Annotated in this window: 109 protein-coding genes and 1 pseudogene (2 of these 110 only partly in view); 39 read left to right on the plus strand and 71 right to left on the minus strand. The window is 65.2% G+C overall.

Features of this window, described 5'->3' with window-relative positions:
- On the minus strand, positions 1-456 hold the 5' portion of the coding sequence (locus tag AC1RWI_RS03035) for a glycosyltransferase family 4 protein (protein WP_492864504.1). 3 nt of this gene lie to the left of the window's left edge; 456 of the gene's 459 nt are visible here — the first part of the coding sequence; the start codon lies at positions 454-456; the stop codon falls past the left edge of the window.
- Between the two features lie 444 nt (positions 457-900).
- Positions 901-1,731, minus strand: a complete 831-nt coding sequence (locus tag AC1RWI_RS03040; protein ID WP_492864506.1) for a DUF6969 family protein — start codon at positions 1,729-1,731, stop codon at positions 901-903.
- A gap of 327 nt (positions 1,732-2,058) precedes the next feature.
- Between AC1RWI_RS03040 and AC1RWI_RS03045 the strand changes: the two genes are divergently transcribed.
- From AC1RWI_RS03045 to AC1RWI_RS03075, 7 genes are all read left to right on the plus strand, one after another.
- Positions 2,059-2,493 (plus strand): c-type cytochrome, encoded by a 435-nt coding sequence (locus tag AC1RWI_RS03045; protein ID WP_043356962.1) that lies wholly within the window; start codon positions 2,059-2,061, stop codon positions 2,491-2,493.
- 10 nt (positions 2,494-2,503) lie between these two features.
- The gene (locus tag AC1RWI_RS03050; protein WP_043356964.1) at positions 2,504-2,890 is read left to right on the plus strand and encodes a thioredoxin family protein; all 387 of its coding nucleotides are present in this window, start codon (positions 2,504-2,506) and stop codon (positions 2,888-2,890) included.
- The gene (locus AC1RWI_RS03055) at positions 2,890-3,618 is read left to right on the plus strand and encodes a cytochrome c biogenesis CcdA family protein (RefSeq protein ID WP_492864509.1); all 729 of its coding nucleotides are present in this window, start codon (positions 2,890-2,892) and stop codon (positions 3,616-3,618) included. Before AC1RWI_RS03050 ends, AC1RWI_RS03055 begins: the two co-directional genes overlap by 1 nt.
- Positions 3,619-3,730: 112 nt before the next feature.
- Positions 3,731-4,171, plus strand: a complete 441-nt coding sequence (locus tag AC1RWI_RS03060) for a hypothetical protein (protein ID WP_492864511.1) — start codon at positions 3,731-3,733, stop codon at positions 4,169-4,171.
- 110 nt (positions 4,172-4,281) lie between these two features.
- Positions 4,282-4,491, plus strand: a complete 210-nt coding sequence (locus AC1RWI_RS03065; RefSeq protein WP_043356970.1) for a YgaP family membrane protein — start codon at positions 4,282-4,284, stop codon at positions 4,489-4,491.
- Between the two features lie 2 nt (positions 4,492-4,493).
- Positions 4,494-5,051: an RNA polymerase sigma factor gene (locus AC1RWI_RS03070; RefSeq protein WP_043356971.1), complete on the plus strand. Its 558-nt coding sequence runs from the start codon at positions 4,494-4,496 to the stop codon at positions 5,049-5,051.
- A 27-nt stretch (positions 5,052-5,078) separates the two neighbouring features.
- Positions 5,079-5,342 carry a GDCCVxC domain-containing (seleno)protein gene (locus tag AC1RWI_RS03075; RefSeq protein WP_082055234.1) on the plus strand — a complete coding sequence of 88 codons (264 nt, stop codon included), beginning with the start codon at positions 5,079-5,081 and terminating at the stop codon, positions 5,340-5,342.
- Between the two features lie 109 nt (positions 5,343-5,451).
- Here AC1RWI_RS03075 and AC1RWI_RS03080 read toward each other — a convergent pair.
- Positions 5,452-5,690: pseudogene (locus AC1RWI_RS03080) on the minus strand (EamA family transporter); the annotation flags it as partial.
- Between the two features lie 253 nt (positions 5,691-5,943).
- On the opposite strand from AC1RWI_RS03080, the gene AC1RWI_RS03085 reads away from it, so the two are divergent.
- The 8 genes from AC1RWI_RS03085 (at position 5,944) to AC1RWI_RS03120 (ending at position 12,141) form a co-directional block, all read left to right on the plus strand.
- Positions 5,944-6,597 carry an ArsR/SmtB family transcription factor gene (locus AC1RWI_RS03085; protein ID WP_043356972.1) on the plus strand — a complete coding sequence of 218 codons (654 nt, stop codon included), beginning with the start codon at positions 5,944-5,946 and terminating at the stop codon, positions 6,595-6,597.
- Between the two features lie 7 nt (positions 6,598-6,604).
- Positions 6,605-6,955 (plus strand): DsrE/DsrF/TusD sulfur relay family protein, encoded by a 351-nt coding sequence (locus AC1RWI_RS03090; protein WP_043358518.1) that lies wholly within the window; start codon positions 6,605-6,607, stop codon positions 6,953-6,955.
- A 13-nt stretch (positions 6,956-6,968) separates the two neighbouring features.
- Positions 6,969-7,724 (plus strand): MBL fold metallo-hydrolase, encoded by a 756-nt coding sequence (locus AC1RWI_RS03095; RefSeq protein WP_043356974.1) that lies wholly within the window; start codon positions 6,969-6,971, stop codon positions 7,722-7,724.
- Positions 7,721-9,016: an MFS transporter gene (locus AC1RWI_RS03100; protein ID WP_082055235.1), complete on the plus strand. Its 1,296-nt coding sequence runs from the start codon at positions 7,721-7,723 to the stop codon at positions 9,014-9,016. The genes AC1RWI_RS03095 and AC1RWI_RS03100 overlap by 4 nt, the downstream gene beginning before the upstream one ends.
- A gap of 58 nt (positions 9,017-9,074) precedes the next feature.
- Positions 9,075-9,488 carry a hypothetical protein gene (locus AC1RWI_RS03105; RefSeq protein ID WP_144410052.1) on the plus strand — a complete coding sequence of 138 codons (414 nt, stop codon included), beginning with the start codon at positions 9,075-9,077 and terminating at the stop codon, positions 9,486-9,488.
- A gap of 1,401 nt (positions 9,489-10,889) precedes the next feature.
- On the plus strand, positions 10,890-11,210 hold the full coding sequence (locus AC1RWI_RS03110; protein ID WP_082055237.1) for a hypothetical protein: 321 nt from the start codon (positions 10,890-10,892) through the stop codon (positions 11,208-11,210).
- Positions 11,211-11,301: 91 nt separating this feature from the next.
- The gene (locus AC1RWI_RS03115) at positions 11,302-11,568 is read left to right on the plus strand and encodes a PepSY domain-containing protein (protein ID WP_043356983.1); all 267 of its coding nucleotides are present in this window, start codon (positions 11,302-11,304) and stop codon (positions 11,566-11,568) included.
- A 21-nt stretch (positions 11,569-11,589) separates the two neighbouring features.
- The gene (locus AC1RWI_RS03120) at positions 11,590-12,141 is read left to right on the plus strand and encodes a cytochrome b/b6 domain-containing protein (RefSeq protein WP_492864516.1); all 552 of its coding nucleotides are present in this window, start codon (positions 11,590-11,592) and stop codon (positions 12,139-12,141) included.
- 503 nt (positions 12,142-12,644) lie between these two features.
- Here the strand turns inward: AC1RWI_RS03120 and flgL are convergent.
- The 11 genes from flgL to flgB form a co-directional block, all read right to left on the minus strand.
- Entirely contained in the window at positions 12,645-13,877 is a 1,233-nt protein-coding gene (gene flgL / locus AC1RWI_RS03125; protein ID WP_043356987.1) for a flagellar hook-associated protein FlgL, read from the minus strand.
- Positions 13,878-13,914: 37 nt separating this feature from the next.
- A complete protein-coding gene (gene flgK, locus AC1RWI_RS03130; protein ID WP_043356990.1) occupies positions 13,915-15,828 on the minus strand; it encodes a flagellar hook-associated protein FlgK in 1,914 nt (637 codons plus the stop codon).
- Between the two features lie 215 nt (positions 15,829-16,043).
- Entirely contained in the window at positions 16,044-17,066 is a 1,023-nt protein-coding gene (gene flgJ, locus AC1RWI_RS03135) for a flagellar assembly peptidoglycan hydrolase FlgJ (RefSeq protein ID WP_043356992.1), read from the minus strand.
- Positions 17,067-17,068: 2 nt separating this feature from the next.
- On the minus strand, positions 17,069-18,202 hold the full coding sequence (locus tag AC1RWI_RS03140; RefSeq protein ID WP_043358519.1) for a flagellar basal body P-ring protein FlgI: 1,134 nt from the start codon (positions 18,200-18,202) through the stop codon (positions 17,069-17,071).
- A gap of 14 nt (positions 18,203-18,216) precedes the next feature.
- On the minus strand, positions 18,217-18,900 hold the full coding sequence (gene flgH / locus AC1RWI_RS03145; protein ID WP_492864519.1) for a flagellar basal body L-ring protein FlgH: 684 nt from the start codon (positions 18,898-18,900) through the stop codon (positions 18,217-18,219).
- Positions 18,897-19,682: a flagellar basal-body rod protein FlgG gene (flgG, locus tag AC1RWI_RS03150; protein ID WP_043356996.1), complete on the minus strand. Its 786-nt coding sequence runs from the start codon at positions 19,680-19,682 to the stop codon at positions 18,897-18,899. Before flgG ends, flgH begins: the two co-directional genes overlap by 4 nt.
- A gap of 51 nt (positions 19,683-19,733) precedes the next feature.
- On the minus strand, positions 19,734-20,477 hold the full coding sequence (gene flgF, locus AC1RWI_RS03155; protein WP_043356997.1) for a flagellar basal-body rod protein FlgF: 744 nt from the start codon (positions 20,475-20,477) through the stop codon (positions 19,734-19,736).
- Between the two features lie 50 nt (positions 20,478-20,527).
- Entirely contained in the window at positions 20,528-21,769 is a 1,242-nt protein-coding gene (gene flgE / locus AC1RWI_RS03160) for a flagellar hook protein FlgE (protein WP_043356999.1), read from the minus strand.
- Between the two features lie 56 nt (positions 21,770-21,825).
- Entirely contained in the window at positions 21,826-22,497 is a 672-nt protein-coding gene (locus AC1RWI_RS03165) for a flagellar hook assembly protein FlgD (protein WP_043357001.1), read from the minus strand.
- Between the two features lie 14 nt (positions 22,498-22,511).
- On the minus strand, positions 22,512-22,919 hold the full coding sequence (gene flgC / locus AC1RWI_RS03170) for a flagellar basal body rod protein FlgC (RefSeq protein ID WP_006162655.1): 408 nt from the start codon (positions 22,917-22,919) through the stop codon (positions 22,512-22,514).
- 7 nt (positions 22,920-22,926) lie between these two features.
- Positions 22,927-23,337, minus strand: coding sequence for a flagellar basal body rod protein FlgB (flgB, locus tag AC1RWI_RS03175; protein ID WP_043357003.1), 411 nt, complete (start codon positions 23,335-23,337; stop codon positions 22,927-22,929).
- Positions 23,338-23,559: 222 nt separating this feature from the next.
- On the opposite strand from flgB, the gene flgA reads away from it, so the two are divergent.
- The 3 genes from flgA (at position 23,560) to AC1RWI_RS03190 (ending at position 25,263) form a co-directional block, all read left to right on the plus strand.
- Positions 23,560-24,279 carry a flagellar basal body P-ring formation chaperone FlgA gene (gene flgA / locus AC1RWI_RS03180; RefSeq protein ID WP_043357005.1) on the plus strand — a complete coding sequence of 240 codons (720 nt, stop codon included), beginning with the start codon at positions 23,560-23,562 and terminating at the stop codon, positions 24,277-24,279.
- Positions 24,280-24,444: 165 nt separating this feature from the next.
- Entirely contained in the window at positions 24,445-24,750 is a 306-nt protein-coding gene (gene flgM, locus AC1RWI_RS03185) for a flagellar biosynthesis anti-sigma factor FlgM (RefSeq protein ID WP_043357007.1), read from the plus strand.
- A gap of 54 nt (positions 24,751-24,804) precedes the next feature.
- A complete protein-coding gene (locus AC1RWI_RS03190) occupies positions 24,805-25,263 on the plus strand; it encodes a flagella synthesis protein FlgN (protein ID WP_043357008.1) in 459 nt (152 codons plus the stop codon).
- A gap of 231 nt (positions 25,264-25,494) precedes the next feature.
- On the opposite strand, the gene AC1RWI_RS03195 is transcribed toward AC1RWI_RS03190, so the two are convergent.
- From AC1RWI_RS03195 to AC1RWI_RS03300, 22 genes are all read right to left on the minus strand, one after another.
- Entirely contained in the window at positions 25,495-25,926 is a 432-nt protein-coding gene (locus AC1RWI_RS03195) for a flagellar protein FlhE (protein WP_492864523.1), read from the minus strand.
- Entirely contained in the window at positions 25,923-26,639 is a 717-nt protein-coding gene (locus AC1RWI_RS03200; protein WP_006162649.1) for an RNA polymerase sigma factor FliA, read from the minus strand. The genes AC1RWI_RS03195 and AC1RWI_RS03200 overlap by 4 nt, the downstream gene beginning before the upstream one ends.
- Before the next feature lie 40 nt (positions 26,640-26,679).
- Complete coding sequence (locus AC1RWI_RS03205; RefSeq protein ID WP_173430744.1) at positions 26,680-27,498, minus strand: MinD/ParA family ATP-binding protein; 819 nt, start codon at positions 27,496-27,498, stop codon at positions 26,680-26,682.
- A gap of 3 nt (positions 27,499-27,501) precedes the next feature.
- Entirely contained in the window at positions 27,502-29,943 is a 2,442-nt protein-coding gene (gene flhF / locus AC1RWI_RS03210) for a flagellar biosynthesis GTPase FlhF (RefSeq protein WP_492864525.1), read from the minus strand.
- Between the two features lie 13 nt (positions 29,944-29,956).
- Entirely contained in the window at positions 29,957-32,044 is a 2,088-nt protein-coding gene (gene flhA / locus AC1RWI_RS03215) for a flagellar biosynthesis protein FlhA (protein ID WP_492864527.1), read from the minus strand.
- Positions 32,041-33,183: a flagellar biosynthesis protein FlhB gene (gene flhB, locus AC1RWI_RS03220; protein WP_043357012.1), complete on the minus strand. Its 1,143-nt coding sequence runs from the start codon at positions 33,181-33,183 to the stop codon at positions 32,041-32,043. Before flhB ends, flhA begins: the two co-directional genes overlap by 4 nt.
- A 254-nt stretch (positions 33,184-33,437) precedes the next feature.
- Positions 33,438-34,073, minus strand: coding sequence for a protein phosphatase CheZ (cheZ, locus tag AC1RWI_RS03225; RefSeq protein ID WP_043358525.1), 636 nt, complete (start codon positions 34,071-34,073; stop codon positions 33,438-33,440).
- 10 nt (positions 34,074-34,083) lie between these two features.
- Positions 34,084-34,479: a chemotaxis response regulator CheY gene (gene cheY, locus AC1RWI_RS03230; RefSeq protein WP_043357014.1), complete on the minus strand. Its 396-nt coding sequence runs from the start codon at positions 34,477-34,479 to the stop codon at positions 34,084-34,086.
- 1 nt (position 34,480) lies between these two features.
- Positions 34,481-35,551 carry a protein-glutamate methylesterase/protein-glutamine glutaminase gene (locus tag AC1RWI_RS03235; protein WP_492368540.1) on the minus strand — a complete coding sequence of 357 codons (1,071 nt, stop codon included), beginning with the start codon at positions 35,549-35,551 and terminating at the stop codon, positions 34,481-34,483.
- Positions 35,552-35,574: 23 nt separating this feature from the next.
- Positions 35,575-36,237, minus strand: a complete 663-nt coding sequence (gene cheD, locus AC1RWI_RS03240) for a chemoreceptor glutamine deamidase CheD (RefSeq protein WP_043358526.1) — start codon at positions 36,235-36,237, stop codon at positions 35,575-35,577.
- Entirely contained in the window at positions 36,237-37,139 is a 903-nt protein-coding gene (locus AC1RWI_RS03245; RefSeq protein ID WP_043357018.1) for a CheR family methyltransferase, read from the minus strand. Before AC1RWI_RS03245 ends, cheD begins: the two co-directional genes overlap by 1 nt.
- A 71-nt stretch (positions 37,140-37,210) precedes the next feature.
- The gene (gene cheW / locus AC1RWI_RS03250; protein WP_043357020.1) at positions 37,211-37,705 is read right to left on the minus strand and encodes a chemotaxis protein CheW; all 495 of its coding nucleotides are present in this window, start codon (positions 37,703-37,705) and stop codon (positions 37,211-37,213) included.
- Between the two features lie 21 nt (positions 37,706-37,726).
- Entirely contained in the window at positions 37,727-39,757 is a 2,031-nt protein-coding gene (gene cheA / locus AC1RWI_RS03255; RefSeq protein ID WP_492864531.1) for a chemotaxis protein CheA, read from the minus strand.
- A 59-nt stretch (positions 39,758-39,816) separates the two neighbouring features.
- Positions 39,817-40,839 (minus strand): flagellar motor protein MotB, encoded by a 1,023-nt coding sequence (gene motB / locus AC1RWI_RS03260; protein WP_043357025.1) that lies wholly within the window; start codon positions 40,837-40,839, stop codon positions 39,817-39,819.
- An 18-nt stretch (positions 40,840-40,857) separates the two neighbouring features.
- Complete coding sequence (motA, locus tag AC1RWI_RS03265; protein ID WP_043357027.1) at positions 40,858-41,721, minus strand: flagellar motor stator protein MotA; 864 nt, start codon at positions 41,719-41,721, stop codon at positions 40,858-40,860.
- Between the two features lie 240 nt (positions 41,722-41,961).
- Entirely contained in the window at positions 41,962-42,567 is a 606-nt protein-coding gene (flhC, locus tag AC1RWI_RS03270; RefSeq protein ID WP_043357029.1) for a flagellar transcriptional regulator FlhC, read from the minus strand.
- Complete coding sequence (gene flhD, locus AC1RWI_RS03275) at positions 42,564-42,881, minus strand: flagellar transcriptional regulator FlhD (RefSeq protein WP_006162633.1); 318 nt, start codon at positions 42,879-42,881, stop codon at positions 42,564-42,566. The genes flhC and flhD overlap by 4 nt, the downstream gene beginning before the upstream one ends.
- A gap of 415 nt (positions 42,882-43,296) precedes the next feature.
- Positions 43,297-44,028: a DUF4088 family protein gene (locus tag AC1RWI_RS03280; RefSeq protein ID WP_492864534.1), complete on the minus strand. Its 732-nt coding sequence runs from the start codon at positions 44,026-44,028 to the stop codon at positions 43,297-43,299.
- 50 nt (positions 44,029-44,078) lie between these two features.
- The gene (locus tag AC1RWI_RS03285; RefSeq protein WP_043357033.1) at positions 44,079-45,902 is read right to left on the minus strand and encodes a methyl-accepting chemotaxis protein; all 1,824 of its coding nucleotides are present in this window, start codon (positions 45,900-45,902) and stop codon (positions 44,079-44,081) included.
- 153 nt (positions 45,903-46,055) lie between these two features.
- The gene (locus AC1RWI_RS03290; protein ID WP_492864536.1) at positions 46,056-47,696 is read right to left on the minus strand and encodes a methyl-accepting chemotaxis protein; all 1,641 of its coding nucleotides are present in this window, start codon (positions 47,694-47,696) and stop codon (positions 46,056-46,058) included.
- A 45-nt stretch (positions 47,697-47,741) separates the two neighbouring features.
- Positions 47,742-48,218 (minus strand): chemotaxis protein CheW, encoded by a 477-nt coding sequence (locus AC1RWI_RS03295; RefSeq protein ID WP_043357035.1) that lies wholly within the window; start codon positions 48,216-48,218, stop codon positions 47,742-47,744.
- Between the two features lie 168 nt (positions 48,219-48,386).
- Positions 48,387-48,770, minus strand: coding sequence for a response regulator (locus tag AC1RWI_RS03300; RefSeq protein WP_043357037.1), 384 nt, complete (start codon positions 48,768-48,770; stop codon positions 48,387-48,389).
- 335 nt (positions 48,771-49,105) lie between these two features.
- On the opposite strand from AC1RWI_RS03300, the gene AC1RWI_RS03305 reads away from it, so the two are divergent.
- On the plus strand, positions 49,106-49,858 hold the full coding sequence (locus AC1RWI_RS03305) for a hypothetical protein (protein ID WP_043357039.1): 753 nt from the start codon (positions 49,106-49,108) through the stop codon (positions 49,856-49,858).
- 43 nt (positions 49,859-49,901) lie between these two features.
- Here AC1RWI_RS03305 and AC1RWI_RS03310 read toward each other — a convergent pair whose 3' ends face one another.
- On the minus strand, positions 49,902-51,863 hold the full coding sequence (locus AC1RWI_RS03310) for a putative bifunctional diguanylate cyclase/phosphodiesterase (protein WP_043357040.1): 1,962 nt from the start codon (positions 51,861-51,863) through the stop codon (positions 49,902-49,904).
- A gap of 132 nt (positions 51,864-51,995) precedes the next feature.
- Positions 51,996-53,747 (minus strand): methyl-accepting chemotaxis protein, encoded by a 1,752-nt coding sequence (locus AC1RWI_RS03315; protein ID WP_043357042.1) that lies wholly within the window; start codon positions 53,745-53,747, stop codon positions 51,996-51,998.
- 825 nt (positions 53,748-54,572) lie between these two features.
- Between AC1RWI_RS03315 and AC1RWI_RS03320 the strand changes: the two genes are divergently transcribed.
- Positions 54,573-54,878: an H-NS histone family protein gene (locus tag AC1RWI_RS03320; RefSeq protein ID WP_043357044.1), complete on the plus strand. Its 306-nt coding sequence runs from the start codon at positions 54,573-54,575 to the stop codon at positions 54,876-54,878.
- Positions 54,879-54,943: 65 nt separating this feature from the next.
- On the opposite strand, the gene galE is transcribed toward AC1RWI_RS03320, so the two are convergent.
- On the minus strand, positions 54,944-55,963 hold the full coding sequence (galE, locus tag AC1RWI_RS03325; RefSeq protein ID WP_492864539.1) for a UDP-glucose 4-epimerase GalE: 1,020 nt from the start codon (positions 55,961-55,963) through the stop codon (positions 54,944-54,946).
- A 195-nt stretch (positions 55,964-56,158) separates the two neighbouring features.
- A complete protein-coding gene (locus AC1RWI_RS03330) occupies positions 56,159-57,187 on the minus strand; it encodes a tyrosine-type recombinase/integrase (protein WP_492864590.1) in 1,029 nt (342 codons plus the stop codon).
- Positions 57,188-57,572: 385 nt separating this feature from the next.
- On the opposite strand from AC1RWI_RS03330, the gene AC1RWI_RS03335 reads away from it, so the two are divergent.
- Positions 57,573-57,953: a nuclear transport factor 2 family protein gene (locus AC1RWI_RS03335; RefSeq protein ID WP_492864592.1), complete on the plus strand. Its 381-nt coding sequence runs from the start codon at positions 57,573-57,575 to the stop codon at positions 57,951-57,953.
- Between the two features lie 60 nt (positions 57,954-58,013).
- Positions 58,014-59,015, plus strand: coding sequence for an NAD(P)H-dependent flavin oxidoreductase (locus AC1RWI_RS03340; protein ID WP_174424123.1), 1,002 nt, complete (start codon positions 58,014-58,016; stop codon positions 59,013-59,015).
- A 129-nt stretch (positions 59,016-59,144) separates the two neighbouring features.
- On the opposite strand, the gene AC1RWI_RS03345 is transcribed toward AC1RWI_RS03340, so the two are convergent.
- The gene (locus AC1RWI_RS03345; protein WP_043357051.1) at positions 59,145-59,690 is read right to left on the minus strand and encodes a PadR family transcriptional regulator; all 546 of its coding nucleotides are present in this window, start codon (positions 59,688-59,690) and stop codon (positions 59,145-59,147) included.
- A gap of 311 nt (positions 59,691-60,001) precedes the next feature.
- On the opposite strand from AC1RWI_RS03345, the gene AC1RWI_RS03350 reads away from it, so the two are divergent.
- On the plus strand, positions 60,002-60,223 hold the full coding sequence (locus AC1RWI_RS03350) for a hypothetical protein (RefSeq protein ID WP_043357053.1): 222 nt from the start codon (positions 60,002-60,004) through the stop codon (positions 60,221-60,223).
- Between the two features lie 236 nt (positions 60,224-60,459).
- Here the strand turns inward: AC1RWI_RS03350 and AC1RWI_RS03355 are convergent, their stop codons facing one another.
- From AC1RWI_RS03355 to AC1RWI_RS03390, 8 genes are all read right to left on the minus strand, one after another.
- Complete coding sequence (locus AC1RWI_RS03355) at positions 60,460-61,479, minus strand: Bug family tripartite tricarboxylate transporter substrate binding protein (protein ID WP_043357055.1); 1,020 nt, start codon at positions 61,477-61,479, stop codon at positions 60,460-60,462.
- A 125-nt stretch (positions 61,480-61,604) separates the two neighbouring features.
- Positions 61,605-62,336 (minus strand): SDR family NAD(P)-dependent oxidoreductase, encoded by a 732-nt coding sequence (locus AC1RWI_RS03360; RefSeq protein WP_043357057.1) that lies wholly within the window; start codon positions 62,334-62,336, stop codon positions 61,605-61,607.
- 223 nt (positions 62,337-62,559) lie between these two features.
- A complete protein-coding gene (pcaF, locus tag AC1RWI_RS03365) occupies positions 62,560-63,762 on the minus strand; it encodes a 3-oxoadipyl-CoA thiolase (RefSeq protein WP_043357059.1) in 1,203 nt (400 codons plus the stop codon).
- A 100-nt stretch (positions 63,763-63,862) separates the two neighbouring features.
- Entirely contained in the window at positions 63,863-64,510 is a 648-nt protein-coding gene (locus tag AC1RWI_RS03370; RefSeq protein WP_043357060.1) for a 3-oxoacid CoA-transferase subunit B, read from the minus strand.
- Between the two features lie 20 nt (positions 64,511-64,530).
- Positions 64,531-65,214, minus strand: coding sequence for a 3-oxoacid CoA-transferase subunit A (locus tag AC1RWI_RS03375; protein WP_043357062.1), 684 nt, complete (start codon positions 65,212-65,214; stop codon positions 64,531-64,533).
- Positions 65,215-65,609: 395 nt separating this feature from the next.
- Positions 65,610-68,687 (minus strand): AAA family ATPase, encoded by a 3,078-nt coding sequence (locus AC1RWI_RS03380; protein WP_492864543.1) that lies wholly within the window; start codon positions 68,685-68,687, stop codon positions 65,610-65,612.
- Entirely contained in the window at positions 68,684-69,829 is a 1,146-nt protein-coding gene (locus tag AC1RWI_RS03385) for an exonuclease SbcCD subunit D (protein ID WP_043357065.1), read from the minus strand. Before AC1RWI_RS03385 ends, AC1RWI_RS03380 begins: the two co-directional genes overlap by 4 nt.
- 322 nt (positions 69,830-70,151) lie before the next feature.
- Complete coding sequence (locus AC1RWI_RS03390) at positions 70,152-71,141, minus strand: Bug family tripartite tricarboxylate transporter substrate binding protein (protein ID WP_492864546.1); 990 nt, start codon at positions 71,139-71,141, stop codon at positions 70,152-70,154.
- Positions 71,142-71,525: 384 nt separating this feature from the next.
- Here AC1RWI_RS03390 and AC1RWI_RS03395 point away from each other — a divergent pair, with 384 nt between their 5' ends.
- On the plus strand, positions 71,526-72,410 hold the full coding sequence (locus AC1RWI_RS03395) for a helix-turn-helix domain-containing protein (protein ID WP_492864548.1): 885 nt from the start codon (positions 71,526-71,528) through the stop codon (positions 72,408-72,410).
- 72 nt (positions 72,411-72,482) lie between these two features.
- Positions 72,483-72,809 (plus strand): hypothetical protein, encoded by a 327-nt coding sequence (locus AC1RWI_RS03400; protein WP_043357069.1) that lies wholly within the window; start codon positions 72,483-72,485, stop codon positions 72,807-72,809.
- A 34-nt stretch (positions 72,810-72,843) separates the two neighbouring features.
- Here the strand turns inward: AC1RWI_RS03400 and AC1RWI_RS03405 are convergent, their stop codons facing one another.
- From AC1RWI_RS03405 to AC1RWI_RS03470, 14 genes are all read right to left on the minus strand, one after another.
- Positions 72,844-74,214 (minus strand): sigma-54-dependent Fis family transcriptional regulator, encoded by a 1,371-nt coding sequence (locus AC1RWI_RS03405; protein WP_043357071.1) that lies wholly within the window; start codon positions 74,212-74,214, stop codon positions 72,844-72,846.
- Between the two features lie 38 nt (positions 74,215-74,252).
- Entirely contained in the window at positions 74,253-75,980 is a 1,728-nt protein-coding gene (locus tag AC1RWI_RS03410; protein ID WP_043357073.1) for a TadG family pilus assembly protein, read from the minus strand.
- Positions 75,977-76,336: a DUF3613 domain-containing protein gene (locus AC1RWI_RS03415; protein WP_052495200.1), complete on the minus strand. Its 360-nt coding sequence runs from the start codon at positions 76,334-76,336 to the stop codon at positions 75,977-75,979. The genes AC1RWI_RS03410 and AC1RWI_RS03415 overlap by 4 nt, the downstream gene beginning before the upstream one ends.
- A 77-nt stretch (positions 76,337-76,413) precedes the next feature.
- Complete coding sequence (locus tag AC1RWI_RS03420) at positions 76,414-77,169, minus strand: pilus assembly protein TadD (RefSeq protein WP_492864551.1); 756 nt, start codon at positions 77,167-77,169, stop codon at positions 76,414-76,416.
- Between the two features lie 131 nt (positions 77,170-77,300).
- Entirely contained in the window at positions 77,301-78,320 is a 1,020-nt protein-coding gene (locus AC1RWI_RS03425) for a type II secretion system F family protein (protein ID WP_492864553.1), read from the minus strand.
- Positions 78,321-78,332: 12 nt separating this feature from the next.
- Positions 78,333-79,259, minus strand: coding sequence for a type II secretion system F family protein (locus tag AC1RWI_RS03430; RefSeq protein WP_492864555.1), 927 nt, complete (start codon positions 79,257-79,259; stop codon positions 78,333-78,335).
- Positions 79,252-80,568, minus strand: coding sequence for a TadA family conjugal transfer-associated ATPase (locus AC1RWI_RS03435; protein WP_043357080.1), 1,317 nt, complete (start codon positions 80,566-80,568; stop codon positions 79,252-79,254). Before AC1RWI_RS03435 ends, AC1RWI_RS03430 begins: the two co-directional genes overlap by 8 nt.
- Before the next feature lies 1 nt (position 80,569).
- Positions 80,570-81,787, minus strand: a complete 1,218-nt coding sequence (locus AC1RWI_RS03440) for a CpaE/TadZ family protein (RefSeq protein ID WP_492864594.1) — start codon at positions 81,785-81,787, stop codon at positions 80,570-80,572.
- 38 nt (positions 81,788-81,825) lie between these two features.
- Entirely contained in the window at positions 81,826-83,187 is a 1,362-nt protein-coding gene (locus tag AC1RWI_RS03445; protein ID WP_492864557.1) for a type II and III secretion system protein family protein, read from the minus strand.
- 97 nt (positions 83,188-83,284) lie between these two features.
- A complete protein-coding gene (cpaB, locus tag AC1RWI_RS03450) occupies positions 83,285-84,256 on the minus strand; it encodes a Flp pilus assembly protein CpaB (RefSeq protein ID WP_492864559.1) in 972 nt (323 codons plus the stop codon).
- 82 nt (positions 84,257-84,338) lie between these two features.
- Positions 84,339-84,803: a TadE/TadG family type IV pilus assembly protein gene (locus tag AC1RWI_RS03455; RefSeq protein WP_043357084.1), complete on the minus strand. Its 465-nt coding sequence runs from the start codon at positions 84,801-84,803 to the stop codon at positions 84,339-84,341.
- Positions 84,804-84,890: 87 nt separating this feature from the next.
- The gene (locus tag AC1RWI_RS03460) at positions 84,891-85,394 is read right to left on the minus strand and encodes an A24 family peptidase (protein WP_492864596.1); all 504 of its coding nucleotides are present in this window, start codon (positions 85,392-85,394) and stop codon (positions 84,891-84,893) included.
- Positions 85,395-85,403: 9 nt separating this feature from the next.
- Positions 85,404-85,592, minus strand: a complete 189-nt coding sequence (locus AC1RWI_RS03465; RefSeq protein WP_043357086.1) for a Flp family type IVb pilin — start codon at positions 85,590-85,592, stop codon at positions 85,404-85,406.
- A gap of 366 nt (positions 85,593-85,958) precedes the next feature.
- Complete coding sequence (locus AC1RWI_RS03470) at positions 85,959-87,134, minus strand: collagen-like triple helix repeat-containing protein (protein ID WP_043357087.1); 1,176 nt, start codon at positions 87,132-87,134, stop codon at positions 85,959-85,961.
- Positions 87,135-87,828: 694 nt separating this feature from the next.
- Here AC1RWI_RS03470 and AC1RWI_RS03475 point away from each other — a divergent pair.
- The 5 genes from AC1RWI_RS03475 (at position 87,829) to AC1RWI_RS03495 (ending at position 97,054) form a co-directional block, all read left to right on the plus strand.
- A complete protein-coding gene (locus AC1RWI_RS03475) occupies positions 87,829-89,307 on the plus strand; it encodes a collagen-like triple helix repeat-containing protein (protein ID WP_492864561.1) in 1,479 nt (492 codons plus the stop codon).
- A gap of 199 nt (positions 89,308-89,506) precedes the next feature.
- Complete coding sequence (locus tag AC1RWI_RS03480; protein ID WP_492864563.1) at positions 89,507-91,174, plus strand: ShlB/FhaC/HecB family hemolysin secretion/activation protein; 1,668 nt, start codon at positions 89,507-89,509, stop codon at positions 91,172-91,174.
- A gap of 188 nt (positions 91,175-91,362) precedes the next feature.
- A complete protein-coding gene (locus AC1RWI_RS03485; RefSeq protein WP_492864565.1) occupies positions 91,363-93,651 on the plus strand; it encodes a TonB-dependent receptor in 2,289 nt (762 codons plus the stop codon).
- A 257-nt stretch (positions 93,652-93,908) separates the two neighbouring features.
- Positions 93,909-96,122 (plus strand): TonB-dependent receptor, encoded by a 2,214-nt coding sequence (locus AC1RWI_RS03490; RefSeq protein WP_492864598.1) that lies wholly within the window; start codon positions 93,909-93,911, stop codon positions 96,120-96,122.
- A gap of 116 nt (positions 96,123-96,238) precedes the next feature.
- Positions 96,239-97,054 (plus strand): tetratricopeptide repeat protein, encoded by an 816-nt coding sequence (locus AC1RWI_RS03495; protein ID WP_492864567.1) that lies wholly within the window; start codon positions 96,239-96,241, stop codon positions 97,052-97,054.
- On the opposite strand, the gene AC1RWI_RS03500 is transcribed toward AC1RWI_RS03495, so the two are convergent.
- Positions 97,023-97,229 (minus strand): dodecin, encoded by a 207-nt coding sequence (locus tag AC1RWI_RS03500; protein ID WP_006163091.1) that lies wholly within the window; start codon positions 97,227-97,229, stop codon positions 97,023-97,025. The genes AC1RWI_RS03495 and AC1RWI_RS03500 overlap by 32 nt on opposite strands.
- A gap of 164 nt (positions 97,230-97,393) precedes the next feature.
- Positions 97,394-98,356: a LysR family transcriptional regulator gene (locus tag AC1RWI_RS03505; protein ID WP_043357094.1), complete on the minus strand. Its 963-nt coding sequence runs from the start codon at positions 98,354-98,356 to the stop codon at positions 97,394-97,396.
- 409 nt (positions 98,357-98,765) lie between these two features.
- On the opposite strand from AC1RWI_RS03505, the gene AC1RWI_RS03510 reads away from it, so the two are divergent.
- From AC1RWI_RS03510 to AC1RWI_RS03520, 3 genes are all read left to right on the plus strand, one after another.
- Positions 98,766-100,172, plus strand: a complete 1,407-nt coding sequence (locus AC1RWI_RS03510; protein WP_492864570.1) for an amidase — start codon at positions 98,766-98,768, stop codon at positions 100,170-100,172.
- Between the two features lie 112 nt (positions 100,173-100,284).
- Positions 100,285-101,289 carry a Bug family tripartite tricarboxylate transporter substrate binding protein gene (locus tag AC1RWI_RS03515; RefSeq protein WP_492864572.1) on the plus strand — a complete coding sequence of 335 codons (1,005 nt, stop codon included), beginning with the start codon at positions 100,285-100,287 and terminating at the stop codon, positions 101,287-101,289.
- 212 nt (positions 101,290-101,501) lie between these two features.
- Positions 101,502-101,753: a hypothetical protein gene (locus tag AC1RWI_RS03520; RefSeq protein WP_006163098.1), complete on the plus strand. Its 252-nt coding sequence runs from the start codon at positions 101,502-101,504 to the stop codon at positions 101,751-101,753.
- 33 nt (positions 101,754-101,786) lie between these two features.
- On the opposite strand, the gene AC1RWI_RS03525 is transcribed toward AC1RWI_RS03520, so the two are convergent.
- Together AC1RWI_RS03525 and AC1RWI_RS03530 are read right to left on the minus strand one after the other, a co-directional pair.
- A complete protein-coding gene (locus AC1RWI_RS03525; protein WP_043357097.1) occupies positions 101,787-102,530 on the minus strand; it encodes an SDR family oxidoreductase in 744 nt (247 codons plus the stop codon).
- Positions 102,531-102,746: 216 nt separating this feature from the next.
- The gene (locus tag AC1RWI_RS03530) at positions 102,747-103,658 is read right to left on the minus strand and encodes a LysR family transcriptional regulator (protein ID WP_043357099.1); all 912 of its coding nucleotides are present in this window, start codon (positions 103,656-103,658) and stop codon (positions 102,747-102,749) included.
- 317 nt (positions 103,659-103,975) lie between these two features.
- On the opposite strand from AC1RWI_RS03530, the gene AC1RWI_RS03535 reads away from it, so the two are divergent.
- From AC1RWI_RS03535 to AC1RWI_RS03545, 3 genes are all read left to right on the plus strand, one after another.
- Entirely contained in the window at positions 103,976-104,710 is a 735-nt protein-coding gene (locus tag AC1RWI_RS03535) for a DNA/RNA non-specific endonuclease (protein WP_492864575.1), read from the plus strand.
- Between the two features lie 121 nt (positions 104,711-104,831).
- Positions 104,832-105,551: a dienelactone hydrolase family protein gene (locus tag AC1RWI_RS03540; protein WP_043357103.1), complete on the plus strand. Its 720-nt coding sequence runs from the start codon at positions 104,832-104,834 to the stop codon at positions 105,549-105,551.
- 288 nt (positions 105,552-105,839) lie between these two features.
- A complete protein-coding gene (locus AC1RWI_RS03545; protein WP_173430745.1) occupies positions 105,840-107,381 on the plus strand; it encodes a fatty acyl-CoA synthetase in 1,542 nt (513 codons plus the stop codon).
- A gap of 164 nt (positions 107,382-107,545) precedes the next feature.
- Here AC1RWI_RS03545 and AC1RWI_RS03550 read toward each other — a convergent pair whose 3' ends face one another.
- The gene (locus AC1RWI_RS03550) at positions 107,546-108,223 is read right to left on the minus strand and encodes an outer membrane lipoprotein (RefSeq protein ID WP_043357105.1); all 678 of its coding nucleotides are present in this window, start codon (positions 108,221-108,223) and stop codon (positions 107,546-107,548) included.
- Between the two features lie 167 nt (positions 108,224-108,390).
- On the minus strand, positions 108,391-108,843 hold the full coding sequence (locus tag AC1RWI_RS03555) for a MarR family winged helix-turn-helix transcriptional regulator (RefSeq protein WP_492864600.1): 453 nt from the start codon (positions 108,841-108,843) through the stop codon (positions 108,391-108,393).
- Between the two features lie 202 nt (positions 108,844-109,045).
- Between AC1RWI_RS03555 and AC1RWI_RS03560 the strand changes: the two genes are divergently transcribed.
- Positions 109,046-109,615: a YggT family protein gene (locus AC1RWI_RS03560; RefSeq protein ID WP_043357110.1), complete on the plus strand. Its 570-nt coding sequence runs from the start codon at positions 109,046-109,048 to the stop codon at positions 109,613-109,615.
- 209 nt (positions 109,616-109,824) lie between these two features.
- Complete coding sequence (locus AC1RWI_RS03565; RefSeq protein ID WP_043357111.1) at positions 109,825-110,103, plus strand: hypothetical protein; 279 nt, start codon at positions 109,825-109,827, stop codon at positions 110,101-110,103.
- Positions 110,104-110,268: 165 nt separating this feature from the next.
- Here AC1RWI_RS03565 and AC1RWI_RS03570 read toward each other — a convergent pair whose 3' ends face one another.
- Entirely contained in the window at positions 110,269-111,198 is a 930-nt protein-coding gene (locus AC1RWI_RS03570; RefSeq protein WP_043357113.1) for a LysR family transcriptional regulator, read from the minus strand.
- Positions 111,199-111,339: 141 nt separating this feature from the next.
- Here AC1RWI_RS03570 and AC1RWI_RS03575 point away from each other — a divergent pair, with 141 nt between their 5' ends.
- Positions 111,340-112,188 (plus strand): IclR family transcriptional regulator, encoded by an 849-nt coding sequence (locus AC1RWI_RS03575; RefSeq protein ID WP_492864579.1) that lies wholly within the window; start codon positions 111,340-111,342, stop codon positions 112,186-112,188.
- Positions 112,189-112,201: 13 nt separating this feature from the next.
- Here AC1RWI_RS03575 and AC1RWI_RS03580 read toward each other — a convergent pair whose 3' ends face one another.
- Positions 112,202-112,468 carry the 3' end of a phytanoyl-CoA dioxygenase family protein gene (locus AC1RWI_RS03580; RefSeq protein WP_144410053.1) on the minus strand. The gene runs 504 nt beyond the window's last position, so the window shows 267 of its 771 coding nt (coding positions 505-771); its start codon lies beyond the right edge, outside the window; it ends in the stop codon at positions 112,202-112,204.

A 112,468-nucleotide genomic window follows, 5' to 3' on the forward strand; every position in this document is an offset into this window, starting at 1 on the left:
TAATACGGCGAGTCGCTCAGCTTGGTCGCCACGTAACCGCTTACGGCGATAACATGGTGTTCCTAGCCATGCACGCAAGGAATTGCCCACACTGCGACTCTGGTGGTCATTGTGATTGGTGAACACAATGCATGGCCGACGGACTGCAACAAGCCTGGTAAGCATAACAAGCTTATGGTCGGAGGAGCCATTGACATGAATGATGTCGAATCGCCCGAAGCTGAGAAGCCGCCAGAGCACCCACAACTCCTTTAACCAAGCAAGACCCCGTGGCGAGAAGTCAAGGGCCTGCAAGCGAACCAATGCGAGTGAGCCCGCCAGCCGAAATAGCCTGCTCGTGTGAGGAACGGCCAGTGTTATATCGTGGTTCCGCGCCAATTCACCCAACAGGCTCATAACGTAAGTATCGTGGCCTCCGCCATTTCCTCGGTGGAAATTCGTGAGTAGAACTTTCATATCTATTCCGTTGCCCGGTTCCCGACGACATGCAAGTTAGGCGATTATTACGGAAAATGACAAGCCACGTTCACTTGGGCTTACCCCGACAGTGGGGTTGGCGCAGGCAAGCCAGGATTGAGCGCTAATAACGCGCGACCTGCGAAGGAGAGAGCATGAGCAGAGGGAGTGCCAGAGAGACGATGACGACTAAGCGTGGAGTACATCGCCACGGGACCGCAAACACTGCCTCGGCGAACGACCCTCTACGATTTCGATGGCACAGCTGATGTCAACATAGCCCCGTTGCAAGACGAGTAAGGTGTTAAGAATTGATGCCTCAAACGTTGCCCTCCGGATTGCGGAATCGCTGTGGCACTGCGCCTACTCGTCGCCAAAACAAGAAAATCTGATAGGGGCGAACTGGGGAAAGCCAAAAGAGGCAGTTGGCCGATAGCATCTCAATCAAGGCCAGGAAGACCTGTGGTCGCTCTGGACCAAAGAATCCAACGACCCATCCCAATCAGAAAGTTTCGAGTCGACGTCAATTGCAAGCTCTGAGAGCACCTCAAGCGACTCGTTGGAAAGCACGCTGTCGCCCTTGAATCCGAAGAGCACCTCATCTCGCCTCACAAGCAAGTCCCGTATTTCGGTTCTAAAAAGGCGCGTGACCGATTCGATGACGGCATCGACATCCGCATTGCCGGTGTCCAGCACCATGCGGTCCAGCAGTTCAGTCGTTGTTTCGGTGCTGAGCATCAAATCGCCGGTCACCCAGCTGTTGACCATAAAGAGGCTCTTCGGAAGCCCCTTGGCATCGAAGCCGATTGTCAGCAGATGCCTCGTGCTGACCGAATGTTCGGCTCCCCCCGTATGTTTTGAGAACACCACTTCTCGCCGCAACCGAAACCGTCGACCCCAAAGTTCGGGGCGCGCAAACAAGTGAATATGTCCATGTTCCGAGGTGCCAGGCCGGTCCTCGGGGGAGTGTGAGTGATAGAACCACTGGTATCCGCTCTTCACGTCGATAGCATCTTCTTCCGGATAGTGCGTCCATTGCCTCGGCGCCTGACCGCGCAACAGGCCACCTAAAAGATGTTCCCCTCGCTGGGCCAGGTCCGCATAGACATTGAGCAAGCGCAAGCCAGCGACGCGCGCGGCGTCACTGGCCGGACTCGTTGACTGCCGGAGCCAGGCCACGGATATCAGCTCTTGGGGGCGCATTTCGGGGCACATTTTGGCGCGCACTTGTTGGCGCCGCACTTTGCCTTCTCCATGCTCTTCCTGGGCGCGCACTTGCCCGCGCATTTTGCACCGCACTTCGCCGTCTCAGCCCTCGGCTGGCACTTTGCTGAGCCCTTCATCTCCTGTGTCTGTGCGGCCGCCGGCAATGCCAAGGTGGTGGCGGTCAGGGTGGCGAGCGATATGAGTTTCAGTGGTGTTTTCATGATGCCTCCTTGGGAGTAAGGTAACGCGAGGTTGCAGCAGGCTTCCTCGACCACTAAGAGGGCCCCAGGCGCCAAGCGGGTTCGCGCCATCAAAGAATTTTTTCTGCGCAGAACGCGAACCGTTTTCGCATCAGGTCGCCTCTTAGTGGGTGTTCCTCCCACGAAAAGGGTCGCCATGAAAAAACTCACGCTCACCGCGCTGATGGCGCTGTGTACTGCCTCGGTCCTGTTCTCCCCGACCGCTTCCGCCGAGGGTGATGCGAGTGCGCTGACCGTGCGCCCTGCTGGCTACAAGCCCCGCGAGGGCGACGCAAAGCTCGGCGAAAGGCTCTTCCACGACCCCAAGCTGTCAACGAACGGGATGTCCTGCGCGACCTGCCACGCCAACCATGCCTCGTATTCGGACAGTTTTGCGAAGCCCTATCCACACACGGTCGTCATGGCTAGGGACCAACTGGGACGCAAGCAGGTTTACCTGGACGAGATGATTCAGGCCTGCATGGTGATGCCCATGGCCGCCAAGCCGCTGCCCTGGGACTCAAAGGAATTGGCGGCGCTGGTCGCCTTCGTTGAACAAGAGCAAAGAACGTTCAAGCCGACGAAACAGTAAAGGAGGTGCTATGAAAATCTTGCGAACAGTCGTTGCGATTGGCCTCACCACTCTGGTTTCGTTGGCCAGGGCCGGCGAAATCCGGCCTTACACACCACAGGTGTTCGACCAACTGACCCACGCGGGCAACCCCGTGGTCGTTGAGGTCAGCGCAACTTGGTGCCCGACCTGCAAGGCACAAAAGCCCGTCATCGAAGGCCTCCTGAAGCAGTCCGCCTACCAGGATGTAACGGTGCTGACCGTCGACTTCGACACCAACAAGGCCGCGCTGAAGAAGTTCAAGGTTGGCATGCAAAGCACGCTGGTGGCCTTCAAGGGCGCTTCGGAAGTCGGGCGGTCGGTTGGCGATACGACGCCTTCCGGCATCGAAAGCCTCATCAGGAAAACGGTCAATTGATGGAACTCGGTTTCGGCTCCTACGGATTTGGCTTTCTGGCCGGGCTCCTTTCAACGCTGTCGCCTTGCGTCCTGCCTCTTGTTCCCGTCCTGCTCGGGTCGGCAACAAGTGTGCACCCGCGTGCACCACTCGCACTCGCCGGTGGTCTGGCCATTTCCTACGCAACTATCGGGACCCTGCTCGCCTGGGCCGGGACGGCCCTGAGCATCGACACCGGTGTTTTTCGTCTTCTGGGGGCGACGACGCTCGCCCTGCTGGGCGTCGTCCTGCTGTCAGGTAGCCTGCAGCAGCGCTTCGCCACCGCCACGTCGGGCCTGAGCGCCGCTGGCAGCAGCCTGATTTCCCTGGCACAACCTGACGGGCTGTGGGGCCAGTTCGCCATTGGCCTAATGTTGGGCGTGGTGTGGAGTCCCTGCGTGGGCCCCACCCTTGGTGCGGCTGTCGTGCTTGCCAGCCAGGGTTCGCATTTGCCGCAGGCCGCGCTGCTCATGGGCGTATTTGGAATCGGCGCGGCCTTACCCGTCGTAGCCTTGGCCTACGTTTCTCGTGGTGCCATGGTGAAAATGCGCGGCAACCTCATGCGGGCGGGAAAGACTGGAAAAATTGCGATGGGCGTCATCATGGTGGCCGTCGCCGGGCTTATGCTGAGCGGAACCGACAAGGCCATGGAGGCCTGGCTGGTGGACCATTCCCCTGCGTGGCTCACCGCATTGACCACGCGTTTCTAACCCTGATTCCTAAACATCTTCAAAGAGGCTTCCCGTGCGCAAACATCCAGTCAGCCTTCGCAGGCTCGCTACACTCGCTCTCAGCATCGCTTTCCTCGGCGCCGGCACGGCTATGGCAGCCCCGCTGAACGTACAGGCGACCATGGTTCCCAAGGAGCAAATCAAGCTCGATTTCAAGGACGGCACGGGACATTTCGTGCTGATGGTCAAAAGGGAAGGCACCGCTTCCGGTTCAGGCTTGCTCGATGGAGCACAAATCGTCGAATACGGACGTCACGACATCGTACCCGGCGTTTCCGGTGACCCGAGCGGCTACCTGGTTGCCACCAAGGGCGAGGGCAACGTGGCCTATATCAAGTGGACCGTCCGCGCCGTCTTCCTGCCCGGCAAGGACGGCAAGCCAGAAATTAACGACAACGGCTTCTGGGAGGTTGTCTCAGGCACCGGCAGCTTCAAGAGCCTGAAAGGCGCCGGAACCCTGCACATCAAGTCTGCCAATCCTACTGACCGCATCTTCATTCTGGACGGCCAGATGGTTGCCGCGCCGCAGTAAATGGACGCATGGACGCGTTTCTTTCATTCTCGGCGAACCGTTTTTCCCGATAGAAGCCTCTTAGTTTTCGAGGACGGTCCTCAACTGCTGACCGATAAAAGGAAATCGCCATGTTCTATGTGAAGAATGTCCCGAATTGGGAACGCACCCTGCGCGTCATCATGGGCCTGATGAGCCTGGGCTATGCCGTGATGAACTGGGGTGGTTCGAGCTTGGCCATCGGCCTGGGCATCACGGGCGCGATGCTGGCCATGACCGGCTTGTTCGGCTTTTGTCCCATGTGCGCGATGGTGGGTCGCAAACTGGACAAGAGGCAGTAGCCATGGCGGCGAGCGGAATCGAACGTGAAAACCTGATACTGGCCGCGCAGACGGGAGACCCGGCCGCCATCTCCCGTCTGCTGGCTGTCTGTCAGGCCGATGCGCGGCGCTATGCCTACAAGCACTGCCAGGCCAGCGATGTCGACGATGCCGTACAGGAGTCGCTGCTTATCATCTCGCGCAAGGTCAAAGGACTCAAGGCGGCGGCGGCGTTTTCTTCCTGGCTCTTCATGGTCATCAAGCGCGAATGCCGCAGGCTTGAGCGGATGATGTTCAAACACGACCCGCTGCCGGAGGATATTGCCGAGGAACTGCTGGCCCGCAGAAGTGACGATGCCCTCCGGGTTGACCTCGCCAATGCCCTCGAGTCCCTGCCCGCGCACTATCTGGAAGTTGTTCTGCTGCGCGATTTCGAAGAATTGACGATTGCCGAGATTGCGCAACGCCTGGGCGAGCCCCATGGCGCCATCAAGAGCCGGTTACATCGCGCACGGGAATTGGTGCGCGAATACATGCTGGGTCCGGATATCACCCCGCATCCGCCACCCGCTGGGCCGTGAGCAAGCGGAAGACCAGAGGCGAAAAATATGAGCACGCCCCCAACGGATGCAACTACAGTTCAATTGCGTTCGACACTGACCTGTCCGGCGTGTGGCCAGGCCGTCGAACTTGAAATGCCCACAGATGCGTGCCTCTTCTTTTACGAGTGCGAGGGCTGCCATATGCGGCTTCGTCCGTTGCCTGGCGACTGCTGGGTCTTTTGCAGCTACGGCTCCGTGAAGTGTCCGTCCATGCAGAGAGCTCGTCGCTGTTGCAGCGTCAGCGCGATATCAGAGGTGAGGCCGCAGTAAAGACCACGGTCGGATTGCCGCCGAAGAACATTGGGCCCAAGGCAGGGACGAATAGCGTTTCTGGAGGATGCGCAGCTCCCTCCCCAACAGGGATTGCTGGAGGTTTGGCCTCAACGTTCAGAAGCAATGAAGCTGACGCACCATCAGTCACCACGAGCCCCTCCTTCAAAGGTGCCGGCCAGCCACGCTGCCAGCGAGAATTGCGCCCAATGCCAGCCCAATCCCTAGGTAGAGGAGCCCGGCCAACAACAGCGGAGCAACGGACCCGACCAGCATTTTGGCCAGAGGCGTACTTGCTCCAAAGAGCAGAGCGGCGGCTAACGCAGGTGCGGCAGCGCGGATGGACATGTAGAAATCGGAGCAAGGAAGACAACATCTATTATCGCGCTAACTGCGGCGACCCCGGGGCACTCCAGCACTTGAAGCTCTTTCCTGCGCCCCCACGGCCATCAATGATGACGGCCATCCTCAGTAGTACCCAGGCCGTTTCCACAGGGGCCACTGCGCCCTCCCTCCGAAAGAATGGATGCCTTCCCTTAAGAAGCACTACAACCTCGAAGGTAAACTTGCCGGACATTCTAACACTCTCTAGAATGTCGAAATGAGAGAACTAAAGAACCACCTGTATGAGCAGGTAGCGCGCATCGGAAAAGCTATCGCCAGCCCCAAACGATTGGAGTTGATTGAACTCCTGTGCCAAGGGGAAAAGTCTGTCGAGACACTGGCTGTCCAGGCAGAAATCAGCGTGAAGCTGACGAGTGCGCATCTCAAGGAGCTTCGCAATGCAGGTCTAGTTGAGACCCGCAGGGACGGCAAATATGTGCTGTACCGCCTGGCAAGCACCAGCGTTGCTGACCTATGGGTGAACCTGCGGTCGGAAGCCGAAGAGCGGCTGGTGGACTTGCAGGTGGCGCTCGCGTCTATCGTCGACCACAGCGACGACTTGGAGGAGCTCGACCGGGCTGCCATCCTGAAGAAGGCCAAGGCTGGGGAAGTACTAATTCTTGACGTGCGGCCAGCCGAGGAATTCGCCGCTGCCCACTTGCCGCACGCTCGTTCGTTGCCGTTGAGCGAACTCAAGAAGAAGCTCGCTGCCCTCCCAAAGGACACGCCAGTGGTTGCCTATTGTCGAGGACCCTTCTGCCTGATGGCCAGGGACGCCGTCAAACTGCTGCGAAACAAGGGCTACCGCGCCTTCCACTTGGCTGATGGGGTAGCCGAGTGGCGCGCGCATGGGCTGCCTGTAGAGGCGTAGATTGACCATGAAGACTCTTGTCGTACTCAACGATGCTCCATATGGCAACGAACGTACTTACAACGGCACACGGTTGGCAGGGGCACTAGCTCGCCAGGAAGGCAACGAAGTCAGGGGCTTCCTCATGGGCGACGCGGCATTGGCTGCGCACCGTCACCAGAAGGTGCCAAGCGGCTTCTACAACCTCGAGGCGATGCTCGGCTCCGTTGTCAGCCACGCCGGTGTCATCGATGTCTGTGGCTCCTGCATGGATGCGCGCGGCATGACGGCGGAAGGCCTTATTGCAGGCGCTCACCGCAGCAATCTCGACGAGTTGATGCAATGGACCACCTGGTCCGACAAGGCGCTGGTGTTTTGACAAAGGAGTTCCGATGTTCTTCCGTCAGCGTCTCGCAGAGAACGCCACTCTTTCCTATTTCTTTGGCTGCGCTGGTATCGGCAAGGCCGTTGCCGTCGACGTGGTTGCCGGTGATGAGGACTGGTTCATCGCCGAAGCCAAAAACGCGGGCGTCGTGATTGCCCACGTCATCGACACACATGTGCATGCTGACCACTACTCTGGCAGCCCCGTGCTGGCGCGACGAGTCGGCGCGCCGTATTACCTGCACGAAAGCAACAAGACCCAGGTCGCGTTCGACTTCGCGCCCCTGACCGATGGACAGCGGCTTGAGGCGGGCAATGTGCTGGTCGACGTGTTGCACACTCCCGGCCATACACTCGACAGCGTCTGCTTGCTTGTACGCGACCTGCGCCGAGGCGACGAGCCTTGGTTTGTCATCACCGGTGACACGCTCTTCGTCGGCGCTGTCGGACGTCCGGACCTCGCTGGTCAAGAGCGAGAGATGGCCGCCCGGTTGTACGACAGCTTGCACCAGAAGCTCCTGACCCTGCCTGCCGACCTTGAGATTTACCCGGGACACCAGGCCGGTAGCGCCTGTGGCGCGGGGTTGTCTGGGAAGCCCGCATCCACCATCGGATTCGAGAAGCGCTTCAACCCGATGCTATCCATGTCGCGTGAGGCCTTTGTCGATGCTGTGACTGTCGACATCCCCCCGCAACCGCAAGACATGGCACGCATCATTGAGGCCAATCGGCATGGCATTGCGCCCGAGGTCGCGTGCCCTTGACCCCCTCTTCGATAGACTTCGGTATCCGCGCCAACCTGGGCCAGGTTCTACAGCAACTGCTTCAGGTCCTGCTGGTGGGGATGACCATTGGTATGATGCGCACCGTCGTACCGGCCCTGGCCGAGAGCGAGTTCGGTGTACCGCGTGGCTCGTTCATGCTGCTGGTGGCCTTCGTCGTCGCCTTTGGTTTCGTTAAAGGCGCCATGAACTTTATCGCTGGCCGTCTGGCTGAGCATATTGGCCGCCGGCGTGTGCTGCTCATTGGCTGGCTGGTCGCACTGCCGATTCCTCCACTGGTCTATTTCGCTCCAACGTGGGGCTGGATTGTTTTAGCGACCGTCCTGCTAGGCGTCAATCAGGGCCTGACGTGGTCGATGACACAGACCGCCAAGCTCGACATCACGCGGGCTGACCAGCGTGGCTTAGTCATCGGCCTCAACGAGTTCTCCGGATACATGGGGGTGGCAGTTGCGGGAATCGTCACTGGGTATGCCGCGTCTTGGCTCGGGCCGAGAAATGGGCTGTTATGGTTCGGCGCCGCAGTGATTGGACTGGCGACGCTACTCGCCTGGCTAGCGGTAGTGGAGACCATGCCTTGGGCCCATGCCGAGGTCAAGAAACACGCCAAAGGCGCGTCACCGACGATGCTACGCCCGCGCTATCCCGCCGGTGTCAGCGAACAGCCCTCCACCTTCGAAATGTTCGCTCTGATGACCTGGCGCGACCGAAGAATGGCCGCATTGTGCCAGGCCGGCCTGGTGGAAAAATTCGTCGATGCATTGGTCTGGGCCCTCTGGCCGGTCTATCTGCACCAGAAGGGAGTCAGTTTGCCCGGCATCGGCTGGATTGTCAGCGTTTATGGATTCACTTGGGGCGGCGCCCAGTTCCTTACCGGCAGCTTTTCTGACAAGGTGGGACGCAGACACCTCAATGTCTGGGGCATGTGGGTGTGCGGAACTGGCGTGGCCATGCTACCGATGGGGAGTGGCGCGGTTTGGTGGAGTGTTTCTGCTGCGCTCGCCGGACTGGGCATGGCCATGTTGTACCCCAATCTGAGCGCCGCAGTCGCTGACATCGCGCACCCGAGTTGGCGGGCATCCGCCATCGGTATCTACCGCTTCTGGCGGGACCTTGGCTACGGCATCGGTGCGCTCGGCCTGGGTGCCGCCGCAGCGCTCGGCGGCAGCGTGGAGAGTGCCTTCTGGTTCGTTGCCGTCGCCATGGGCCTGTCTGGCCTTGTGCTCTACCACTGGGGCGAAGAAACGCATCCGCGCCTCAACCCTTCCCCCTAACGGCAAACGTTACAAGCCTAGAAAGAGACGCCAATCAAGAGAAGTTTGAGAACATTTTGTGAATACGATGCCAAATTCTGCAAACGTCGACCGGATTCTCTTCGGTTTTAATAAGTTAGATTTCTTGGATGCCCACTGGCTGCGTGAACGCATGGCAGCAGCAGAATTGGAGTTCGACCCCGATTTGGGGATACGCATCAAGGACATCTTCCCGGAACTACAGTTCACGCCGGAATGGCTGGCACAGGCCTGGTCCCTTTATGCGCGATTTGCAAGACCTTACAAACCAAAGCCAGCACGTAATGAACTCGCCTTCCTACTCTTCATACTCGGCCTCAAGGTTGGCTGGCCAATGCACACGCAATTCTCTCAGGAAGTTTGGGAGCTAGCCATGAAGGACGGCACTGCGCTCGCGCAGAAAATTCTGACGATTGTCTTCATTTTTCATGAGAATTCCGGCCGCTTGCCTTAATTAAATATCGGCTAGACACGATGTTTACTCCTACCCGAACGTAGTGTCTCGAAGGTCCGTCGGCATCGCATCGGCAACCATGGCCGCGAGCAATCTTTGAGGCATCCCTCCGTGTAGATCTCAAAGCAGCACGCGCAAAGCGGGACTGCCAATGCATGCCTCGTGAGCATGACGCCCGCTGCCCTCGACACAGTCATCCACCGAGATGCTGCGGTGCACGTACAATTGCGCCAACGAAAAGCTGGATATTTGAAAATGAAGCGACTTGCAATCATCGTAGCGCTCGGCGGCGCGCTGCTCGCTGTGACGTCTACGGCTCAAGCGCATGTGAACGTCGACATTGGCATCGGCGTACCCGGTGTAATCTATGCTGAACCTGCGCCGGTCTATGTGGCTCCGCCTGTGTATGTTGCACCGCAACGGGTGTATGTCCCTCGACCGGTTGTCGTAGCGCCAGCTCCCGTGTATGCCCCTTACTGGCGGGGACGCGATGACGACGACGACCAAGGCGAGCGCAGGTGGCGCGGGCGTGGCCACGGGGAGCATGGTCACGGGGAGCACGGCCGACACGGACACGACGACTAGTAGTGGACAATCGCAGGCAGCATGGCATCAGGCAGTCATCGCGTTAATCTGACCTGCCGGGGCGGGTCACGCTCGGGTGAGAGCCGAGCCCTCAAGCTTGCGGTTGCCGCGTCGGCATGCTTGCTGCAGCAGCGACTTGCTCGACCACCAATGCAGAATTGTGCTGGATTGATTTGTCCCTCGCAGGCACAGCTGCGCGCGCCTCTAAGCCGCACACCAAATCCTGGTTGCCAACGGACATAAGACTCCGGATCGATTCCTCGATTTGCCCCGCCATCGACGGCGTGGCAATTTCCTGCAGTATCCCAAGGAATTCTCCGAACACCACCTCGACGGAAGCTGGGTCCGTTGCTTCGATGAGCCGCCTCCTGACAGGATGGTCCGTCGTGCCGAACGCTCAGGCCATTGCGTCCGTGAGATACATCCTGGCCGTGGCAAGTGGCCGCATTTGGAGGGGCGCTTCGGACTTTGCGGATAAAGGCGGCACTTCCGCAGACGACTGAACAGCAGGCTCGTCATTGGCTTCGCTGACTGTTCGGATGAAGCCCGCATGCAGCAATTGGAACACTGCACTCGCATCTAGTCCGAGTTCCCCGGCGGGGGTCGCCCCGGCGTGTCATCCATTGCCATGCCAGGCGACATACTCCCGGCACCTACGCCCTGCGGACAGATTTGGATACAAAATCCTGGGGCGACTCCGTCAACGAACATTCCGCTCCTCTCGTTTTTGTTGGCAACTGCCTCTGACTTTTCACGCCAGCCTGTCCTGCGGCGAGGTCCATTCAGGTAGGCAGTATTCAAAGAGGATATGTAACCATGAGGAAGATTGTTTCGCTCGCCATCCTGGCGGCGGCCGCCGCAGTTGCATCCGCCGGCGCGCACGCTCATGTGAATGTTGGTGTCGGCATCGGCCTCCCGCTACCCTTCGTAGCTGCGCCGGTGTATGCCCCCGCTCCTGTCTACGCTCCGCCGCCAGTGGTAGTCGAATCGCAACCTGTGGTCGTTGCTCCTGGATACTATGATGATTGGCGCGAGCGAGCCTGGCGGGAACGCCAGTGGCGTGAACAGCGCTGGAGAGAGCATGAGTGGCGGGAGCGTCACCGCGAGTGGCATCGCTGGCACGATGACGAGGACTGACCTCTGGGTGCTGCAGGCAATCCCGTATTGCGAATTATTATTCGTTTTCGATATGCTATGCGGCCATCCAACACTGAAGTGGAGACCTTCCATGCTGCGGATTTCCTTGCTCGTCCTCGCGGGCGTGTTCTCGACAGGCGCATTCGCCGGCGCCAAATGCGCCGCGCATCCCAAAGCCGAATGGATGAAGGAAGCCGATGCCAAAGCGAAGATTGAGGCGCAGGGCTACAACATCAAGAAGTTCAAAGTAGATGGCAACTGCTATGAAATCTATGGCACCACGAAGGAAGGCAAGAAGGCCGAGATTTACTACGACACCAAGACGCTGGATGTCGTGAAATCGGAAATCGAGAAATAACGATAGCCAGTTGAGCTCAACATGGTGACAAGCACCGCGTCGGTACGCGTCTGGGATATTGTGGTTCGTCTAACCCATTGGAGCGTAGCGACGCTTGTGCTGTGGAACTTGTTCGAGGACTCCGGCGGACCGCTGCATCGCGCCGCCGGATATGTTGTCACGGGCCTCGTCCTGTTTCGTATCCTCTGGGGCTTCATTGGCACGGAGCCTGCACGGTTTTCTACTTGGGTCCCCACGCCCTCCCGGGTCATCACGGACCTCGCAGAAATCATTGCCCGCCGACCAACACGGCATCTAAGTCATACACCGCTCGGTGCTTTGATGATGCTCACGATGTGGACGCTCATCCTTGCTCTCGCGGTAACGGGCTGGATGTCGAGGCTAGACGCGTTCTGGGGCGAGGACTGGCCGAAGGATGTGCACGGACTACTCGCGGATATCTTGATGGTACTGATAGCGGTACACGTCATTGCCGCCATCGCCATGGGCAAGGTTCACAAAGAGAACCTCATCGTCGCCATGCTGACTGGTCGCAAACGACGGGACGAGGACCCTGAGGACCCAGCTCTTTAGGCTCGCGAACAACCCGCATATGCTCGCAATCCCAACTTCATTTGGCCAGTTGGCGGCGTCAGCCTGCCTCCAGCGGAGGGGGAAATTGGGACCGAGGGCAGCCGGGGGAGACAAGGATTGGGGCTTGCTCCTGGCCCGGCGGAGGATGGTGGCAAGGGTGACCTTCAGCAGGACAGCGAGGTCGGAGGTATCAAGGTAATTGGACAATGGTTGCATGCATAGCATAGCGAACCAGTTTTACTACTGAGGCTACGGGGTGGGCTAGTGGCCGACCGCGGTGAAGCGATATGCGAGGTCCGTCTAAATCGATTTGGACGCGTCGTTCCGCGACCCTAGTAAGCCGGCAGTGAATAAAACGACGAAACGAATGACAAATACATAGCCGCAACCCTTGCCCAGCAAGGGCCGCAGCCAGACTCAGCAGTGCAAAACACTTATCTGTTTGCGCGTTCCGCCGTTATGTTTTTTTCGTTGCCATTTTCGCCAGGCGCGAAAAGCCGCGCCTACCCCAGATACTTGAACAGGTTCATCCCCTGGATCTGCATGAACGACTGCTGCGCCGCCTGCAGCGAAGTCTGGCGCTGGTAGTACTCGGTCATGGCCGAATAGTAATCCAGGTCCTGCAGGCCCGAGAGCGTCTCGGTGTAGTTCAGCCCGCGGTTGGTGCCGATGGTGTTGAGCGCATCGAGCTCATTCATGCGCGAGCCGACCGAGGTCTGCACCGTGCTGACGTTGTCCAGCGAGTTGGCCATCTGGCGGTTTGCCGTGGACAGCGCGTTGGCCAGCGTGGCGCGGTCGGCGGTGGTGACGATCGGCTGCTTCAAGGCGTTGATGACGCTCTGCAGGTTGGCAAAGATGTCGGTGCCTGCTTGCTTCGCGGGTTGCAGGTTGACGACATCGCCATCCTTGGGCGTGCCCTTGATCGACAGCGAGAGCCCGCCGACCGAGATGCCGGCGCCGTCCACATAGTCCACCGGGGCGCCAACGGCGGCCGGCGGCGCGGCGCTCTGGTCCATTACCTGGTACTGCATCTTGCCGGTGACGGCATCGGTGGCGAAATTGAGCGATAGGCTGTGGCCGTACAGCGCATTGGTCGGATCCGTCACCGAGATCGCGCTGAACTCGCCGGTGCCCGTATTGGCGCTGGGCGAGGAGGCAACGTAGGTGGCGGTGGACTGCACGCTCATGAAGATCGCGTTGCCGTTGTCGTTGGTGGGCATCTGACGGGCAACGTCGACCTGCAGCAGTTGCTGGCCGGTATCGCCGCCATAGACCACCGCGCCGCTGCCGTTCTTCGCGAACGGCGGCGTGGACGACTGGTAACCCGCGAACAGGAACTGGCCGTTGCCGTCGTCGGCGTTGGACAGGCCGAGCAGCTGGTTGTATGAGTCCTGCAGCGCCGAGGCGACCGAGGCGCGGTCGGCATCGCTCATGGTGCCGTTGCCGGCCTGCACCACCAGCGTCTGGATGTTCTGGACGGTGGTGACGACGCTGTTGAGCGAATTCAGCTCCATCGACAGGTTGGTGTTGGCCTGTTTGCGGGACGTGGCGTACTGGTTGTTGACCGCACTGGATTGCGAGACCACCAGCGCCCGGGTGGCGCCCACCGGGTCGTCGGACGGGGTCAGGATACGGCGCCCGGTGCCGAGCTGTTGCTGTACATGCAGCAACGAGCCTTGCTGGCTGTTCATCGAGGCCAGGCCGAGTTGGTAGAGCGTGGAGCTTGCGACGCGCATGTCTGTTCCTTTGGGAGATCCGGGTATTCAGAAGCGATCAGCGGCCGATACCGATGATGGTATCGAACAGCGTGGTGGCAGTCTGGATGACCTTGGCGTTCGCCTGGTAGAGCTGCTGGAAGCGCAGCATGGAGACCGTTTCCTCATCCATGTTCACGCCCGAGATGCCTTGCTGCGCCGTCTGCACCTGGGTAGTGACGCTGTCCTGCGACGTCGATGCGATCTGGACCGACTTGGCGCGGCTGCCGACGTCGTTGACCAGCTGCGCGAAGGCGTCGTTGTAGCTCGACACGCCGCCGATGGTCTTGGTGGTTTGCAGCTTGGCCAGCGCGAGCGCGTTGCCGTTGTCGGAAACGCCGCTCAGGTTGGGCGCCAGCGTGAAGCTGTCGCCGGTCTTGGGCGTGCCGTCGAAGCTGACGGTGACACCGTTGAACGCGTATTGCGTTGCAGTGCCGCTGGGGGTCGGGCCGCTGGTGGGCACGACCGGAGCACCGGTCGCATCGGTGAAGACGTAGTTGGCGCCGTTGAACTTGGCCGTGATCGTGGTAGCGGGCAGGCTGAAGCCTTGCGCGACATTGCTGACCTTGGCCGTGCCGGTACCGGTGTTGGTGGTGCCTGCGCTGACGCGCAGCGGGCCCGCGGCGGCGATCTTGGCGGGGTCGGTAATGGCCATGTCCATGCTGGCGGCCACATTGCGGGTCGGCTGGATCTGGTAGGAATCATTGGCCGACATCGCCGTCGGGATCTTGACGTCCACGCCGTCCGCCGACAGCGTCAGCGGATAGGTGGCGGTGGCGCCCGCCTGGGTGGCCACGACCGTGTTGTCCGACATGCGCGTGAGCGAATAGTTGGTGCCGTCGTAGGTCAGCGTGTAGTCGCTGGTGGTCAGCAGCGACGTATTGCTGATGCTGGCCGATACCAGCGAGGTGCCGGTATTCGAGCTCTTGGGCAGCGTGACGGGCGTGCCGAGCTTGAACAGGTTGCCGCCGATCTGGCCGGTCAGGTCCACGCCGAGCTTATGTTGGTCGTTGAAGGTCTGGGCCAGCGTCACCGACAGCCGCCCGATGGCGTTCTGCGCTGGATCCAGCGACTCGGTGCGGAACTTGAGCAAGCCGCCGACGGAGCCGCCGGTGAGGGTGCTTTCGTCCATCTCGGTCACGTTGCCGTTGGCCTGCGTGTAGGCGATCGTGATACGCGACGGATCGGCCGACGATTGCACCGCCTTCAGGTCATAGGAGTTTGAGCCCATCACCAGGGGCTGGCCGTTGCCGACGAACACGTTGTAGGTGTTGTCCTGCGGCACCACCTTGACGCCTACCAGCTGGGTCAGCTGCGAGACCATCTGGTCGCGCTGGTCGAGCAGGTCGTTGGGCGGCTGGCCGCCGCCGGCAGCGGTAGCCCGCGTGATCTGGTCGTTGAGCTTGGCAAGCTGCTGGGAGTAGGCGTTGATCTGCGTCACCGAGCTCTGCAGCTGGGTATTGACGCCATCGCGCAACTGCTGGAAGTAGGAGTTGGCGGCGCGCACCTGCCCGGTGAGCGATTGCCCGGCATTGATCATGTTCTGGCGCGCGGCCGGATCCGCCGGCGTATCCGATACGCCTTGCACGGCGGCGAAGAACTTCTGCATCAGCGGTGCGATGCCACCCGTCTGGTCGGCCAGCAGGTTGTCGATCTGGCCGATCTGGCTGGAGTACGTCGAGAGCTGGGCGCTGGCGGACTGGGCGTTGCGCAGCTGGCCGGTCAGGAACTCGTCGTAGACGCGGACCACCGAGGTCGTGTTGGAACCTTGGCCGAAGAAGCCGCTGCTGGTGTACTGGCCACCCGCGGACGCGATGAGGGTGTTCTGCCGCGTATAGCCTGCCGTGGCGGCATTGCTGATATTGTGGCCAACCGTCGTCAACGCGTTCTGCGCCGTGTTCAGGCCGGAAAGTCCGATATTGAAGAGAGACATGCTCTAACCCCGCATCTGGTGGCTGCCGTGTGCCTGACCCGGCGATCCGTGCACCGTGGCCGCTTGTCGCGAAGCCTTCGATGCCGGTTCGCCGCTGCCGGACATGGACGGCGGTGAATGATGTAAGTAACGGCAGAAGTACAAGGAGACTTTAGTGCGCGGCGCCGACAATTTGCATCCGGCCGGCCTGCGCCCTGCCAGGGCGCGGCATGCGCTCAGACGGGCACTTTCCGCATGATCCGGACCAGCTTTTCACCGTAAGCCGGATCCGTGGCGTAACCGGCACGCTGCAGCCCCCGGGCGGCGTCGTCCGGCGTAGCCGCGGCCAGCACCTCGGCGTAGCGCGGGTTGTTGCTCAGCAAGCGGCCGTAGTCGGCAAAGGCTTCGTCGTACGAGCCGTATGCGCGGAAACGCGCGCGCACCTTTTGCGGCTGGCCGTCGACATATTCGGTGGTGGTGATTTCCGCGACCTGGCCCTTCCAGTTGGCGCCCGCCTTGATGCCGAAGACATTGAAAGTGGTGCTGCCGTCCGGGTAGGCAATCTCGCGCCGGCCCCAGCCGGATTCGAGCGCGGCCTGACCCAGGATCAGCTTGGCCGGCACGCCGGTGGCGCGCGCCGCGGATTGCGCCGGCCCCGCCATGCGGGAGACGAAGGCGCTAATGTGGGCCGGCGTGTCTTCGGGCAACACGGCGTTGCCGCCCTGCCAGGCCCCGGTGTCCTGCGACTGGTACTGGCGCAAGCCCGCGGTGGGGTTCCAGCTGGTGCCGGCCACCACGCTGCCCGCACGCGGCGCGTCCGCGTCGCCATTGCGCATGTCCAGCGTGCGCGCAAGGCCGGGGGCCGCGTCGTCCATGCCCGCCTGCACGGCGGCCTGCTTCGCGGCCGCGCCGGCGAGCTCGGGCGGCAGGCCCGCGCCGCTGGCGCGCGCGAGCTGGCGCACCATGACGTCGGCCAGGCCGATGCCGCGCGTGGACATCTGCTGGGACAGCTGCTGGTCCATCATCGACATGTACAGTTTGGTCTGCTCGTTGTCGAACAAACCGTCCTGCGGCGTGGCGTCGCGCATGCTCTTGAGCACCATCTGCGTGAACACCGCCTCGAACTGGCGCGCGGCGGTGCGCAGCGTTTCCGGGGTGGCGCCGGTACGGGCACTTTGCTTGAGGCCTTCGAAGCCCTGCGTATCCAGGGCGAAGCGTTGCGAGAGTTCGGCCTGTGCGGCCACGCGGCTGGCTGACATGATCAGATGATCTCGAGGTCGGCGCGCAGCGCACCCGCGGCACGCATGGCTTCAAGGATGGTCTGCAGGTCGGCCGGCGTCGCGCCCAGCGCGTTCAGGCCCTTGACCACCGCGGCCAGCGAGGCGCCTGCCTTGACCATCTGCAGCGCGCCGCCTTCTTGCTTCATGTTGATCTGCGAAACCGGCGCCACCACCGTCTGGCCGCCACTGAATGGCGCCGGCTGGCTGATCACCGGCTGCGTATTGATCACCACCGACAGATTGCCATGCGCCACCGCGCAGTCGTCCACCGTCACGGCCTGGTTCATCACGATCGAGCCGGTACGCGCATTGAGGATGACCTTGGCGGCGGCCTTGGCGCGCGTGACCTCGATGTTCTCGATGCGTGCCATGAAGCCTACCCGCGCGCTCGGGGCCGCGGGCGCGCGCACCTGCACCACCCGGCCGTCCAGCGCGCTGGCTACGCCGCCGCCCATCGCGCGATTGATCGCCTCGACAACGCGTTCGGCCGTGCCATAGTCGGTTTCACGCAGCTCCAGGTTCAGGATGCCGCCTTCAGGCTGGAACGCAGGCACCGCGCGCTCCACGATGCCGCCATTGGCGATGCGGCCCACCGCCAGCTGGTTGACCTGCACCTTGCTGCCGTTGGCCGACGCGCCCGCGCCGCCCACCAGCATATTGCCCTGCGCGATCGCATAGACCTGGCCGTCGGCGCCCTTGAGGGGCGTCATCAGCAAGGTGCCGCCACGCAGGCTCTTGGCATTGCCCATCGACGACACCACCACATCGAGCTGGCTGCCGGGCCGCGCGAATGGCGGCAGCGTGGCGGTGACCATCACCGCGGCCACGTTCTTGAGCTGCATGTTCTTGCCCGCCGGCAGGGTGATGCCGAGCTGCGAGAGCATGTTGGTCAGGCTCTGCGTGGTAAACGGCGTCTGCATGGTCTGGTCGCCGGTGCTATCCAGCCCCACCACGAGCCCATAGCCCACCAGCGGGTTGTCGCGCACGCCCTGGAAGTTGGCCAGGTTCTTCAGCCGTTCCGCGTGCGGCGCGCCTGCTAGCAGGCCCAGCGTCAGCGCCAGGAAAAGAGCGCGGACGAAGCGGCTGCGCGAGGCGGGGAGCGAAGACAGGGACATGACGCGGTCAGTGATCAATACGGTGAAACATTGAGGAAGAAACGCTGCAGCCAGCCCATGTTCTGCGTCTCGTCGATATAGCCCTTGGCGGTGTACTCGATGCGTGCGTCGGCCACCTGCGTGGACGGCACCGCGTTGTCGCCGGTGATCGTGCGCGGATTGACCACCCCGGAGAAGCGGATGTATTCCGCGCCCTGGTTGATGGCCATCTGCTTTTCGCCGGAGACGATGAGGTTGCCGTTGGCCAGCACTTCCAGCACGGTCACGGTGATGGTGCCGTTGAACGTGTTGGTGGCGCTGGCGCCGCCGCTGGCCTTGAGCGCATTGGCGCCGCTCATGGTTGCGTTCTGGGCGCTGCTGAACAGCCCGCCAAGCGCCCTGGGCACCGCGTCGAAAGCCAGCGCGCTATTGGACGTGCGGCTGGCGTTGGTGCCGGAGTTCTTGCTGGCGTTGACGTTCTCGCTGATCACGATGGTGAGGATGTCGCCCACGTTGCGCGGCCGGCGATCCTCGAACAACGGATTGCCCGCGTACGACGACTGGTAGATCGATCCGCTCGCCGGCGCCGGCGCGCGCACCTCTGCCCGCGCGGAGGTGGGCAGCTGGACCAGCGGCTCGCGCGGCATCATCGCGCAACCTGTCGCCAAGCAGCAAAGGGCAAGCGCGCCCAGGCGAGTCAGCGAGGCAATCATGATCATCCCAGCTGGGTCAGGCGCTGCAGCATCTGGTCGGAGGTCTGCACAGCCTTGCTGTTGATTTCGTAGGCGCGCTGGGTCTGGATCATGCTCACCAGCTCTTCGACCACGTTCACGTTGGACGCTTCGACGTAGTTCTGCTGCAACGTGCCGGAGCCGTTCAGGCCAGGCACCGTGGTGTTCGGCGCGCCCGACGCATCGGTCTGCACGTACAGGTTCTCGCCCAGGCTTTCCAGGCCGGCCGGGTTCGCAAAGGTAGCCAGTTGCAGCTGGCCGACCTGCACGTTGGCGCTTGAACCGGGCTGGGTCACCGAGACCACGCCGTCGCGTGCGACCGTCAGCGCCGTGTAGTTGGCCGGCAGGGTAATGGCGGGCTGGATCACGAAACCGCTGGACGTCACCAGCTGGCCGTTCTGGTCCGTCTGGAACGAGCCATCGCGCGTGTAGGCGGTGGTGCCGTCGGGCATCGTGACCTGGAAGAAGCCCTGGCCGATCACGGCCACGTCCTTGCTGTTGCCGGTCTGCTGCGGATTGCCCTGGGTATGGATGCGCTCGGTAGCCACGGGGCGCACGCCGGTGCCCAGCTGCAGGCCGGACGGCAGCGTGGTCTGGTCCGAAGACAATGCGCCGGGCTGGCGCACGGTCTGGTACATCAGTTCCTCGAACACGGCACGCCCACGCTTGAAGCCGTTGGTGGAGACGTTGGCCAGGTTGTTCGAGATCACGTCCATCTGCGTTTGCTGCGCATCGAGGCCGGTCTTGGCAATCCAGAGAGAGCGGATCATGTTTGTCCTCACAAGGCTGCCGCGAGCCGCGGCAGCACATCAATTCAAAGTTCAGTTATTCGAGAGCAGTTGATTGGCGCGCTGATCGTTGGTGTCAGCGCCCTGGATCATCTTCATCTGCATCTCGAAGCGGCGGGCGTTGGCGATCATGTCGACCATCGCCTCCACCGGGTTGACGTTGCTGCCTTCGATCGCGCCGGAAACGACGCGGATGTTGGCGTCAACCTGCAGCGGCTGCGCGCCGGGGCGCAGCCGGAACAGGCCATCGTCGCCTCGGGCGATCGAATCGGGCGGTGGATTGACCAGCCGCAGCTTGCCCACCTGGGCCAGGCCCGCTGAGGTCTCGCCAGGGCCGCGCGCGGTGATCGTGCCATCGCTGCCGATGGTGATCTGCGCGCCCGGCGGCACCGCGATCGGGCCGCCGTCGCCCATCACCTGCAGGCCGGTGCTGGTAACCAGCTGCCCGTCGGCGGACACCTGCAGCGAGCCGGCGCGGGTATAAGCCTCCGTGCCGTCCGGTGCCTGCACCGTCAGCCAGCCGTTGCCCTGCAGCGCCACGTCCAGCGGACGCTCCGTGTAGGTCAGCGGGCCGGCCTTGAAGTCGGCGCCAGGCGTGGAGGCCAGTGTGAATGCGCGCGTTGGCGAGGCTTGCCCCACCACCGGCACCGCGCGGAACATATTGACCTGCGCGCGAAAGCCCGGCGTGGAAGTATTGGCCAGGTTGTTGGACACCGCGGCCTGCTGGTCGAGCGTCTGCTTGGCCCCCGACAGGGCGGTATAGATCATGCGGTCCATGGCGTCCCTTTAGTTCCCGTGCGTGCGGCTCGTCTTGCCAACGCTGCGCATTACAGGTTGACCAGCGTCTGCATGACGGTGTCCTGCGCCTTGATGGTCTGCGCGTTGGCCTGGTAGTTGCGCTGCGCCACGATCAGGCTGACCAGCTGGCCGGACAGGTCCACGTTGGATGCCTCCACCGCATTGGACTTGAGCGTGCCAAGGCTGCCGCCGGCCGCGCCGACCACGGCCTGGCCCGATGCGCCGGTCGCGGACCACACATTGTTGCCCTCCGGCTTCAGGCCCTGCACGTTGCCGAAGCCGGCCATCACGACCTGGCCCAGCCCCTGGGTCTGCTGGTTCGAGTAGCTGCCAAGGATGGTGCCATCCGGCTGGATCGCGAAGCCGAGCAGGCTGCCCGCGGTATAGCCGTTCTGCACAGGCGGCTTGGTGTCGTTGGCGCCGGCGAACTGCGTCGTGCCGGTCAGGTCCATCGCGATGGCCAGGGGTGCCGCACCGTTGGCGGCGGCAATGTTGATGGCGGTGGTAGCGCCGGCGGCCGGCGACTGCAGCGTGCCCTTCGAGTCGAACTTGAGCGTGATCGGCGCGCCAACCACGTTGCCCGCCGCATCGGTCAGGTTCATCGTCCAGTCGGTGCCGCCGCCGCCCGCTGCCGGGAACGTGCCCGCGCCGGGCGTGCCCGTGGAGAAGTACGCGGTGAGCTGCTTGGCGTTGCCCAGCGAGTCATAGACGGTGACGCCGGAGCTGTAGTTGAACATGCTCGACGTCGGCAGCGCGGCCGGGGTGCTGGCGAACGGCGTGGTCGGCACGGTGCTGCCGGAGTTCAGGTTGAAGGAAATGCCGAGGGTGGTGGTCGCCTTGGCGGCCATGGTGGTGTTCGGCACCACCAGCGGCTGCGGCTGCACAGCGCCGCCGCCCGTCGTGCCAGCCGGGTAGCCGGTCAGTTTCAGGCCTTGCGCGTTGGTGATGCTGCCGTCCTGCTGGCGCTGGAACTGGCCATTGCGCGAGTAGAACACCGAGCCCGAGGAATCGGCCAGGCGGAAGAAGCCGTTGCCATTGGTAATGGCCACATCGAGCGCGCTGCCGCTCGATTCGATATTGCCCTGGTTGAACGACTGCACCACCGAATTCACGGTCGTGCCCAAGCCGATCTTGGTACCGGCGTACACGTCGGCGAACTGCGCAGTCGATTGCTTGTAGCCGACCGTGTTGGCGTTGGCGATGTTGTTGCCGATGACGTCCAGATTCGATGCGGCGGCATTGATGCCGCTTACCCCTTGACCGAAACCCATGATTTTCTCCTAGTTACCTGACATCCTGCCGGCGCGTCTCGCGCGTGGCCACGTGATTAAAGAATGCGGCGAACGCCGTCGACCGGTGCGGTGCGGCCGCCGCCGATGTCGACCAGCACGCCCGTGGAGTCACCGCTGATGCTGTTGACCTTGCCGTAGACCAGCGCGACCGGCACGACATCCTTGCCGTTGGCGGTCGCGGCGACCTTGAAGCTGTAGTCGCCGTCGGCGACCGCAACGCCTGCATCGTTCTTTCCATCCCAGGCAATGTCGTGCACGCCGGCGGTCTGGCCCTTCATGTCGATGTTGCGCACCACGTTGCCGTTCGCGTCGACCACCTGGACCGTGACCGCGTCGGCGGTCGACGGCAGGTCCACGCCGATCTGGCCCGGCACGCCGCTGGCCACCGTGGTGGCATTGCCCGGCACCATCACGGTGTGGCCGATCAGCGCTGCCGAATCCATCGCGCGGCTGGCGCTGACTTGCGACAGTAGCGAGTTCAGCGTGGTGTTCAAGGTCTGCATGCCGCTCACCTGGCTGATCTGCGCCAGCTGCGAGGTCAGCTGCGAGTTGTCCATCGGGTTGAGCGGATCCTGGTTGTTCATCTGCGTAACGAGCATCGTCAGGAAGCTGTTCTGCAGGTCGGCGGCGGAGGCGCTGCCGCTTTGCAGGGTATTGGCGATCCCGGCGGCGCTGGTGCTGCTGCCTGTGGAGGAAGTCGTGGTCATTGCGTATCCCGGTTTTACTGACCGATGGTCAGCGTCTTGAGCATCATGTTCTTGGCGGTGTTGAGGACTTCCACGTTGGCCTGGTAGGAACGCGAGGCCGAGATCATGTTGACCATCTCCTCCACCGGGTTAACGTTTGGCATCGTGACGTAGCCGTCGGCATTGGCCAGCGGATGCGTGGGGTTGTGCACCATGCGCGGGGGCGACGGATCTTCCATCACGCCCTCCACCTGCACGCCGCCCACGTCGTTCTGGCCCGGTGTGGCGGCAAGGCCGAACACCACTTGCTTGGCGCGGTAAGGCTGGCCGTTGGGGCCGACCGCGCTGTCGGCATTGGCCAGGTTGGACGCGGTCACGTTCATGCGCTGCGACTGCGCGGCCATGGCCGAACCGGCGACTTCGAAGATGTTCATTGCTGGCATGGCGTGCTCACTGCTGGATAGCCGACAGCATGGTCTTGATCTTGGCGCTCATCACGGTCAGCCCGGATTCGAAGTGCACCGCATTGTCGGCAAAGGCGACGCGCTCGGTGTCCATCTCGACGGTATTGCCATCGATGCTCGACTGCATCGGGATGCGGTAGTCGAGTTGCATCTTCTCGGCGAACGCAGACGTCACGCCCGGCAAGTGGCGCACCGAGGTGGTGGACAGCGACACGCCTTCGGCTTGCTTTGTGCGTTCGACGCTTTGCGCCAGCGTGCTGGAGAAATCGAAGTCGCGCGCCTTGTAGCCGGGTGTATCGGCGTGAGCGATGTTGGAGGCAATCACCGATTGCCGCTGGGTCCGCAAGCTCAGCGCCTCTTGTTGGAAGCGCAATGCCGCATCGAGTCTGTCAATCATGTCTGTGTCTCGCTGGAGGGGGAGAGCAACGAAGGTCGACCTTCTTCAGGTGTGCCATCTTAGGGGCGGCCCCGCCATGCCAATCGCGCGAATAGGGCAAAGAAAACCGCGCATTTCGACTCGAGCAAGAACGCGGGGCTGCCTACAATAGGACCCGTTGACACGCACGCGGCACCCGCCTTCGCGGTGCGGCCCGCGTCGTTTCCTTGCCTGGATGTACACATGACCCCTCGTTTCCGGGCCGCCGCGGCGCGCGCCCTGCTCTGCGTGCTGGCCGCCGGCGGCACGCTGCCCGGCAGCGCCGGCGCGGCGCAGCCCTCGCCGTATCCCGAAGACCCCGTGCGCGCCGCGGTCGAACAATTTCTTGAACGCCAGACGGCCGGCCTGCCCGGCAAGGCCAGCATCCAGGTAGTACCGCCTTCGGGCGGGCGCGCGCCGGATTGCCCGCTGCCCGAGCCGTTCCTGCCGCCGGGCGCGTCCCCGTGGGGCCGGGTCTCGGTCGGCGTGCGCTGCGCTGGCGAGCGCCCCTGGACCCGCTACGTGCAAGCGCGCGTGTCGGTGGTGGCCGACTACTATGTGGCCAGGCGCAACCTGATGCCCGGCGAGGCCATTGATGCAGCCGATATGGAAGTCCGCCAGGGCGACCTGGCGTCGCTGCCGCGCGCGGTGGTGACGGATCCCGCACAGGTGAGCGGCGCGGTAGCGGCCAACCGCATTGCCATGGGCTCGCCAATGCGGATGGATCTGCTGAAGAAAGCCATTGCCGTACGCCAAGGCCAGAACGTGACGGTGCTGGTGGAAGGCGATTCGTTCCAGCTCAGCAGCGAAGGCAAGGTCATGGCCGAGGCTGCGGTGGGCAACAACGTCCAGGTGCGGCTCAAGAACGGTCAGGTGGTCAATGCGCTGGTGCGCAACGGCGACACGGTGGTGCTTCAGCAATAGGGAATCGGTGGCGAAGCCTGGAGTTGCGTACGCGTCTCATAGGCCTGCGCATGAGACAATATCGCGCGCTCCGGGGCCGGAAATGCGGCGCCATGGTGCCGCAATTCGCCCTAAAGTTTCGCCCGAAGCCTCCGATAAGCCAAAGGTACCCAGCAAGGAATCATCGTGAAGATCAATCAGACCACCTCGTCAAGGCCGAGCGACGCCATCGACGGCGCCGTGCGCAGCGTGGCCGGCGCCCCCGGATCGACGGCCGCCCCGGAAACGTCCAGCGTGCGCGTCAGCAGCCCCCTGTCGGCCCAGGTGCGCGAGATCGGCGCGCGCATGGTGGAAGACCATGACGACGATATCGACACCGCCAAGGTCGAAGAGATCCGTCAGGCCATCTCCGAAGGCCGCATCAAGATCGACCCAAGCAAGATCGCCGACGGGCTGCTCGCGTCCCTGCGCGAACTCAACGGCGGCGCCTGACACCGCGGCTTGCTACGGGCCGCATCGCCAACCCCACCCTAAGATAGGCAAGCCATGAGCCAGTCCCTGATCCAGAACCTGCGCCGCGAAACCGAGCTCGCGCAAGCGTTCGCCACCGTACTAGGCGAAGAAAGAAGCCTGATTAAGGCCGGCGATTACCAGGCCCTTGCCGGGCTGCTGGAACGCAAGGTGGAACTGGCCGGATTGCTGGGCGCCCTGACGCGCGCGCGCGAGGCGCAGATGGGCGCCCTGGGGATTCGCACCGGCGCGGGCGGCCAGCTGTTCGGGCGCCAGATCGATCCGTCGGTGGAAGCCGCATGGCGGACGCTGGTGTTTGCGGCACGCACTGCAAGCGACGCCAATGCGCTGAATGCCGCGGTTGTGGATGCGCATCTCGAATTCACCGAGGAAGCGATCCTGGCATTGCGGCAACGGGGTGACAACACGACTCTGTATGGGCGCGACGGGCGCGCGCAGACCGGGCCGCAAGGGGTCAGTCTGGCAACGGGTTGAATTAAGCAGCAGTTGAGCCGGGTAGATTGTGGCGTCTCGTTCTTGCGAGTGCCCGCCCTCTCCCCCGGCCCCTCTCCCACAAGTGGGAGAGGGGAGCAAACCAGCGGGAACAGAAGACGATTCGGTGTAGCCGCGCGACCGGCCACCAGGCGGTGAACACCCCAGCGCGATGCGAAGCGGTCTGTTGACGTTGAAGTTAAGCCGCAGCTGCGAAGCGACTACGGCCCCCCCTCACCGAAACCCAACCGTAACCTCATTGGCCTGCCCGATCAAAACCGGCGTGAGCGGCCCCTTCCCCGGCACCTGAAAAGCAAACACAAAGCCCTTGGCGGCGTCATCCCCGCTAAACGCCTCGGTCAGTCCTTCAGCCCCCGAGAGCAATACACATCGTTGCGCATTGCATAGGTAAGCCTGCAGTTCATTCGGCGGCGTACGCGAGAAGCGATAGCGCCACCGCACCGTCGTGATCGCGCCCTGAGCCTGCGGCAAGTAGCCGGTCGGTGAAATCGGGACGGAAATGGTGCGCAAGCCTTTGCAGTACAGCGCGGGCCCGTTCACCGAGGCCGACCAGCTATGCAGCGTCTGCCCACCAGGCGCTGCCAGTGCCGGCCAGCACCCCACGGCCAGCGCCGCCGCGGCGAAGCGTTTGGGCCAGCCGCTCACAGCAACCCGCGCAACTGCGAACGCAGCCGTGTAATCGCCTGGCTACGGATCTGGCACACGCGCGACTCGGTGACTTCCAGCACCGCGCCGATTTCCCGCAGGTTCAGCTCCTGGTCATAGCACAGCGACAGTACCAGCTTCTCCCGCTCGGGCAGGCGCTCGATGGCACGGATCAGCGCTTCGCGCATGCCGCTTTCCATCAGCACCGTGAGGGGATTGCCGTCATCGCTCACGCTCAGGTGCCGGTCCAGGAAGTCTTCTTCGCCGGAGCGCTCGAAGTCTTCATAGTGCAGCAACTGGCAGCCATAAACCTCGTTGAGCAGCGTCTGGTATTCGTCGAGCGGCAGCTCCAGCTCCTGCGCCACTTCGGAATCGAGCGGCGCACGGCCTAGCGTTTGCTCCAGGCCGCGCACGGTGCGCTCGATCCGCCGCGTGAACTGGCGCAGGCTGCGCGACTGCCAGTCGTTGGCGCGCACCTCGTCGAGCATGGCGCCGCGGATGCGCTGGCTGGCGTAGGTCTCGAAACGCGCACCGTGGGTGTCTTCGTAGCGCTTGGCGGCGTCAAGCAGGCCGATCATGCCGGCCTGGATCAGATCATCGAGTTGCACGCTGGCAGGCAGCTTGGCTGCCAGTTGCAAGGCGATGCGACGCACCAGCGACGCATGCGCCGTCACGGTATCAGTCTGCTCGAGCTTTCCCTGAATCGTATACATGGTGGAATTCTCGTGAGTCCTAGCTTGCAGGTCCCGGCGCTTAAGCCAGGGCCGTGGCCGTCGGCGCCATCGGCACCGACAGGGTTGAACGGGGATCGGCGGACATTGGCCAGCTGGCAATGCCCGTGGCAATTCGGCGTAATGCGGCGGTGGCGGGCGCTGCCGGAAAGGCCTCGACCACGCAACGGCCCAATGCGGTACTGCGCTCAACCAGCGGATCGTGCGGCAGGCTGCCCGCGGGGCTGGCCTCAACGCCAAGGTACTGGCTGGCGGTACGGGCCAGGTTGCCCAGCACCGCACTGGCGGCGGCGTCCCCGGCGGCGGCATTGATCACCAGGTGGAAACGCCGGCAAGCGTAAAGGTGATTGAGCTGCTTGATGCAGGCGTATGCGGCTTTGATCGAGGCCGGCTCCGCGCGCAGCACCACGATGAGGTTGTGCGCCGCGCCAGCCATTTGCGACAAGCCGCCATCCGCATCGCTGCGGGCGTCGCTAAGCACGGTGCGAAACGACTTGAGCAACTGCAGGTCGCCATTGGCCTGGGGGCTGCCCGGCAGCACGGCGATGGTGCCCGCGGGACGCTTGCCGAGCGCGGCATCGAGCGTCACCGCACCACCCAGCACCGCGGCCAGGGTGCCTTCCGGCATGGCGCCGGCAAGCCGGGTGGCGCGGGCGCCGAAACGGTCCTCATCGACGAGCAGTACGCGTTCGCCTTGCAGGGCAAGGGCGTTGGCCAGCCCCAGTGCCACCGTGGTGGCGCCGGCACCGGCATCGCTTGCGACCACGGCAATGCGGCGTGTGGCGCGGGGCGCCAGCATGCGCCGCAGGCTTTCCGCCTGGTCGGATGCGAGTGAATTCACGGCTTATTCTCCTTGCGCCAGCGTCTCGAACACGCGGCTGCCGCTCATGCGCGCCTCGAGCACGCCGCCGGCGCCGCCCAGTTGGAACGTCTGCGGCGAGGCTTCCTGCACAATGGGCTGCGTGGCGCGGGCGCCACGGGCCGGATAGTTTTCCAGCACGTCGAGCAGGGCCAGCAGACGGCCAATGCCTTCGACCAGCACAGCGCCGCCGCAAGCCTGGCGAGTCGGCGCGCGACCAGTCAGTCGCGCCAGGAATGCGCCGACCGAGTCGTCGCAGGCCTGCTCGAGGCGCAGCGCGGCCACGCCCATCTGCAACGCGAGCAAGCGGGCGCAGGCCTGCGCTTCGGCCTGCGCGGGTTCGTTGCCGCCGTCGCCTTGGCCCAGGTGGTCCAGCGCATGGCGCAGCGTGCGCAATTGCGCTTCGCCGGCCTCGGCCCAGCGAGCCCAGCGGGCCAGTTGCGCGCCCTCGGCCGACAGCGCCGGGTCGCACAGCAGGTAATGCACAGCGAGCGTCTGGCCGTTTTCACGGTCGACGACGCGCGACACCAGCAAGCCTGCCTCGGTGCCACCCTCGGCGATGGAGCGGGTGCCGCGTGCCTGGCCTTCGAGCACGCGGACCGGGCTTTGCGCGATCCACTGCACAGCATCGCGGCCGCGATAGTCCATGTCTTGCACGGCGTGGAAGGTCAGCGTCTCGGCCAGCGCATCGAGCTTGAGGGCAGCCCCGCCGCTGGCCACCCGAGTGGTCTTGCGCGCGGTGGCCAGCCAGCGCTCACCGGTTTGCTGCCAGCGTGCCAGCACGGGGGCGGCAGGCATGGCGTCAAGTACGTTGACCACGGTGCGGGCGGCGGCGATGGCGGCGCACAGCGTGGCGGCATCGGCTTCCCATCCGCCCTGGCCGCCTTGCAGTGCCGGGCCGGTACGGCCGGCGGGCGCGGCGGCGGCGGCCAGCGGCAGGCCGTCGCGGTCCGCCAGGAACAGCGTGTGTTGCCAGGGGCGCGGCGCGCGCCGTCCCGCCACCGGTGTGGCCACCGTGGCGCTCAGCGACAGCACGAAGCGGTCGCAATGGCGGGTGAGGTCGCGGCAGGCGGCTTCGCGCACTTGCTGCGCCATCAGGCGCGGCGAGGGTGCGCTCTCATTGCGTTGCTGCCACAGCGAGCGGACCAGCTCAAAGCCATAGCTGCCAGCGCTCAGTTGCTCCACGCAATCGCCCACCGCGTTGGCACTGTCGGTCAGCGAGCGCAGCATGCCGTCGGCTCCGCCGGGGCTCGCCGCGCGCGTGGCTTCGCTATCGTCCTGCGCCGGCATGGCGCGACGCGCGGCTTCCGCGTCGGCAAACACCGAGCCGCGGCGCGGCGTCTGGAAGGCACGCTCGACAAGAGCCGCGCCGTTGGCAAGCTCAAGGTGCTCGGGCACGCGCTGGCCGGTCGAGGCGTAATACACCGGCAAGCGGTGGCGGATCACCACGTCGAGCACGGAGCCCAGGTGCGTGGCCTCGTCCAGCTTGCTGACGATGCAGCCGTCGATGCCGCCGTCGGGCGTGGCATCGTGGCGGTAGGCGTGGACGACTTCGTTGAGCGTGTCGCCGTGGCTGGCGCCGTTGAGCAGCAGGATGCGCTGCACCGGCGCCTGCACGCCGGCCAGCATGGCAATCTGCTCGGACAGGTTGCGGTCGCGCTGGCTCATGCCCACCGTGTCGATGATCACCAGGTGCTTCTCGGTCAGTGCCGCCAGCGCAAAGCGCAGGTCGGCCGCATCCTTGACCGCGTGCACGGGCACGCCAAGGATGTCGCCATAGATGCGCAATTGCTCGTGTGCGCCAATCCGGAACGTGTCGGTGGTCAGCAGCGCCAGGCGTTCCGGGCCGTGCTTGAGCACGAAGCGCGCGGCCAGCTTGGCGGTGGTGGTGGTCTTGCCCACGCCGGTGGGACCGACCAGCGCCAGCACGCCACCCTGGGCAAAGAGCGCATCTTCGTCGTTCAGCACCGGCACCTTGCGGGCGAGCTCCTGGCGGATCCAGGCCATGGCGGCAGGCCGGTCATGGCCCAGCGGCAAGTGACCCAGCAGCGAACGGGCGAGCTGCCCGGAGAAGCCAGCGGTCACTAACCAGGTAAACAGCGAATCGCGCAACGGGTCTGCGCCGATCGACGGCAGGCTGTGCGTGCCCACGCCGGAGAACTGGCGCTCCATCATGGCGCGCATGGTCTGCAGTTCGCCGCGCAGGTCGCCAAGGGCGCCGTCGACAGCGACCGCGGCAGCCGGCGGCGGCGTGAAAACCGGCGCGTTGCTGGAAATGGCGCCGAGGTCGGTGTCGCGCATCGCGACAATCTCCACGCCACCTTCAACGGTGCGGTTGGACAGCACCACCGCGTCCGGTCCCATCGCCTCGCGCACCTGGCGCAAAGCCTCACGGCCATTGGCCGCCACGAATTTAGCTACGCTCATTTTGCGAAACCCCTCACGCTGTGCCACCGATCATGGCGGTGATCCTGATATTTCGGTTGTCCGGCACCTCGGCATGCGAGAGCACCTTGAGTTGCGGCATGGTCCGGCGCAGGAAGCGCGCCAGCAACGGGCGCAGCGGATGCGGCACCAGCAGCACCGGATCCAGCCCCAGATGTTCTTGCCTGGTCACCGCGCCCTGCGTCTGCTGCAGCAGCGCATCGGCCAGGCCCGGCTCGATGCCGCCGCCGTTAGTGAGCGCTTGCGACAGCACGCGCTCCAATCCGGCGTCCAGGCCGATGACCTGGAGGTCGGCGCCGTTGGGGAACCACTGCTGGGTAATGGCACGGCCCAGCGCCACGCGCACCAGCGAGGTGAGCTCGTTGGGATCGCTGACCTTCGGCGCGTGCTCGGCCACCACGTCCAGCACGGTGCGCATGTCGCGGATCGGCACGCTTTCATCCAGCAGGTTCTGCAGGATCTTTTGCAGCGCGGTAAGCGTGATGACCTTGGGAACCAGGTCTTCGGTGAGCTTGGGAGATTCCTTGGCGATGCGGTCGAGCAGCGCCTGCACTTCCTGGCGGCCAAGCAGTTCAGCCGCGTGCATGTGGATCAGGTGGTTGAGGTGAGTCGCCACTACCGTGCTTGCGTCCACCACGGTGTAGCCGTAGGTCTGCGCCTGCTCCTTGAGGCCGCTCTCGATCCACACCGCGGGCAGGCCGAAGGCCGGGTCCTGGCTGGGCGTGCCCGGCAGCGCGCCGGACACCTGGCCGGGGTTGATCGCCATCCACTGCCCGGGCGCGGCTTCGCCGCGGCCGATCTCCACGCCCTTGAGCGTGATGCGGTAAGCATTGGGCTTGAGTTCCAGGTTGTCGCGGATATGCACTACCGGCACCAGGAAGCCGATCTCCTGCGCCACCTTCTTGCGGATGCTCTTGATGCGCCCGAGGAGCTCGCCGTTCTGCGCGCGGTCCACCAGCGGGATCAGGCGATAGCCCACCTCCATGCCGAGCGGATCGACCAGGGTGACATCGTCCCAGCTGGCTTCGGTCGATTCCGGCGCCACCGCGGGGGCGCGTTCCTCGCGCTTCTTTTCCTGCGCCTGCGCCACGTCGCGGCGTGCCACATAGCGGCCGAACCACACCAGTGCGCCGGCAAAGGCCAGGAAGGCGACGTGCGGCATGCCCGGGATGATGCCCATCATGCCAATGATGGCACCGGTCAGGTAGAGCACGCGAGGATTGGAGAACAGCTGGTCGGTCAGCTGCTGGCCCACGTCCTGCTCGTTGGAGACCCGCGAAACGATCACACCCGCGGCGGTGGAAATCACCAGCGCCGGGATCTGCGCGACCAGGCCATCGCCGATAGTCAACAGCGTGTAGTTGCGCACCGCGGTGGCGAAGTCCAGGTCATGCTGCACCATGCCCACCACCATGCCGGCGCCGACGTTGATGAACATGATCATCAGGCCCGCCACGGCATCGCCACGCACGAACTTGCTGGCGCCGTCCATCGCGCCGTAGAAGTCCGATTCCTGCGAGACCTCGGCGCGGCGCTTCTTGGCGCCTTCTTCATTGATCAGGCCTGCATTGAGGTCGGCGTCGATCGCCATCTGCTTGCCGGGCATGGCATCGAGCATGAAGCGCGCGCCAACTTCGGCGATACGCCCCGCGCCCTTGGTGATGACCATGAAGTTGATCACCACCAGGATCGCGAACACCACGATGCCCACGGCAAAGTTGCCGCCGACCAGGAAGTGGCCGAAGGCCTCGATCACCTTGCCCGCGGCGTCCGGCCCGGTGTGCCCTTCCATCAGCACGACCCGGGTCGAGGCCACGTTGAGCGACAGGCGCAGCAGCGTGGTGAACAGCAGCACCGCCGGGAAGGCGGCGAAGTCCAGCGCCTTCTGGGTGTACATGCCCACCAGCAGCACCATGATCGACAGGGCGATGTTGAACGTGAACAGCAGATCCAGGATAAAGGGTGGCAGCGGCAGGATCATCATGCCGAGGATCATGATGATCAGCAGCGGGCCGGCCAGGGCCTTCATCTGCCCGCCTGTCTGGCCCCCCGGCAGTTTGAACAGCGAGGTCAATGCGTTCATGCTTGGCTTTCCGGTACGGCTAACTCGTCAGGCACCAGCAGATCGGAGGGTGCCGCCGGATGCGGGCCGCTGCTGTGGTGCCAGTGTTTCAGTTGATAGACCCAGGCCAGGACTTCGGCCACGGAGGTATACAGGCCGGCAGGGATTTCCCTGCCCAGCTCTACGTGACGATGCAGTGCGCGCGCCAGCGGCGGCGCGCTCAGCAACGGCACGCCGTTCTCGACGGCAATCTCGCGGATGCGCGCGGCAATCGCGTCACTGCCCTTGGCGACCACGCGCGGCGCGCTCATGCGGCCTTCTTCGTAGCGCAGCGCCACGGCAAAGTGGGTCGGGTTGGTGACCACCACATCCGCCTTCGGCACCTCGGACATCATGCGGCGCTTGGCCATGGCACGCTGCTGCTGGCGGATGCGCCCCTTGATGTGCGGGTCGCCTTCGCTGTCCTTGTGCTCCTGCTTGACCTCTTCCTTGGTCATGCGCAGCTTCTTGTAGAAGGTCCAGTACTGCCAGGGCACGTCGAGCGCGGCCACCAGCACCAGCGAACCCGCCACCATCGCGGAGCAGCTCAGCACCATCTCCAGCATGTGCAGCAGCGCTTCGTGGATCGGCGCGCTCATCAGCGCAATGGCCTCGGGCAACCGCCGCCACAGCACCCAGCCAGCCACGCTGCCAACCAGCAGCGCCTTGGCAATGGCCTTCGCCAGTTCCACCAGCGACTGCGAGGAGAACAACCTGCCCAGCCCCTTGAGTGGCGAGAGGCGGGAGAAATCCGGGGCGAAAGACTTCGCGGAAAACATCCAGCCGCCCAGCAGCATGGGGCCGGCCAGCGCTGCCGCGCCAAAGAACAGCAGCAGCGGCAGGAAGGCCAGCAGGCCCTCCCAGACTGCGATGCCAAAGCGCGACATCATGCGTGTCGTGTCAAAGGCAATCGCCGGCTCGAAGGCCAGGCTGGCGTGCAATACGGCATCGAGCTTGCTGGCAAGCGTGCCGCCCAGCGTCCACAGGCCCACTACGCCGCTCATCAGCATGATCAGCGTGGCGAGCTCGCGCGAACGCACGACCTGCCCCTCTTCGCGCGCCTTTTCCAGGCGCCGCGCTGAGGCGGGTTCGGTTTTCTCGAGATCGCTTTCTTCGGACATGGCCGCTCCGTTACGAAGCGGCATGCGGCCGTTCGTCAGGATCGATTATCGGAGCGGAAACCGGCGGCCATTAGCCGGAATAGGACTGGGATTCTGGCGCTGTTTGCGCGATGGCGCCGCTTGGCGCGGGCCGGGCACGCGGGGCAGGGGCGGCATGCGCGATGCGCCGGGGGCGTTGCGGCGGGACACCCCGGGGAAGGGGCGTACGCGGGACGGCCGGGCGGGCCCGCGCTCCTTGCCTGGCGATCAGAAGATCAGAAGCCCAGGCTGGCGAGCAGGTCGTCGACCTGCGACTGGTCGGAAACCACGTCGGCCTTGCCTTCGGGGTTGACCTGCGGTCCATTCATCAACGTAGCCGGCGCTTCCACGCGGCGATCGGCCGGGACATTGTCGATCAGCACCTGCAGCAGTTCCTGCTCCAGGGAGTGGATCATGTCCATCATCTTCTTGATGACCTGGCCGGTCAGGTCCTGGAAGTCCTGCGCCATCATGATGTCGAGCAGGTGGCTGCCGGTGGCGCGGGCCTGCTGCGGCACGTCGGTCAGGAAGGCGCGGGTGTCGAGCACGAGCTCGCGCGCGTCTCCCAGCTCCACCGGCGTTTCGAACCAGGCTTCCCAGCGCTTGTCGAGCGCCTCGGCCTGTTTCTCCATGCCGGACTGGATCGGCTGCGCCAGTTCCACCGCGGTCAGCGTGCGCTCGGCAGCCTGCTCGGTCATGGAGGCGATATAGCTGAGCCGGTCGCGCGCATCGGGGATGGCCTGCGCGGCACGCTCGATTTCCTTGTCGAGCCCCAATTCGCGCATATTGTCGCGCAGCATCCGCGTCAGGGCGCCAATGCGCTGGAACAGCTGCTCGGCAGATTCGTTGCTGAGAGTCGGAGTCGTCGACATGTCGCCCACCTTATGCCCCTTCCTTCGCCAGTTTCTCGAAGATCTTGGTAATTTTCTCGTCGAGCGTCGCTGCCGTGAATGGCTTGACCACATAGCCGTTCGCGCCGGCCTGTGCCGCGGCGATGATGTTCTCCTTCTTGGCCTCGGCCGTCACCATCAGCACCGGCAGCTTGGCCAGCGGCCCTTCGGCGCGAATCGCCTGCAGCATGCTCAGGCCGTCCATGTTCGGCATGTTCCAGTCGGAAATGACGAACTGGAAGCTGCCGTCCTTGACCTTCTCCAGGCCCGCGGCGCCGTCTTCGGCTTCCTCGACGTTGGCAAAGCCCAGTTCCTTAAGCAGGTTGCGGATGATGCGACGCATGGTGGGGAAGTCATCGACCACCAGGATCTTCATGTTCTTGTCCACTCTAACGGCTCCAATACAGTTGTGGAAAGTTGCTGCAATACTTGCGCTGGCTCATCGCGTGCAGCGGTACTACCTCATGCACCCCACCGGCGGCTATCGCCTCCTTGGGCATGCCGAACACGATGCAACTGCTCTCATCCTGTGCCAGGTTATAAGCACCGGCCTCGCGCATGCGCAGCATGCCTTGCGCCCCGTCCTTGCCCATGCCCGTCAGCATCACGCCGATGGCGTTCTTGCCTGCGTGCTTGGCGGCCGAATCGAACAGCACCTCGACCGACGGCCGGTGGCGGTTGACTGCCGGCTCCTGCGACAGGTGGGCCACATAGTTGGCCCCGCTGCGCGCGAGCAGCAGGTGCGAGTCGCCCGGGGCAATATAGGCGTAGCCGGGCAGCACGCGCTCGCCGTGCTCCGCTTCCTTGACCGTGATCCGGCACAGGCCGTCCAGGCGCTGCGCGAACGAGCGCGTGAAGCCGGCCGGCATATGCTGGACGATCAGCACGGCGGGGCAATCGGGCGGCATCGGCATCAGGAATTCCTTGATGGCCTCGGTGCCGCCGGTGGACGCACCAACGATAATCAGCTTTTCCGTGGATAGCAACGGGCTGCGCAGCATCGGGGTAGCCGGCGCGGCCGCTTCCCCGCTGGCGGGTGCGTTGCTGCGGATGCGCGCACGCGACGCGGCACGGATCTTGTCGGCGATGGTGTCGGTGTAATCCATCAGGCCGTCGCGGATGCCGAGCTTGGGCTTGGTGACGAAATCCACCGCGCCGAGCTCCAGCGCGCGCATCGTGATTTCCGAGCCGCGCTCGGTCAGCGACGACACCATCAGCACCGGCATCGGGCGCAGGCGCATCAGCCGCTCGAGGAAATCCAGCCCGTCCATGCGCGGCATTTCCACGTCCAGCGTAAGCACATCCGGATTCAGGCGCTTGATCAGGTCGCGCGCCACCAGCGGATCGGGGGCGGTACCCACCACCTCCATATCGCTCTGGCTGTTGATGATCTCCGTCATCAGGCTGCGTATCAGCGCGGAGTCGTCCACGCACAATACCTTGATCTTGGCGGCAGTCATGTCTGGATAAAGTCCTTGTCGTATCAGGAAACGGCAGCCGACGGCGCACGCCGCGAAAACAGTTCCGCGCCGCCCTTTGCGGGCGCCGTCGCGGAGCTGGCAATGGCGCGTGCCAGCGCGCGTTCGTTGCGCTCGACCACCACCTGGTCGTCCTGTCGGGTGAGCCGGCGCACCAGCGCCAGCCCGGTAAGCGGGAAATAGCTGACGCGGCGCGCGTGCGGGCCACGCAGGTCCTGGGCGGCCACGCGGATCTCCTCGGCCTTCAGGTACCTGAGCACGAACTCGGCGTTGCGATCGCCGATATTGAGCGTGGTCATGTTGGCCAGCACCGCGCCGCCGCCGAACACCTTGGCTTCGAGCCGCTCGCGGCGCGCGCCCATCTTCAGCAATTCGTTGATCAGCACTTCCAGCGCGTAGGAGCCGTAGCGCATCGATGCGCTGAGCAGCCGGTCCGCACCCGCGCCCGCACCATCATCGTCCGGCAGCATGAAATGGTTCATGCCCCCGACCCCGGCCGTCTCGTCGCGGATGCATGCTGCTACGCACGAGCCGAGCACCGTGGTCAGCACCACGTCCTCGCGGGTCACGTAGTACTCGTTGGGCAGCAGCTTGATGGCTTGCTTGCCGAATTCCCGGTCAAAGTAGCTCCGGGTGGCAATCGCCTCGGGCAATTGGGGCGTGCGCATCATGATCCTCCCAGCCGGACCGACTGCGGCGCCAGTTCATAGACAGTCTGCCCGCGCAGCTGGAAGGCGCGCGTCACGTAGGAGAAATTCTCGGAGTGGCCCGCGAACAGCAGTCCGTGCGGCTTGAGCAGCGGCACGAAGCGCTCCAGTATCTTGCCCTGGGTAGGCTTGTCGAAATAGATCATCACGTTGCGGCAGAAGATCGCGTCGAACTTCTCGCGAATCCCCCAGTCGGGCGCCAGCAGGTTGAGCGGCTCGAAACTGATGGTGCCCGCCAGCTCCGGCTTGACCTTGACCGCGCCGGCGCGCTGGCCGGTGCCCTTGAGGAAGAAGCGCTTGAGCCGCTCCGGCGAGAGCTTGTTCACCTGCTCGGCCGTATAGACGCCGGAGCGGGCCTTGGCCAGCACCTGGGTGTCGATATCGGTTGCCAGCACGGTGGCGGCGCGCTCGCCGAGCGCCTCGGCCAGCGTGATGGCGATCGAGTAGGGTTCCTCGCCGGTGGACGCGGCCGAGCACCATACCGAGTAGGGCCGGCCGGTTTTCTTGGCGTGTTCCGCCAGCAAGGGGAAGTGATGGGCTTCGCGGAAGAACGACGTCAGGTTGGTGGTGAGCGCGTTGGTAAAGAACTCCCACTCCTCCGAGCCGTCATCGGCATCCAGCATTGCCAGGTAAGTGCCGAAATCGACCAGCTGCAGCGTGCGCAGCCGTCGCGCCAGCCGGCTGTACACCATCTCTCGCTTGTGGCTGCCAAGCGAGATGCCCGCGCGGCGATGAATCATCGCGCGGATCTTCTCGAAGTCCCGCTCGGTCAGCAGGAAGTCACGCGGCTCGTCGCGCCGCAGGGAAGCGGGCTGCGCTGATTGCGGGCCGGCGGCAAAGGCGGTTGGGCGAAGCTGCGTCATGTGTTGCGGGGGCTTTTGGCCGTGGTCTTGCTGGGGCTTGCTTTGGTGAACTCAGGCGGATCTGTGCGGGATCAGGCGAGCTCGGCTTCGACCAGTTCCATTTCGGCACTGGTCATCAGCTTCTCGATGTCGATCAGGATCAGCATGCGGCCGTCGACAGTGCCGAGGCCGGTCAGGTGATCGTTGGAGACCGAGACGCCGAACTCCGGCGCTGGCTTGATGGCTTCGCCGGTCAGGGTCAGCACGTCCGATACGCCGTCCACCACGATGCCAACCACACGGCCCGCGATATTGAGGATGATGACCACGGTGTGGTGGTCGTAGCGCACGTTGCCCAAGCGGAACTTCAGGCGCAGGTCCACGATCGGCACGATCACGCCGCGCAGATTGGTCACGCCCTTGATGAAATCGGGCGCATTCGCCAGGCGGGTCACCGCGTCGTAGCCGCGGATCTCCTGCACCTTGAGAATGTCGATGCCATACTCTTCGCTTCCTAGCGTGAAAACCAGGAACTCCTGCCCGGAAGCTTCGCTCCCGGGGGTATCGATGTGTCCGATGCCGGCCATGATGTCTTGTTCTCCTGAGCGTTAAGCAAGCGCCGGGTCTTGGCGGCGCACTCCGGTGCGCTGCAGCGCGCCGACGTCCACGATCAGTGCCACGCTGCCGTCGCCCAGGATGGTGGCGGCGGAAATGCAAGGCACCTTGCGGTAGTTGGTTTCGAGGTTCTTCAGCACGACCTGGTGCTGGCCGATCAGTTGGTCCACCAGCAGCGCGAAACGCTTGCCTTCGGCCTGCAGGATCACGGCGATGCCCTGGGTCGGTTCCTGCACGGCTTCGGCCACGTTGAACACGCGATGCAACTCCAGCAGCGGCAGGTACTCGCCGCGCACATGCATCACGCGGTCGTTGTTGGCTGCCGTGTGCACGTCTTCCGGCTTGGGCTGCAGCGACTCCATCACGCAGTTCAGCGGCAGGATGAAGGTCTCGGCGCCCACCTTGACGGACATGCCGTCCAGGATCGCCAGCGTCAGCGGCAGCACGATGCGGGTGGTGGTGCCCTGGCCGGGACGCGAGGTAACCTCGACGTGGCCGCCCATTTCCTGGATGTTCCGCTTGACCACGTCCATGCCCACGCCGCGGCCGGACAAGTCGGTCACCGCTTCGGCGGTGGAGAAGCCCGGCGCGAAGATCAGTTGCCAGACTTCGTCGTCGCTGATGTTCTCCGACACCGGCAGGCCGTTCTGCAGCGCCTTGGCAAGGATCTTGTCGCGGCGCAGGCCGCCACCGTCGTCGCTTACTTCAATGACGATGTTGCCGCCGTGATGCTGTGCCGAGAGGATCAGCTGCCCGGTGGGTTCCTTGCCCGCGGCAACACGCAAGTCCGGGGTCTCGATGCCGTGGTCCAGGCTGTTGCGCACCAGGTGGGTCAGCGGATCGATGATGCGTTCGATCAGGCTCTTGTCGAGCTCGGTGGCCTTACCGAAGGTGACCAGGTCGATCTGCTTGCCCAGCTTGCCGGCGAGGTCGCGCACCAGGCGCGGGAAGCGCGAGAAGACGTAGTCCATCGGCATCATGCGGATCGACATCACCGCTTCCTGCAGGTCGCGCGCATTGCGCTCGAGCTGGCCCATGCCGGAGAACAAGCGGTCGAACAGCACCGGATCGAGCGCGGACGCGGTCTGCGCCAGCATCGATTGCGTGATGACCAGCTCGCCCACCAGGTTGATGATCTGGTCCACTTTTTCGGTGGGCACGCGGATGGAGCCGGACTCCTGCGCGTGAGCGGCCGCGGCGGGCTGCGCCTTGGCTTTTTCCTTGGCGGGCGCGGCCGGGGCCTGCGCCGGTGCTGCGGCGACCGGCGCGGGCGCAGCAGCCTCAGGGACCGGCTCGGCTGCGGCCGGCGCTGCGGCCGCAGCCGGCGCATCCGCCGCTTCGACGACGATCTGGTCGCCGTCGACGACGAAGCAGCACACCGCGATGATGTCATCGGCGCTGCACTGGCTCGACAGCCACACGGTGAGATCGCCGCCCTCTTCCTTCTGCCCGGTGATCTCGCCCAGGTTGGCAAGTTCCTCGCGCAACAGCGCCTGGTCCGAAGGCGACACCTTGACCAGCGTCACCTTCAGGCCGCCGCCGGCGGCTGCCGGTGCCGCCGGTGCCGCGGCTGGCGCTGCGGCAACAGGCGCAGCCGGGGCGCTCGCCGCCGCCGGCGTGCCGCCCGCAGCCTCGAGCGCCAGTTGCTGAAGAACGGCGCAGATACGCGCCAGCGTTTCCGGATCGGGTTCCGTACCGTTACGGTAGGCGTTGAGCTGATCTTGCAACACGTCCTTGGTTTCCAGAAAAGTGTCGATGATGGTCCGGGACAACGCCAGTTCCCGCCGCCGCGTACGGTCAAGCAGGTTTTCCAGCAGGTGCGTGGTTTCGGTCAGGGCAGCGAAGCCGAACGTGGCCGCGCCGCCCTTGATAGAGTGCGCCGCGCGAAAAATCGCATTGAGCTCTTCCGCATCGGGGGATTCGAGATCCAGCCCAAGCAGCAGTTGCTCCATTTCCACGAGGAGCTCTTCCGCCTCCTCGAAAAAGGTCTGGTAGAACTGCGTGATATCGATATCGACAGACATAACCGTCCTGGCTCACTGAATTTTGCTGCGAAGTCCGCTGCCGGCATGGCAGGCGGTCTTCATTGAACACTGCCCGGCTTGGCCGGGGCCGCGGCGGCGTTGCCCGGCGCAGCCGCAGCCGGGGCGGCCGAAGCGGCCGGCGCGACTGCGGTTGCAGGGGCGGAGGCGGCCGCCAGGCCTGCCTGCACTTCCTTGCCGGCTTCACCGGCCTTTGCTGCGATCGAAACCTCGGCGGCGCTGGCATTCTCAGCCTCGATCCGAGACTGCGCGCGCTGGTTCAGCACCACGATGCTGATGCGGCGATTCACCGGCGCGAGATCGTCCTTCTTGTCGAGCGGCATGGTCGCGGCCAGGCCAATCACACGCAGCACCTTGCCCTCGTTCATGCCGCCGGCAACCAGCTCGCGCCGGGAGGCGTTGGAGCGGTCTGAAGATAGCTCCCAGTTGCTATACGTGCGCTCGCCATTGGAATAGTTGGCGGAGTCGGTATGGCCGGACAGGCTGACCTTGTTGGGCATCTCGTTGAGCACCGGGCCGATCTCGCGCAGGATGCTGCGCATATACGGCTCGACCGCGGCGCTGCCGGTACGGAACATCGGCCGGTTCTGCGTATCCAGGATCTGGATGCGCAAACCTTCGCTGGTGATATCGAGCAGCAACTGCGGGCGGAACTGGCGCAGCACGGGGTTGTTCTCGATGATCTGCTCAAGACGCTTCTTGAGCGAGCGCAGGCGCTCGGCTTCCTGGCGCTCCTTGGCCTTTTCCGTGGCGTCTTCAGGCGTCTTCCTGACTTCCGCGTCCTGGCGGGTCACGTCAGTGCCGCCGCCAGGGATCACGCTGGAAGACAGGCTGCTCTTGTTGCCGCCCGCAATGGCCACTTTCAGCGGCGTGCGGAAATACTCGGCCAATTGCACCAGGTCCTTGGGCTGGGCAGCCTTCAGCAGCCAAAGCACAAGGAACAGCGCCATCATTGCCGTCATGAAGTCGGCGTAGGCGATCTTCCACGATCCGCCATGATGCCCGGCGCTGCTCTTCTTGATGCGTTTGACGACAATGGGGTGCGCACCGTGCTCACTGCTCATCGCTGTCGCTCCTCTTCGTCAGGTAATGCTCTTGACTTCGCGGACGTGGTCGTCCAGTTCGAGGAAGGATGGCCGCTCGGTCGAGTACAACACCTTGCGACCGAACTCCACCGCCACCAGAGGTGCATACCCATTGAGCGAAGCCAGCAGCGTGACCTTGATGCACTCGTACATCTTCACGGCTTCGTCCACTTGGTGCTCGACCCGCGCCGCCAGTGGCGAGACAAAGCCGTAGGCGAGCAAGATGCCGAGGAAGGTACCGACCATGGCGTGTGCAATCAGCGCGCCCAGTTCGGCCGGCGGCAGGTCTGCCGAGGCCAGCGCGTGCACCACGCCCATCACCGCGGCGACAATGCCGAAGGCGGGCAGGCCATCGCCGATCCGGGTCAGCGCATGCGCCGGCACCTCGGCTTCGTGGCGGAAGGTCTCGATCTCGTGATCCATCAGGGTCTCGATCTCGAAGGCGTTCATATTGCCGTTGACCATCATGCGCAGGTAGTCCGTCAGGAACTCCATCATTCCCGGGTCGGCAAGGATGCGCGGATACTGGCTGAACACGCTGCTGGCCGCCGGATCCGCGATTTCCTTCTCGAGGAACAGGATGCCTTCGCGGCGGGCCTTGGACAGCAGGACATAGAGCAGCGCCATGACTTCCATGTACAGCGCCTTGCTGTACTTGCTGCTGCGAAACAGTGTCGGCAGCACGCGCATGGTGGCCTTGATAGCCTTGCCATTATTGGAGCTGATGAACGCACCGACTGCAGCGCCCCCAATGATGACAAGCTCTGCCGGCTGATAAAGCGCGCCCATATGGCCGCCGGTCATGGCGTATCCACCAAGCACCGCCACTATCACGACAACAAAGCCAATTACAACTAGCACGATTGATTCCCCGTCAGAAAAACACGCGTCAGGCACGCACAAGCGTCACCCCTCCAGCCAGGCGGATAGACCGCCTGCCTTGGCTGGGCTCAGCTGTCACGCAGGCTGCCATCGGATCTGAGACCTTGGGACTATCGGGCCTTGAAGCCTTGGGTCCTGAAGTCCGGTCCGTCTTAAGACTTAACGACTGAAGACGGCAAGACTTGAAGACTTAGTGCCCTATCGACCCAAGGATTTCAGTCAGGCGACAGCTTGCGCTGGTGCGATGTCCTTCGAGAGCTTCTTGGCTTTGCCGGCACGCGAGGGCGGACGGCACAGGCTGCATACGAAATTCGCATGCGGCTCGTACGCGTGCGCAACGAAACGCCCGCCGCAGCAGGTGCAGCTGGAAAGCTGCAGCATGTTGCTCTCGAAAAACCGTACTAACGTCCAGGCACGGGTGAAACTTAAGACAATTTCGCTTTCGAGCAGCGATACGTGCTCAAGATAGAGCCGATAGGCTGCCACCACGCCGCGGATGCCAACCGTCTCGCCCTGCTGGACCATGAACTGATAGGCCGAGAAGAACAGCGAGGAATGGATGTTTGGCAACCAGGTGGTGAACCAGTCGGTCGAGAAGGGGAGCATGCCCTTGGGCGGCGAGGCGCCGCGCAGCTCCTTGTAGAGGCGGATCAGGCGATCGCGCGAGAGCGTGGTCTCGGCTTCGAGGACTTGCAGGCGCGCACCCAGGCCGATCAGCTCAATGGCGAGCTGGGTCTGGTTGGCATCCTGCAGGACGCTCTTGCGATTGGGGACGGGAGTGGCCGTGGTACTCCGGGCTGACGGGGCCTGCAGGAGCGCGGTCAATTGAGCGACTCCACGGGCTGCCGTGCGAGCAGGATCGCAGCATGGATCTGCTGCATATCATGGCTCTTGGCCGTATGGGTGAGTGTCGACAGCAAGGCATGGTCGTCGAACCGAAAACGGCATAGGACCATGTTTGATGCTGCCAGTTTGACAAGCTGGGCCGGTGTCAACTTGGCGAGGATGTCGGCAATTTCCTTGCTGACACCAAGCCTGAACATGGCTTCCAGATGATTTTCGCGCACCAGGCGTTGCGCGAGCAGCAGATAGGCGAGATTGACCTCCCTGATCTCCTGGAGAACTTCACTGCTTTCCAATTTTTCCCCGCTACCAAAAAAAGCCCTTCGACCGCTTGTCCGGCGCTTACCCGCAGCCGAAGGCTGAAGGCGACCAGATCGTTTGAGTGCGTGTGCGACGGGTACTGCGTACGACTACGGAACTGCGCTTGGTCAGACCTATCTGAAACGTTACAAATGTTACAGAGTGTAAGTGCGACTGACAGTGTTATATCGGCAATCTGATCGGACTGCCAATCCCCTCTTACGTTGGGGTACGGCAATGTCGCATGAAACATACATGGGATTCAAAGTTTGTAACGGTCATCTCCTTGTCATGTGATTTGCATCAAAACTGTTACGCGTATGTAACAGAAGAAAAGCACTAAATTAGCCCGTTAGGTCATCCCGTCCGAGGGTGTACTAGTCGCATTCCTCTATTGACGAGCTAGCCTCACTACACTAGGACCCTGCGCAGCCATGCAGCCACCCGTGCGAACAGGTCGTCGGGCTCTTCGCGGAACAGATGCGGGCAGGTTTGCTCCACCTGCTCCATCACGCGCGCGGCTTCTTCGGCACTCACGGTGCCGTAGTCCATCGATAGCCCCAGCAACGCGCGCAACTCGCCCAGCCGCGAGCGTGCCGCGCCGGCGGTGCGCTCAGTCTGCACCATGTACATAAGGTCGTAGACCCGGCGGCGCAGGCTTTGCGCGACGCGCCATGCCGGTGTCTGCATCTGCTCCTCGAGCGTACGGATATCCACCGCGGAGGTGGCCAGCTGGGATGCCAGGGGATCGGTAAAGGCTAGGTCAGCCCCGGCGTCCTCCAGGATCTGCCGGGACCAGTCACGGGCGTGCGCAAGGCGTTCCTGGGGCGTCCACTCGTAGCGCACCGCCAGGCCGAAGCCATAGCGCTGCGCGTCGCGCATCAGCGTCGCCATGGCATTGGGCAGCTGCTTGTTGAACACACGCTTGGCCCAGGCGTACTCCCCACCCGAGAGCAACCGCGTGACGGCGCGCTCGGTCAGCGGGCCGTCATGGTGCAGCAGGCGCGCCCGCAGGAAGTCATCGAAGCCGGGCGGCGTGAACTCGTTGTCCAACCCGGTCGAGAGCTTGACGAAGTGCTCGAACTCGGCGCGCAGCTTGGCCGCAGCCTCTTCGGGCAGCGCCAGGGTGATTTCAGTAGTCATGATGTGCAGGTCTGCCTATGCCGCTGACGGCGGGAGCACCTTATTCGCCGTCAGAAAGCGCTCCAGTCGCCGCTTTCCGAGGTAGCCAGGGCTACGGGACGAGCCGCGCGCGCCGTCACCGGCGCAGGCGCTTCACGTCCGCCCTCGCGCTCAGCCTTGTCCACCGGCGCGGGCTCGGCGTGACCGGACTCTTCGTGGCGGATGGCGGGTGCCGACGGCTCCATGCGCCTGGGCTTGACCTTGGTCGCAGCGATCACCTTGGGCTGCGGCGCTTGCGCGCGGGAGCCGGCAAAGCCATCCGTTTCGGCCAGGCGGAAGCTCGCTACCGAGGATTGCAGGCGCGTAGCCTGATCTTCCAGCGAACCGGCGGCAGCTGCGGCCTCCTCGACCAGCGCCGCGTTCTGCTGCGTCACCTCGTCCATTTGCGCCACCGCCTTGTTGACCTGCTCGATGCCCGAGCTCTGCTCGGCGGACGCCGCGCTGATCTCGCCCATGATGTCCGTCACGCGCTTGACCGCCTGCACGATCTCACCCATGGTGTGCCCGGCCTGGCCCACCAGCGTCGAGCCGTTGTCCACACGCGCCACCGTGTCTCCGATCAGGCCCTTGATTTCCTTGGCCGCATTCGCGCTGCGCTGCGCCAGGCTGCGCACCTCGCCTGCCACCACCGCGAAGCCCCGGCCCTGTTCGCCGGCGCGCGCGGCTTCCACTGCCGCGTTCAGCGCCAGGATATTGGTCTGGAAGGCAATGCCTTCGATCACACCAATAATGTCGACGATCTTCCTGGATGCATCGTTGATCTCATCCATGGTCTTCACCACGCGGCCCACCACTTCGCCACCCTTGACCGCGGTCTCGGAGGCGTTGGCCGCCAGGCCGCTGGCCTGGCGCGCGTTGTCCGCGTTCTGGCGCACCGTGCTGGTCAGCTCTTCCATGCTCGATGCGGTTTCTTCCAGCGAGGCCGCCTGCTGCTCGGTGCGCTGTGACAGGTCGCTGTTGCCCGCGGCAATCTCACGCGAGGCGGATGCGATCGATCCCGCGGAATCCTTGAAGTCGCGCACCATGGCCGAGAGTTGCTGCTGCATCTGTTTCATGGCGTGCAGCAGGCTGTCCTTGTCGCCCGCACGCAACTTCACGTCTGCCGAGAAATCGCCCTCGGCGATACGCGAGGCAATGTCCACCGCGTAGGCCGGCTCGCCGCCCAACTGGCGCGACAGCGTACGGGCCAGGAAGGCGCCCAGCAGCACAGAGACGGCCAGGCCGCCCAGCACCAGGCCCAGCATCCACAGGCGGGAGCTTTCGTAGACGCCACGTGCTTCGTCCATATTGGCCAGCGCGCGATCGTCGCGGCGCTTGACCATCTTTGCCATGATGTCTTCGAGCGCACGGCTATCCTTGATCAGGTCGGCGCTTTCGCTAAAGACCTGGCTTTCAAACTGCGAGGTATCGAGCGGCTGCTTGCTGACGAGCGCCACATACTTGCCCAGCCGCTCACGGTAGGCCGGCAACAGGGTATCGAATTGCTTGACGAGGGCGATCCCCTCGGGCTGGCTGAACGCAGGACGCGCACGCTTTACGCTCTCGTCCAGCAGGACCAGCGACTTTTCGATCTGTTCCTTCTCGGCGGCGCGCTCACCCATGGTCGAAGCCGACAGCAGCGCGATCTGCGCGCGGCTGGAATAGAGCAGGTCGATGTTGCCGCTCTGCACCGCCTTGAGCGCCTGCAGGTCGTCGTGATAGATCCTGCTGGTCCAGTCCGTCATGCGCCCCATGTTGATGACGCCCAGCAGACCCATCACCGCGCCGATAAGCGACACGACCAGAAAGCCGACGACCAGCTTGGTCGTGACGCGGAGCTGATTGAACCATTGCATGCAGACTACCTCTTTTTTCTGAATGACTTGACCGGGGGCCTCATCTGTCCGCTGCCGGCGGGTTGCCGGCGATGCGCACGACAGGCGCTACTTCTTCTTTTAGAACACGCTTTCAGGCCGATTGCCTCGACACTGCTTGATCTCTTTCTCTTTTCAGGCTTGCGCCAGATGCGGCGCGTCGCCCTGGCGGGCGCGCACCGGCCGTGCTTCAGGGCGCAAGCTGACGCGGAAGGTAGCCACCGCATCGCGCAGGCGCCCGGCCTGATCTTCGAGCGCGCCTGCCGCGGCCGCGGCCTGCTCGACCAGCGCCGCGTTCTGCTGCGTCACTTCGTCCATTTGCGCCACCGCCTTGTTGACCTGCTCGATGCCCGAGCTCTGCTCGGCGGACGCCGCGCTGATCTCGCCCATGATGTCCGTCACGCTCTTGACCGCCTGCACGATCTCGCCCATGGTCAGCCCGGCCTGGCCCACCAGCGCCGAGCCGTTGTCCACCCGTGCCACCGTGTCGCCGATCAAGCCCTTGATTTCCTTGGCCGCGTTCGCGCTGCGCTGTGCCAGCCCGCGCACCTCGCCCGCCACCACCGCGAAGCCCCGGCCCTGTTCGCCGGCGCGCGCGGCTTCCACCGCCGCGTTCAGCGCCAGGATATTGGTCTGGAAGGCGATGCCTTCGATCACGCCGATAATGTCGACGATCTTCTTCGATGCACCATTGATGTCATCCATGGTCTGCACCACACGGCCCACCACTTCGCCGCCCTTGACGGCAATCTCGGAGGCGTTGGCTGCCAGGCCGCTGGCCTGGCGCGCGTTGTCCGCGTTCTGGCGCACCGTGCTGGTCAGCTCTTCCATGCTCGATGCGGTTTCTTCCAGCGAGGCCGCCTGCTGCTCGGTGCGCTGCGACAGGTCGCTGTTGCCCGCGGCCACCTGGCGCGTTGCCGTGGAAATGCTCGTCATGCCCTCCTGTATCTCGGCCACCACCGACAGCAAGCTGCGCTGCATCGTGCGCATGGCACGCGCCAGCGCCCCCACCTCGTCGCTTGCGCGGTAGTCCAGGCGCGTGGTGAGATCGCCCGCGCCCATGCGCAAGGCAAAGTCGAGCATGTCCTGCACCGGCCGGTTCACGCGTGCCAGCAGCAGCGTGCCGCCGATAAAGGATGACGCGACCGCCAGCCCGAAGCCGCCCCACAGCCAGGGCCGCAACTGGCTAATGGCTTGTGCCCCGGCCAGCGCCTCGAAGGCCAGCAGCGCCGTGAGGAACCACACCAGGCCCGCCGCCTGCGACAGCAGGATGCGCCGCTTGAGCGTGATCTTGCCCAGGCGAGCCGGCAGCCCAGCCAAGCCCCTGCGCACCACGGCACCGTCGCGCACGGCCAGGCCCGAGCCGCTGCCCTCGCGCAGCCGCGCGTAGGCGGCGCCCGCTGCCTCAACCTGCTCGCGCTGCGGCATCGAGCGCACCGAGGTGTAGCCCACCAGCTGGCCGTCGACAATCGTGGGCGTCACCGTAGCGCTGACCCAGTAGAAATCACCGTCCTTGCGGCGGTTCTTGACAATGCCAACCCACGAGCGACCGGCCTGGATGGTCTTCCACAGGTCGACGAATGCCTCCGGCGGCATGTCCGGATGGCGGACCAGGTTGTGTGCGGCGCCGAGCAATTCCTCGGGTTCGAATCCGCTGGCTTCGATAAAAGCGCGATTGGCGAACGTAATGCGCCCCTTCAGGTCGGTCCTGGAGATCAGGTAATCGTCTGCGCGGAGCTTGTACTCGCGGGAGGTAACGGGTTGATTATTTCGCATGGATGGAAGACTGCGTGGATCGGACTCTCGCTACGTGCGCCCGCCTCAGGCGGCCGCGGCTGCCTCAATGGCTGCGAGTTCTTCGGTGTCTAGCAGCTTCTCGATATCGACGAGGATGAGCATGCGGCTTTCGAGCGAACCGATGCCGCGGATGTAGTCCGTCTCGCCGGAGAGCTGGGGTGCTTGCCGGATCTGGCCCGGGGCCAGCGTCAGCACGTCGGATACGCCGTCGACCACGATGCCGGTGGTGCGATCGTGCAGGTCGACGATGATCACGACCGTGTACTGGTCATAGTTGATCTTGTCCTGGCGAAACTTGATGCGCAGGTCGATGATCGGGACGATGATCCCGCGCAGGTTGACCACGCCCTTGAGATAGGCTGGCGCATTGGCAATCTGCGTGACGTTCTCATAGCCACGGATCTCCTGCACCTTGAGGATGTCGACGCCGTACTCCTCGCCGCCCAACCTGAACGCGAGGAACTCCTCCCCCGTGCCCTCTGTCTTGTTCCCGGTTTTCATTTGCTGGCTCCCGCTGCCATGACCGGCCATGCGGCGCTGGCAAAGCCGCAGCCGGCCGGCCCGCGGGAGGGCAGCCAGGCCGAGACTCTGCCTGCGACGAGGCACGAATATCGTTTACCTCTTAACGGCAGTCCTGGACGTGACTGAAGGGCAACAATACCAAGGCATTTACCCTACCTTGGAGGGGTCTAGCAGCGCATTCACAGCCTCCATCAGCTGATCCGGATCGAACGGCTTGGCCAGGAAGCCGGACGCGCCGGCCACGCGAGCCTGCTCGCGCACCTGGCTGTCGGCCTCGGTGCTCAGCATCAGCATCGGGACGGCGGCATAGGCGGCGCGCCCGCGCAGCTTGCGGATCAGGGTCAGGCCGTCCGTTCCCGGCATCACCTGGTCGGTCACCAGCATGCCGAAAGTGGCGTCCAGGGCGAGCGCCAGCGCCTCGTCACCGTCGGCGGCTTCGGACACGCCGTAGCCCCCCGCGCGCAAGCAGGCGCCAATCATGCGGCGCAAGGAGGGAGAATCATCGACAACTAGAATATGAGGCAAAGACATAGCGGCTCCGTTGACAGCACGATGGTGAGTCCACAAGCCGGGGTTCTGGCCCGGTGGACCGATGTTCCTGCGGACGGGGCTGCGGTGTGCGGCGAAGCGCGACTGGAGTGGCCGGTGCAAACAACGCCCCTTTGGGGCATATCGGCAGCGGTGGCCGAATCCGTAGTACGGTTGCGTGGATCGGCGGGATTTGTTACCCCACGAGCATGGGGTGCATCTGCCGGCGGCGGGTGGGCATACTACGGCCTCGCCGTAAAATGGCCCTCGCACCGGTGGGCCATGGCACGCCTGCGCTACCCGCGACTGAGGCACTGCAATACCATCGGAACGTGATCATGTCGAACTTGCCAGGCCCGCAGTGGAGCAAACGGGATACCCCTGACCCGTGCCAACCCGACAAGCTCACCGTCTTCGTCCAGGGTGCCCCGGACGCATTGCTGGCGTCGCTGCCGGATTTTGGTGGATGCCTGCACTGGGTATCGCGGCGCCCGCGCCAGCCGGCTGATGCGCAGCTTGTGATCGTGGAGCGGCAGATCAGCGCTACCACCGCCCAACGCCTGCGCTCCCTGCGCCATCCCGATCGCCTGGTGCTCACATTGCTGGTCGACGGCCTGCCACATGCCGCCACTGGCTGCGGGCCCATCGTGCCGACCACCGCCGAGGCGCTGCCGCGCACCCTGCAGCTGCTGGCTTCGGTGCTGTTCGCGCCAGTGCTCAGCGACGGACCCATGCCACTGAACTGGCGCGATGTGCAGACGGTAGCCAATCGCGACGCCGTTGGCCTGCCCTTGCACCTGGACACCAGCAGCGAGGCCGGCATGTCGGATGAGCTGCTGATGCAGCTAGCGCGCTTTCACGGCCGCACGCGGATCGAGCCGGAGGCGCTGCTGGCGAGCATCTACCTGCCGCGCGGGCTGCCGTCGCTGGTTAGCTGCAGCCAGCAGTTGCGCCGGCTTGGGGCCGTTACCGGGCACTATTGCGAGACTCGCTTTGCCTTGCTGGTGCCGGAGAGCGGGCGGTTTACCCGCCTGTTGGCATTGTTTCCGCCTGGAGGTGCCTTACCGGAGCCTTTCACACCCAGAAAGTGAGGTCTGACGGCGAGGCGTCGTTCGCCCGGTTCGCCCGCCCCCCTCACGGTCCCGACAGCAAATTGGCAAACGTGGCAGGGTCCAAGGGATGCGACAGCAAATACCCCTGCGCCTCGTCGCACCCCATCCCCGCCAGGATATCCAGTTGCGAATGCGACTCCACGCCTTCCGCCACCACCCGCATCTTCAGCTCGTGGGCCAGCGCCACCATCGACCCGACAATGGCCCTGCCCTGCGCATCGACATCCAGCCCGCCAATCAAGGTCCGATCGATCTTCAGCGTCCCGACCCGCAAGCGCTTGAGATAACCGAGGCTTGAATAGCCACTGCCAAAGTCGTCCAGCGCCACGTGGATGCCCAGCGCCTGCAGCTCCAGCAGCGTCTCCAGCGATTGGGCGATGTCCTTCATCGCCGCGGTCTCGGTGATCTCGAGCGTGACGGCCGATGGCGGGATGTCATGCTGGTGGATCTGCTCGAGCAGGTACTGCGGGAAGTCGCGGCTGGCAAAGCGCAAGCCAGAGACGTTGATGGCCACCGGCACCACGGGGATGCCGTCGTCCTGCCACTGGCGGATCTGCCGGCAGACCGTGGCGATCACCCAGTCGTCGAGCTTGTCGATCTGGCCGGACTGCTCCGCCACCGTGATGAACTCGGCGGGATTGACCTGCCCCAGGGTCGGATGGCGCCAGCGGCACAAGGCCTCGGCGCCGATCACGATGCGCTGGCGCACGTCGAACTTCGGTTGGTACTGCAAGGCAAGGCCATCGTCCTGGATGGCCAGCCACAGGTCGCGGCGAATCACCCGCATGCGCCGCGCGCGTTCGCCGGCTGCCGAATTGAATACGCGCACCTGGTTCGAGCCGCTCTCGCGCGCCTCGCTCAGGCTCACGCGTGCCGCCTGCATCAGGGCCTCGGAGGTTTGCGCATCGCGCGGGTAGATGGCGATGCCGATGTTCACCCCGATCTGCATCTGCAGGCCACGCGCGGCCACAAACTCCGCGAGCGAGCCCAGCAGGCGCGCGCCCAGCTCATTGGCGCGGTTCTGGTGCACCATCTCCGGCACGCCGACCGCGAATTCGTCCCGCGCCAGGCGCGCCAGGAAGTCGTGCGGCTCCAGCGCTGCCTGGGCAAGCGCCCCGGCATCCTGTGCCAGGATATCGTCTGCGCGCACCTCGAAAACCTCGTCGACCTCGCGAAAATCGGCGATATGCACCAGCAGCACGGCGCAGCTGGTCTCGGCCAGGCGCGCCTGGGCGATCGACTGGTCGAGCCAGCGAGCAAAACCGGCACGGTCCGGAAGGTCCGTGCTGACGCTGTACTCCCCGACCGTGCCATGCCCGCGCGCGGTCGCGCGCACGGTCAGGCGTCCCGGGATACGGCCACGGCGGCGCATCGGCACGGTCGGGCCGCCGCTGCCGGCGATGCCACCAGTGCCAGGCGGATGGTCCTCGAACATCTCGTCCAGCGCAGGGCTCCGCGGGCTTGAGAAATTGCCGCTGCTGGCCAGCCGCCATCCGGGCAGGTTGGCACGGCGCAGGGCGAAGAATCCCAGCGGCAGCAAAAACAGTGCGCCCGCCGCCACCCAGGCCGGCGGCATGAACCTGCCGGGATCCAGGCAAAGGGCGGACGGGTGCGGGGCCTCGCCGCACAGGGTGCTCAAGCGCATGCCGGCAGCCACCACCACGCCGGCGCCAGCCAGTGTCATCACCAGCGCGGCACCACGCAGTGGCACGTTGCGGCGCAGCCAGGGGATGGCAAGCGTGAGTGCGGCCGTCGCGACAAGGGCCGCCGCGGTCCGCGACACGCCGTGCGTGACGCGCAGGCTGCCGGAACCCAGCGCGACCCATAACGGCAGGCCTACGGAAGCAGGGGAGAGCAGCAAGACCGCCCATTGCAGCGACCGGGCCGGCCCGCTGGGCTGCTCCCGGTCCGGCTTGGCTGCACGTATCCCCAACCAGACCGCGAGGCTGGATAGGGCAACGAGCAGCAGAAGGCTAGCACTCATGTCAATAAGGAAGCTGCGCAAAAATTGGGGGCGATGGCGCGACGATCCAGGCGATGCGGGCGCAAGACCCGCATCATCGCATCACACGCGCTTCCCCGGTGATGAAAACGGCGGCAAACGTTCAACCATGGCTCAGAACGCGCTCCAGTCGTCGCCGCCAGCGCTGGCCGAAGCCATTGCCGGGACAGCCGGACGCGCCGCGCTTGCCTTGCGCTGGACCGGCGTGCGCGGGCGCGCCGGCATGGCCGGCTGGCGCCCGGGCGAACCGCTCGCCGCGGCCTTGGCGGCCACGGGCGCGCGCGTTGCCGGTGGCTGTGCTGCCATCACGTGGCTGCCGGAAAGACGGAACACCGACACCACGCCATTGAGCTTCTGCGCCTGCTCTTCCAGCGCGCCGGCCGCCGCCGCGGCCTCTTCCACCAGCGCAGCATTCTGCTGGGTGACCTGATCCATCTGCGTGACCGCCTGGTTGACCTGCTCGATGCCGCTGGTCTGTTCCTGCGTGGCCGCGCTGATCTCGTTCATGATGTCGGTGACCCGCTTGACCGCGTTGACGATCTCGCCCATGGTCTGGCCGGCTTCGGCAACCAGCTTGGTGCCGCTTTCCACGCGCTGGCCCGATTCGCTGATCAATGCCTCGATCTCCTTGGCCGCGGCGGCCGAGCGCTGCGCCAGGGTGCGCACCTCGCCTGCCACCACCGCGAAGCCGCGGCCCTGCTCACCGGCGCGAGCGGCTTCCACCGCGGCGTTCAGCGCCAGGATGTTGGTCTGGAAGGCAATGCCTTCGATCACGGCAATGATCTCGACCACCTTGCGCGACGAGCCATTGATCTCGTTCATCGTATCGACCACGCGGCCCACCACGTCACCGCCCTTGAGCGCGATCTGCGAGGCATCGCTGGCCAGCACGCCGGCCTGGCGCGCGTTGTCCGAATTCTGGCGCACGGCCGAAGTCAGCTCTTCCATGCTGGCTGCGGTCTCCTCCAGCGACGAGGCCTGCTCTTCGGTACGCTGCGACAAATCGAGATTACCGGTCGCGATCTGCTGCGTGGCCGAAGCGATCGAGTCGGTGCCGCCGCGCACCTGCGAGACGATATTCGACAGGCTGTCCTGCATGGCGACCAGTGCCTGCATCATCCGGCCTACCTCATTGCGCGACACATTGGTGATACGCGAGGTCAGGTCTCCCGCGGCGATACGCTCGAAGACCGCCAGGGCCTCCTCCACCGGCCGGACGATGGCCCGCTGCAGGGTAGCCGTGCACAGCGCGGCCACCACCAGGCCAAAGGCGATCAGCAGGAAGCAAAGCACGCGCGCTTGCTGGAAACGGGCCTGGGCGGCATTGAAATTGGACTCGCCGGTACGGTACTGGAAAGCCTGCAGCGCTTCGTAGGCGGTAGCCATGCTGCGCTGCAGTTCCGGCAAGTCCTTCTTGGCAATCTTGAGTGCCACGTCCGCGTTGTTCTCCCTGATGGCCTTTTGCACGGGCAGGATGCCCTTTTCCATGAATTCCTGGCGCTTGCGGCCAAACTCGGTGGCCAGCGCCTTTTCTTCGGCATCCTGCGGCAGCGCCAAGTATCGCTTCCAGGCCGCCTCGGCACTGTCGACGAATATCATCGAGCGATCCACCACCGCCTTGCCATCATCTCCCTCTCCCGGCATGACGCCGCGATCGAGGGCCAGGCGCATGCGCGTCATGCCAAGCATGGCGTCGCCCAACGCTTGCGCCGAGGCAAGCTGGTTACCATAGGTTTCCTGAAGCGCGTCGTTGCTGTGCGACATGCCATACAGGCCAACGCCGCCAACCAGCATCAGAAGAAGCGACAACATTGCCATTGCGCCGCGCAGCAGAGTTTTGATCTGGATATTGTTATGGAAAGACATGAAGCACCCGATACGGTAAGAAACGCGCAAGGCCTCCGTCGGCCCCGGCCCGGCGGATCGACACCCCAGCGACCCGCTCAGGGCAGATAACGGCGGTGTCGCGCGATTTCTTGAGCCGGGTGCCGTGCCCGCCACGCCAGGCCGCTCATGCCGTTCCGGCCGCGGCGCAACGCCCTCGCCCCGCTCATTCGCGCTCTCCCGGCACTACCTGTAAACCCTCGCCGGTGGCAAAAAAAGCGCCACCGGCCAAATGGCGCATTGAGCGGCACTCGACGTCCGGAACACACCATCGACCCTCTGATAATGCGGCTAAGTCAGCCCACGCGGCCGCCACTTCGGCGCTGGACAAGTCGTGGCGGACAGCATGGGCGCTGGTGACCAGCGTCACCGGGCCGTGATTCAACAGGCGATAGGCTTTTGCCAGTTCTACGGGGACGCGCCGGGAGGCTGCGCCAACGTGAATCGAGTCGTCAGGCATGTCGGATACGGATCAAGGGTCGCTCAAACTGAAATCGGATCGGCATTGTTACAGCAAAAGCACTTCATGACCCTCGCCATTACCAGGGGAAGGGTTATTGCGCAGCGCGAATGTAAAAAAACCGAATCTGCGCCACGCATGCATTTCGGCGAGATGCCAAAGTGGGCACCACGCCGAAAATTCCGGCCCCATCGATGACCGGCGACCTGCGTGGAAGTTCATTAATTAGATGGCGCAGATGATTTATCAGAATTCTCTCCATCGGGGTTAAAAGCGTTTGCAGGATCGCGTACGGCCGTTATAATTCATCCGATTCATCACGCTCACCCAGTAAATCGAGGCTCGTAATGGCGACTTATCAGGAAATTGTTCAGAAAATCAGCGAACTCCAAAAGCAGGCCGAGGAAATCAAGGCCCGCGAGCAGGCTTCCGTCATCGCCGATATTCGCCAGAAAATCGACCAATATGGACTGACCGCGGACGACCTGGGCTTCGGCACCAAGCCCGCCGCCGGCAAGAAGGCGACCCGCAAGGTACCGGTTCGCTATCGCGACAGTGCAGGCAATACCTGGACTGGCCGCGGCAAGCGTCCGGGCTGGCTGACCCAGGCCCTGGCCGCGGGCAAGACCATCGAGGACTTCCTGATTCGCTAAAGCCGGGCGCAAGGCCGGGCATGGCGCCCGGCTTGCCTGCGTGCCCGCGCGTCCGGCCAGGCAGCTTAGCCGGCAAACCCCAGCGGGTTCATCGACTGCCAGCGCCAGGAATCCTCGCACATGCGATCGATGTCGTGCTGCGCGCGCCAGCCGATCAGCTTTTGCGCCAACGCGGGATCGGCGTAGCACGAAGCGATATCGCCAGGGCGGCGGTCCCCGATCACGTAGGGCACCGGGCGCCCGCTGGCGCGCTGGTAGGCCGCGACCACTTCCAGCACGCTGTAGCCCCGGCCCGTGCCGAGATTGACCGTCAGACACTGCTGCTGGTCACGCAGGTAGACCAGGGCCGCAAGGTGGCCGGCTGCCAGATCGCAGACGTGGATGTAATCGCGTACACCGGTGCCGTCGACCGTGGGATAGTCGCCGCCGTGCACCTGCAGTTTCTCGCGGCGCCCGCCGGCGACTTGCGCCACATAAGGCATCAGGTTGTTCGGCACGCCACCCGGGTCCTCACCGATCAGCCCGCTTTCGTGCGCGCCCACCGGGTTGAAATAGCGCAGGTAGGCGATTCGCCAGGCGGGGTCCGACAGCTCCAAGTCACGCAGGATCTGCTCGCTCATCAGCTTGGTCTGGCCATACGGATTCGTCGCCGACAGCGGAAAGTCCTCCAGGATCGGCACCGTATGCGGATTGCCATAAACGGTGGCGGAAGAGCTGAACACCAGCTGCTTCACGCCGGCCGTGTTCATGGCCGAGCAGAGGGTGAGCAGGCCATTGAGATTATTGTCGTAATAATCCAGCGGTTTGCTGACCGATTCCCCTACCGCCTTGAGTGCCGCGAAATGAATCGCGCCCGAGATCCGGTGTTCGGCGAACAAACGGTCCAGCAAAGCGCGGTCCCGCACGTCGCCTTCGACAAAATGCGGGCGCTGGCCGGTAATCTGCGCAAGCCGCTCGACCACGGCGCGATTGCTGTTGCAGAGATTATCCAGGCCGATCACGTGATAGCCGGCCTCGAGCAAGGCGACCCAGGTGTGCGAGGCGATATAACCGGTAGCTCCCGTGAGCAGCAAGGTTTCAGACATAGCGATTCATCAAATAGTTGTGAAAAGAGACGTAACGGACGCCAGGACAGCGCGCACGGTGCAACAAGCGAAATCCATGCTTCAGGCTGCGATGTCGCGCCGCTGCCCTGGCGGGCCGCAGCCAAGCCCAGCCGGGGTTGCCCGCATCGGATCGAAACCGGTCGAGACAGATTGAAAGAGATTGAAAGAGGACGGCTAAGCATAGCAGGCCACATCTGACGTGCCTGTGTCACCGGCACCGCCTTGCGCCGGTTTCAGGCCGACACGTGCCTGCCAGGCCTCAAACGCCGCACGCAAGCGCCAGCCAGACTCCAGGTCGCGCATGCCAAGATACTGCGCCACCTGGGTCGGGCCAGCTCCGGCCTCGAAATGCAGTGCGCCGCAGGTATTGCGAAGCGTCTGCGGCGACGCGCGCTCGCTGCGCCCCGCCAGCACGCCAGCCTCGTCGAGCAGGATCTCCACGCGGCGGTATAACGAGGCCGCGTGCAAGTGCCGCCCGCTTGGCATGGCCGGGAACACCAGATTGCCCAGCGTGCCGGTACGGGAGCGGATTTCCAGCCAGGCCAGCAGCGCCGCCCGGGCGAAGGCAAAGACCGGCGCCTCGTACGCGCGGCCGTTGTCGGCGCGGACCAAACGCAGCCTGGCGGCATCCTCGGCGATGCTGTCGATGCCCAGGCCACGCGCTTCGCCCACTTTCAGGCCGGCGCCCAGCAACACGGCCACCAGTGCGGTATCGCGGGCGCGCTTCCATTGGGTGGCCGACAGCGCGGCGCCGTCCTGCCCGGTCGCCAGGGCCGCCGGTGCCAGCACGCGGGCAATCAGGGTATCGCGCTCGGCGGGCAGCAGAAAGGCGGTCGGATCGTTCTCGCCCTCGGCGAGGTGAGCGCGCACCGCCTGGCTGGCCGGGTTGTGCAAGCCGTCCTGCAATAGCGACAGATGGTGGAAGACACGCTCGATCAGCCGCGTGTAGCGGTAACGGTGATGCTTGTGCAGATCCTGCTCATCGAGGAAGGCCCCGATCTGCTCCGCCGACCAGGACAGCGGCGCCAAGCCGCGCTCGCCCGACCAGCGCAAGAGCTTGCCCCACATCGCGCGGTACACCACAGCCGTGCCATGGCGAAAGCCGTGGCTGGCCAGCCAGCCATCGAAGGCTCGCTCGGGCTGCTTGCGCCAGGCCTCCAGGTCCGCATCGAACAGGTCGGGGGATGGCCCGTTGGCGCTCATGTCAGTACTCACTCGCGCTCCTGCATTGGTTTTCGGCAATGCCGCTATTGTAGACAAATCGCCACAAAATTCGGAGTTCGTTTGACCGCTGCCCAGGCACGGGCGGGCCTCATCCGGCGATCCGGTACGCGCCGGTTCCTGCCCTCGCAACGACAGGCCATTGCATTTGGCGTCGTCTGCTGCTACCTTTCACACATCGCTATGCAACTGGTTGCATAGCGATGTGTAAGCCGCCGCTGCCGCAGTCCCTGAGGGGTCGCGGGCAAGCGTTGCGCAGCGTGCCGCAACGGGCGACTCCCACGCCCTCGGCCCAACCGGAGGAGACACCGTGACCCAAGCAACCTTGTCAGCGGCAGCGCAGGCCTCGCTAGCCATCTGGCACCGCATGATCGCCACCCATTCCATGTCCGACCTGGACAGCATCGTGGCGGATGAAGTGGTTTTTCACTCGCCCGTCGCCCACACGGCGTACCCGGGCCGCGTTGCCCTGCGCATGGTGCTGGAATCCGTCAACCAGGTGTTCCAGGACTTCCGCTACCACCGCACATTTGTCAGCGACCACGGGCGCAGCGTGGTGCTGGAGTTCAGCGCGACGGTCGATGGCAAATCCGTCAAGGCCATCGACATGATCCGTTTTAACGACGCGGGCAAGATCGACGATTTCGAAGTCATGGTCCGCCCGAAGAGCGGCCTGGACGCGCTCGCCGCCGCCATGGGCGCCCGGCTCGCCAGCCAGAAATCCGTGCTGCAGGGCGCCAGCGCCTGAGCGCCTCACCGTTTCCCGTATTCCTATCCGGTCCACTGTATTCACTCTCGCAGAAACGCCATGTCACTTCCCGCCATTCTCCAGAACCGACTTTCGCTGCCGGTGGTTTGCTCGCCGCTGTTCATCATCTCCAACCCCGACCTGGTGATCGCCCAGTGCAAGGCCGGCGTGGTCGGCTCCTTCCCGGCGCTCAATGCGCGCCCTGGCCCGGTGCTCAACGACTGGCTGGACCGCATCACCACCGAGCTGGCCGAGCACGACGCCAAGCATCCGGACCGCCCGTCGGCACCGTTCGCGGTCAACCAGATCGTGCACAAGTCCAATGACCGGCTCGATCACGACCTGGAACTGTGCGTGCGCTACAAGGTGCCTATCGTCATCACCTCGCTGGGCGCGCGCAAGGAAGTCAACGATGCCGTGCACTCCTATGGCGGCATCGTGCTGCACGACATCATCAACAACACCTTCGCACGCAAGGCCATCGAGAAGGGCGCCGACGGCCTGATCGCGGTCGCCTCGGGCGCGGGCGGCCACGCCGGCGTGCTGTCGCCGTTTGCGCTGCTGCATGAAATCCGGGAATGGTTCGACGGCCCGCTGCTGCTGTCGGGCGCCATCGCCAGCGGCGACGGTATCCTCGCGGCGCTGGCCGCGGGCGCCGACCTGGCCTATGTGGGCTCGGCCTTTATCGCCACCGAAGAGGCCAACGCGCAAGCGGGCTACAAGCAGATGATCGTCGACAGCACCGCTTCGGACATCGTCTATTCGAACCTCTTTACCGGCGTGCACGGCAACTACCTGCGCCAGAGCATCGTCAATGCCGGGCTCGACCCGGAAGCGCTGCCGCAATCGGATCCGTCCAAGATGAACTTCGGTTCGGGCAGCGCCAAGGCCTGGAAAGACATCTGGGGCGCTGGCCAGGGCGTGGGCGCGATCAAGCGCGTGGTGCCCGCCGCCGAGTTGGTGCGCCGCTTCGCAGAGGAATACGCGCTGGCGCGCCGCCGCCTCGGGCTGGCCCCGGCAGCGGCTTACGCCAATGGCGCAACGGCGGCCGACCTGGCCTGAGCGCGTTGTTGACGGACGGTGGCCAGCGCGCCGCAGCGCCTGGCCACCTGTGCGCCGCCTCTATTGCCACCCGTTTCCACGCATTTCCACGCATTTCCCATCGGCCGGGCGTGATCGCCCGGCGCGACTTCAGGCCGCGTCGTCCTGCTTATCCAGCAGCGGCAGCAATTCCTCGGCCCACGATACCCAATCCTCTTCATACCGGATGCCGCGCTTGAGCAGGGCGTGCTGCACCTGTTGCGCGCGCGTGGGCTGCGCGGCGAAGAAATCGCGCTGCTCGATCTGGCGATAGGTCTCGAGCCGCTCGCGGTGCAGGCCGATCAGCCGCGTCATCTCCGGCCTCAGCCCGAGCGGGCCTACGACAGCATCGGCACGCAGCTTCACCAGGATTTCATCGCGCACGTCCAGGCCGGCCGTAGGCGCCAGCACCCAGCGTGCCAGTTCGTCGCGTCCTGGCGGCAGCACGAAGTAGACCTTCTTGCGGTTCCTGGCGTCACCCTCCCCCTCGTCCGCGGCAATCCAGCCGTGCTCGGCCATGCGGCCCAGCTCCCGATAGATCTGCTGGTGCGTGGCATGCCAGAAATAGCCGATGGAGCGGTCGAAGCGGCGAGCCAGCTCGTAGCCGGAAGACGGTTTTTCCAGAAGGGAAGTCAGGAGTGCGTGCTGAACGGACATGCGGGAAGCGTGACGTGGAGGCCGGTCGCCCGGTGGCGGCATATGGCAGCCGCCATGGCTTTGGGTGGCGAGCGCCTATGGTAGCGCAAAGCCAGGCCCCGCCAGGACTGCTGCCCACGGATACCGCCAGTTTCCGGCGGTTGGACACACGAAAAATGACAAGGCGACGACAACGCTGATGCAGATCTAAAAAATGCTAAATAGCATTTTTCGGCAGGGTGCAATACATTTGCAGACATAGTCATTCCGCATGCCTGTTGCCGGTTCTCGGCCACGGCACAGCCATGCCAGTCATTCACCAGGAGTGGTCCATGCCAGGACGAACAGATTTCGCCGAAGACCGGGATGTCCCGTGGGAGGCCGATGGGCCCCAAGCCACCAGCCAGCCCGCGCCGGCGACAACGATGCCCGTGTACTACCGCCTGCCGGATACGCCGGACGGGCACCATATCAAGGAGTACGCCAGCGGCTTGCGCCAGCTGGTGCGTTTTGTGGGCGTGGAAGAACAGGTTGTCAAGTACAGCCTGGCCTGACGGCTGATGCGCGGCGTGCGCCGTGCACCGTCTCCTGCCAATGTTTCCCCCTGTCTCCTTCTGCCCTGTGTGTGGGCCAGGATTGGGCCCGCAAGCTACCGCGGGCTTTTTTCTGTCCTGTGCGCGCTCACACGTCAAGCGCGCCCACGTAAAAAGGCCGGCCCCGAAGGGCCGGCCTTTTTACTGTCATCGGCCCGGGCCAGAAGTCCGGGCCAGGGCGACCGGGCTGGGATCGATCAGTCCACCGTGGCGCCCGAAGCCTTCACCACCTTGGCCCACTTGGCGGTCTCGGTCTTCATGAAAGCGGCCAGTTCGGCCGGCTTCTCGGGATGCGGCTCCGCACCCTGGTCGGCCATCTGCTTCTTCACTTCCGGCATGGCCAGGATCTTCACCACTTCCGCATTCAGGCGGTCGACGATCGGCTGCGGCGTGCCGCCGGTGGCGTACAGCGCAAACCAGGACGTCGCCTCATAGCCCGGCACGCCGGATTCGGCCACGGTCGGCACGTTCGGCAGTGCCGGCGAGCGCTTGGCCGAAGTCACGGCGATGGCGCGCAGCTTGCCGGCCTTCACGTGCGGGTACGACGACGGCATGTTGTCGAACATCAAGCCGATCTGGTTACCCAGCAGGTCGTTGACCGCCGGGGCGCTGCCCTTGTACGGGATGTGCTGGATATGCAGGCCGGTCATCGAGTTGAACAACTCGCCCGACAGGTGCATCGACGAGCCGCTGCCCGACGAACCGTACGACAGCTTGTCCGGGTTGGCCTTGACGTAGGCGATCAGTTCCTTGATGTTGTTGACCGGCACCTTGGGGTTCACCACCACGATGTTCGGTACCATCGCCACGCGCGAGATCGGCGCGAAATCCTTGACCGGATCGAACGGCAGCTTGGAATAAAGCGACTGGTTGATGGCGTGGGTACCGATGGTGCCCATGAACAGGGTGTAGCCATCGCCCGGCGCCTTGGCCGCGATCGATGCGCCGATGTTGCCGCCCGCGCCCGGACGGTTGTCGATCACCACCGGTTGGCCGAGCGCCTTGCCCAGTTGCAGGCCGACGATGCGCGCCAGGATGTCGGTGGTGCCGCCGGCCGAGAACGGCACGATCATGGTGATCGGCTTGGTCGGATAGTTACCTTGTGCGTAGGCCGCGCTGGTCATGCCGCCGAAGGTGGCGGCCAATGCCACACCGGCAGCCAGCAGGCGACGGCGCGCGCTGTTGTGCGGGGTGCGAGCTTGGGAATGGGATTTCATGTTTGCTCCAGGATAAATCGCTGTAAGCCCGCGCTTGTGGCGCGGGCCATCTTTTTTTGTTTTCTACGGACTAAATGCTGCGGCGTGATGACGGGTGCGCGTTTTGCACCGGTCGTGCCGCGGGACTACACGGGTGCGACGCCGAGGGTGGTGCCACCGCACACATAAAGCACCTGGCCGGTCACGAAGCCATTCTCCGGCGACAGGAAGAACATCGAGGCGCGAGCCACGTCTTCCGGGGTGCCCATGCGCTTGACCGCGATGCTGGCGAGGATCCGCTTGGTCTGCTCGCTGCCTTCGGGGTTGCTCTTGCGGAACAGGTCGGTAGCAATCGGGCCAGGCGCCACGGCATTGACCGTGATGCCGTCGCCGCCGAGTTCCATCGCGAGCGTGCGCGTCATGCCGATCAGGCCGGCCTTGGTGGCGGAATACACCACGCGTTCCGGCTTGCCCAGCGCCGCGCGCGAAGCCATGTTCACGATGCGGCCAAAGCGTGCCGCGCGCATCGCGGGCAGGCAGGCCTGGGTCAGCAGCAGGGTGGCTTGCAAGTGCAGGCCAACCACGTAGTCCAGGTCTTCGACGCGCGCCGTGTCGGCCGTGCCGGGGCGGGTGGCGCCGGCATTGTTGACCAGCCGGGTCACGGCAAAGCGCGAGGTCACCTGCTCGGCCGCGGCGCGGGTCGCGTCGGCATTGGTCAGGTCAGCCTGGACAAACGTCATGTTGGGATGGGACCAGGCGGGGGCGACATAGTCGACATTGACCACCTGGGTCACGCCATCGGCCAGCAGCATTTCGCTGATGGCGCGGCCGATACCGGAACTGGCGCCGGTAACGAGCGTGGCAACGGGAAGAGACATCACATACTCCGACCGGCAAGAGGCACCGGGTCATGCTGAAGAGGATGCGACGAGAGCCGGCGAGCCAGTCGGCCCTGTCGCGCTGCTTCTTTGCGTTGGAAAACTTCGTCAGCCTGCACTTCCACCGGGTACTAACGGCAGCCGCGCGGCATTCTTTAGCGCACGGCGCCCGCGAGCCGAAACCCGCGGGCGCCCGGGCGTCAAACGGTCAGGCAGCTGACGATCAGACGCGCTCGATCACCATGGCGATGCCCTGGCCCACGCCAATGCACATCGTGCACAGCGCGTAGCGGCCGCCGGTGCGGTGCAGTTGGTACATGGCGGTGGTGACAAGGCGGGCGCCGCTCATGCCGAGCGGGTGGCCCAGTGCGATCGCGCCGCCATTCGGGTTGACGCGTGCGTCGTCGTCGGCCACGCCGAGTTCGCGCAGCACGGCCAGGCCTTGCGCGGCGAACGCTTCGTTCAGCTCGATCACGTCCATCTGGTCGATGGTCATGCCGAGCTGCTTGAGCAGCTTTTGCGAAGCCGGTGCCGGGCCGATGCCCATCACGCGCGGCGCCACGCCAGCGGTTGCCATGCCAACGATGCGAGCCTTGGGCGTCAGGCCGTGCTGGCGGGCCGCGGCTTCGCTGGCGAGCAGGATGGCGCAGGCGCCGTCATTCACGCCCGAGGCATTGCCGGCGGTCACGGTGCCATCGGCGCGAACCACGCCGCGCAGCTTGCCCAGTGCTTCCATGCTGGTGGCACGCGGGTGCTCGTCGCGCTCCACCACCAGCGGATCGCCCTTCTTCTGGGCGATCGTGACCGCGGTGATTTCCTGCGCCAGCGTGCCGTCGGCTTGCGCGCGCGATGCCTTTTCCTGGCTGCGCAGGGCCATCAGGTCCTGGTCTTCACGGCTGATCTTGTAGTCGGTGGCGACGTTCTCGGCGGTCTCGGGCATCGAGTCCACGCCGTAAGCCGCGCGCATCGCCGGGTTGATGAAGCGCCAGCCGATGGTGGTGTCGAAAATCTGCGCATCGCGCGAGAAGGCGCTGGTGGCCTTGCCCATCACGAACGGGGCGCGGCTCATGCTTTCCACGCCGCCGGCGAGCATCAGGCCGGCTTCGCCTGACTTGATCGCGCGCGCGGCGGTGCCGGTAGCGTCCATGCCCGAACCGCACAGGCGGTTGATGGTGGCGCCCGGCACGCTTTGCGGCAAGCCGGCCAGCAGCAGCGACATACGCGCTACGTTCCGGTTGTCTTCGCCGGCCTGGTTGGCATTGCCGTAGATCACGTCGTCAATGGCGGACCAGTCCAGGTTCGGGTTGCGTGCCATCAGGGCCTTGAGCGGCACCGCGCCCAGGTCGTCCGGGCGCACGCCGGACAGGCTGCCGGCGTAGCGGCCGATGGGGGTACGGATGGCGTCGCAGATGAAGGCTTCGGTCATGGTTGTCTCTCTCTCTTGCTTGTTCGTGATCGTGAAAACGGGAAGCTTGGAAGCGTGCTCGCCGGGGCTGGCCCCACCGGTCAGGCCAACACTCGGGTAGTCAGGCAGAAGCGCCCTGCTTGAGCGGCACGCCGGTCAGGCGTTGCAGTTCGTCGAAGGACAGGCCTTCGACCAGGTCGCGCGCCACCAGCCCGTCGGGCGTGACGTCGATGGTCGCCAGATCGGTATAGATGCGCGTGACGCAGGTCATGCCGGTCAGCGGATACGTGCATTCCGCCACGATCTTGCTCTCGCCCTGCTTGGTCTGGTGTTCCATCATCACGAACACCTCCTTGGCGCCGATCGCCAGGTCCATCGCGCCGCCCACAGCGGGAATCGCGCCCGGCGCGCCGGTATGCCAGTTGGCCAGGTCGCCCTTCACCGAGACCTGGAAAGCCCCCAGCACGCAAAAATCGAGGTGGCCGCCGCGCATCATGGCGAAGGAGTCGGCATGGTGGAAATACGAGCCGCCCGGCTTGATCGTGACCGGCTGCTTGCCGGCGTTGATCAGGTCGCCGTCTTCTTCGCCGGCGGGGGGGGCCTTGCCCATGCCGAGCAGGCCGTTCTCGCTGTGCAGCAGGATTTCACGGTCGGCTGGCAGGTGATTGCCAACCAGGGTGGGCAGGCCGATGCCGAGATTGACCACGGCACCGTCGGGAATGTCTTTGGCCACGCGGGCGGCCATCTGATCGCGGGTCAGGCGTTGCATATTCTGGATCTCCTTGGCGCTCAGGCAGCGGCCTGGCTGGCGCCGTCGACCTTGACGACGCGCTTGACGAACAACCCCGGGGTCACGATGTGTTCCGGGTCCAGCTCGCCGAGTTCGACGATCTCGCTGACCTGCACGATGGGGCATTTGGCGGCCATCGCCATGATCGGGCCGAAGTTGCGCGCGGTCTTGCGGTAGGTCAGGTTGCCCCAGCGGTCGGCGCGCAGCGCCTTGATCAGGGCGAAGTCGGCATGGATGGGCGTCTCGTAGACGTAGCCCTGGCCGTCGATGATGCGGGTTTCCTTGCCCTCGGCCAGCGGCGTGCCATAGGCGGTGCGGGTGAAGAAGCCGCCGATGCCGGCGCCGGCGGCGCGGATGCGCTCGGCCAGGTTGCCCTGCGGCACCAGTTCCAGCTCGATCTTGCCGGCGTGGTAGAGCGAATCAAAGACGTAGGAGTCGGCCTGGCGCGGGAAGGAGCAGATGATCTTGCGCACGCGCTCGGTCTTGAGCAGCGCGGCCAGGCCAGTGTCGCCATTGCCGGCGTTGTTGTTGACGATGGTGAGGTCGCGGGCGCCCTGGGCGATGAGGGCATCGATGAGCTCCGCCGGCATGCCTGCCATGCCGAAGCCACCGATCAGGATGGTGGCGCCGTCCTGGATATCGGCCATGGCCGATTCCACCGAGTCGAATAGCTTGTTGATCACTTGCGTTCCAGTTCCGAGAGTCCGGACGAACTATCCGGAACCGGCCGCCAAGGAGGGAAATCAGGCGGCGCGCAAACGCTGTCTCCGGACAGTCCTGCCGGAAGAGCCATCCGGCTTGGGTGCCCTCCGCTTGCAAAAGGCGCACCGCCGGAAACGAATCCAACAGACTTTGGTTTTTCTTGTTGTTGTGGTTTGTTCTAATTGCGAACTTCAATTCGCAGAATGAACAGGTTACACCCCCTGTCCGCGGGTGGTCAAGGCGCCGGCAAATCGCTTGTGCGTTAGCCGGCCACAACCGTAGGGCAGTTGAAAGCTAGCTTGCCAACGGGGCCGCGGCGGCCCGGAACATCGGACAGCTTACGCTCTTCAGGCCCCGCTGAGGTGGTTCCGGGCCGCTACGGCAATTGCAGCTCCGCCCGGCTGCCGCCGGCCCCCGCCCGGATCTCCAGCCGCACATCGATGCGCTCGCGCAGCTCGGCCACGTGGGAAATGATGCCCACTAGCCGCCCGGCGTGCTGCAGGTCGATCAGGGTGCGGATGGCAAAGTCCAGGCTCTCGGGATCGAGCGTGCCGAAGCCTTCGTCGACAAACAAGGTATCGAGCTGGATCCCGCCCGCGCGCGACTGCACCACATCGGCCAGCCCCAGCGCGAGCGAGAGCGAGGCCAGGAAGCCCTCGCCACCGGACAAGGTATTGGCCGGGCGCGCCATGCCGGTGTCGTGGTCGAACACCTCCAGGTCCAGGCCGCCGGCGGTGCGCTGGTCGCCCTGCTGGCGCACGCGCTGCAGTTCATACCGGTTGCGGCTCATGCGCATCAACCGCAGCGAGGCAGCTTCCAGCACCTCGTCGAGCAAGGTGGCCAGCACGAAGCGCTGGAATGTCATGCGGCGCGGATTGTTGCCGTTGGCCACTTCGGCCAGGCGGCCAAGCACGGCGTAGCTGCGCTCGATGTCCGCGCCCTTGCTGGCCAAGGCATCCAGCCGCTGCTGGCATTGCAGCAGGTTCTCGCGGCTGCGGTGCAGGTCGGCCTGCTGCCGGACCAGGGCCTCGAGCGCGCCGGCGGCGTCCGCCTGCGCCTGGCGCAGCGCGGCAAGATCCGGCGGGGCAAGATCGCGCGCGGCGATGGCGGCGCGCTCACGGCGATCGCCGGCAGCGGCCAGGTCGAGGTCGAAGCGATTGACCTGGGCTTCGGCCTGCTCCATCTGCGCGCCCGGCATGCGCGCCTCGGCGTAGGCCTGGCGGCTGACAAAGCCAGCTTGCTCCAGCGCGCTCGCGAATGCGGTGTCCGCCTGCGTCTGCCGCGTTGCGTGGGTGGCGAGGCTCGCTTGCGCGGCGGCTTGCGCGGCCAGGGCTGCCGCCAGCCCCACGCCGGCCTGCTTGTCAGCTGCCTGCGCGGCGGCCAGCGCGGCTTCGCGCGCGGCAAGGTCCCGGCGCGCCTGTGCCAGCGCAGCGGTCAGCCGCTCCGGCTCGCGCCGGTCCGGCGGCACCTGCGCGCTGGCAGCCTGCCATTCGCCCTGGAGCTTGGCGTGACGCTGGCCTGCATCCTGCGCTGCGGCGTCGGCGGCACGAATGGCCGCCTCGGCTGCCGTGAGGGCGGCTTGCTGCCGCTCGACTTCCGTGGCCAGAGGTTGGCAGCGGCCGGCGGCCGCCTGTGCCGCCTGTTGCTGCTGGCGCAGCGCCTGGATGGCGCCGGCGAGCTGCTGCCTGGCCGCCGCCGGGTCTTGCGCGGCGCCCTCGGGCATGCCCACCGCTCCCGCCGCTTCGCGCAGTTCATCCAATTGTTCCTGCCGGTGCGTGGCGGCCAGCAGCGCGCCCTGCGCACGGCTGGCCGCGCCCTGCGCCGCCTGGTCGGCAAGCCGCGCGGCCTCGCGGGCCAGGTCCAGGGCCTCGTCGCTGACCAGTGCATCGACGTGCTGCGCCAGTCGCGGGTGCGCCGTGCTCCCGCAGACAGCGCACGCCTGGCCATCCTGCAAGCCGGCAGCCAGCCGCGCGGCTTGCCCAGCCCGCCAGGCCTGCTCGGTCTCGCGCAGGCGCGCCAGGCTTGCCGCCTGCTGCGTGGCGGCTTGCCGCGCGGCGCGCTGGTCGGCGTCGGCCTGGCGGCGCGCTTGCTCGCACTGCGCCAGGGTGGCGGCGTATTTGTCGAGCGTGGTTGCCTGCTGCGCCAGGCCGGCCAGCTTGAGCTGGATCGTCTCCAGCCCGCGCGCGCCTTCCTGCGCCTGCGCCAGGCCGGCCTCAGCCTGGCGCAACGTGGCGGTAACTTGCTGCTGCGCCTGCAGCGCCCCGGCATGGGCCGCACCCGCTTGCGCCTGCTGGCGTGCTGCAGCCGCCAACTCCTGCTGCAGCACGCCGAGCCGCTGCGCCTGCGGCAACATGGCCTCCAGCTCCGTCACCTGCTTTTGCGCTGCCTGGCGCTCGCCGGCACGGGCCGCTTCGGCCTCAAGCCCCGCCGCGGCGGCGGCCGAGAGCGCGGCGCAATCGGTGGACCGCGCGCTTGCCACGGCCAGCGCTTGCTGCGCCTGCTGGTGTTCCTGCACGGCCTGCCCCAGATGCTGCTCGAACGGCTGCACCTGCATGGCACGGCGTGCGGCCTGCAGGCGCTGGCGCTGCGCCTCCATCTCGGGCCGCTGCGCCATCAGTGCGGCATGGGCCGTCTCGGTATCGCGCTGCTCCCGCAGGCGGGCATCCGTCTGCTCGCCCTGCCTGGTTGCCAGCGTGGCCACCTCCAGCGCGGTGCGCGCGGCCACATCGCGCTGCTGCAGTTCGGCCAGCTGGCCCTGCAACCCCGCAGCCTGTTCCCGCAGCGCGTCCACGGACGCCAACTGATACTGCTGCAGCAACGCCGTCTGCTCGATGCGCAGGCGCTCGGCTTCCTGGCGGATGCCGGCCGCCTGCCCCTTGAGCAGTTCCTCCACGCGCCGGTACAGCTCGGTGTGGAACAGCCGCTCGAGGATGGCCTGGCGGCTCTTGGAATCCGCCGTGAGCAATTCGCGAAAGCGCCCCTGCGGCAGCACGATCACCTGGCGGAACTGGCTGCTGTCGAAGCCCAGCAGGTTGCGCACGAAGTCATCGACCTTGTTGGGCTGGCTCGCCTTGCTGGTCCAGCCCGCGTCACCCATGACATCGAGCTGGGCCTTGGGCGTTTCCTTGACGGTGCCCTCGCCACGCAGCTTGGGCCGCTCCTGCGCGGGCGAACGCGTGGCCAGGTAGCGCTGGCCACCTAGGCTGAACTCGAACGTCACCTCCGTGCGCAAGGCCGGATCGGCGTTGGCGCTGCGCATGTCCTGCGCGCTGCGCTCGCCGCCAGAGGTGTCACCGTAGAGCGCAAAGCAGATCGCGTCGAGCAAGGTGGTCTTGCCCGCGCCGGTGGGGCCGTGGATCAGGAAGAATGCCCGCTCACCTAGCCGGGTGAAGTCGATTTCCTCGCTGGCGGCAAAGGGGCCGAAGGCTTGCAGTTTCAGGCGCAGCGGTCTCATGCGGACTCCCGGTCGGCGCGGGCGATGCCCTCAAGCACCTGGTCGAGCACGCGGCGCTTATCGTCGTCCAGCGCTTCGTCCGCCACCTCCTTGAAGAAGTTGGCGAACAGCTCGCCGGTATCGAGCTGACGCAGGCGCTGGCCTGCCGCCCCGGCCTCGCCCGAACGCGCCAGCACGGCGCGCTCGATGGCGAGCGCATTGGGATAAGCCTGGCGCAGGCGCGCCATCGGATCGAGCAAGGCGCCGTTGTCGGTCAACACCGCGTGGATGTAGTCATCGCGCCGCGGGTCTGCCGCGCCTTGCGCCAGCAGATCGGCCAGTTGCCCTTCGACGATGCGCAGGTCGCGCCGGGGCGTCAGCGCGATCGGCTCGATGCTGACCGCGCCATCGGCCGCCAGTTCGATCAGCGAGACCGACTTGGCATGCGTGACTTCGGACAGCGAGTACTTCAGCAAGGAGCCGGCGTAGTGGATGCGCTGGCCGAAGGTCTGCGGGCGATGCAGGTGGCCAAGCGCGACCAGGTCGAAGCCGTCGAACACGCTGGCGGCAACGGCGCCGCTGCCGCCAACCGACAGCGGCCGCTCGGATTCGCTGGCCTCGCCACCGATCACGAAAGCGTGGGCCACCACCACCGAACGCGCCTGCGCCGGATGGCTGGCGCGGATCGCGTCCAGGCGCGCCGCCAACGCCGCCTCGTGCCCTGGCACCTCCATGTCGAAGGCGTCGCGCACGGTTGCGGGCTCGGCATAGGGCAAGGCGTAGATCCTTACTTCGCCATGGGCATCGGACAAGGTCACGCAGGTGGCATCGCGCTCGGTGATGCCGGCCACATGCAAACCCTGCGCCGTCAGCAGCCGCGCGCCGAAACCAAGCCGCTGGGCGCTGTCGTGATTGCCCGCGATCATCACCACCGGAATGCCGGCATCCGCCACGATGCGGGCCAGCACGTCGTCCAGCAGCGCCACGGCCTCGGGCGGCGGCACCGCGCGGTCATACACGTCCCCGGCGATCAGCACCGCATCCGGCCGGCGCTCGCGCACCAGCGCAACAAATTGGTCAAGCATCCAGGCCTGGTCTTCAAGCAGGCTGCGCGCGTGGAATACGCGCCCGAGATGCCAGTCGGCAGTGTGAAGAAAACGCAATGTGAATCCCTAGCAGTGTATGGACGGACCGGAGCGGACTGCGGCGGCAGGCGCCATCATAACGTTGCCCAGCCGTCATTCAGCTTCGGTTCAGCCGGCACTCTCCACCATAGGCGCCGAGCCAGTGCAAAAGCACCGCCTCCGGCACAATGGGCTGGCCAGGTGCGCGGCCGCAGACAGTACAAGTGGATCGGCCAAGGCCGCGCAACGACGCCAGCATCCTTTTGAAATGGCCGCCAAGATCCGAGCGCAAAAACGGCGATGCCCGGGCCGAAAGCACCCGGGCATCGCCGCACTGAAGTCCGGAAGCCTGGAATCCGGCTTATTCCTGGATATTGGCTTCGCTCACGATCTTGCGGTACGACTCGGTTTCCCTGGCGATAAAGCTGCGGAAAGCGGCGGCGTCCTTCGCATCGATGTCGACACCCGATTCGGACAGCTTGCTCTTCACTTCCGGCGCGTTGATGGCGCGAGCCAGTGCGTCCGTCAGCTTGTCGGTCACCGCCTTGGGCGTGTTGGCCGGCGCGAACAAGCCGAACCACAGGCGCATGTCCACATTGGCCAGGGCCTTGTTCTCCGCCAGCGCCGGGATGTTGGGCGCGGCATGCGAGCGCGTGGCCGAGGTCACGCCAATCGCTTGCAGCTTGCCCGACTTGATCTGCGGCAGCGCCGTCGACAGCACCAGCACGCCCAGTTCGATCTGGTTTGCCATCAGGTCGGCGATGGCCGGCGCGCCGCCCTTGTACGGCACGTGGGTCATATCGACCTTGCTGGCGCCGCGGATCAGCTCTCCCGACAGATGCAGCGGCGTGCCGATGCCCGAGGTGCCGTAGTTCACCGCCTTCTTGCTCTTGGCCAGCGCCAGGAAACCCGCTACGCCATGGATGCCGGACTGCGCGCCGGACACCAGCACCATGGGCTGCGAGCCCACCATGCGCAAGGGCACGAGATCCCGCTGGCCGTCGTACTTGATCTTCGGGTTGGTCAGCTTGGCGATCGAGATTTCGCTGTTGGAACCCAGCAGCAACGTATAGCCGTCGGCCGGCGCATTGATGGTCTTGAGCGCGCCGATGGTGCCGCTGGCGCCCGGCGCATTGTCCACCACCACCGATACACCCAGGTCCTGGCCAAGGCGCTGGCTCAGCACGCGCGCCACCAGGTCGTTGCTGCCGCCGGCGGCGTAGGGCACGACGATGGTGATGGGCCGGTCCGGATATCCGGCGGCCTGGGCAGGCGCTACGGCGAGCGTCAGCGTGGCGGTCGTAACGATCGTGACGGCGGCGGACAGCGCCGTGGCGAGGGACTTCTTCATCGGATTCCTTTTCTGGCGCCTGAAGCGCTCCTTTGGTGTGGCAAGCGTGATGCGGGAAACCAGCGGATCGCCGGCCTCGTGATGCGGACCGCAATATACATGCCATCCAAAAAACTAGCCAAGTCTCGTTTACGAGACTGCGGAAGGCATTAGTGGCTTCTTCACGCACCACAATCGAGCGTCAAAGGGACATTGATGCACAAAGTGCGGATGATCCGGTTCATCCGGCCGTCGTGGGTAGATCGTCCGGAAGCACGGACGCCTTGAACGCGGAGATGCGCGGCGGCATGGCATTCCGAGACGATGCTTCTCTCGCCATCCCTCGCCATCCGGCCACGGCCCATGCTAGGATGGGCCTTGTCTTCTTTTTGAGATTCCCCGAGGATGGACGCTCCGCTCGCTGCCGGCCCAATGGTTGATTTCGTTGAAATCGGCAATCGCCTGCGCGCGTACCGTCTAGGCGCGGGGATGCGCGCGGAAGCCATCGCCGAACAGCTCGGCGTATCGCGGGCCGCGATCTATCGCATGGAGAAGGGCGACATCGTCAAGATCGAGACCCTTGGCCGTCTCGCCCAGTTGCTCGGCACGTCGCTGGCGTCCATGCTGGGGGTCGAGTCCGAGTATTACTACTCGTCCGTGGCGTATATCGAGCGCATGCGCCAGCTCGAGCACGGCGCAACGCGCATCCTGGCCCATTTCGAACCGATCTCCTACCTGCTGACCTCGCCCGATTACGCCGGCCACCTGCGCCAGATGCTGGCGGAGAGCCCGCAGCCGGCGCCAGCCGCAACCATCGACGCCCTGCTGGACCTGCTGGAAGAGCGCAAGCAATCGTTCGCGCGCAGCGTGCCGCCCATCACCAGCCTGATCGACCTGCGCTCGCTGGAGCGCTTCGTGCATTTTGGCTTGGTGGGACGGCTGGACCTGCCGCCCGCGGTGCGCATGGAGCGCTCGCTGGCAGCCCGGCGCGAGATCGAACGCGTGATCGACCTGCTGGACGCCCAGCCCATCGGCCTGCAGATCGGCATTGTCGACGGCAGCATGCCCAACGTGACCTTCCAGGTCTTCGAGCGGCCGGGCAAGGCTTATGTGGCCACCAGCCCATTTCGTTTCGGCGAATTTCCCAACGTGTCCACCGGCATCGCCACCGTGACCGCGGCGCCCGAGGCGGTACGGCTTTACACCACCATGGTCAATGACCTATGGCAACGCGCCTACAAGGGGCGCGATGGCGCCGCGCTGCTGCGGCGCATGCTGAACAGTGTATGAGCGGGCGCGATCCGCCATGCAGCCATTTTCATTTGACGTACCGAACCCGTTTTCACTCACCGATATTGCGCCATGACGCTTGAAACCACCCTCCAGCAATTCCAGGATTCGCTCCCCGGCACCGACGCTTTCGTGACGGTGAAGAAAGCCACACGCGAGCTGATCGACGCCGACCCCGCACACGCGGCGGCCTACTTCCTGCTGTATGGCTTCGCCCGCTCGTACGTGCTGCTGTACGAGGACCAGGCAGTGACCATGGACTTCGCCGAAGCCGCCAAGCAGGAACTGCTCGGCTACATGCAAGGCATCGCGCGCACGCTGCACGGCGAGAGCGCCGCGCTGCTGGCGGAAATGAACCGCATCGTCAGCGCTTACCAGGGCGGCAAGAAGACGTTCTGAGGCGCAGTGCCCCTGTGCCATGACGGGCGCCAATTCACGCCGGCTCGGCCTCGTTGTCGGCGATCTGGAACTTGCGCATCTTCTCCCACAGCACCTTGCGGCTGATGCCCAGGCTGGCCGCCGTATCCTGGCGCCGCCAGCTATTGGCATCCAGCGCGGCCACGATGCGGCGGCGCTCCTCGGTCTCGCCGCGCCAGTCGGCCGTGCGCTCGCTGCTATCGAACGCACCCGGGCGCAGGCTGCGGAACAGGGGCCGGATCCGCGCCTCGTCCCAATGCCCGGTCTGCTGCACGGTAATGCCGATGCGCTCGGCCAGGTTGCGCAGCTCGCGCACATTCCCCGTGAAGAACGCCGTGCCCACCGCGCCCTTGAGCCAGTCAGGCACGGGCGGCAATGCGTCCAGCCCTGACTGCCCAAGCATCTGCTTGAGGAACGACACCAGCAACGCCACCTTGTCGACGGCGCCCCGCTCCTCCAGGCTGGGCAGGCGCAGCTCGATCACCGCCAGCCGGAAATACAGGTCCGCACGGAAGCGGCCCTGCGACACGGCCTCGCGCAGATCCTTGTTGGTGGCCGCGACCAGGCGGAAATCCAGCTTGACCGGCATGGTCGAGCCCAGCCGGGTCAGCGCGCTCTCCTCCAGCACGCGCAGCAGCTTGACCTGCTGGAACATCGGCAGGTCACCGATTTCATCCAGGAACAGCGTGCCGCCGTTGGCCTGCTCGAAGAAGCCGCGGTGCGCGAACATGGCGCCGGTAAACGCGCCCTTGGCATGACCGAAGAACTGCGACTCGAACAAGCCATCGGGAATCGCTCCGCAATTCACGGCAACGAACGGTCCCTTGCCATAAATGTTGTTGCGCTCGTGAAAGCGCTGCGCGATCCGCTCCTTGCCCGCGCCGGTCTCGCCATACAGCATCACGTTGCTGCCGAAATCCGCGAAGGTCTCCACCTGCGACAGGAACTGCTGCATGGCGGGCGACTCCGCCACCAGATCCGCCACCGCGTTCGCCGGCTCAGCCGCCGCCAGCAATTGCGGCAGCAGCTTGCCGATCTGGTTGCGCAGGTCAGGCCCCGTGAAATCGTCGGCCAGGATATGCGCGTACTCCGCGGGAAAGCGCCCCGGATCGGTCTCGCGCCCCGGCGCCGCCACCCACACCACGGGCATGCCGTGGGCCGCCTCCCAGTCCAGCGCGGTGAACTTCGCCGCGCCGATCACCGAGACACTGATGACTGCCACGCACGGCTTTAGCCGCGGCTCCGCGGGCAAGGCCTCCAGCGCGCCGGCGCGGATCACGTCCACCCCAAGCGGCGACAGGAAACGCGCCACCCGGTCGGCAATGTCAGACTTGCCTTCCCATACATAAACTTCAAGGCTCTCGTAAGCCCAGCGATCTGTCTTCATCTGTCTTCCGCCGTATAGCGATTAGCCTGCTGCATGGCTCAGAACACCAGCTCGGCGTTGTTGCAGTCGATTCCTTGCATCCAGATGTCGGCGTAGCCTAGCTGGATGCCTAGTGCGCCTAGGAGCGGGCCAAGCACGCTGTCCAAAGCAGAGAACAAGGGCGTAAGCAGACCAGCTAGCGGCAATGGGACGTTCAATAGGTCGAGCCAGAGTACCTTGACGGCGACCGTCAGGTTCAGGTTACCCACAACATCGACCAGGACCCCTGTGAGTGGTTGGGGTGTCCCGACCCGAGTCGTTGTGCCTGGTGCCATGCTGACAGTCGAACTGTTGACGCTGACCGCGCCGGTTCGCGCACTGCCGCTGGCGATGATGCTCACCCCCGTACCGAGAAGACTAATCCCGGTGTTGACCAAGGTGACAGGGCCCGACGCGCAGCCGCTGCCGGAGGCTGCGGCAAGGCATGCCTTGACCAAGCCTGTGTTCACCCCCAATGTGGCACGGCAATCCGCCTTTGCGGCCGCGCACTGAATGCCCTGCAATGAGGCCGTGGCCGCCGCGACTTCAACGTAGAGTGGCACGTTGATGCCAACGCCGGCCAAGCTGGCCACATCAATACTGATTCCGGCATCGAGTCGCAACCCCACCTGGGCCGTGTGCGCGGAAGTCTGCCAGACTCCGGGACTCAGCTGGCGCGCGGGGCCCACTGCCATCACGGGTGGCTGCACGACATAGAGCTTGGCGCCGATACTGGTAAGGCCGGGCACGCTGAGATTAGGCACATTCACCTGGATCGCCGAATTGCCATTGGCAACCTGCGCCCCGAGCATCAGCAGTTGCGCCACGTTCAGCGCCACGTCCGCCGCTGACGACGCCGCCGGCGCCAGCACGCCCAGGTTCAGCAACTGGCCCAGTCCCACGTTAGCCTTGACCCCGCTCAACCCAAGTTGCGTAGGCGGACTGCCCAGCGCCGTGGACAGCAGCGAATCCTTGCCGGCCGCGCCCAGCACGAGCGCATAGAACTGCTGGATCGACAGCGATGTCTTCAGCAAGTCGTCAATGGTGCCAACACCCAGCTTCAGGCGCAACTGGTCAAGCGTGACATTGGCGTTGAGCAAGCCTTGCCAGTCCAAAACGGACAGCTGCACCGAAGTCCCCAGCAAACTGCCGAGCACACTGCTACCGGTATTGACGTCCAGCAACCCGCTACCTACCGAAAACGACGCCACCGGCGGACTCGCATTGGCAATCGCCTCCGCGCGCAACTGGCGCGACGCGCTGCCGGGAATCACGAACAGGATCGGCACGGTCTGGGTCACGACCACCTGCACCGCGTTTGCCGATAGCTTGGTGGTGTCGTAGCCGGCGTTGAAGTGCCGTACGGTGTCGCTCCCGGTGCTGTAAGCCGGATCCCATACGCCCAGGCAGACCCGCATGCCATCGGCATCGCTGCTGCCCGCCGCGCTGCAATTGGCAGTCGCGGTGCCGGCGTAGTCATTCTGCGTGCCCGCCGACTGCGTGGCGCTCAGCACATTGGCCGACACGGTGGCGGCAGCCGCGGCTTGCTTGAGCTGCTGCGCGCCGGCCAGCGCGGCCATGTCGGCGATCTTTTGCAACTGGCGCTGCCGGTAGAACACATGGCCAACATCGATCGAAACCAGCGAACCGATCGCAACCGTTGCCAGCAGCAGGGCGCCAAGCACACCGATGGCACCGCGCTGCCCGCGTCGGCGCCCAGCGACGAGATGCGAGCAGCAGCGACTCATCGGCCTGCCACTCCCTGCCCTGCGCCACCGCCGGAACCATTTTTCGATCCCGCCTGGCCCGTATAGAACTCGGGGATCGGATACGTGAACGTCGCCATGTAGCGCTGGTAGGACAGGGCAGCCTGCTCCCCACGCAACACCTGCAGCTCGCCCGCCTGCGCGCCGCTGCGCTGGATCTCGAGGATGCCGCGGGTATGCGGGCCAATCTCTTGCCGGGCCGGTCGCGCCGAGGGGGTTGCAGGCGCGTCCGTCTGGGCTCCGGCGGGGAAGGCGCCCAGCCCGAGCATGGCGATCACAAGCGCCAGTCCGCTGCGGCGGGCATGGCCACGCAGGCTTCTTGTTCCGGTCTGGTTCATGGAAATCTCCTGGGTTGGTGCCGTCGGCGCGGACAACGGGTATCGGGTATTGCGAGCTTGTGCCATCCAGCGATCTCTCATGGCGTGGCCTGGATGATGTCGGTCAGGCGCTGATGGTTCGGGCCGGGTGTGCCGGCGGCGGCAAGCCGGGCCGATTGTGGCGCGGTCTGCGCCACGGCCTGCTGCGCGGCCACGCGCTCGCGTTGCGTGCTCGCGCGCCGGACCCGCTCCGCCTCCTGCAACACCGCCTTGCGCGTTGCCTCGGGCAGGCCAGCCCGCTGCATCAGCGACGCCGCCTGCTCACGCTTGCCGTCGGCTGCGAGCCAGACCGCCGCGTTGCTCACCACGCGCGGATTCTTGCCATCGAGCTGCAGGGCCTGCATCACCGGCACGCGCGCTTCAGGCAGCGCGCCAGTGCGCATCAGCGCGTAGCCCAGGTCATTGGCCACCTGTGCATTGGTGGGATCGGCACCGGCTGCCAGTTGGAACGCTGTCGCGGCAGCGGCAAAGTCGTTCCTGCGCCCGGCGATCAGGCCCAGGCCGTGGTAAGCGCGCGCCTGCACCGAAGTGCCAGCCAGGCTGCGATAGGCCTGCTCGGCAGCGGCATCCTGATTGGTCTCGCGCAACGCATCCGCGCGCATCAGCGTCATCGCCGGCGACACGCCGAAGCGTTTCTCGTAGACGTCGATATGCGCGAGCGACGCGAAGTACAGGCCCTCTTCCTGCATCTTGCCGATCAGACCGAGGTAGACCGACTTATCGTCGTAGATGGCCCGGTCCTGCTTGTCGCGCAGCTTGGACAGCTCGACCTGTGCATCCGCCTGATCGCTCATGCGGGTGGCCAGGCTGGCACCGCAGCCAGATAACACCGCCAGGGCCAATGCCGATGCCAGGGCGGTTAAAGCGCGTGCGGGCCAAAGCAATCGATATCCCGTCTCGCTTCCTGGGCGCTTGTCTTGCTTGTTCATTTCGATCCCCCCGACATATGCGCCAGCATTCTTATCACGCCCAAAAAGCCTGGTCCGGCCGTGATGATCAGCAATACGGGCAGCATGGTCACCACCATGACCGCAGTCATCTTCACCGTTAGCTTCCCCACCTGTTCTTTCATGCGCGCCTTGCGCGATTCCTGCAGGCGCAAGCCGAATTGCCGCAGCGGCTCCTGAACGGCCCCGCCGAATCGATCCACCTGGCTAAGCATGGTGATCAGGTTTTTCAGGTCCTCGCTGTCGAACAGCTTCCCGATGCGCTGGAGCGTCTGGTCGCGCGACCGGCCCGAAGCAAACTGCTGGTTGGCACGCATCAGCTCAGGGCCAAGCACGCGCAGCATGCTGTCGAACTCCGCGACGATCACCTGCAGGCTCTGATCGATCGACAACCCCACACCCTGCAGCAGGCGCAGCATGTCGACCAGCACAGGCAACTCATCCTCCAGGCGCAGCATGCGGCTGCTGGCCCGACGCCGCAACGCCCATTTCGGCGCCAGGAAAAACACCGCGAACGTGACGAAGGCCCACATCGCTGCGCCCATCACCGATGTGGGCAATCGCCATGCAAAGACTCCCGCCGCCAACGCCGCCGGTAACGACAGGCGCAGTCCCCCAAATATGGCCCGGGCCTTGTCACCGTAAAAGCCACACTGTTCAAGCAAGCGCTGTTCTTCGGCCGTCACCACGGCCTTGCCCAAAGGCGACTCAAGCCAACGCTGGTCAAAGCGCTTGCCAAGCTGGCTGCCCAGCCGCGCACCAATGCGAGCGCCGGCACCTTGGGCCGCAGCGTTGGCAGCGTTGGCAGCGCTGGCCGGAGCCGTGGCGGGAGCATCCGGCACGGCGGCGGCAGCGGCCGCCTGTCGCGAGAGAGCGGCATCGATGGTCCGCTCGGCGCGGCGACGTTGCCGCCATTGCCCCACCAGCGGCATGGCCAGGGCGGCTAGCCCGATGGCCGCCGCGCATAGGCTCAGAGAGATCAAGGTAGTGCTATCCATGGTCCCTTGTTCCTATACCGACTTGGCCAGGCGATAGAGCATGGCCGCTCCCATCACTTCCAGTATCACGGCAACCAGCAATAGCGTCTTGCCGGCCGGGTCGCGCCACATCATCATGATGTAGGCGGCATTCATCACGAACATCAACCCGGCCACCACCATCGGCAGCAAGCCGAGCACCCAGGCCGACAACCGCGTCTCGGACGACAGCGCATGCAGTTCCTGCTGCGCTTGCTGGCGGTCTCGCATGAAGGCGGCGGTACGCTCCATGACAATGTCCGCGCGGCCGCCGTAGCGCACCGCGAGACGCAACACGGAAGACAGCAGCATCAGTTCGTCAACCTGGTAGATCCGCGCGACCTGCAAGACCGCCTGATCCAGTTCCTTGCCTGCGCGCTGCAAGTGGATGGCCTGCACCAGGCACTGGCGCAATGGCGCCTCGGTGTTGCCGATGGCAGCCTGAAAAGCCGAAGGCACACTGCTGCCGATGCTCATCATCCGGACTACCGCATCGAGAAACGACGGCAACTGCTGGCGAAGTCTCTGCCCGGTACGACGGGCTCGGTTCCAGAGCATGAAATAAAGGATCGCCACCCCGATCGACAACGCGGCCACTGCGGCCAGCCAGCCGCCCATGGCAACGCCCACGAGCCCTAAGGCGATGATGGCCCCCCCCCACAGCGCATAAGTGCGCCGCGTCGGCGCCAGGTCCGCACGGCGCAGGAAATCCGCCCACTTGCGCCGCAAGTCGTGCTGCTTCTTGCCGGCTTGCGGCTCTGGCGTAGTCGCATAGCGTGCCTTGACCTGCTCGGTCTGCGCTTGCAAGAACGCGCGTGCGCTCTCTTCCTGCGCGCGCGCCTTGGCGCTGGACAGCAGCAGCAGGCCCAGTCCCAGCAAAACGAGAGCGGCCGCGGCAACGACCAGCGCTGCGCTAGACATCGAAGCGGTCGTCCAGGCCAAAGTTGGCCGGGCGCATGCGCGCCAGCTTGGGCGAATGCGGCAGGATGCCAAGCGAGAGCCAGCGGTCTACCTCGTTGCCGTCAGGGCCGACGAACGGCTCGTGGCGGAACAGCTCCTGGGTCGAGATGATGTTGTCGCCAAGGCCAGTGACTTCCGTGATCGAGAGGATGCGGCGCTTGCCATTGGAGAGCCGGCCGATCTGCACGATAAAGTCGATGGCATTGGCAATCTGCCGGCGCAGGCTGGCCTCGCTGCCCTGGAAGCCGGCAAAGCCGGCCAGCATCTCCAGGCGGTACAAGCACTCGCGCGGGCTGCTCGAGTGGATGGTGCCCATGGAGCCATCGTGCCCCGTGCTCATGGCCTGCAGCATTTCCAGCACCTCGCCGCCGCGCACCTCGCCCACGATGATGCGGTCGGGCCGCATCCGCAGGCTGTTGCGCAGCAGGTCGCGGATCGACACCACGCCCGTGCCTTCGAAGCCGCCGGGGCGGCTCTCCAGCCGCACCACGTGCGGATGGTTGAGCGCCAGTTCCGCCGTGTCCTCGATGGTGATCACACGCTCGCCGTCAGGCACATAGGTGGCCAGCGCATTGAGCAGCGACGTCTTGCCCGAGCTGGTGCCGCCGCTGACAAGGATGTTGCAGCGCGCCTTTACGGCAGCTTCGAGCAGTTCGTTGACCTCAGGACTCATGGTGCCCAAGCCTTGCAGGTCCGCGGGCGTCAGCGGGTCCTTGCGGAACTTGCGGATCGACACCACCGGGCCGGCCAGCGCCAGCGGGGGAATCACCACGTTGATGCGCCCGCCATCCGGCAGGCGTGCGTCGACCATGGGGTTGGACTCATCCAGCCGCCGCCCGATCGGCGCCAGGATGCGGCGCACGATGCGCAGCAGATGCCCACTATCGGCAAAGCGCACGGGAATGCGCTCCAGCACGCCGTGCCGGGAGACGTAGACGTCCAGGTGCCCGTTGACCAGGATGTCTTCCACCGCCGGGTCGTTAAGCAAGTCCTCGATCGGGCCGAAGCCCGCCAGCTCCTTGGTCAGCGCCTCGGCGATCTGACGCAGCTCGGCCTCGTTGATGGGAATGCGGCGCAGCCGCGTGAAGCTCTCCAGCTCCAGGTCGACAAAGCGGTTGATCGCGGTTCGCGACCAGCGGCCGAACTCCGCGCCCAGCTCCTCGATGCGGGTGAGCAGATGCTCATGGGCCGCTTCCTTGATGTTCTGGAATTCCTGCGAAGCAGGAAAGGGCGCGGCGGAGTTATCGGAGAATTCGATGGCTTGCGACATGTCAGTTCCCAGCCCGCTCAGCGCGTATCACGCGCATGGCGCGTAGCGCTTCGGGCAGTTTTTCTTTTACCCGGCCCAGCAAGCCAGCTTCGCTTGCAGTGCCGGCACGGTATCCCAGCCGATCCACCAACTGGCCAATGGCACGGACATAGGGATCGGCGGGGCTGTCATCGGCCAGCACCACGCCACGGTTGAGCGCCAGCACCAGCGGCTCGCGCCGGTCGGGCAAGGTGCCAACCGATGGCGCCTCCAGGCGCTGCGCGATCTGCTGGGCATCCACGCCCAGGCGCGCCTCGAAGCGCGAGACCAGCAAGTGCAGGTCATCGCGCTCCACCTCGCGCTTCTTCAACTCCTGGAGCAACTCCGCGGCCGAGACGATGGCGCCCACGCTTTGGTCCACCACCAACACCACCATGTCGGCGGCCTTGACCAGGTGTGCCATGAAATCGACATTGCTAAAGCCGCCCAGGTCCACCACCTGCAGGTCAAAAAAAGCGCGCAGGCGATTGAGCAGCCCAAGCGCCTCCATGAACGAGATATCCCGCATCTCCGCCAGGGTGGCCGGCAGCGGCAACACGGCCACGCCACTGCCGTGGCGCGCCAGCGCGGTCTGCACGAAGACCTGGTCGAAGCGCCGCAGGTTGCGCACGCCTTCGACGAAGTGAAAGCCGGGGCTGATGTTCATGTACAACGAGCCGTCGCGCGACGGCAGCCCCAGGTCCATCAACAGCACTTCGCCATGGCTGCGCTTGCGCACCGCCGCCGCGAGGTTGGTAGCCAGCGTGGTGGCGCCCACGCCCACGCGCGCGCCAAGCACCGCCACGACCTTACCCCGGCGCGCCGGCTCCGCGTGGCCGCGCACCGCCAGCAGCCTGCGCACGATCTCGATCGCGCCAGCCGGCGGCGCCGTCATGTCGATAAAGTCCTTGGCGCCAGCCCGCAGCGCGGCCAGCATGATGTCCGGCTCGCCCGCGTTGCCCACCGCCACCAGCGGCAGCCCCGGGTACAGCTTCGTCACATGCTCGGCCAGCCGGCTTGACGCCAGCGCCTGCTCCCGCGAAAAATGCAGGAAGACCATGCCGGGATTGACCGTGGCGATCTGCTCCACGAAGGCATCCTGCGGGCCAGCCTCGACGACCAGCCGGCCCAGGTTGCCGAGCGCGTTGGCCAGCCATTGGCGCGGCTCCGGCTGTGCGGTATTGAACAGGAAGAAGTCCATCTGACCCCGCCTTGCGCCGTCGTCCTGCTTGCCCAATGTCATTTTGAAAACCCTGGCAGCGTCGGATCGACGTAGTCGCCAAGCACATACCGCCCCCACACATTGGGGTTGCCGCTGGTGCGCCCATCCTCGCTGACCGCGGCCACGGCCGCCGCGCCCTTGGCGAGCGGGCGCACCAGGCGCGGCGTGACCACGATCATCAGCTCGCGGTCTTCCTGGTTGAAATTCAGGTTGCGAAAGAAGGTACCGATGATCGGCAGGTCGCCGAGGAAAGGCACCTTGTTGACGTTGCTGACCGTGGTACGGCTGACCAGCCCGCCAATCACGAAGCTCTCGCCATCGCCGAGTTCCACCGTGGTGTCGGCGCGGCGGGTGACGATGGCAGGCACCATGGCGCCGTTGATCGATACGCCGCGCGACGGATCGAGATCACTGGCTTCAGGCGCCACCTTCAATGCAATGCGATCCTTGGCCAGCACGGTGGGCGTCACAGTCAGGCCAATGCCGAAGGGCTTGAACTGGATGGTGGTCGTGCCGAGTGCCTGCGGCACCGGGATCGGGATCTCCCCGCCGGCAAGAAAGCTCGCGCTCTGCCCGGACAGCGCCACCAGGCTCGGCTCGGCCAGCACCCGCGCCATGCCATTGCTTTCCAGCAGGCTCAGGTTGGCGAAGATCCCGCGCGAGAATGACGCCGCGACAAGATTGAAGGCACTACTCATCGGCGAGCTGATGTCGGCACTGAACGAACCCGGCGTGGAGTCCGTTCGCGGTGTGAAAGTGAACTTGTTCAGCGACGACGGGGAGAACGTGCCAAAGGCGAAGCCGCCGTTGTTCCGGTAGAAATTGAACCCCACCTCCTTGAGCACGGTCTTGCTGACCTCGACCACCTTCACGTCGACCTGCACCGTGCTGCTGACCGCAATCGTGGAGCGATCGATCACCACACCACCCTTGCCTTCGGCGGTAGCGGTGGCCGAGCGCGCTGCCAGTTGCGCGCGCAGCGAAGCCTGCGCATCGCGCGCCTGCCCGCTGATCAAAGCGCCGCCGCCCGATACGGCCACGTCGGGATCGCCGGGCTCGCCTCGCGTCGCATCCACTTGCACCCGGTAGGTTTGCGCGGCTTCGCCACGCGGCCAGACCATCAGCTCGGTGGCGCCGGGCTTCTTGGCCACCACCAGCACGCCGTTGGCACCCGAGCCGCTCTTTAGCAGCAACGCATCCGCCACGGCAGGATTGCCGATCGCCACGCGTTCAAGTGGCTTGTGCAGACGTAGCTCACGCTGGCTACCCACCACCAGCTTCAGATCGCGCACGCCGCCATCGGCCTGCTGCGCCCACGCCGCTGGGACGGTGCAGCAGACGGCCAGGATGGTAGCGGCCCCGGCAAGAATGGATTTCATCAATCGACTATCCAGAAGTAACACTGAAAACACCAATCCAAGCGCAATCCGGCGGGCCTGCACGAGGCATGCATCGACCACGGCGGCGTGCCTGGCTTCATTCGATCTCGCGCTTGCCGCCGCGGATCATCTCAACACTGTTTTGCGCGACGCTGCTCGCGATCGCGCCATGAGGGCGCTGCGCGATGGCTGCGGGTGCCGGGACAGGCGATGGCGCCGCCTTGACCGGAAGCGCTTCACCCCGTGCCCCGCCGGCGATCCCTGTCAGCGCAACGCCTGCCATTGCGCGATCGGATGGCGCCAGCGCTGCGGCAGGCACCCCGCCTTTTGCCTGCGTCTTTGCCAGCAATACCGGCGCGGGATCCTCAAACAAGCCTTCAGTGGGAACATCCGGATCATCGGGATTGCGCAGGGCCAGCAACAGGCGCCCGGTTTGCTGTGCGATGGCCAGCTTGCCGACGTTGGCCACCGGCACTGCCAGTACGGCGGTCTTCGCGCCTTCGCGGCGCGCCATCATTTGCTCGGGCGGGGGCTTGGCGGCTTCATTGACCGTACCCGCGCCATAGGCCAGCACGCGCAGGCGCGCGAGCAGCATGCGTGCCTGGCTGCCTGCGATCTCCTGGCCATCGCGGCGGAACACCGCGAACACATCGACAAAGTCGCCCGGCTGCACCTGGTTGCCAACGCCAATCACTTCATCGACCGCGACCGCCACCGCGCGCTCGCCCTCTTTCACCTGGGTGGCAAGGCCCGCCAGCAGCTGGCTTTCGAGTACCGGCACGTTCGCGCCGATGCCAACCAACGGCACCTGGCCTGCCACGCGGGCCACCTCGGTGTAGGCCCCAGCCGGATTGATGGGTAACTGCTCTACTTTGAGGGCGTCGACGGGGACTGGCTTGCCGGCTTCAATCGGCTTCACTGTGACCACCACCGGATACGACTGCGCGCTTGCGGGCACGGGCTCCGCTGGTTTGGCCGGCGTACGCGCCACGCGCCACGCGAGCAGCGCCAGCAACGCGGCAAGGACGAGCAGCGCGATGGCAAGCACGCGGATCTGTTTGCTGGTCATGCTAAATCTCTGGTTTGGATAAATGGAATCTGGCTTGGGCACATGTCGACAAACGGCGTTCGCTCGTGGCGTGGGCAGATCCTCATGTGTCAGGCGCCAGTTGCACCGTCGCGCTGCCAGTCAGCGTTGTGGGAATGGGTACCCCAGGTATGACCGGCAAGATCGCGCTTGAGGGAAGGTTCAGCGTCACCGTGACGCAGACCGAACCGCTCGGATTGGCGCAGGAAACAACTTGCGCGATATTGGCGGTGGGAATGACGCTGCTGATCGAGGCAGGCAGCACAGCGAGGGCCGTCGTCGAAGCCGCACTCACCCGCAAGGCCTGCGTGGCAGCCGCGTTATTGGCCGATGCCCCGCTCGGGTAACGCAGGGCTGCTCGCGCGCCCTCTTCCGCGGCAAGCGTCAGGGTCTGCTGCAAGGCCAGCACGATGCCGAAATAGACAATGCCGATCACGACAGCCAGAAGAACCGGCAGCACGATGGCAAATTCAAGCGCAGCCGTTCCGGACGAGCGCGTCCGCACGGCGTGGTTTCCCCGCAATGGCATACTTCACCCGGTTATCTTTTACTTTTTGCGCCGACCGGTGACGCGAGCGCCAGGCGGTTGGCCAACGGCCCCTCGCCCGCGCGGCAGCTACCTTCCCAGGATCATCCAGACCAACAAGCCGATCGCAAGGTACGCAGCGTACGGAATGCCGCGCTGCTCCGCCGTGTGGGGCGCCGCGCCAGGCACGCTGATGCCGCCTGCGCGCCGCTGCAAGCTTGCGGAATGGTCTCGCCATGCAGCCCAGACCGCGCCAGCTTGCATGCGCACCAGCAAGGCATGCGCAAGCGCCAGCAGGCTGCCGACGACCCATACCGTCACCAGCCCCATGGGGCCAGTAAACAAGCCTGTTACGGCGAAGAACTTGATGTCGCCCGCGCCCATGCGGCCGAGTGCATAAACCGGCAACATGACCAGCAGGCCCACCAGAAAGCCGAGCAGCCGCGAACCCAGCCCAGGCACAGGCTCAGAAGCCGGCCCGAACGCAAGCGCCAGGCCGATTGCCACGATCGTGGCAGCCAGCACGGCATTTGGTACTTTGCGATAAGCGAAATCGGTCCAGATGATCGCCGCGCAGAACAGCGCAGCAATCAGGGCTAACACTTAGCCACCGGATGCGGGAAGAATGGCCGTGACCTTGCTGCTCAAGCGAGTGAACAGGGCACTGACGTCGGTGCCTAGCTGGGTGACCGTGGTGATAAGAGCCAGAGCAATGAGTCCTGCAATCAACCCGTACTCGATTGCAGTTGCCCCTTGTTCGTCCCGAAGAAAGCGTACCAAAGCGTTTTTCATGATGTCACTCCGTTTTTGATTTATTCCATCACGCAGCGTCCGCTTACCCCTCCGATACCGCCTCGCTCTTGTGGCCAGGCTAGTACCGAGCAGTAACGCTGGTGAAGAATTTATAGATCAAAGCCATGTATCAACCATACCCCCCCTTGGAGTTATAGTTGTCTCAGCATAATGGCTGACGCCCGTTTGAAAACAGTGTCTTTTTAAAGAGCAAACGTTCTACTCGCGTCAAATACCACACCCGTTCGGGTGAGCCATGTGGCGCGGCGTGGTGTAAAAGGATGCGCAGCCGCGGGGTAAGGACAACTGCGCACCGTAAAGACTAATTCGACGTGCTCGACGTACTCGACCTACTCAGATCAACAATCAACGAGCCAGGCCGCCGAGCAGATTGGTCAGCCCCGGCGTGTTCGGCGTGCCCGATGTCGTCGAAGCCGCGCCCGCTGCGGCGTTGCGCGCGCCGCTCAGCACGCCCGTTACAGGTGCCAGCAAACCGGCCAGGGGCCCCAGCGCGCCGGCAGTGCCCGTGCCCGCGGAAGCGCCGCCCGTCACGCCGGCAAGCAGGCCGGTCACGGGTGCCAGCACGCCTGCTGTGCCTGTGCCCGTGCCCGAGCCGGAGCCGCCCGCAATGCCACCCAGCGGCAGGTTGTTGAGCAACCCGCCGAGCGGATTGCCGCCGGTGCCGTTGCCGTGCACCAGCACGCCGGTCCCCGCGACGGTCTTGCCGGCTTCGGTCACGACACCGCCGAGGCTGGAGACCAGCGGGGCCTGGGTGTTGGTCAGCAGGCCGCCGCCGCTGGCCACGGAGTTGCCAAGGGTTGCCAGCAGCTTGTCCAGCGGCGCGCCAAGGCCGGTGGCTGCGCCAACCGTTTGCGTAACGGTGGTGACTTGCGTGGTCAGTGGCACGATCACCTTGCTCACGCTGCCGGTGACTTGCGCCACGGGGCCGGTCGAGAGCGCCTCGCCGAGCTTGCCGCCGGCCATCGTTACCGCGCCGCCAACCTGATTGACCAGGCCGCCCACGGGCGTGGTCACCGCACCTAGCGGCGCCAGTTGCCCGGTGCCAAGGCTGCTCACGAGATCGCCCGCGCTCGATACCGTGACGCCAGCTTTCTGCACCACGTTGCCCGTGCTGGACACGGTAATGCCTAGCGGATCGGTGACGGCGCCCATCTTGCCAAGGCCGTCGCGCACACCCACGCCTAGCGCACCTACCGTGTTACCGGCGTTTACCACTACGCCGCCGAGCGCGTTGCGCGTGGCGTCAGGAAGCAGCGGCACTTGCGCAGCCTGGATCTGCTTGCCGATATCGCTCACCGCATTGCCCGTTGCCACCACCGTATTGCCCACGCCTTCAGTGACCTTGGCGGTGGGCGTGGTGTCGGGCGTCGCAGCCGGTGTGTTCGGAGGGGGCGTGATTGGCGTGACGGCGCTGGGGCTCACGCCGCTGCCGGAGCCGCCTGAGGAGCAACCTGCCAGCAGCAACAGTGCGGCGGCACAGGCGAGGGTCATGGATGACATCGGGGCGAAATGCGCTTTCATGGGATCTCCTGGTCTTCCTCGCGGAAGGTTCTCCTTTGGAACTGCAATCGAATTGGCTCTTGGACGATGCATGCGAAGCCTTGAGCGCGGAACGCAATACGACTAGGGCGTTTGCTTCGTGCCGCGCCGTGCGCCGCGCTTGTCGGGTGTCAATACCGCAAGCTGCGTGCCACCCGCATGGCATGCTGTCGGCAAGGCAGTCCATCACCGCAGGCGCCACCGCGCAAACCGTTGTTTGACGCGGGATGGCGAGCATAGGCCCGCCGCGCGTCGCGTTGCGCAACAAGGCGGCCCCATGCCGCGCGGCGTGTTACGTGCTACGTAACGTGTTCCCCCCTCGATGTTCCCAATGCCCAACTGCACACGCACCGTCTGCCCACACGTTGCCGACACGGAAGCATGCAGCCGTAGCGCAGGGAACAAGTCCGCGTTGTTCCCAATGGGCGCCATGGCGTTACGTAACGCGTAACACCGAAACACCGCACAGCGCGCTCATGTCTGGTCCTTTCCCGGCTATGTCTCATCCTCTTCAAACCCAAGCGTGGCAAGGCTTGGCGCGTTTATATCCGGCGCCCGCGCGCGCGCCGGCGGCATGCGGGCACGCACTGGCACACCCTTTGCGCAATGCAGTGACACCACGGCATGCGCGACGCGCTCCGTGATTTCACGACGGGAAGAAGAAAAGGAAAAGGTCATGCGTACTCAACAGATTCTCATCACGGCACTGCTCGGCTCGCTGTTGGCACTCGGTGGTTGCGCCAGCGGTGGCGGCACAACGTCCATGGATACCGGCAGTGGTGCAGGCACCAGCAATGGCGGCGGCACCAGCGCAGGCACCACCGGCGGCAGCGGTACCGGTACCGGCGGCGGCACCAACGCCGGCACGGGCGGTGGCAGCAATGGCGGCAATTCCGGTGGCAACAACGGCGGAAACAATGGCGGAAACAACGGTGGTAATAACGGTGGCAACACGGCCGCGCTGACGCCGACCAGCAAGATCGTCGATCAGGCGGGTGGCATCGTGACCTCGGCCGGCAACGTCGTGAGCGACCTCGGCACGCAGATCAAGAACACCAACTTGCCGATCCTCTCGACCCAATCCAAGGACGGCCTGGGCGGCGTGGTCGGCTCGCTCGGCGCCGCGGTCAGTACCCTGGGCAACGGCGTGCAAAACGGCCTGGGCAACATCCCTAACGCCACCAACCCGCTCGGCACCACGGTGGCAAGCACCGGCGGCGTGGTCAGCCAGGTGGGCAATGCCGTGACCAATGCCGGCGCGCTCGTCAGCGGCCTGGGCAGCGGTCCGCTGTCGCCCCTGGCAGCCGTCACCACGCCGGTGGGCTCACTGGTTTCGCAAGTCGGCACCGCGGTCAATGGCGCGGGCGTCCAGCTCGGCGCGGCCCTCTCGAGCGGCCCCGTGGAGCAGCTCACCGGCGGCGTCAGCAAGCTCATCGTGCCGCTCACCTCGCAACTCACCAACACCACGCAGACGCTCGGCGCGGCAACCGGCCTGGGTGCTCCGGTCAACAACCTCCTGGCGACGCTTGGCGGCGGCCTGGCCACGGCGGGCAACACGATCAAGCAGACCAACACGCCGGTGGTATCGGGCGTGGGCGGCATCGTCGCCGGTGCGGGCAGCACGGTAGCCGCGCTTGGCGGCGTGGTCTACAACCCGGGCGGCACGGGTACCGGCAACCCGCTGGCGCCGGTCACGAGCCTGCTGGGGGGCCTCACGGGTGGACTGACTGGTGGCCTGACGGGTGGCAGCGCAAGCGGCCCGCTCGCGCCCGTCACCAGTCTGGTCAGCGGCTTGACCGGTGGGCTCACTGGTGGCCTGGGCGGTAGCAACGCAAGCGGCCCGCTCGCGCCTGTCACCAGCCTGGTCAGTGGCCTGACCGGCGGACTCACCGGCGGCCTGGGCGGCGGCAGCGCAAGCAGCCCGCTCGCGCCTGTCACCAGCCTGGTCGGCGGCGTGGTAAGCACGGTCGCCGGCGCAGCTGGCGGTGCCTCGGGTGGCGGCGCAGGCAATGCGCTCGCACCGGTTACCGGCATCGTCGCTGGCGTCACCGGCGGCAATGGTGCAAGCAGTGGCAGCGGCTCGGGCAACAACGCACTGGCGCCGGTTACCGGCCTCGTGAGTGGCCTGCTGGGCGGCCTCGGCGGCAAGCGCTAAGTGCCGAGCAGGCAATACATGCTTCGCGCTTCATGCGCCTGCATTTAAGAATTAAAGAAGGGGGTGCGTTCGACGCGCCCCTTTTAAAAAGAGAACGCGATCGGCCACGCAGCAGCGTCAAGGGTAGCGGCACCCCTGGCGTCATTGGCACAGCGCGTTAAAGCCGCATGCTGATTTTTACGGATACAGGGGTATTACCATGACGCACACACACCTGCGTGTCGCTACGTTGCTGCTCGGCATCGGTGCCTGCACCAGTGTCCTTGCGGAACCACGCAGCCCGATCCTGGGCGATCCCACGCAAACCTTGCCTAGCATCGCGCCCGCGCGCCCGCCGCAGAGCAATGTCACCGTGCAGGTCGAACGGCCGGACGCCGCGCTGCAAAACCTGCTTACCAGCAAGCTCACGCCGCAGCGATTCCAGATCGAAGGCGTGAAGGCGATCCCTTTCGCGGAAATCGCAGCCAAATTCGCACCGCTGGCCGGCAAGGAAATCACGGTGGGCCAGTTGCTGGAGGTGGCGAATGACGTCACCCGGATGTACCAGCAACGCGGCTTTCCGCTGTCCTTCGCCTTTGTCCCGACGCAGAGCTTCGAGAATGGCAATGTGCTGGTCACCGTGGTGGAGGGCCATGTTTCCACCATCACGATCCGCGGCGAAGCCGGCCCGGCCGAAGGCCGCCTGCGCGCCATTGCAGAGCAATTGATGCAGGACCAGCCGCTGCGCCGCGAGACCTTCGAGCATTACGTCAACGTACTGGCGCTGCAGCCCGGCATGCAGGTGGCAGCGACCGTGCAGCCGCCGCAGACCACGGACGGCGCCTGCGAGATGGTGCTCGAGGTCAAGCGCAAGCCCTTTACGTTTGGCATGGGCCTCGATTACAAGGATCCGAGCGTGCGCGGCATCTTCACCGCCACCACCAACAGCCTGACCCCGCTGGGGGAACAGATATCGGTCTCCGCGCTGGCGCCCCGGGGCCCGGACCATGAGGAATACTACGTCGCCAGCTACGGCCAGCCGATCGGCACCGAGGGCATGATGGCCCGCCTGAGCGCCTCGCATTACCGTGGCGTGCCGCAGAACGGCACGCTGGCGCAGATCGGCTTCGATACGCGCTACGTGAACGACACCAAGCGCCTCGGCGGCACGCTCAGCTATCCGGTGATCCTCAACAACGCGCACTCGCTCACGGCTACCGGCGGCCTCTATGCCAACGACCAGTTCGAGCGCTATACGCAGTCGGGCACGGGCAGCCAGATCGCGCTGACCACGCACGTGCGCGTGCTGAGCGCGGAACTCGCCTACGTGCAGCGGCAGGAGGGCCAGACCCGCAGTGCCACGCTAGGCGTCTACAAAGGCATGAACGCGCTCGGCGCGAGCCGTGAGAACAACGTCAACGACCTGGACTTCGTGCGCAGCCGGCTGGTGGTGTCGCAGGCCACGGACTTGCCCTGGGGCTTCGGCGTGGCGGTGTCCGCCGCAGGCCAGTACAGCGGGCAGCGCCTGGCGTCGAGCGAGCAGATCAGCTTTGGTGGCCGCTTCTTCGGGCTCGGCTATCCGGCGGGCGAGGTGGCGGGCGACAAGGGCTGGGGCGCGTCGGCTGAGATCAACCGCCTCTTTACGCCCGGCCTGACCTACCTGAAGACCGTGCAGCCTTACGTGCTGACAGACATGGCGCGCGTGTACTCGAACAGTTTGTCGCTGGTGCACCGCACGCTGCAGTCGGTGGCCATCGGCCTGCGCTTCTCGGACCGGCGTTACTACACGCTGGATGTCTCGGTGGCGCAGCCGGTTGGCGACAAGCCGACCAATGCCTCGCGCCGGTCGCCGCGCCTGAACGCAACTTACTCCTATCAGTTTGAATAGGTGACGGCGCAGGTGGCGAGTCGGTAGCGACTATCGGGCGAACAGGCGCATAGGTCGCGCCTGGACGGCAAAGACGAAGCGTCTTTGCGAATTTTCCGCATCACTTTGCAGATCTTTCCGAATTTTTTCGATGACAATGCGAATGATACTTGTTTGCGTTCATTGCCAACCGCAGCCATCGGAGAATCATGCAAAGCGCCCTCGTCATCAGGACCAAGAAGAAGCTCAGCGCCACCGCGCACCTGACTGGCGGCGTTGGCGTGGCCATCGCGGCCGCGCCAACGGCTGCCCAGACCGCCGGAAGCACCAAGGTGGCGGCGGCGGAACTGCCCGCAGTCATTGTCAGCGGCTCGGCCCCAAACCCGTTCAAGACCGACGGCACCTCCTCGATCAAGACGCCTGGCGCCTTGCTGGATACGCCCAGGTCCATCACGGTAATCCCGCAGGAACTGATCCAGAGCACCGCCTCCACCAGCCTCACCGAGGCGCTGCGCACCGTGCCCGGCATTGCATTTGGCGCGGGCGAAGGCGGCAACCCGGTTGGCGACCGTCCGTTCATCCGTGGCTACGATGCGCAGGCCAGCACCTTCCTGGATGGCATGCGCGACATCGGCGCGCAATCGCGCGAGATGTTCAACATCGAATCGGTGGAGGTCACCAAAGGGCCGGCCGGCGCCTACGACGGACGCGGCTCGGCGGGCGGCAGCATCAACATTGTCAGCAAGTCGCCCAAGCTGGGCAGCTTCGCCGAAGGCAATCTCGGCGTGGGCAATGCCAGCTACAAGCGCGGCGCCGCCGACGCCAACTGGCAGTTCAGCGGCCACGCCGCGGTGCGTTTCAACGCCATGTTCCAGGATGCGGGCGTGCCCGGACGCGACAGCACGCATCAAGAGCGCTGGGGCTTTGCCCCGTCCGTCGCCCTTGGCCTTGGTGGCCCGACCCGGCTGACGCTCTCCTACTACCACATGGAGACGAACGGGCTGCCCGACACCGGCATGCCCTACGACAACCCGAACTTCGTGCCGCGCACCGATGGCCGGCCGCGCACGCGGCTGCCCGGCGATGGCTCGCCGCTCAAGCTGCCGCGCAACACCTACTACGGCCTGGTCGACCGCGATTTCCGCAAAGACAGCGCCGACGTCGCCACCATCCGCTTCGAGCACGATTTCAGCCCGGCGCTCAAGTTGCGCAACCAGACGCGCATCGGGCGCACCAGGCAGGACTACCTGTGGACGCGCCCGGACGGCAGCTTCAATGGCAACATCTACTACGACATGGTCTGGCGTCGGACCAACCAGCGCCACGGCGTCTCCACTACGCAGGCCAACCAGACCGACCTGTCGGGCGAGTTCCTCACCGGAGCCATCAAGCACAAGTACGCCTTCGGCGTGGAGTTCTCTCGCGAGAAAAGCGAAAACGACGGCTACACGGTCGCCACCGGCAACAGCCGCTGCCCGAGCGGCCCGGGCGCGGCCAGCGGCTACAACTGCACCACGCTGTACAACCCGGACCCGCATGACCCGTGGAGCGGCCGCATCGCCCGCAACTACAACCCGACCAATCACGCGGCCACGACCGCATCGGTCTATGCGTTCGACTCGATCGCGCTCAGCAAGCAGTGGATGTTGAATGCGGGATTGCGCTTCGACCACTACCGCGGCGAAGTGCGGACCGCTCGCGCCAACGGCGGCGCTGGCCCGCGCAGCACGCATACGCGTGACGACAACCTCTTCAACTATCAGGTAGGCGTGGTCTACAAGCCGGTGGAAAACGCCAGTGTCTACTTGTCCTACGGCACCTCGTCCACACCCGCCGGCGCGGTGGTCGGCCAGGGCAGCGAGCCGAGCGGGCTCGCGCCGACCAGCGCAGGCTCCGCGTTGTCTCCGGAAAAGAACCGCAGCATCGAGCTCGGCACCAAGTGGGACGTGCTGCGCAAGCGCCTGGCCTTGACGGCCGCCATCTTCCGCGTGGAAACCACCAATGCGCGCATCACCCTGGAAGACGGCCTCGCGGCCATGGCGGGCAACAAGCGCGTGGACGGCATCGAGCTCGGCTTCTCCGGCAACGTGACGGATCAGTGGGCTGTCTTCGGCGGCTACACCCACCTGAAAAGCGAACTGCGCAACAACGGCGGATCCGGCGCGGCCTTCGGCGCATCCAACGGCCACGCCTTCCCCAACACGCCGTCGGACAGCTTCAGCCTGTGGAGTACCTATCAGTTCCTCCCCAATCTCACGGTCGGCGGCGGCGCTTACTACGTCTCCAAGGTGTGGGGCAGCGAGGCCCGCAACAACTGGGTGCCGTCCTACTGGCGGTTCGACGCCATGGCGGCCTACCAGCTGAACAAGCACGTGACGCTGCAGCTCAACGTGATGAACCTCGCCGACAAGGTCTATTACAACCAGGCCTACCCGGCGCACTACGCATCGATTGCGCCCGGGCGCGCCGCCGTTTTCAACGTCAACCTGCGCTACTGAGCCGAGGTTGGCCGTCGTCGTGGCACGCGGGAGCCGCACGTGCCACGGCATGTATTCCCGCACGGCGAACCCTGAAATGTAACGTTTTCGCTACAGACGCCATGGATGTATGCCTTGACTGACATATAAAATACAAATGATAATTCCTCTCATTCGCAACATCATTCAAGCAATCGGGGAAATTCGTGCAGACCGCTTTTGTTGTCCGGAAGAACAAGAAACTTAACGTCATCCCGCGCCTTTCCGGCGCCGTTGGCATGGCGGTCGCGGCCGCGCCGGTGGCTGCCCAATCCGCCGGCACGACCGTTGCTGCCGTGGAATTGCCGGTGGTAACCGTCAGTGGTGCCAGCGAAAGCGGCTTCAAGGCGGACACCGCATCGTCGATCAAGACACCCGCCGCCCTGCTCGATACGCCCAGGTCGATCACCATCATTCCGCAGGAAGTGATCCAGAGCACCGGCTCGACCAGCCTGAGCGATGTGCTTCGCACGGTACCCGGCATCTCCTTTGGCGCCGGCGAAGGCGGCAACCCGGTTGGCGACCGGCCCTTTATCCGTGGCTACGATGCGCAGGCCAGCACCTTCCTGGATGGCTTCCGTGACATCGGCTCGCAAAGCCGCGAGCTGTTCAACGTCGAATCCGTCGAGGTCACCAAGGGCCCGGCCGGCGCCTACGACGGCCGCGGCTCGGCCGGCGGCAGCATCAATATCGTCAGCAAGGCGCCCAAGCTGACCAGCTTCGCCGAAGGCAACATCGGCGTCGGCAATGCGGACTACAAGCGCGCCACGGTCGACGGCAACTGGAAGTTCGCAGACCACGCGGCTTTCCGCCTGAACGCCATGTATCACGATGCCGGCGTCGCCGGGCGCGATACCACGCACCAGAATCGCTGGGGCTTTGCGCCCTCCGTGGCCTTCGGCCTGGGTACCGGCACGCGCCTGACGCTGTCCTACTACCACATGCAGTCGGACGATATCCCCGACACCGGCATCCCGTACAACAACCCCACCTTCAATCGCCGCACCGACGGCCGCCCGCGCCTGAGCGTCGCCGGCGACGGCTCGCCGGTGAACGTGCCGCGCAACACCTATTACGGCTTGTCCGATCGCGACTTCCGCAAGGACAAGGCCGACATGGGCACCATCCGCTTCGAGCACGATTTCAGCCCCGCGCTCAAGTTCCGCAACCAGACCCGTATTGCCAGGACCAGCCAGGACTACATCTGGACCCAGCCGGACGACAGCCAGGGCAATCTGTACTACGGCATGATCTGGCGCCGCACCAATACGCGTGTGGCCACCGCCAACACCATTGCCAACCAGACCGACCTGTCGGGCGAGTTCGCCACCGGCACGATCAAGCACAAGTACGCTTTCGGCGTGGAGTTCGCGCAAGAGAAGAGCGAGAACGACAGCTACAGCGTGGCGACCGGCAGCAACCGCTGCCCGAGCGGCCCGGGCGCTGCCGGCGGCTACAACTGCACCACGCTGTACAACCCGAACCCCAACGACCCATGGGCGGGCGCCATCAGCCGTGTGAACAACCCCACCAACTCGAAGACCAACACCAGTTCGGTCTACGCCTTCGACTCGATCGAGCTGAACAAGCAGTGGCTGCTCAATGCCGGCGTGCGCTTTGACCGCTACAGCACCGAGTTCCAGGCCGCCCGCGCCGCCAACGGCACCCGCGCCGAGTACTCGCGTGACGACAACCTGTTCAACTACCAGTTGGGCGTGGTCTACAAGCCAGTGGACAACGCCAGTTTCTACGTCTCCTACGGCACCTCGTCGACCCCGGCCGGCTCCTTCCTGGCGCAGGGCAGTGACGGCAACGCACTGGCGCCGGACCGCGCCGGCAACCGCGGCGACCAGCTCGCGCCGGAAAAGAACCGCGCCTTCGAGATCGGCACCAAGTGGGACGTGCTGCGCAAGCGCCTCGCCTTGACGGCCGCGATCTTCCGCGTGGAAACCACCAATGCGCGCATCACGCAGCAGGACGGCACCGCGGTGATGGGCGGCGACAAGCGGGTGGATGGCGTGGAACTCGGCTTCTCCGGCAACGTGACCGACAAGTGGGCCGTGTTCGGCGGCTATACGCACCTGAAGAGCGAGCTGCGCAAGAACGGCGGTACCGGCGTTGCTTTCGGCGCCACCGATGGCCAGTCCTTCCCCAACACGCCGGCGGACAGCTTCAGCGTGTGGAGCACGTATCAGATCATCCCCAATCTCACAGTGGGTGGCGGTGCGTACTACGTGTCCAAGGTGTGGGGCAGCGAAGCCACCAACAAGTGGGTGCCGTCCTACTGGCGCTTTGATGCGATGGCCTCGTATCGCATCAACAAGAACGTGACGGTGCAGCTCAATGTGTTCAACCTGGCCGACAAGGTCTATTACAACCAGGCCTACGCCAGCCACTACGCATCGATCGCTCCGGGACGCTCCGGCGTCCTGAGCCTCAACGTGCGCTATTGAGCAGCGGCAAGCGCCCGCCAGACCCTGCGCTGCTGACCGGTCATGCAGACCGGCCAGCCCGCACGCGGCACACCACCCTTGCGGCACGGTGTGCCGTTTCTACTTTATCGCCCCGTATGGAAACACCAGAAACACTGGACACACTGGCCACCCTCCCCTTTCGCATCGTCTCTCCCGGAGAGCTTGACCAGCTTGGCCCCAACGGCCTGGCCGACAAGCTGCGCGAGCCGCCACACCTGGCTCTGCCCTGGCTGGGCGGCGCCGCCGTGCAAGGCAACCTCGAAGCGCAGATGATTCTTGGCCAGTGGTTTCTCGCAGGCCACGGCGTCGAGCGCGAAGCAGCCCGCGCCTTCGCGTGGTTCAAGCACGCCGCGCACGCCGGCCATGCCGGGGCCTCGAACATGACTGGCCGCTGCTACGAAAACGCCTGGGGCACGCTGCAGGACGATCACGCGGCAGCGCAGTGGTACACGCTCGCGGCGCAGCGCGGCTCCGACTGGGGCATGTACAACCTGGCAACCGCGCTGGTGCTGGGCCGCGGCATTGCCGCCAGCCGCCCGCAAGCGCTCGACTGGTATCTGCGGGCCGCCAACATGGGACACGCCAAGTCGCTCAATATCGTGGGCGGCTTCTACGAGGACGGCTGGGAAGTAGAACGCAACGCGGCCGTGGCAATGGATTACTACCGCCGCGCCGCCGAAGGCGGCGATTTTCGCGGCCAGTTCAACTACGCCCGCGCGCTGGCGCTATGCGGCCAGCAACACGAGGCCATCCGCTGGGTGCGGCAAGTGCCGCGCACCGCCAATGCGCCCTTCATCGACAAGATGCTCGCCTTCCTGCGCGACGCGCCCGACGCAGCGCTGAACCAGTTGCATAGCCATGCGGACGATGCCGCGCAACTCAGCTCACGCGAAACCCGACCTTCAGCGTGACCTGGAAGTGCGCAACCTTGCCGTCCGCGATGTGCCCGCGTGTCTCAACCACTTCGAACCAGTCGATATGCTTGATGGTCTCGCTCGCCTTCTCGATGGCGCTACGGATCGCCGCGTCGCAGCCGTCCGGCGACGAGCCCACGATCTCGACCAGTTTGTAGGTGTGGTTTGACATGTCCGCCCTCCTTGGCGCGATGGCCGCTGGCTATGAGCCGCACCCGCCAGCTTGGTGCTCCGGATACGTTTCTCCATCATAGGCAGCGGGCACGGCAAATCCAAAGTGCGGTGATTCGCCGACAAGATTGCTGACGTGTCAAGCGCCGGCCCCGTGCCGGCGCTTCATGCCTGAGGCTGGCCCGCGCGCCGGCGTGCCGGCTGGTCCGGCACGGCGCGGCGGCGCCCGGCAATGTCCTCGGCGAGCCATTCGACGAAGGCGCGCACCGCCGGCGGCAGGTGGCGTCCCGCCATGGCCTGTACCTGCAGCGCGCGCTGCTGCATGGCGCGGCTGGCAATCGGCACCAGCACGCGCCGCTCCGCGCGCAGGTTGTTGCGCACCGCCAGGGAACCCGTCAGGTACACCGCGTCCGTGTATGCCTGGTAGCCCACCAGCGCGCTCAGCGAATTGCTGCTAAGCAATATGCGCGGGCGCAGCCCTTCCACGCCGCAGGCCAGGTCGAACAGTTGCCGGATGGTGTTGGTCTCGCTGGGCAGCGCCAGCGGATACGCCACCACCTCCTTCAGGCTGGCGCGCTTGAGCGCGGCCAGCGGATGCTTGCGCGCTACATAGGCATAGACCGGCGCGGCTTCCGAATAGGCGACTTCGATGCCCTCCTGGGCGGCGATGGCGAACGTCAGCGCCAGGTCCACCGCACCCTCGCGGACCATGCGCGTGGCGACCGCGGGCGCGCAGACTTCAAGCGAAAAGCTCACGCCGGGAAAACGGCGCTGAAACAGCGCCATGGCGTAAGGCATGTAGTCTCGCGCGAAGCCGTCGGTGCAGGCCAGCCTGACTTTGCTGTGCGCCACGCTAAGCAAGCCCTGGAGATCGGCCTGCAGGGTCTGCGCGTCGAGCAAGGCGCGGCGTCCGTACTGCTGCACCACCAGCCCGGCCTCGGTCAGGCGCATGCCGCGCGGCTCGCGCTCAAAGAGCGCCGTACCGAGTTCCGCTTCGAGCCGGGCTACCTGCCGGCTGATGGCCGATACCGCCACATGCAACGAGGCAGAGGCCGCGCTGAGCGAGCCGCGCTCCGCCACTTCAAGGAAATAGGCCAGCGGTACCGCGTGGATCGATGTGAGCTTCATGGTTGTGCTTCTGGCAAGCGTGTCTTTGCTTCAGAGGGACTGGCAGCGCGCTGCCATGCCGCGCCGGCCTTTGCGCAATGATAAGCCTGGCCTGCGCTTGCCTTGCTGATTTTAGAAAGCGGCTTTCTGGCCCGCCGGAGCGCCAATGGTGCCGAAATGCCGTGCGGCGCGGCCTGAGCGGCAGCTTCTCGCGGAAATGGCACCGCCGCGGTGCGGCTAGCGCGCGGTGCCACGCCACTGGCGGGCGTGAACTGACAGGCAGAAGCCGGAAATGCTGTTGGCATTGCGACACGCTGTTTGCCGGAGCCGGCCCGGCTGCCGTTATCGTTACGCCATGCCCCGGCCGCACAAGCAGGCGACAGCGGGGTGCCGACAAAATGCAAAGCGAAGCAAGGAGACCGTAACCCCGATGGAAGACATCTGCTACCTGGGCGCCGTGGAAATGGCCCGCGCCATCCGCACCCGCGAACTCGGCGTGCGCGAAGTGGTTGACGCGCATATCGCGCGCATCCTGCGCATCAATCCGGCCATCAACGCCATCGTCACCACCACCTTCGACGAGGCACAGGCAGCGGCCGATGCGGCCGACACGGCGCTGGCGCGTGGCGCCGTGCCCGGGCCACTCTTTGGCCTGCCCGTGGCGCACAAGGATTCCTTTCTGAGCGCAGGCGTGCGCACGACCTTTGGCTCCGCCGTGTACCGGGATTTCGTGCCGGCGCAGGACAGTGCCGTGGTGGCGCGCCAGCGGGCGGCGGGCGCCATCATGCTGGGCAAGACCAACCTGCCGGAGTTCGGCGCGGGCTCGCACACCTTCAACGCCGTGTTTGGCGCCACGCGCAACCCTTACCGCAAGGACGTCTCGGCGGGTGGCAGCAGTGGTGGCAGCGCGGCGGCGCTGGCCGCGGGCATGGTCGCGCTGGCCGATGGCTCGGATATGGGCGGTTCGCTGCGCAACCCGGCCAGCTTCTGCAACGTGGTGGGCTTGCGAGCGTCGATCGGCCGCGTGCCGATGACGCCGGCCAGCCATGCCTTCAACACGCTCACGGTGGGCGGGCCGATGGGCCGCTCGGTGGCGGATGTGGCGCTGATGTTCAGCGTGCTGGCCGGCGACGATCCGGCCGATCCGCTGGCAATCGCTGCCGACGCCAGCGATTTCGCCACCCTGCCCCGGATCGATGGCAAGGGCCTGCGCGTGGCGGTCAGCCCGACGCTCGGCGGGCTGCCGTTCGAGCCGGCGGTGAGCCGCATGCTGCAGGAGGGGATTCGCCAGTGCCAAGCGCTGGGCTGCACGGTGGATGAGGCGGAGCCGGATTTCAGCGGGGCCGACCACGCCTTCGAGGTGCTGCGCGCGCTGGCGTTCGCTGCCAACTATGGCGCGGCGCGCGCCGAGCATGGCGAACAGATGAAGGAAACGGTGCGCTGGAACATCGACCTGGGCCTGGCCCAGGACGGCGCCGCGATGGCGGAAGCCGCGCGGGCCCACAGCCGCATGTTTGCGCGCATGCAGGCCTTGCTGACGCGTTACGATTTCCTGATCGCGCCGGTGTCGCAGGTGACGCCGTTCGCCGTTGAAACCGAATATCCGCAGCACATCGAAGGCGTGCCGATGCCTAGCTATATCGGCTGGATGCGCTCGTGCTACCGCATCACCATCACGGGCCATCCCGCGATCTCGGTGCCCTGCGGCTTTACCGACGACGGCTTGCCGGTAGGCTTGCAGATCGTCGGCAAGTATCGCGGCGAGCGCGCGCTGCTGGCATTCGCGCAATTGTTCGAGCAGGCCAACGCCGCCGGGCGCATCCGCCCGGCGTTGTAAGCCGCCGCGGCGGCGCCGGCCAGCGTCCGCGCACCGGGCCACATTGACCATTTCGACAACATCGACCACATTGATCGCAACACAAGGGGAAACACAGATGCTTGCAACGCACATGACAAGATGGACGCTGGACAAGACCAGCGCCGTGGCCCGATGCATCATGGGCGGTGCCGCCGCCTGCGCGGCACTGGCGGCTGCCGGGCCGGCGCTGGCCCAGACGTACCCGGACAAGCCGGTCAAGCTGGTCGTGCCGTTTCCCCCGGGCGGCTCCACGGATGTGCTGGCCCGCCTGGTGGCACGCAAGCTGGGCGAAGTGCTGCGGCAATCCGTGGTGGTGGAGAACAAGGCTGGCGCTGGCACGATCGTCGGTGCCGACTATGTGGCGAAAGCCACGCCTGACGGCTATACCCTGCTGCTCAGTGCCGCCACCACGTTCACCGTGAATCCTGTCACGTACTCGCGCCTGCCCTACGACTCGCTCAAGAGCTTCGAGCCGCTCGGCATGGTTGGCTCCACCGCGCTGGTCCTGCTGGCCAATCCGGCGGTCAAGGCGGACACGCTCAAGCAACTGGTGGCCGAAGCCAAGGCCAAGCCGGGCGGCATGTCTTACGGGTCCTACGGCGCGGGCACCACCGCGCACTTCGCGGGCGAAATGATCAACGCGGCGACCGGCATGGGCTTGCTGCACGTACCGTACAAAGGCAGCGCGCCCGCCATGGCCGACCTGATCGGCAACCAGATCCCGCTGTCGGTCGATACCGTGGTGGCAGCCGCGCCGCAAATCAAGGGCGGCAAGGTCAAGGCCATCGCCGTCACCAGCGCCACGCGCTCGATGCTGTTGCCCCAGGTGCCCACGGCGATCGAAAGCGGCTATCCCGGGGTGTCGCTCAGCACCTGGTTTGCCATCGTCGCGCCCAAGGGCATTCCCGCGCCGGCGCGCCAGACGCTGGACGCCGCCATTGCCAGCATGATGAAGGATCCCGCGCTGCAGCAGAGCATGACTGCCAACGGCTTCGAGCCCGAATACGGCAGTGCCGGCGAATACCGCGCGCGCGTCACCAGCGAGATCGCGCGCCTGCGCAAGATCGCGCAAGCGGCGAACATCCACGCCGATTGATCGCTATCCGGCGGCATCGCAACGGCGCGCTTGGTGTCCGCGCTTGCCGTTGTTTGCGCCGTCCCGGGTGCATTCTGGCGGCGTGTTTGCGGCGTGTTGGCGGACTGTTGCCGTGACGCGTAAAACGATCGTATGCGCCGAGAAAGTGTTTGTCCTTTCCGGTGCATACGTTCTACCTTACGAGTGTGCGCCCTGCCTTTCCGGAGACCGCAATGGCAATCCGTTCCACCGCCTCACACAGCACCGCGCAGTTGCGACGGCTCGTCGGCCAGTTGCAGGCCGAGGTCGATTCGCTTGATCACCTGGCGATCTTCGACGCCGAGACCCAGACCGCGCTGGGCCAGGCGCGCGACCGTCTCACTCAAGGCATCGAGGCGATCGAAGATGCCATCCAGAGCCTGCGCACCCTGCAGCAGGTGCGCCCCTCGGCCATGCGCAGCCGAAAGACACCGCGCGCTGCCTGATCCACAGGGGCGCGGCCTTGTTGCCCGCAATGCTCAGAATTCCTGCACGGTCGGGCGCAGCACAATCTCGTTGATATCCACGTCGGCCGGCTGCTCGATCGCGTAGGCGATGGCGCGCGCCACCGAATCGGCCGGGATGGCTTGCTGATAGAACTCGCCCACCACCTTGGCGCTTTGCGCGTGGGAGCTGCCCAGCTTGAGTTCCGAGTCGACCGCGCCCGGCGAAATCACCGTGGTGCGGATCGCGCCGCCGGTTTCATGCCGCAGGCCTTCGGAAATGGCGCGCACCGCGAACTTGGTGCCGCTGTACACCGTGCCGCCCGGGCTGAACACCTTGACGCCCGCGACCGAGGCAATATTGATGAAGTGCCCCGTGCCCTGCTTCTGGAACACTGGCAGCGCGGCGGCAATGCCATACAGTACGCCCTTGATGTTGATGTCGATCATGCGCTCCCATTCCTCGACCTTGGCCTCGCTCATGGGGGCAATGGCCATGAGGCCCGCGTTGTTGATCATGACATCGATGCGGCCGAAGCTGGCCACGGCCTTTTGCACCAAGGCCTCGACATCGGCACGCCGGCTCACGTCGGCTACCACCACTTCCACCTTGCCGCCCTTGGCGCGAATCTCGGCCGCCAGCGTTGCCAGGCGGTCGCCGCGACGCGCAGCCAGCACCAGCGAGGCGCCCGCCGCGCCCAGGTGACGCGCGGTGGCTTCACCCAGCCCGCTGCTGGCGCCGGTGATGACTACAACCTTGCTTGCGATGTTCGTGCTCATTGTTCACTCCGGAAAACTGCAGGCGCGTTGCCTGCGGATGGGAGTGATTATCTTGGCTGCGCCGATCAATCAAAATGGAAACGTTTTGATTTCAGTATTCCATTTTCTGGAACTCACGAGCTAGCGGCGCAACCATGCGCCGGCGGCGCCATGCCACCGTCCACGCGTTCAAGCCAGCGGGAAACAGGAAGCGGGTGCGGGTAACGGGAAGCGCGCTCAGCGCGCCGGCACGGCATCCTTGTCGCCGAAATAAGCCACCAGCGCATCGAACACCAGCCGGATGCGCATCGGCACCGGGCTACGGCGCGAGCGGTAGATGTACAAACCCCACGGCGCGGGCGCGAAGCGGTCCAGCACGCTGACGAGGCGGCCCGAGCGCAGATGGGGCTGGGCGAGATAGTCAGGCAACTGCCCGTAGGCGAGCCCGGAGAGGATCGCCTCCATTTCGGTCTCCGGGTCGTCGGTAAGAAACGCTGGCGCGCGCGGATTGAACTGCTCGCCCTGCGCGAAGTACCACGGCCAGGCGCGGCCGCTGCTGCGGTCGATCAGGCCTGTGGTGGGCAGCGCGGCAAGTTGGGCCAGGTCGACCGGCTTGCCCACGCGCGCCACCAGCTCCGGCGTGCCCACGATATGGAAGCCCACCCGCGTCGTCATGCGCGCCACCAGCCGCTGGTCGCGGAACATGCCGAGGCGCAGGCCGATGTCGATCTCGTCGTCGACCACATCGGCGACCTGGTCCGAGAGCCGGATGTCGAGCGTGATGCCCGGATGCGCCAGCGCTACCTCCCGCAGCGCCACCAGCAGATGCTGCCGCCCAAGCGTGCTCGGCGCGGTAATGCGCACGACGCCCTTTAGCTCCGTGTCCGAGCGGCTGGCCGGATGCGCGAACAGGCTGTCGACATCGACCAGCGCCGCGCGGGCGCGCTCGGCCAGGCGCTCGCCGGCGGCGGTGATGCGGATCTGGCGGGTGTTGCGGTGGAACAGCGGCTCGCCCACGGCTTCCTCAAGGTCCTTGACCGCGCGGGTGACGGTTTGCGGCGACGTGCCCAGCCGCGTCGCGGCTGCCTTGAACGAAGCCGACTCCGCTGCCGCGCAGAAGATCCTCAGCATTTCCAGCCGGTTGAGCATGGTGGTGTGCGCCGTGAAAAACGCAGGTGCGTGGGTGATGATGCAAAAGCGCGATTATAGGAGCCGCCGCGGCATTGAATGAGAACTGCCTCATTGCTACCCTTGTCTATGTAGGTTGCGCATCGCTCGTTCCGCATCGCGCTTCTGTCTGGCAGAATGCCCGGCTCCCGCGCACGGCCTCCGCCATCCTGCGCGACGGTGCAATGTCCTCTGACGGCTCTCGCTGGCTTTCTCAGGCTTCTTTTTCGGGCCTTTGCCCGCTTTTTTCGGCTTTTGCCGTTTCTTCAATCTGCAAGCTGTAAGGATTTTTTTCTCGCATGAAGACGTTTTTTGTCTCGGTGGCGCTGTGCCTGGCATCTGGCGTGGCCAGCGCTTCCGGTAGCTTTGCCCAATGTCCTCAATTCTTCGCGCAAAGCACGGCCCCCAAGGCGCCGAGCTCGGCCGAGCTCAAGCTTCGCCCCCTTTGCTATGACGCCTTCGCGGTCATGCACTCGGGCCGCAGCAAGACCCCGCTGTACGTGGCCGAGCGCCTGTCGCGCGCGCAACTTATCGATGCCAGGGACGAGGCGCGAACGAATCGCTTCTTCTCCGATGCGCGCCTGCCCCGCGCCGAGCGGGCGGAACTGGACGATTACAAGGGCAATGAAGGCATCGACCGTGGCCATATGTCGCCTGCGGCCGACCAGCCGACCGCGCAAGCCATGTCGCAATCGTTCACACTCGCCAACGTGGTACCGCAATACAGCCAGAACAACCGCAAGGCATGGGCCTCCATCGAAAAGGCCACGCGCAAGTACGCCATGCGCGCGGCCGGCGATGTCTATGTCATCACGGGTCCGGTCTTCGACGGCAACGTTCGCACCATCGGCAACGGCAAGGTCTGGGTCCCCACATACCTCTACAAGCTCGTCTACGACCCGTCGACCAACCGCGCCTGGGCGCACTGGATCGAAAACTCCGACGCCGCCCGGCCGGGCAAGCCGATCTCCTATGGCGAGCTGGTCAAGCGCACCGGCATCGAGTTCCTGCCTGGCGTTCAGCCGGCAAGCTGACGGAGCGGGCGGTGTGCGGGGCTGCACCGCGCCCTGCAGGTCTGCCCGGACGGTGGCACACTTGCGGCTTGCCGGATCTCTGTCCTGCCGATCAACGTCACTGAGTGTCAATGGAGCAAGTATGCCTAACCACAGCAACAGCCAATGGATCCGCGTTGAAACCGAAGGCGGCGCCTTCGATGCCTACCTGGCGCTGCCGCCCACGGGCAAGGCGGCCAATGCACCGGGCATCGTGCTGGTGCAGGAAATCTTCGGCGTCAATGAACATATCCGCGCGGTAGCGGACCAGTACGCCCTCGACGGCTACGTGGTGCTGGCGCCGGACGTGTTCTGGCGCCTGGCGCCGCGCGTGGAGCTCGGCTATGCGGGCGCGGACATGGCGCGCGCGATGGAGTTGCGCCAGAAGGTGGATGTGGAGCTGGCGGTGAAAGACATCGCCGCCACCGCCAAGGCGCTGCGCGGCCAGCTCGGCGCGGGCGCAAAGATTGCGGCAGTGGGCTACTGCTTCGGTGGCCTGATGGCCTACCTGAGCGCCGCGCGCGGCCTGGTCGATGCGGCGGTTCCTTACTATGGCGGCGGCATCCAGAACAACCTGCAGGAAGCCGCCAGTATCAAGGTGCCGGTCCAGTTCCACTACGGCGCGCTTGATGCGCATATCCCGGCCGACGCTGTCGAAAAAGTGCGCGCGGCCGTGGCCGGCAATCGCCAGGCGGAAATCCACGTCTATGCGCAGGCCGATCACGGCTTCAACTGCTGGGCGCGCGGCTCGTATCATCAGCCGTCCGCCGCGCTGGCCCATGGCCGAGCCCTGACTTTCCTGGCTGGCGCGCTGTCCGCCTGAGCCGGCGGCAGCGGCCGCCATCGGGCCGCATGCACGCGCCACGGCCGGGCCGTGGCGCGCTGCCTCGCTTTATCTTCCCCTTGCGCCAGGCGTCCTGCCCGGCGTCTCTCGCCTTTCCCCACGCCAGGGCGGCTTGCGCCTGCGCCGGCTCGCCCCTATGCTGGCCCCTCGAAGGCCAACGCCGCAGCCGTGGCATCGTGCTTGCGCCAGGGATGCAATGACGCGATCCGGCCCCGCGGCATCGGCTCTCAAGACTTGCTGGACCCTAAAACCATAACGGAGACCACCATGCAGTCAGAGCAGCAGCGCGTCCTGCGCAATACCATCCCCGATGCCCTCGCCCGCGCGGTACGGCGCAGCCCCGACAAGGTGGCGCTGCGCTTTGGCGAGCGCAGCTGGACCTATCGCGAGCTCGAGGCCGCGGCGGCCAGCGTAGGCGCTGCGCTGCAGCGGTGGGGCCTGCGCCCCGGCGACCGCGTGGCGGCGTTCGGCAAGAATTCGGATGCCTACGTGCTGCTGTGGCTGGGCTGCCTGCGTGCCGGGCTGATCCATGTGCCGGTGAATTTCTCGATGACGCGCGGCGAGGTCGAGTACATCGTCGCCCAGTCCGGCGCCAGCGCGCTGTTTGCCGACCCGGCGCTGGCCGCGCATGTCGAAGGGCTGCCTTGCCCGTTGCTGGGGAGCCTCCATGGCGGCGGCCAGCGCGACGTGCTGACGGCGGCCCAGGGCCCCGCCGGGGAGATTCTCGCCACCCTCGACGACGCCATGCCAGCGCAGATCCTCTACACCTCAGGCACCACGTCCGCGCCCAAGGGGGCGGTGCTCACGCATCGCGCCTTGCTGGCCGAATACATGAGCGCCATCGCCACGTGCGACATCAAGCCGGAGGATGACGCGCTGGCTGCGCTGCCGCTCTACCACTCTGCGCAGATGCATGTCTTCCTGATGCCGCTGCTGCTGATGGGCGGCAGCATTCTGCTGGCGCAAAGCCCCGAGCCAGGCTTCTGCCTGCGCACGGTGCGTGAGGCCGGCATCACCAGCTTCTTTGCGCCACCCACCGTATGGATTGCGCTGCTACGCCACGCGGACTTCGATCCGCGCCAGCTGGTCTCGCTGACCAAGGCCTATTACGGTGCCTCGATCATGCCGCTGCCGGTGCTGCTGGAGTTGCGCGAGCGCCTGCCCGCGCTGGGCTTTTTCAACTGCTACGGACAAAGCGAGATCGGCCCGCTGGCCACGGTGCTCAGCCCCGAGGAGCACCGCGAGCGGCCCGCTTCGGCCGGGCGGCCCGTGCTGAATGTGGAAACCCGCATCGTCGACGAGAAGATGCAAGACGCCAGACCCGGCGAGCTCGGCGAGATCGTGCACCGCTCGCCGCAGTTGCTCACCGAGTACTGGGACAAGCCAGAGCAGACCGCCGAGGCCTTCAGCGGCGGCTGGTTCCACTCGGGCGACCTGGGTTATATGGACGAGGGCGGCTACCTGTATGTGGTGGACCGCATCAAGGACGTGATCAATTCCGGCGGCGTGCTGGTCTCCAGCCGTGAAGTCGAAGAGTGCCTGTACCAGCATGAGGCCGTGGCGGAAGTCGCCGTCTTCGCGCTGCCGCACCCCAAATGGGTGGAAGCCGTGGCGGCTTGCGTGGTGCTCAAGCGCGAGACGCGCGCTGAGGAGGAGGCGCTGCTTGCCCATGCCCGCGCCGCGCTTGCCCCGTACAAGGTGCCCAAGCGCATCGTGTTCGTGCCCGACCTGCCGCGCAACACCGCCGGCAAACTGCTCAAGCGGCAATTGCGCGAGGATTACGCGGACTTGTTCGGGGCGGGCTTGTAGGCGATCAAGACTTCAGCAATTTCAGCAAGGCCTCGGCGGCTGCGGCCGACGAGGCGGGATTCTCGTCCGGCCACGGGCGCGCTATGCGCTGCCGCCTCCGCGCCCGGGAACCCTTACCCGTTACGTTAGACAACGACAATGGAAGATCCGGGCAAGCGCCATCGTCAATAAGGCATTGCCACGCCGTTCTGCACCTTGACCCGGTCGCCGTTGCGCAGGTTGTACGGCGTGGACTGGGTCAGCGTGAGGTAGCCGTTGTCGGTGGTGCGCACGCGGATGCGGTACGCGGGCGGTGCCGTGTTGGCGCGCTTCTCCACCTCGTTGCCGGCCACCGCGCCGACCACCGCGCCGCCGATGGTCGCCACCGTATTGCCGCGGCCGCCGCCTACCTGGTGGCCGAGCAGGCCGCCAACCATGCCGCCGATCAAGGTGCCGGCGACGCCGCCGCTAGCCGGCTGTCCCGGCAACATCTCGATGGATTCAACCTGGCCATAGCGCACGCCGTAGGCATCATTGCCGTAGGCGGCTTGCGGCTGGCTCGCCTGGGGATAGCCGGCTTGCGGGTAGCCCTGTTGCGGATAGCTCTCCTGTACCGGCGCCTGCGGGTAGCCCGATTGCGGGTAGTCGGCCTGCGGGTAAGCGGGTTGCTGGTATCCCTGCTGCGGATAGGCCACCGGGTAAGCGCCACCCGCCTGCGTGCTGCTGCCGTACGTGCCCGAATTGCCATAGGCCCCGTAGCCACCATACCCGCCGCCATATGGCGCGCTCACGCAGCCGGCCAGGGCGCCCGCTGCAAGCAAGCCAAGCGCGGCGGTACGAAGGGGGAAAGAAGGGAAAGGCATCGGGAAAACTCCTGCGGTAGCAACGCGAGTGGGAATGCGCGCGAGTCTAGGGCCGCAGGAGCGTCTCGGGTGTCACCGAGGCTTGTGATTGGTAACCGCCTGTAACGGGGAATGCCTTCCGGGTTAAAAAAACGCTTTCGCCCGCTTCAGAAATGCTTCACGGGCGCTCAGGCGCGCTCCGCCCCGTCGTCGTTGAAGGCCGTGAGGCGTGCCACGCGGAAGGTGCCACGCAGCGATTCCAGTTCGCTGCGGTGCAGCATAGCCAGCCGGTTAAGGAAGCGCTCGCCCTTGGCCATCAGGTGGACCTCGACAATGCGGCGGTCATCCGGGTTGGCCTTGCGCTTGACCAGCCCGGCCGCCTCGCAGCGGTTGACCAGCGCGACCACGCCGTGCTGCTTGGCCTGCAAGCGCTCGGCAAGCTCGCCGATCGATGCCCAGTCCTTGCCGGCACAGCCGCGGATATGCAGCATCAGCAGGTATTGCTGCACGGTCAGCCCTTCGCTCTGGGCGGCATCTTCTGAAAACCGCAGGAAACGCCGCAGTTGGTAGCGAAAATCGGAAAGTGCCTCGAAATCCCGCTTGGCGAGCGGGGATTTGGATGCGGCAGGCTGGCGGGTCATAAGGGGCAGCGTCTGGGCGCTGAGGAACTTGGCTCGACGCTCATTATAGGGGCTGCCCCCGGCGGTTCCGCGCACGCGCGGCGGCGTCAGGTTCCGGGGCCAGGCCAGGGTTTCGACCGGCGCTGATGCGGGTATGGCAGAATCTGTGCGTTCGCAGACACTCCTGACTGCAGACATCACACTTCCACCGGAACCGAAACCGATGTTCTCGGAAATCGCCCTTTTCCTGCTCAATACCGTCTTCAGCTTGTTCGGCATGGCGCTGCTGCTGCGCCTGTGGATGCAATGGACACGGCTGCCCACGCGCAATCCCGTCTCACAAGGCGTATTCCAGGTCACCGACTGGCTGGTACGGCCCTTGCGCCGGTTCATCCCCGGCCTTGGCGGCATCGACTGGGCCACCGTGATCGGTGCCTGGCTGACCGCCCTGGCGTTCCTGCTGCTGGTGCTGCTGGTCTCCGGAGCCGACCCGCTGGCCTACCTGCCGCTGATCCTGCTGATCGCCCTGCTCAATATGCTGAAGTGGGGCATCAGCATGGTGATGTGGGTCACGCTGCTGATGGCGATTCTGTCGTGGGTCAACCCGCACTCCCCCGTCACGCCCGCCATCAACCACCTGACCGAGCCGCTGCTGCGCCCGATCCGCCGCGTGATTCCGCGCCTGGGCGGCTTCGATATCTCGCCGATGGCGCTTTTCGTGATCGCGCAGATCTTGCTGATGATCATTGCCCGCCTTGGCGCGGGATTGTTCGGCGCGCGATTTGGCCTCTGAAGGCGTCTGAAGACATCCAAAGACCACTGAAGGTCTTGAAAGACCCATCCGGCAGGGTGTGCCGGCGGATGCCCCGGGCTCAGGTCCGGGGCATTGTTCATAGTGACGAACAGTGTTTTGGTGATTGGCTCTTTTTCCTAAGCAGATGCAGGCATACATTACGGCCAACGTGGAACACACCACGATATGCCCGAAGGAAGAAAAGCATCATGAAGACCCGCGCACAAACCCGCACCCTCGCCGTTTCCCTCCTCTGCGCCATCGGCCTGTCGATGGCCGCCGCCTCCGCGCACGCCAGCGTGCCGGTTTCCGACCTGGCCCGCCTTGATGGCAGCATCGGCCGCACGGTCGATGCGTTCACCGACGGTGCCCGCAGCGGCCCGCGCGACCCGTTCACCGATGGCGCCCGCAGCGGCCCGCGTGACCCGTACACCGACGGCGCCCGCGGCGTGAACGAGCCCCGCAGCAGCTTCAGCGACGGCGCCTGAGCGCAACCTGGCATTCGCCAGGTGAGGAAGAGACAGTTAGATAGTCAAGTAGTCAGAGATAGTCAGCAAGTGCTCACGGTGTGAGCAACACTGTCAGCGCGGACATGGGCAGGCCTGCCAGCCGCCCACGCCCAACCGCAATGGCCTCCACAGCCGCGCCAGCCCTCACGGGCCGGGCGCGGCTGCGTCGTTTCGGTCCTGCAGTTCGGAGGCCATCATGGCTTCCACCGCCTCCATGAAGACGCGCACCTTTTGCGGCTGCAGCCGGCGATCAGGCAGCAAGGCAAAGACCCGCAGCGGCGGCGGCGGGTAGTCCGGCAGCACCTTCACCAGCCGTCCTTGGGCGACCTCCGCTTCGCAATAGATCAGCGACAACCGGGCAATGCCAAGGCCGGCCAGGGCGCCTTGCAACCGCAGCTCGGCGTTGGCGGTCTGCATGCGCGGCCGGATCGGTACCGCCACGCGCTCGCCATCGCGGATAAATTCCCACATGCCGTCACCGGGCGTGGTCAGGGTCGGCAGGTTGGCCAGGTCCTCGGGCTGCAGTTGCAGCGGCAGGCCGGCGGCCAGCGCTGGCGCCGCGAACAGGCCGCGCTCCACGTGATAGATGCGCCGCGCCACGGTCCCGGAATCGGGCAAGTCGGCATCGACCGCGACAAAGGCGACGTCGAATCCATCACGAATGGGATCGACCATGCCTTGCGAGATCTCCACCTTCACGTCCAGTGCCGGATGGGCCGCCAGCGTGCGGCAGATCACGCCGCCCAGTTGCTGGGCGCCAAACTCGTACGGCGCGGCGATGCGCAGCACGCCTTGCACCCGCTCCTCGCGCGCCAGTGTTTCCTGGCGGATCTCACGCAGCCGCGCGAACAAGGGCGCCACGTCGCGGTACACGGCGCTGCCGGCGTCGGTCAGGCGCATGCGCCGGGTTGTGCGCTGGAGCAGCTTGGAGCCGATGGCCGACTCAAGCCGCGCAACCGCCGCCGAGACCCGGGACTTGGGGCAGTCGAGCTGCTCGGCCGCAGCCGTGAAAGTGCCTTGCTCCACCACGCAGCAGAAGGCTTCCCAATCGTTCCACTGGATTGTCTCGTTCACCAGGCGATATTTCCTTTACAAGCTATGTTTCCCAAACGCGCGACATTATGCGCGCAGCGGGCGCACCACTGGCGCGCGCCCCGCATTTCCTCTACCCTTTCGGCCTTTCCGTGTGTATTCGGCGATCAGCCGAACCAACCGATGGCCAGCCCTGCCGCTCCCGACAATTCCGACCACCCGGCCACGGATGCTCCCGTGGCGCCCGCCGCCGCGCCGGGCCCGGACAAGCCGAGCGATACCTATGTGCAGTCCTTTGCACGCGGGCTCTCGGTCATCCGTGCCTTTGACGCGCAGCACCCCGCCCAGACGCTGAGCGAGATCGCGCAGGCCAGCGGCCTGACCCGCGCCGGCGCGCGGCGCATTTTGCTGACCCTGGTCGGCCTAGGCTATGTGCGCGCCGATGGCCGCCTGTTCCGCCTGACGCCCAAGATCCTCGACCTGGGCTTCGCCTACCTGACCTCGATGCCGTTCTGGAACCTGGCCGAGCCGATCATGGAGGCGTTGTCGCAGGAGGTGCATGAAAGCTGCTCGATCTCCGTGCTGGACGGCACCGAGATTGTCTACGTGCTGCGGGTGCCAGCGCGCAAGATCATGACGATCAACCTGTCCATCGGCAGCCGGCTTCCGGCCTATTGCTCGTCGATGGGCCGCGTGCTGCTGGCCGGCCTGCCGCTTGAGGAGCTCGACCGGGTGCTGGGCGCCAGCGAACTGCGCGCCCGTACCAGCCGCACCGTCACCGACCCCGCCGAGCTCAAGGCCATCATTGCCGGCATCCGCACGCGCGGCTGGGCCCAGAACGACCAGGAGCTGGAAGAAGGACTGGTCTCGCTGGCCGCGCCGATCCGCAACCGTGCCGGCCAGGTCATCGCCGCCATCAATATCAGCGGCCAGGCCAACCGCACCAGCGCCGACGACATGGCCAGCAGCTTCCTGCCTGCGCTGCTGGCCGCCTCCGAGAAAATCTCGAACCTGATCAGCCTGCGCAGCTGATGCGCCAGCGCGGTTAGCGCGCGGGCGTTGCCGGCGCGGGCAGCTCGACGCTGCCGAACTCGGCCGAGCGGGTGCCCGGCAGCGGATGGTTGCTGGCACCGTGGTAGGCGAAGGCGACCGACAACTTGACCGCTTCGGAAACGTTCTGGCCCGCGCTGTGAAACAGGCGGCTGTCGAACAGCAGCACGTCGCCGCGTTCCAGGGCCAGCGGCCGCACGCCTTGCAGCATGGCCTGGCTGGCCGGATGCGACTCGATCAGGAATTCGGCCGCATCGAGCTG

This window comes from Cupriavidus sp. MPR-AND1C (assembly GCF_058809705.1).

Bases quoted from the DNA above. Each gene is read 5' to 3' on its own strand.
- AC1RWI_RS03045 (WP_043356962.1), top strand. From the start codon at position 2,059: ATGAAAAAACTCACGCTCACCGCGCTGATGGCGCTGTGTACTGCCTCG.
- AC1RWI_RS03050 (WP_043356964.1), top strand. From the start codon at position 2,504: ATGAAAATCTTGCGAACAGTCGTTGCGATTGGCCTCACCACTCTGGTT.
- AC1RWI_RS03055 (WP_492864509.1), top strand. From the start codon at position 2,890: ATGGAACTCGGTTTCGGCTCCTACGGATTTGGCTTTCTGGCCGGGCTC.
- AC1RWI_RS03060 (WP_492864511.1), top strand. From the start codon at position 3,731: ATGGCAGCCCCGCTGAACGTACAGGCGACCATGGTTCCCAAGGAGCAA.
- AC1RWI_RS03065 (WP_043356970.1), top strand. From the start codon at position 4,282: ATGTTCTATGTGAAGAATGTCCCGAATTGGGAACGCACCCTGCGCGTC.
- AC1RWI_RS03070 (WP_043356971.1), top strand. From the start codon at position 4,494: ATGGCGGCGAGCGGAATCGAACGTGAAAACCTGATACTGGCCGCGCAG.
- AC1RWI_RS03075 (WP_082055234.1), top strand. From the start codon at position 5,079: ATGAGCACGCCCCCAACGGATGCAACTACAGTTCAATTGCGTTCGACA.
- AC1RWI_RS03085 (WP_043356972.1), top strand. From the start codon at position 5,944: ATGAGAGAACTAAAGAACCACCTGTATGAGCAGGTAGCGCGCATCGGA.
- AC1RWI_RS03090 (WP_043358518.1), top strand. From the start codon at position 6,605: ATGAAGACTCTTGTCGTACTCAACGATGCTCCATATGGCAACGAACGT.
- AC1RWI_RS03095 (WP_043356974.1), top strand. From the start codon at position 6,969: ATGTTCTTCCGTCAGCGTCTCGCAGAGAACGCCACTCTTTCCTATTTC.
- AC1RWI_RS03110 (WP_082055237.1), top strand. From the start codon at position 10,890: ATGAGGAAGATTGTTTCGCTCGCCATCCTGGCGGCGGCCGCCGCAGTT.
- AC1RWI_RS03115 (WP_043356983.1), top strand. From the start codon at position 11,302: ATGCTGCGGATTTCCTTGCTCGTCCTCGCGGGCGTGTTCTCGACAGGC.
- AC1RWI_RS03120 (WP_492864516.1), top strand. From the start codon at position 11,590: ATGGTGACAAGCACCGCGTCGGTACGCGTCTGGGATATTGTGGTTCGT.
- flgL (WP_043356987.1), bottom strand. From the start codon at position 13,877: ATGCGCGTCGCAAGCTCCACGCTCTACCAACTCGGCCTGGCCTCGATG.
- flgK (WP_043356990.1), bottom strand. From the start codon at position 15,828: ATGTCTCTCTTCAATATCGGACTTTCCGGCCTGAACACGGCGCAGAAC.
- flgJ (WP_043356992.1), bottom strand. From the start codon at position 17,066: ATGTCAGCCAGCCGCGTGGCCGCACAGGCCGAACTCTCGCAACGCTTC.
- AC1RWI_RS03140 (WP_043358519.1), bottom strand. From the start codon at position 18,202: ATGTCCCTGTCTTCGCTCCCCGCCTCGCGCAGCCGCTTCGTCCGCGCT.
- flgH (WP_492864519.1), bottom strand. From the start codon at position 18,900: ATGATCATGATTGCCTCGCTGACTCGCCTGGGCGCGCTTGCCCTTTGC.
- flgG (WP_043356996.1), bottom strand. From the start codon at position 19,682: ATGATCCGCTCTCTCTGGATTGCCAAGACCGGCCTCGATGCGCAGCAA.
- flgF (WP_043356997.1), bottom strand. From the start codon at position 20,477: ATGGACCGCATGATCTATACCGCCCTGTCGGGGGCCAAGCAGACGCTC.
- flgE (WP_043356999.1), bottom strand. From the start codon at position 21,769: ATGGGTTTCGGTCAAGGGGTAAGCGGCATCAATGCCGCCGCATCGAAT.
- AC1RWI_RS03165 (WP_043357001.1), bottom strand. From the start codon at position 22,497: ATGACCACGACTTCCTCCACAGGCAGCAGCACCAGCGCCGCCGGGATC.
- flgC (WP_006162655.1), bottom strand. From the start codon at position 22,919: ATGCCAGCAATGAACATCTTCGAAGTCGCCGGTTCGGCCATGGCCGCG.
- flgB (WP_043357003.1), bottom strand. From the start codon at position 23,337: ATGATTGACAGACTCGATGCGGCATTGCGCTTCCAACAAGAGGCGCTG.
- flgA (WP_043357005.1), top strand. From the start codon at position 23,560: ATGACCCCTCGTTTCCGGGCCGCCGCGGCGCGCGCCCTGCTCTGCGTG.
- AC1RWI_RS03190 (WP_043357008.1), top strand. From the start codon at position 24,805: ATGAGCCAGTCCCTGATCCAGAACCTGCGCCGCGAAACCGAGCTCGCG.
- AC1RWI_RS03200 (WP_006162649.1), bottom strand. From the start codon at position 26,639: ATGTATACGATTCAGGGAAAGCTCGAGCAGACTGATACCGTGACGGCG.
- flhF (WP_492864525.1), bottom strand. From the start codon at position 29,943: ATGAGCGTAGCTAAATTCGTGGCGGCCAATGGCCGTGAGGCTTTGCGC.
- flhA (WP_492864527.1), bottom strand. From the start codon at position 32,044: ATGAACGCATTGACCTCGCTGTTCAAACTGCCGGGGGGCCAGACAGGC.
- flhB (WP_043357012.1), bottom strand. From the start codon at position 33,183: ATGTCCGAAGAAAGCGATCTCGAGAAAACCGAACCCGCCTCAGCGCGG.
- cheZ (WP_043358525.1), bottom strand. From the start codon at position 34,073: ATGTCGACGACTCCGACTCTCAGCAACGAATCTGCCGAGCAGCTGTTC.
- AC1RWI_RS03235 (WP_492368540.1), bottom strand. From the start codon at position 35,551: ATGACTGCCGCCAAGATCAAGGTATTGTGCGTGGACGACTCCGCGCTG.
- cheD (WP_043358526.1), bottom strand. From the start codon at position 36,237: ATGCGCACGCCCCAATTGCCCGAGGCGATTGCCACCCGGAGCTACTTT.
- AC1RWI_RS03245 (WP_043357018.1), bottom strand. From the start codon at position 37,139: ATGACGCAGCTTCGCCCAACCGCCTTTGCCGCCGGCCCGCAATCAGCG.
- cheW (WP_043357020.1), bottom strand. From the start codon at position 37,705: ATGGCCGGCATCGGACACATCGATACCCCCGGGAGCGAAGCTTCCGGG.
- cheA (WP_492864531.1), bottom strand. From the start codon at position 39,757: ATGTCTGTCGATATCGATATCACGCAGTTCTACCAGACCTTTTTCGAG.
- motB (WP_043357025.1), bottom strand. From the start codon at position 40,839: ATGAGCAGTGAGCACGGTGCGCACCCCATTGTCGTCAAACGCATCAAG.
- AC1RWI_RS03280 (WP_492864534.1), bottom strand. From the start codon at position 44,028: ATGACTACTGAAATCACCCTGGCGCTGCCCGAAGAGGCTGCGGCCAAG.
- AC1RWI_RS03285 (WP_043357033.1), bottom strand. From the start codon at position 45,902: ATGCAATGGTTCAATCAGCTCCGCGTCACGACCAAGCTGGTCGTCGGC.
- AC1RWI_RS03290 (WP_492864536.1), bottom strand. From the start codon at position 47,696: ATGCGAAATAATCAACCCGTTACCTCCCGCGAGTACAAGCTCCGCGCA.
- AC1RWI_RS03295 (WP_043357035.1), bottom strand. From the start codon at position 48,218: ATGAAAACCGGGAACAAGACAGAGGGCACGGGGGAGGAGTTCCTCGCG.
- AC1RWI_RS03300 (WP_043357037.1), bottom strand. From the start codon at position 48,770: ATGTCTTTGCCTCATATTCTAGTTGTCGATGATTCTCCCTCCTTGCGC.
- AC1RWI_RS03305 (WP_043357039.1), top strand. From the start codon at position 49,106: ATGTCGAACTTGCCAGGCCCGCAGTGGAGCAAACGGGATACCCCTGAC.
- AC1RWI_RS03310 (WP_043357040.1), bottom strand. From the start codon at position 51,863: ATGAGTGCTAGCCTTCTGCTGCTCGTTGCCCTATCCAGCCTCGCGGTC.
- AC1RWI_RS03315 (WP_043357042.1), bottom strand. From the start codon at position 53,747: ATGTCTTTCCATAACAATATCCAGATCAAAACTCTGCTGCGCGGCGCA.
- AC1RWI_RS03320 (WP_043357044.1), top strand. From the start codon at position 54,573: ATGGCGACTTATCAGGAAATTGTTCAGAAAATCAGCGAACTCCAAAAG.
- galE (WP_492864539.1), bottom strand. From the start codon at position 55,963: ATGTCTGAAACCTTGCTGCTCACGGGAGCTACCGGTTATATCGCCTCG.
- AC1RWI_RS03330 (WP_492864590.1), bottom strand. From the start codon at position 57,187: ATGAGCGCCAACGGGCCATCCCCCGACCTGTTCGATGCGGACCTGGAG.
- AC1RWI_RS03335 (WP_492864592.1), top strand. From the start codon at position 57,573: ATGATCGCCACCCATTCCATGTCCGACCTGGACAGCATCGTGGCGGAT.
- AC1RWI_RS03340 (WP_174424123.1), top strand. From the start codon at position 58,014: ATGTCACTTCCCGCCATTCTCCAGAACCGACTTTCGCTGCCGGTGGTT.
- AC1RWI_RS03345 (WP_043357051.1), bottom strand. From the start codon at position 59,690: ATGTCCGTTCAGCACGCACTCCTGACTTCCCTTCTGGAAAAACCGTCT.
- AC1RWI_RS03350 (WP_043357053.1), top strand. From the start codon at position 60,002: ATGCCAGGACGAACAGATTTCGCCGAAGACCGGGATGTCCCGTGGGAG.
- AC1RWI_RS03355 (WP_043357055.1), bottom strand. From the start codon at position 61,479: ATGAAATCCCATTCCCAAGCTCGCACCCCGCACAACAGCGCGCGCCGT.
- AC1RWI_RS03360 (WP_043357057.1), bottom strand. From the start codon at position 62,336: ATGTCTCTTCCCGTTGCCACGCTCGTTACCGGCGCCAGTTCCGGTATC.
- pcaF (WP_043357059.1), bottom strand. From the start codon at position 63,762: ATGACCGAAGCCTTCATCTGCGACGCCATCCGTACCCCCATCGGCCGC.
- AC1RWI_RS03370 (WP_043357060.1), bottom strand. From the start codon at position 64,510: ATGCAACGCCTGACCCGCGATCAGATGGCCGCCCGCGTGGCCAAAGAC.
- AC1RWI_RS03380 (WP_492864543.1), bottom strand. From the start codon at position 68,687: ATGAGACCGCTGCGCCTGAAACTGCAAGCCTTCGGCCCCTTTGCCGCC.
- AC1RWI_RS03390 (WP_492864546.1), bottom strand. From the start codon at position 71,141: ATGAAGAAGTCCCTCGCCACGGCGCTGTCCGCCGCCGTCACGATCGTT.
- AC1RWI_RS03395 (WP_492864548.1), top strand. From the start codon at position 71,526: ATGGACGCTCCGCTCGCTGCCGGCCCAATGGTTGATTTCGTTGAAATC.
- AC1RWI_RS03400 (WP_043357069.1), top strand. From the start codon at position 72,483: ATGACGCTTGAAACCACCCTCCAGCAATTCCAGGATTCGCTCCCCGGC.
- AC1RWI_RS03405 (WP_043357071.1), bottom strand. From the start codon at position 74,214: ATGAAGACAGATCGCTGGGCTTACGAGAGCCTTGAAGTTTATGTATGG.
- AC1RWI_RS03410 (WP_043357073.1), bottom strand. From the start codon at position 75,980: ATGAGTCGCTGCTGCTCGCATCTCGTCGCTGGGCGCCGACGCGGGCAG.
- AC1RWI_RS03415 (WP_052495200.1), bottom strand. From the start codon at position 76,336: ATGAACCAGACCGGAACAAGAAGCCTGCGTGGCCATGCCCGCCGCAGC.
- AC1RWI_RS03420 (WP_492864551.1), bottom strand. From the start codon at position 77,169: ATGAGCGATCAGGCGGATGCACAGGTCGAGCTGTCCAAGCTGCGCGAC.
- AC1RWI_RS03425 (WP_492864553.1), bottom strand. From the start codon at position 78,320: ATGGATAGCACTACCTTGATCTCTCTGAGCCTATGCGCGGCGGCCATC.
- AC1RWI_RS03430 (WP_492864555.1), bottom strand. From the start codon at position 79,259: ATGTCTAGCGCAGCGCTGGTCGTTGCCGCGGCCGCTCTCGTTTTGCTG.
- AC1RWI_RS03435 (WP_043357080.1), bottom strand. From the start codon at position 80,568: ATGTCGCAAGCCATCGAATTCTCCGATAACTCCGCCGCGCCCTTTCCT.
- AC1RWI_RS03440 (WP_492864594.1), bottom strand. From the start codon at position 81,787: ATGGACTTCTTCCTGTTCAATACCGCACAGCCGGAGCCGCGCCAATGG.
- AC1RWI_RS03445 (WP_492864557.1), bottom strand. From the start codon at position 83,187: ATGAAATCCATTCTTGCCGGGGCCGCTACCATCCTGGCCGTCTGCTGC.
- cpaB (WP_492864559.1), bottom strand. From the start codon at position 84,256: ATGACCAGCAAACAGATCCGCGTGCTTGCCATCGCGCTGCTCGTCCTT.
- AC1RWI_RS03455 (WP_043357084.1), bottom strand. From the start codon at position 84,803: ATGCCATTGCGGGGAAACCACGCCGTGCGGACGCGCTCGTCCGGAACG.
- AC1RWI_RS03465 (WP_043357086.1), bottom strand. From the start codon at position 85,592: ATGAAAAACGCTTTGGTACGCTTTCTTCGGGACGAACAAGGGGCAACT.
- AC1RWI_RS03470 (WP_043357087.1), bottom strand. From the start codon at position 87,134: ATGAAAGCGCATTTCGCCCCGATGTCATCCATGACCCTCGCCTGTGCC.
- AC1RWI_RS03475 (WP_492864561.1), top strand. From the start codon at position 87,829: ATGCGTACTCAACAGATTCTCATCACGGCACTGCTCGGCTCGCTGTTG.
- AC1RWI_RS03480 (WP_492864563.1), top strand. From the start codon at position 89,507: ATGACGCACACACACCTGCGTGTCGCTACGTTGCTGCTCGGCATCGGT.
- AC1RWI_RS03485 (WP_492864565.1), top strand. From the start codon at position 91,363: ATGCAAAGCGCCCTCGTCATCAGGACCAAGAAGAAGCTCAGCGCCACC.
- AC1RWI_RS03490 (WP_492864598.1), top strand. From the start codon at position 93,909: ATGGCGGTCGCGGCCGCGCCGGTGGCTGCCCAATCCGCCGGCACGACC.
- AC1RWI_RS03495 (WP_492864567.1), top strand. From the start codon at position 96,239: ATGGAAACACCAGAAACACTGGACACACTGGCCACCCTCCCCTTTCGC.
- AC1RWI_RS03500 (WP_006163091.1), bottom strand. From the start codon at position 97,229: ATGTCAAACCACACCTACAAACTGGTCGAGATCGTGGGCTCGTCGCCG.
- AC1RWI_RS03505 (WP_043357094.1), bottom strand. From the start codon at position 98,356: ATGAAGCTCACATCGATCCACGCGGTACCGCTGGCCTATTTCCTTGAA.
- AC1RWI_RS03510 (WP_492864570.1), top strand. From the start codon at position 98,766: ATGGAAGACATCTGCTACCTGGGCGCCGTGGAAATGGCCCGCGCCATC.
- AC1RWI_RS03515 (WP_492864572.1), top strand. From the start codon at position 100,285: ATGACAAGATGGACGCTGGACAAGACCAGCGCCGTGGCCCGATGCATC.
- AC1RWI_RS03520 (WP_006163098.1), top strand. From the start codon at position 101,502: ATGGCAATCCGTTCCACCGCCTCACACAGCACCGCGCAGTTGCGACGG.
- AC1RWI_RS03525 (WP_043357097.1), bottom strand. From the start codon at position 102,530: ATGAGCACGAACATCGCAAGCAAGGTTGTAGTCATCACCGGCGCCAGC.
- AC1RWI_RS03530 (WP_043357099.1), bottom strand. From the start codon at position 103,658: ATGCTCAACCGGCTGGAAATGCTGAGGATCTTCTGCGCGGCAGCGGAG.
- AC1RWI_RS03535 (WP_492864575.1), top strand. From the start codon at position 103,976: ATGAAGACGTTTTTTGTCTCGGTGGCGCTGTGCCTGGCATCTGGCGTG.
- AC1RWI_RS03540 (WP_043357103.1), top strand. From the start codon at position 104,832: ATGCCTAACCACAGCAACAGCCAATGGATCCGCGTTGAAACCGAAGGC.
- AC1RWI_RS03545 (WP_173430745.1), top strand. From the start codon at position 105,840: ATGCAGTCAGAGCAGCAGCGCGTCCTGCGCAATACCATCCCCGATGCC.
- AC1RWI_RS03550 (WP_043357105.1), bottom strand. From the start codon at position 108,223: ATGCCTTTCCCTTCTTTCCCCCTTCGTACCGCCGCGCTTGGCTTGCTT.
- AC1RWI_RS03555 (WP_492864600.1), bottom strand. From the start codon at position 108,843: ATGACCCGCCAGCCTGCCGCATCCAAATCCCCGCTCGCCAAGCGGGAT.
- AC1RWI_RS03560 (WP_043357110.1), top strand. From the start codon at position 109,046: ATGTTCTCGGAAATCGCCCTTTTCCTGCTCAATACCGTCTTCAGCTTG.
- AC1RWI_RS03565 (WP_043357111.1), top strand. From the start codon at position 109,825: ATGAAGACCCGCGCACAAACCCGCACCCTCGCCGTTTCCCTCCTCTGC.
- AC1RWI_RS03575 (WP_492864579.1), top strand. From the start codon at position 111,340: ATGGCCAGCCCTGCCGCTCCCGACAATTCCGACCACCCGGCCACGGAT.